Here is a 108313-nt window from a genome sequence, read left to right on the forward strand (position 1 = left end):
TCTGGGCCGTGATCTCCTGCACGTCCATGATCCACTTGTTCTTTTTCGCTACGAGTTCGCCGCCAACGAAGTTGGGCGCAGCGGCCAGGTTGGTGCTATCAGATATCTCCGTATTGGAAACCGCATTCTGAATGTCGTAATATCCCGTCTGCGGCCAGCGGCCTTTGGCACGGGTGAGGCCATCCTCCCGGAGCATGTTTACCGTGGTAAATCCGGCATCGGTGTAGCTCCAGATATTGCCGCCTTCATTGACCCAGGTGGCGGGGCTTTTGAACCCACTTACTTTCGGGCGCGGCCCTGAACCGTAGGCACCAATGGTAAATTTATCGGTAGGTGTGCCGTCCTTACCATCAATATTCATAACGGTAAATACATCCCCCCGCTTGAGCAGGATGGTATCGCCCGGAGAGGCGACGGATAGTGCGTGGTTGAAAGTCTGAAAGGGGGCAATCTCGGTGCCTGCTTTGCCATTATCCCCGTTATTTGCTACATACCATGTTGCCATGGTGGGAAATTAGGCAAGGTGGTTGGTGGGGGGTGGGACTGGTGATGTGATGATATGATGATGTGATGATGTGATTGGGGGACCGCCTTTGGGAGGAATTAGGGTTTTGGGGGGAGATTGGCCTTCGGCTTCGCTCAGGCACCACAAGGGGGAGTTTATTATATTATTGTTGGTACTTGGGAGGAACTATTTGAATAGGAAAATAGGAAAAAAGGTTTTTCTAAAAAAAAGTATAACCATTGAAGCATTATTAAAAGCTTCGGAGTCTATTTGCACTATGAGAAATGAATGTGTATTTTTGTTGTAAATAAATGTTAAACTAAAAATGTACAACATGACAGAAGAATTAAATATTCTTCTCTCTATTGCACGTTTGGTCCTGGACATCATGGACTGGCTGTATGAAAAAATGCAGCTAGGGCAGTCGTTCAGACCAAGCTGCATTTAGAGGGGGAATAAAATCAATCACATTCAAATAGCTCCCTCTTTTGGCTGATGTATGACACAAAATTAATGAGGGTTGTGTCAATGGTAATCCTCTCTGGTGAGACAGGGAGGATTTTTTATTACTTCAAAGGTATTCCTTTTTTATCAAAAATGTAAATATTTCATTTAATTTTTATTCGAAAATTTGAAAATATCGTTAATGGATAATTCGAAAATGCCTTCAAGGGGATTAATTTAAGTTGTTTTTGAATTTCAAGACATTTCAATTACCATTGTTTTCCTCTTCATAAAAAGCTGCTGTTTCCAATAAATGACTTTCAAAATTGTAAATGTCTTCCAGGGTATCAATTAGATGCTTGGTTTCTTTTTTGTCTTTATCAAAAACACCAATGTATTTGTTGCTGCTATTGAATCTAAGCCTGCAGAGGGGTTTTCGGTTGTTGTCGTCCAGTAAAATACCAAAATAAGACTGAGTATCTCGTGCGATGATGCGGCCCTTTTCCAATTTACGCCTCAATATGGCCTGAACGATTCTAAATCCTTCCAACTCCTCTTCCGTGGTGACTACTTTTGATTCTTCTTCATCCTCAACCGGATCAATGGTGGATTTCTCGTTTTCTTTATTTAAAGCACTGTGAAGCCGGTCATTTACCTTCTCAGAAATCATTTGAGAAAATGCCTTTTTTACCAGATCAGTAAACTGCTCCAAAACCTGGGCGGTAATCCGTCCATTGTAATTTTGTGAGGCAAAATGCTTGACAAATTCCGGGCTGGGGGTAGAAAGTTCCTGATCTATGGAATTCCGGATCCCTTTCAGATACTTTAACAGCGAGGCATTATCAACTATTTTATCAACGTCAAAATTTGATTTATGGAACTTGGCAATTTCGGCAATCTGGCTCTCTTTCAGGTTTAAGATATCAAATTCGAAAAATGCCTTTTCATCCATTTTATTGGATTCCTCCAGATCAGAAAAAAATCTGTATTGAACGCCATTGGTCAAAAGCGAAAATCTGGTTTTGGTAACATGGAAATACCTGAAAAGTTGAGATCCATGAACGTCAAGCTTTTCTCTCCAGTGCTTGCATTCGATAATTAGAATAGGGATACCATCCTGAAAGATGGCGTAATCTACTTTTTCTCCCTTTTTAAGGCCCAAATCAGCCGTAAACTCGGGCACCACTTCAAAAGGATTAAAAATATCATATCCTAGCAAGTTGATAAATGGGAGTACAAATGCATTTTTTGTTGCCTCTTCGGTGCCAATCTGATCTTTAAGTGAAGCGACCTTTTCTGCCAGGGCCTTAATTTGGGGTTGAATATCCATAAGTGTAAAGAATAAAATGAAAGAAAAATTGATTTTAAAACAATTGATGCCTTGAATTTAAAAATTTAATACAAAATATCAAATAAAAGATAAAGTCAGACTGTTCGTTCGATGTAGCTGGAATTGTCAGTAATAAAATATTTCTATAAAAAACAATTTTATTCTTAATAAATTACTCTTAGATATAAAAATATGATTTTAGTTTGTAATTTTTTAAATTTCCATTCACTTTGATATCAAGCTGAATAGCCTGAAAAAAGATAAATATTAGCGGTTATTAAAAAGAGAATTGAAAAAGGGCAACATCATTTCTGCGTGTTCTTTTGCCATTTTTTTTGCTAATCCCACCAGGTGCTCTTTTGCAAACCGGATTTCAACCAAAGGATAGTGCTCTATATTGGCCACAATTTCTTTCCAGGAGTCACTTAATACCTTCAATTCGTCTGTAGTATCGGCTTCTTTCAGTATTTCGGAAATAGATCGGATCTTCGTAGCAGTTGAAGGGTTTGGTTTCTCTTTATTCTTTAAAAGGTTCTCCATATAGATTAAAGCCGAATTTGCAGCACATATTGAGGTGGTGATGGTAGGTTTTGTAATTGTCCCGGTGCCTTACGATCCATCCCCATTCACAAAATATTTTATGCATCCACCATTGCCGGGGTTTGGGGCAGTTGTTGGTAATTCTTGCCCAGCTCATAACATCGAGGTGATTATCCAGCCGATAAGGATTATACCTATGATATAAACTATCAAGGATGAAAAGTCAAATTCTGGTTCCGTGAACATGTTTTCGTGCTTTCCCATAATTGAATTTTACGAAAAACCCCTCCGGAAATGACCGAAGGGGTAGACTACACTTGTTTTGGACGGGATGTTTTGGTGGTTCTCCCTGGTGTCCTTTTTCTTAAGCCGTTTCCCATCTTTTTCTACTTTTCCAAAAGCACCACCAGCAAACGGTTCGATCTATTTCACACGGGAACCCTATCCCGCTGATCAGGCGGGAAAATACTGTGGTCTGATCGTACGCATCAAATCACAATACCTTATCGGGTTCCCTTCCTTTTGGTTGTTGTGGCGGGAGGTGGAGTCGAACCACCTTTACCTGGCTTATGAGACCTGGTTTTTACCGAAATTTCCCGCAATGTATTGATAACCCACTAGCTACATTCGCTGATAGGACTTAATTTTAGTTATTTTCACTTGCAATTGCAATAAAAATTAAGTGTTTTTCGCTATTTACTTTCCAGCGGGCCTTTGATGGACTGGATGGCAGATTCCATTAGCTGGTAGCCGAGGACTCCCTGGAGGTCGTTGAGCCGGCCGTAATAGGCACGGCTGTACCATTTTTTAGGCTTGCGGCCGCTTTTTTCTTCCAGCAGGGCACGGTTGCCGGCCTGGCTTTCGATTTTGCGCCCCCTGCCGGCTCCCATATCTACGAATCGCCCACGAAGCAGGAAATCGATCTGCGACTCGAACAGATCCTGGGATACGGTTAGCACCCTGGTCTTGAAGCTGCGGTCCAGCTCTCCGCTCTTACCAACTTTCAGCCGCTTTCGCTCCCGCTCGAGTACCATCTCGGTGCGTTCGGTCCATCGGGTGAGGATTTGGAGGATTCTTGATTTCATGGTTTAATTGGTTAATCGGTTAACTGGTTAATTGATTAACCGCTTCCATTCTTCCAACTTTTTATGCAGTAATTTTCCGCTTACAAATTCTCCATCCTTCATCCAGGCTCCCCAAGTGTCATGCTCTCTGGTGTAACCTTGATCTCGTAGCCATATTTGAAAATCATTAGCCATATTTTAGTGCCATTCGCTATTGATTAATCCCAGTCATCAGGATTGTAGTAGATGGGGGCGTCCTGGCCGATGTTGAATTCGAAACGCCAGCCGTAGCAGTTGGAGAATATGGGGCCGACCTTGAAATACTTTACCTGTGCCAAGTCAAAGAACTCGATGAAGCGCGGGGCGGTTTTGTTTCCTTTGAACCGGTTGGTTTTGTCTAGGTGCATTTTGCCACAGATGCCCATACCTACGGACTTGGTGGTGTCCATGGCGGCCCGGCGCTGCTGTACGTCTCCCCTGGAAATGCTCTGCTGCAGGATGAGAAAGGCTCCGAAGTTTTCGTCCCGCATGCCGTTGTTGGCATAGGTGAGTTTTCCTTCGGGGTTTTCCAGGATCATAGATGGAGTGTCGAAATTCAGACTGCTGTTCATCGCCGACAGGATATCGTCAATATCCATTACTGCAAAGTGCTTGTTGTCCTCGCTGTGTGCGATCCGGTGGTATCGGGTGGCCAGGTCGAGGAAGTAGGCTTCGTACTCGGTATACGTAATCATGAGGATCTGTTTTTAGCGGCGTTTTTTGGTTGTGGATTTTTTGGCGGCCTCTTTTTGCTGTCGGATTCGGAAGCTGATGTCTGTAAGGGCGATGGTAAGATTGGTATTGGCAATCTCGGTGAATTGGGTCATGTTGGCCGATAGGCCGGTCATCAGATCGAGCCAGTTGCCGGACTTCTCTTTTGCGCCGAGCTTCTGCATGAGGTCGGTGTTTTTGTTTTCGTCTTTTTTGAATATAAGCGGAAACATCCGGATAATCTGGCTGCGGCAGCCATCGAACCACATGAGTATGGCAATCCGTACCGGCAGGGGAAGCCGGGCGATCTGCCGGGCACGAAAGGGAATGGTGGTATCGATCAGCGGCACCCGTGGGTCTTCGTGTACCTGGGGATCGTAATCCCTGCGGCGCGGGCGGTAGAGCACGGCAATGAGTTTATTGAGCCATTCCTCATCCCGGTCCTTCAGGTAGCGGGTGAAATATTGCTCCGCTTTGACATACTCCCAGAGGGTACAATTGGCCATAGCGGAGGTCGGACCGTACAGTGCGGACTTTGGGACATATTGGATATATATTTTTTGGAGCTTTTGGGCGGTAAATTGGGTGAATTCGGCAAAAGAGCGTGTAAGGAAGACCAAATCCCCCCGTTCGAGGGTATTGGCCTGGAAGAAATAAAACCATTGCAGGCGGAGCCGCTTATGCCATGGAAGGGAGCGGGTAAGGACGATGACAAGTAGTTTGGCCAGGCTGATCCGGTCCAGCCGCTGGGAGGAAAGCCAGGCTACCTTGATGACCTGATCGGCGGTAAGCTCGTCCCATCGGGAGGGGAGCGGGTAGGTGGTTTTATTGATGTGGACCTGGTGCATTTTGATGGTTTGATGATGTGATGGTCTGATGATGTGATGATTGCCCTTCGGCTGCCTTCGACTTCGCTCCCTTCGGCTACGCTCCCTTCGGCTACGCTCCCTTCGGCTCCGCTCAGGGACCACAGGGACCAGCGATTGGTTAAAAGACTCCCAGGCCTCTGAGGAAGGAGATAAGGGCAATGATACCTAAGATGACTATGCCTATGAGTACGTAATGCTTTATCTGCTCCCAGAATGTGGGTTGGGATTTGATTTCGGTGGTGGTGGTGACGGTACGGAGGCGTTCGATTTCTTTTTCGAGTAGGCGGATGGTTTTCTCCTGCTGCTCGCAAATGGCGGAGATATTGCCCAGTTGATCGATGATCAGGCCTACCTGCATTTGTGTGTCGGGATCGGTGTAAGTTAGGGTATTGGTGATGGTTTCAGACTTGACGCCGCTCTGGATCAGATGGACCAGGCTGTCGATATTGATGGCCGGTGACTGGATGGTCTGCCCTGGGACCTCGATGATGCGGGGAATCTCCCGGACGATAACAGAATCTTTAGTGATGGTGTTGGTACTGACCTGAGGGGCTTTGCAGGAGGCGAGGAGGATGATTAGGATGATGCCCTTCGAGAGTATCCCTTCGGCTCCGCTCAGGGACCGCAGGGAGCGCAGGGAACGGGGGGATAGGATTGATTGGGTTTTCATGGGGTTTGGGTGAATTGCCCCCTTGGGATGTCCCTCGGGGGCGGGTTAGTGGTTTAGCTTTTTTTGAAAGTGGGCTTGACTACGAAGTCGTAGACAAAGACCTGTCCGAGCAATGCCAGGATCACTTCGATGATGCCTACACCTGTGGGCAGTGACAGGGCAATGCCTGCAAACAGGATGGTGACGATCAGGGTGGCGATCTGCCCGTTGATCTTCGGGAAGAAATAGAGCAGCATCTGAGTACCGGAGAGAATGAGGGCAGCGAGGCTGCCGATTTCTGGTAAGTTTTCCATTTGTGATATGTGTATTTGGTTAAGATTCAGTGAAATATAAGTCGGCTTCGGCTTTCCGCCTGGTAACTAATCCGGGCAATACCTTGCCGCCTGCATGGACCCAGCGGTGGAACTCATCCCTGATGGATGGATCGGTGGGGTTGGCATTGACTTTTTTGAGCAGCGTAGACCGCTCCAGGGCTCCAAGGCCCAGGTTAAAGGCGAATGAAACCAGCGCCGAAAATTGGTTTGGGGTTAGGTGAGGACTAACGAGTCTACCAACGCCTTTTTCGAAAGATGAGACGGTAACAATGAGCAGCTCTTCTGCCTGTTCTTTGGTGATGGCATCACCCATCTTTACCGGCTTGCCGTCCGGATAGCTGGTGCTACCATATCCGATGGTGGGTATACCTGCCGGGCAGAGGTAGGCATCAAGGCGAAGGCCTTCGGAATGTTTGATCAGGTTTAGTCCTGTGTGTGTGGTTCTCATGGTTTATTTCTGTTGGTGACTTGGTCGATAAGATCGAGTAGTTTTTCCAGCCATTCCCATCTGGTGAACCGGTACCATTTGACAAAAATGGAGCGGAGCTCTACTGTGATGAAAAGGGTATAGAAAGGAAGGTTGAGGTACTTGATCAGGTTGGTATCTGATTCCTCCAGCAGCATTTTGGTGGCGACGCTGAAGGATATGATGATGGTGAAATAAGCGATGCATTTATCCATCAGTTTGTCACGGAATATTTTTCCGGAAAACTCTTTTTGCCGCCATGAGATGTAGGAACCGCTGATGGTGTCCATAATGAAGATGATGAAAAACGCAATGGCAAATGCCCACTGGCTGAAAACATACTGGCAAATAAAAAGGCCTACAGCAGTGACGAAAGCATATAGTTTCGGATGCAGTATTTCTTCGTAAACATGGGTGAGTTGTGCAGATATGTAATTGAAATTTGGCATAATCATAAGAATACAAGCCCTGCATCGGGGTCGTTTCGGGGAATGTGTGTCTCCTGGTTTTCGTCTGAAATATAGTTGGAGCTGAGGGTATACTCCGGGAAGTGAGCGGACTGGGCCTGGCAATATTCCAATAGCTCGGTAAGGGCTCCATCGGCTTTTTTGGCGTAGGAGGCCGCAATCTGCTGTACCAGTTCCTGCGGAGCTGTGGCCTTGGAAGTGGTGATGCGGCTCTGGAGCCCGTCCAGGATCAGGGGGCCATTGTCCGAAAGGATAAGCATGGTATCCATGAAGCCCTCCCCTATTGTGGCAAATGCCAGGGCACGGGAAGCTTTGATGTGGGCTGTGTTTAGCCGGGCTTTTTGGGCAGGATCAGTCTCGCTGGCGTAGCTGAGGATCTTCTGCCAGAAATCCGGTCCGACTGCCTCACTGATCACTTCCTCCTGCTGGTAATGCAGCGTGGGGAGCAGCTTGTGAAATAATACCCGGCTATCACCAAGATGCACAAAGCGCTGAAACTGGCGCAGGGTACTGATCAGGGAAGACTGGGCGGCCTGGTAGGTCTCGGTATCTTCCCAGAGCGTCTTCAGGTCGCCTGTCGGCAGTGTCTCCATAAGCTCCAGGGCCAATTCGATGGCCGACCAACCCTGTTTGGAGAGGCTGTTCTTGAGTTCGGATACCTGCCACTCGAAGGCGGTTTTGATATTTTCCGTGGATTGGATATGGATTCCTGAGCTATCGAGATTAACCTGTCCGAAACTGATGTATTCGAGCAGGGCCAGGTGAGCCGTCGCTTCGGATAGCAGCTGCAGGAGTTCTGCCTCTGGGGAGTTTTCAGCCTGTACCGCACTGATCAGGTGAGCATAGATTTCCTTGCTGAATTTCTTTTTGATGATATCCCGCTCTACCATGATGACTTTTGGTTGGATATCGGAAAAATCCAGTTGCAGGGATACGGGGATGTATTGTTTGAGTTCGGTGATATTATTGATCAGCATCAGTGTCGGGGTTTGGTGTATTGTCTCGCTTGGATGGGGTGACCTGATTTAGGGTCTGCAGGTAGGGCCTTCCCAGCCACCAGTGCGTTTCCCAGTCTTCATTGTTCCATCCGTTGTGCCAGCTGCTGTATTGCCATGGATCCAGGATGATGTCTTCGTGTGCGGTGACCAGGCTCATGTATATATTGAGTGCTTCCCGCTTGTCAGATCCGGAGCGGTTGGATCCGCCCTTGCCGGGGATAAGTCCGGAAAGGGAGGGATCTATGCCGGTTGCCGACATGATTTTCATAACCACTTCAGAGGAATCCGCCAGAAAGACTCCGTCTTTCATCTTGTCATCCACGGCGGTGATCTTCCAGCCGCCGTATTCTTTTCCCATGGATGTTTTGAACATGGTGAATACGGACTTGCCGGCATTGCGTGCGCCCATCAGAACATCGTTGATGACCTTGAATTCCTTTTCGGTGGCCTTTTTCTTTTCGGAGGATTTCATGGAGCCCCAGTTGGGATACCGCTCCGGCATCCAGTAGTCAGGCATCTCGATGTGGTAGCGGATGAGGGCGAGATTTTTGAGAATTCCCGCTTTGGTTTCCGGGATCATAGCCCCGAAATCCAACCATCCGCTGGTCTGCAGTGACCACCAGTGGATGAGCTGGTAGTAGTTTTTACCGGTGGGATAGCTGAGCGGAAAGATATATTTGAGCGTATCTCCGCGCTGCTCTTTGAGTTCTTCGGGATAGGTATTGAGAATGTCCAGACACTGTACCTTCCGGAGTTTGTCATCATTTTCAGAGCTGTTCCACTCGCTCCAATCGGGATGCATGTAGACGAAGGGAATGGTGCCATTTTTTCGCTTGGCATAGCGGCAATCTTCTGCCTCCATGGCAGCAATGCGTTCGACCTTATCCCTTTTCTCAGAAAGGATGATCTGGGGGAAGACGTTGAACAGGTCGTAGAAATCTATGGAAGCCCGGAGCAGGTAGTGCCTGTTGCGGTAGCGAAACTGGTCAATTTCGTAGACCATCTTCCGCATGTTCGGATATTTCAGTGGGTCGATGGGCTCTTTGGTGAAGCGGTCCCGGATGGTGTAGTTCAGCCCACCGCCATAGAGGGCGCGGGCTTTCCAGTCCAAGGCGCTGACCAGGTCGGGGTTGTTTTCCTTGGCCTGCCGGGCGAGCTGGGGGAAGTCATTGGCCTGCCCCCACTCAGCGATAACCAGGGCGTCCCTGAGTTCCTCATCAGGTGGGGGTGTCCATGTGGGCCTGTTTCTACCGATGGAAGGCGAAGAGAAGAGCACCGGTGAGGCGGTCTCCTCGAAGTACATGATGCTGCCGTCGTCGTTGCTTACCATATTATTCTAAGGCCATTAAAGTGGGTGATGAGTCTGATGTGTACGGTGGTGATGCTACCATCTGGGGAGGAAACATTTCGTGTGGCATTCTGGTAATGCCTGGGGGCTTTGGATCCACCGAATCCGTCTACTCTGCGCATGTGCATAGGGAGTCCTTTGGCGTGTTTGCTAAGGATGCCTCCTTCTATGGTCATCTTCTTCCCTCCGGTGTCGCGCTTGCGGTCGGCGGTATAAAAGGTGATGGTGAAGGGGGTGGGATTGCCTTTATGATCGAGGCGGTCCATGGCCCTGAGTGCATCTCTAAGTCTTATTTTGGCTGGTTTTGCTTCCACGGGGGTCAAGATAGTGGAAGGATGGTGTGGGGGGTGGGACGGTTAATAGATGGTAAAGGACAGGCCTCAGCATTGGCATCATTCTAATGGTTTTATTTTTTTCTAAAACCATCAAATAGCATCATTGAAATTCATCTTCAACCATATAATATTTTGAATTTCAATACCTTGCAGGTTTTTCCCAAAAAACCTGCCGCCCCCGCGCAGGTTTTTTTGACGACCCACCCTGTCCGCTGTTTGCAATTGCACGGCACAAAAAAAATCCGTATGTGATTACGGATTGCAATTTTTTTAAAAAAAGTGGTCTGATTGGTTTTACATAGACGTTGCCAAAAGAAATGATTTGTTGCCCTCCATCATTGGTCTATATTTAGACCAAACCAAACAATCCAGCGCCTCCCCTCCGTGGGTTGCGTGTTGGGGTGCAATTGTTTTCTTTTGTTCGGATGACTTGTCTTTCTGAAAGTCCCCCTTCTTATCTTTCCGGGTGACTGTTGCTTTAAGGGATATCAAAAGATCAATGTTGTTCCCCCTGTTCACTCTGAACGGCTTAAGCTTTTGGTCCCCTGCCAATACCTGCTGCCAGAGGTAAAACCTGGATCGGTGGTTGGGTGAATAACCTATGTAGTTTTCCATCACATTCCATCCTTTCTTAGATAGTTCAGTAATCCATTCGTCTGCAAAACTGATATCGGACTTGGCATCCTCCCCTACTGCAGTATGGTCAAAATTATAAATGATGGTATTGTTCACCTTCTTTTTGTGCCGGTAATACTTATCAAAATCAGCAACCAAATCCTTTATCTTCTTCGGCTTCAAAACAAAAAGGGAATTGATTATATCATAGGTGGCATCTTTCTCCTGACCTATGGTAACCCAGTTGATAGCTGAGTTATAGTCACAGCCCAACTCCAAGGGCATCTCCCATACCAGGTCAGCATCAAACCTGCAGTCCTTTTCGGTCCTCCCGGTAAGTCCATCGATGAATTCGTTGTTGGGCGCATAGTAGCCATGCTTCTCCTCATCCAGCAAATGGTAAAAGGAATTCTCTGGTTTATCCGGTTTTCGGTTCAGAACAGATAAAGAGAATTCAAATGGGGTAAGCTGCTCCTTATAGTTCTCGATCACCTTAATGCCAAGGGCATGGACGTTGTCAGCTGTTGAGGCACGGCTGACATAGTTCAGTCCTATCCTTAGGGTATTGATATCATCCTCGTAGCCGCCAATCTCCTTCTGAATTTGCGCCTTTCTCCTTTTGCTGGCAGTCAGGTATTCCTTTTTGAGATCGGTAATTTCTTTCTGTACGGCCAGAATGATTGAAGCTATTTCGTTATTGCTGTCAGATTCGATATCATAAACCCAATCCCCTGGCATGCCGGGTGTGGGCTGATCAGTGGTAAGCAATAAGCTTTCGCAACAAGATTGATCCCCATACAGGTGGGCCTGACCTCGGAGGGTAAGCAATACCTCCTTGAACTTTTCCCGAGGAAAGAACTTCACCTCATCCCCATAGATGTAGGCCAGCGATGCGCCATTGGCTATGTGGATCCGGTCAATGGATATCAGTAGCTGAGCGGATCCATTAAACCATTTGATCAGGTGGGCATTCGTGCTGGGTTGGCGATAGCATTTAGGTATCTGCAATTCTTCCGGTGGTGCCTTGCGGATCCAATAGTGTACGTTTTCCTCAAAGCCCATACGCCGCCAACCTACCTGAAGGGCCGGGATGATCATGTTCAGCAGCTTATCATATGTAATGGAAACAATACCACCCAGCGAGCCAGGCATATCGAGGCTATTCCTAAGCACAAACTCTGCCCCTGGTCCTTCTGTCTTGCCGGTACCCCTACCCCAAATACAGGTACCCAGCTGCGGACGGACCAGAGACATTTCCAGCTGGGGAATATTGTAGTGAATTTTATTAATATCACTCATCTTCGGCGGTGGGTTCTAATACAATTGCATCCTCGATTTCGTCGCTGCGGCGCTTCTCTTCTACCAGCTTTTTCATTCGGGTTTTCCAGTTTGCGGGCAATTTGTTTTTCAATTCATCGGGGAAGAAACCAACTTGGTACTCGGGTATTTCCAGCCGCTTGTACATTTCTGCATCTGTGGTGCCCATAAATTCAAGAATAGCACTTTTGTACTCTTTCATCAGGCCTGTAAAGGTTTTTCCATCGCCACTGTCCCTGGCCAGGTTGATTCCGGTGATTAGCAATTGCATGTAGGTATCGACGTGGTATTGCTTGTTGAAGTGGGTGACATCACCAAAGGCTTCCTGGGTTTCGTTATAGATCCTTCTGGCGGTGGAGTAGGAAATATCCCAAAGCCCTTCCATCATGGAGATAACCTTTTTGGCTCCGCCGTATTTCTGGATCAGGTTGGAACATTCTTTCATGCGGTTTAGCTTTTCCTCCAGGGCAGGGCTGAGTTCTGCATTCGGTAGCTTACCCTGCAGGAAAAGAACGATCTTTTCCACGTCGGTCCGAATACCAAGTTGGTTGGTCTTCTTTTCCGGCCATCGGTTTTGCAGTACGTTATTGTTTTCAGTGTTGGCTGCCATCAATAATTTTTCCTTTTGAGTGATTCGATCATTTTCACAGCATAGGTCTGAGCCACGGAGCTGCCATTATTGGCCAGGTCAACGATGCTTTTCCGGATCTTTGCTTCGGATAGCAATCGGCTGCCGCGGATGGCTCTTTCCAGCTTAGGAGATAGCTGGGTGATTTCCAGAATTTCCATGATTTCCTCATCAGAGAAAAAGAGCCTGCCCAGCTCTTTGGCTTCCTCGATTAGTTCTTCCTCAGTCATTGCCTCCCTCCTTTCGATTAATTTCCCGGCTTATCCAGTCTATATTGAATTGTGCCGTCTTCTGATCGGTAAAGATCACTCCGGCTTCCAGCCTGGGGTTTTTGGAAAAATTGGCTGATCCCATTACGGATATACTCCATTCCTTATTGGTGATCACCAGTACTTTCGCATGGCACTTAGTAAGCCGGATATTGGTGATGATGTTAGCGGCTAACTGAAATGCTTCTGGTTTCCGGCGCTCTATCCGATAGTCCAGGACGGCATTTAGCTCGGTGATGAGTCCCTTCTGTATCATGTCTACCATGGCCCGCATGGATTCCTCGGATATGGTCCAGGTGGTAAACCATAGTTTACATGGGCCTGTCTGAATCAGCAGGTATTCCATGAGCTGGTGCATGGACCACTTGCCTCCGGTGGCAAAGGGGATTACCTGGTTTTTTTTAATATTCCCGATTGCTTCTGCCAGGTCTTTCAAATTGCTGATCAATCGTGGGGATGGAGCAATATCAGATCTAATTGCGGTCGCTTCCGGACCGGTTGGCAATTGGCTAATGGTAATATCCTTGGTTGAAAAAAGGCTCATTGCAATGCATTTTCGAGTTCTTTCTTTTCGGCTTCCCATTCGGGAATTTTTTCGGCTTTCAGCTTGCCTTTTTTGGCCTTGCTGATATAGGTACGCAGAGTATTGATGCGTTTGGTCATCTGTGCTTCGCTCAGGTTTTCGATTCCTGACTTATCAAAGTTTGGCAACTCACCGAATTTTTTCACGAAATCGGCCTTATCCCAAAGCTCCTGAACCTGGTCCATCAAGTCGAGGATCTGGAAGGCCATCTCTTTTCGCTTATCCTCGTCGGTTTCATGTTCGAGTTCGATAAATAGAAAATTGGCCTCCTTGTACAGCGGTGCCCATTCTTCCCGGGTTGGCTCGGAGTAGGTCGGGGAGCTGGCTGCAGTACTCCCCTGCTCTACCGGATCGGGCCTTTCTTTTGCCTGGGATTCTCCTGGTGGTGTTGACTTGACTGGCACCGGATCTTCTGGCGTGTTTTTCAGATCGGCGAGGTATTCGTTGAGCTCTTTCTTAAGCTTAAGCCGGTTAAAGTCATCTTCTCCGGTGGATAGCGTTTCCTTGACAAAGGCTTTTCCGGATACGTTGCGCTTAAACCAGTCCAGGGCTTCCTGATAGTGAAAGTCATCAAGTAGGGACTGTACGTCCTGTAATTTATCCTGTGGAAAGTAGGTTCGAATGAAGCGACTGACCAGTTGATCTGGGGAGAATGTTTCACTATCCAGTGTCAGGTCCGGCCGGATCCAGCGGGTTTTCTCGGCATAGCGGTTGATGAGTTCCTCGGGCGTGAGTCCCTGGCCGTACTGGGGTACCACATGAAAGTGTCCGTTTTGCTCCCTGGATCGATGTCTTTGCAGGCAAACTACCGGATCACAGCGGATTTGTACTAAAAATACGTTGTGACGATCGGCCAGGAGCCGGTAATGCATGTCTTTGAAAAATCGGGTGGCACCGGTGGTTTCGTACAGGATCTTATCGTGCTTGTCAAATTCCCGCTGGGTGGCCGCAGCCACTTCCCTTTCGAACTGCAGCGGGTCGTGCTGTTCGGTGAGCACATCTTCAAATCGCTTTTTCCGAAAGTCGTCCAGGCAGATATAGGTATAGTCAGGCAGCTTCTCAATGAGCATCTTGCAAAAGGTACTTTTTCCGCTGCCCATATTTCCTGCTACTATGATGATGGTCTTCATATCACGAATATGCCAGCAAAAAGCAATTGCAACCGGGACAGGTTGCAATTGCATAATTAATTAGGAGAGAATGCCTACCAGACATCATCAATGATAGTCGTACTCGTTATTCTTCGTATTCTTATGGCCGTGCTTAGAAAGTACCTCTTAATTGGAGGGTATTCGTTAAAGTCATCCATTAACGGTACATCAAGCCAAGACCTGAGCCTGTTGCCGATTACCAATACTTTGGATTTGGCGTAATAGATAGCGGGCATTGTATCCTGCTGATGATTATACCATTCGATGAAATCCAACACCGATTTCCATGTATTTTCGATGCTGTATGTATCAAGTTTAAGCGTAGTCTTGTAGGTCTGGTATTCCTGCATTCTATAGATTTTGTTGATGCAGGGAATGAGTCGGTCCCATAATTGATGATAGGCCAAAAACCCAATCCTCAGATCGTCTTTATGGACTACTTCTCCGCTATGACGAATTGTGTAACATTGGTTATCTGTATCCGGCATTGGGATTAGTTCCATACCCATAAATTTTGCAATCATTATATTCTGTATCATGTCTGTTTTTATTTGGTGTAAATAAGAACCCAGCACCTGTGTCGATGCCGGGCTGAAAGTATAAATCGGGAAGGTCAAAATTTCACCTCCTTCAAGTCAAACACCTTCATATAGGCCACATCCCGGTATTTGCTGAGTAATCGCATAAATTCCGCATTGTGCTTTTCCAGCCTTTCTAGGGAATTAAAGGCATCCATCAGCCGCTTTACCCGGTCTTCATTTTCGTGAATCTGCTTCCAGAAGGCAATTACCGTTTTTGTAAACTCATGCACTCTCAGGTAAGGGATCACAGAGCCGATGAGCTGCATCCGGAATACCTGCCTTCGCCAAAGTCCGTCGAGTAAAAAGTACATTTTATCCCTTTCTTCTTCTGATTCCATCAGTATTACAAAGCAGTTGGGGCAGGGCTCCTTTAGTGGCCTTCCGGTATTGTAGCCCCGCGAAAGTGCAAATAGGTGTGGCCTTTTATAGCTGTTTCCTTCTTTGTGGGTTTTTACGGTAAATGAGATCATAACTTCACTGCCGACTTTAGTCTCCTGGCGCTGGAGGTTAAAATGTGAAGCCACTTATCCACCCGCATGCAGGCACTTCGGGCAAGGTGGAGCCGGCAATAAGCCTCTCCGGATTCTTTTACCTGTTTTTGCCAGATCACCTTGTGTTGGATAGTCCTTCCTGTTTCTCCCCTGTGCATGGATGCGGGTACCTTTCGCACACATTTTAAGGCCAGGTCGTCCGAACATAAAAAAAGGCCCCGGAGGACCTTTTGAAATCAGGAGGCAACTTCCTGTGCTGCTTTTTTTCGCTTCTTGGGAGCGGGTTTGGATTCGATGCGCTTGCTGATGTAGGCAGTGTGCGACCTTCCGTAGTTGTCTTTACTTTTCATGGATGCTACCTCGAATATAAGGTATTCATTTTCACCGTATTTGACCAGCTCCTTTTTTAGCAGCTCTTCGACTATTTCCTTGCTGATGGTCACGCGTACGATGTCGAGGTTTCCTACTTTTGACCCTTTGCCGATGTACTTTTTTTCAAATTGTGTCATGATTGATATTTGTTTAGGTTATTAATTTGATTATGCCTGAGATTAGTGGACGGATCAGGGACACATGGGCCATGGGTCCCGATCAAAAACCGGGAAGGATTCCTCAGGAAAGCCCTGTTTTTGGTCGGGAGCGCAGCCTCCCATGGACCGTGGCCCGCCGTCCACATCTTTGCATAAATCACAATTGATCAACCGTCACAAAATCCATGACCTGAAAAAATAAGCGGGTAAAGTGTCTGGTGGAAATTCTTACCGTACTGACCAGAAAGCAATACGTCGATGCTTTAAGAGTGGGCAATCCGATAAAATAACCTGTCGGGGGCTATCGGAAAAGTATCAAGGAAAAAGCACCTGTCTGTCTGGCATCGATTACTCCCGGCTAACGAAAAAAAAACAGAAATTGGCTACAATCAAAAGGCCCCGGGTATCATTGGGAAGGATGACAAAAAAAAGGGGGAATCCCCCTATATTTGTCCTTCATCTGCCAGGCTGTAATATCCTTCTTTGGTGATGATCAGGTGATCCAGTATCGGCATATCTATAAATTGTCCGCCACTCACGAGTTTTTTGGTTATTTTCAGGTCTGCATGGGAGGGCTTTAAATTTCCTGATGGATGATTATGGGCTAAGATAAGCGCATTGGCATTGGTCAGAAGCCCGAACTGAAAGATCGTCTTTGGGTCTACGATCACGGCAGCGGTGCCGCCAGTGGATACGAATCTATAGGCTATTATCTTATTGGCCCGGTTTATCGAAAGCACGCAAAAGGACTCGGTATACTCGATAGTATCGTGATCCCAGATTGTGTATAAAAATCCGTTCACATCAATAGAACTTGATACTTTGGCGTAGGGCTGCCCGGTGGTCCGGTAAGACACTTTAGCTTCGCCGATGGTGTTGAAGATCTGAAGTTGTGCTGAGTTTTTCATGATAGCCTTGCCGACTTTTTTCTCCTGGCTCTGGAGGTTTTATGAAAATTGATTTTGGCTACCACTCCGGCACCTGAAGGGAATAAGGGCAAGAGGAAACGGAATAAAAAAGCAGGGGAATGCGGGCAGTTTTATGCCGTAGTCTCTTGACCCGTATCCCGGCAGCGTGCCGAACTTTGCTAATATCTATTGGAATTAATGCAGGGTGGTTTTGGCTTAGGGATAGAAGCAAGGTACCGTGTACCGCGTATAGCCCGGCCCGACCGAAGGAAGGGAAAGCCCCAAAAAGTATAGTTCAATTATACCTAAAAATACTTTACAAACAAACTTATATGTATTTTATATACTTATAAATGTAATTAACAAAAAAATCCCCACCATATTCGGCAGGGATTATCTGGGTGATTATGATTGTCTGGTTTGGCTATACTGAAAAATATGTTTTACTCGTCCATTCCATAGCCAGGTCGCACGAGCCGGGATCATAGTGCAAATCTACCCGATTAGTGACTTGGTTTACATGGAATGCTTCTGGCTCCGGAGCTACGTATGATGTGATTAGGTCTGCATCATTTACAGGCTGTGCCTGACTCTGGTATATCTCCGGTGCCGGAGGTACTTCGTAATCCGACTCCATTACCAGCTTGCATTCGTTGCAGAGTTCCTGATCCGATAGTTCTACTTTATCAGCAGGTGGGTCAGGTTCGATAGGCCAGGTGGCTCCTCCCAGGAATACCATAAAGGCCAAAAGTGCGATGAGATTTTTCATTGGCAATTTGTTTTGGTTATAGTGTGACGGTAAATAAATGAACTTCAATATGCCCTCTTCCGGGCAGTCGTCATGGGACATTGTAAAAAAGCCACTCATTCGCTGCCTTCGCTCCCTTCGACTTCGCTCAGGGACCAGATGCACCGGATGAATGGCCTTAGTCAATTAACAATAAAACCAAAAATCCAACATTATGAAATTGCTTCTTCTTTGTCCTTGATTTTCTTCCCTGATGGCTTGGCCTTTCGCAGGTAGCTGCTTCCCCTGGCCACCAGCCTTTCGGCGGTGGCTTCGTCGATTTTCGACAGGTCGACGATACCCATAAAAGTACCGATAGGCCCGGGCTTCACGCCCAGGACTTCGTACTTACCATCCAGTATTTTGGTCACCTTACTCATCAGACGGCCTCAGTTAGCGGCACCTCGTCGATATACATAGGAGGATAAAAGATCGACCTCACAACAAAATTGGTCACTTTCTCTCCGCTGATCTCCGCTCCTACTTCTATGCCTCCAGAGTCCACCTCTGCAGGCAGTTCATTATAGCCAAGAAAGCAATACTGGGTAGCTCCCAGAAACTTAAAGGCCACAACCAGCTTCCTGTTTCGGTTGGCTCTCAGGAAACCTACCAGCTCCTTGTCCGCTCCGGACCTGGCGATGGTGAGCATGTTCATAAAGGACTTGGCTCCCCTGGGTCCTTCCAGCGTGGTAGTAAGGGAGTTTCTTTCCAGGGTGGCGGAGAACTTATGAAACTTTTTGCCTGTCTTCATTGTGAAGGTAGCCGCTGCCAGGTCCACGTAATCGGAATTGGTCGTACCGGCGGTTAGGTCCGGCAGAGCCGGAAAGGTCTCGACATCAAAATAATCCGCAATACATACTTCCGTATTTAGAGCCGCGGACTCCTCCAGGTAAATTTGTCCGGTATAATCAAACAGATTCATCTTACTTCACTTTTTTGATGAGGCCAGACTGCTTTTTGATCAGTTCTTTGGCGATTTCTTTATCGGCGGCGATGTCTTCGGCTTTGTAGGCCTTGCCAGCTTTTACAAATCCGCCCACTACCAGGTAGGTGCTGCCATCGATGCTGATGGTGTTTACCTTGCTCCCTTTGGCGGCATTTACCTTTTCTTTGAGATCAGCGACGATCTCAGCAGCATCTTTCAGCTCGGATTCGTTCTTCTTGATCTCGGCTTTCAGTTCCTTGTTTTCGGTCTCGAGTGTGGCTACTTTATCTTTCATAGCCTGCAGTTCTTTTTCGGTATTGGAGACTGACTGATCTGCTGCCTTGCTTTCTTTTTCGGAATCGGGAGCAGCTGGTGCCGCTCCCTTATTTTTATCTTCTGCCATGGTTTTCTTAATTCTGGTCATTTACATACAGTGGTGCAAGATCCCGGAACTGGGTTCCGATCATCCATTTTACTATGGCCCTGTACCCGTGCAGGGTATCTACCAGCTTGCCTACCTTATTGGTATCGGATATTTGGTTCATACCCACTATCAGGTTACCGGGAGGAGTGATGATCACCCTTCGGGATCCACCCATCCAGGTTCGTGGCATTACCCGCAGCCTTCCGCTGGTGCCTTTCAGGGCAAAGGGTCGCCCTTCTTCGATATCCACTGCACCGATACCGGCTCCGGATCCGAAGAGCTTGTTTACATTCACGGCCAGGTCCTCGTGCACCCCGTAGGATACATGGGCGATCATGCCCCGGCCGTTGTTGTTTTTGTGTGCTTCGGGTACGGCTCCCCACATCTCCTTGAAGTAGGCGTAGGCATCGGTATCGTCAAAGGTGCCGGTACCTACGGCAAGAAGTCCCTCTTCGGCGATGGCTTTCTTAATAATCGTGTCCGGACCATCGGAAATCACCTTGTTATCGGCATCTTCCCATTTGGCTTCGGCAGATGAAGGAGATTCACCAGCAGAGGTGATGGCCGTGCATCGGTAGATGATATTATTGAAATACACCAGATCGTCCACCGCATAGGTATCGCCGGATGCCCATTCCTCGGGATCGTCGTGGTACTTGGAGTAGTAGAAGTTATCATTGATCTCTTCTGCGATCTTGGCAAACTCCTGCGCCCATACCCAGGCTGCGAAGGGCACTTCCTTGGCATTGATGTCCAGCATTTCTGACTGGAATGTTTCCCGAAGCTCCTCGGGGATCATCTTGATGATCTTCATGGCTCTTCGGGGCATAAGCACCCGCTTAGTCCATCTTCTCCCGCTCTTGGCAGTCTCGATGTCCAGGTTTAGCGGCCTTGATCCATCATCTACGGTCATCTTATTGAGGGCCAATGGCGTCAAGACATTCCGGCGAACGTCCAGATCGCGCACGATGTCCAGGCCATTCAGCATCTCGTTGATCAGAACCTTGTCCTGTTTTTCGATATAGCCTTTGATGGCTTCTATATCGGTTGCTGGTTTTACTGACATTTTGGTATTAGTGGTTTAGTTTTAGCTTATTTACTCGGCTTTGGCTTTGATTCCAGCCTTAGCTCTCAGGGCTTTTATTTCTGCATCGGTCTCAGAATACAGGTAAGATTCTTTCTCATCCCCCTCGATGGGGTCAGGATTATCACCGCCGCTGTTGTCTACCTTCACTCCGGAGTTGCGGTAAGCCTGGATGTCCAGCTTCAGGGTCTTGTTTTCCTCGGTCAGGTCAGTGACGGAAGTGGTCAGGTTGCCTTTTTCGGTTTTCAGGTTGGTGACTTCTGTTTCCAGATCGGTTTTTTCCTGTGTCAGGCTGTCTACCTGGTCCTGAACGGGCTGCACGGCCTCGTCTACCCGGGCCTGCACTTCGTCGGGGGTGAACTTCTCATTGGCTCCGGTGAATGCTTCGATCTCTGCCCGGATGGCAGCGATGTCCTCGGCACTGACCTGGTCTTTTGCCAGCAGTGCCAGTGAATTTTTAAAATCCATATCTTCTTCTGTTTCGGTTTGGTTGCTTGGTGGGCTGGGTGGATCCTGAGGAGCCGGTGGATCGGCCTTCAGCTTAAAGGTCTTTTCCATATAGGCGGTGAGGCGTTGGAAAAGTCCGCGCTCGTCGGCGGCTTTCTTTTCGGGATTTTCACCGGTATAGTGGGCCATCACCTGGCTGAATGCCATATCGGTGATGTCCTCGGGTGGGGCATCCTCAGATTCGTAGTCTTCAATCTGGTCTACAAATCCCTCTTCCTCTGCTTCCTGAGCGGTGAGCCAGTGGTCTTTGTAGTTCATGTACTTGCTCTGAATGTCCTCCAGGCTCTTGCCGGACTTATCGGCAAAGTGCTGGGCGATGATGCCATTGTACTTATCCATCATATCTGCCATGTCCCTGAAGTCCTGTGCGTGACCGATGGCCAGGCCATTGGTACAGTGGATCATCAGCAGGGCATTTTTGGCGGTGTGGACCGTCTTGCCTGCGAGAAGGAGTACGCCGGCCATGCTTGCGGCCAGCCCATCATTATAGGTATGGATGTCTTTTTTGGAGGCGGCGATGGTATTGAATATGGGAAAGCCATGGTAGACCGATCCCCCGGGGCTGTTGATGTGGATATTGATCCGGTCGTAGTCTTTTTCCAGGGCTTTGAAATCCCTCACAAAGCGGTCGGCGGTGTTGGTCATCCTCCAGGTGTCTGTATCCAGGCTGGGGATGGTGCCATAGACCATGATGTCCACGGTCTTGCTTTCCTTTTGCTTGTTGGTGATTTCGTAAAAGAGTCCTTTCTGAGGCATATCTTGTATGATTTGATACAAGGATAGCCAGATGGACCGGGCCGGAATGGGACAAAATCAGGCCGTTTTGGGCAGGGTGCAGGTAAAAACGAGGGTATTGTCGTTGCTGTCGCTGATGCCTGGGGCACTCTGCCTGCGGTACTCCATGCGGCAGGGATGCTCCTCACTGCCCAGGTAATGCCGCTCCCCGTTCAGCGTCTCTATATATATAAGGAGTGGGCGAAAGAAGTAGCGGCTGTGGAAGTACTCGTCCCGGGGAGTATTGGTATCTACCCGGAAACTGATCAGGTAGCCCTGGTCTGTCTCCTCAGAGCTTTCGGTCAGCTCTGCCCGCTCCGGAAGAAATGGACAGAGCTCAAAGTGGGTGTCCAGAGAGACGGTGTCGGGGATATCGTCTTCCAGATAGATATCGGGGCTGAGATCGGCATCGGCTACCATTATCAGGGTGATCAGGGAGGTTCGTTCCATTACCATAGGGGGATGAGATCAAGTTCTTTTTCGCGTTTCCGGTACCGTTGCCACTTTTTCCAGGCCGTTTCCCACTCAAATTCTTCGATGGCCAGGTCGTATTTGTCCATAAACTTCCTGATGGCCTCGCTGGCATCGAGCTCGTGCGCCACGGCAGCTTCCACGAATAGCAAAAACTTCTGGTTAAAGGTATGCTCTATCATGCGGGCCAGGGCGTACAGCCTGTCCGGACTGGCATAAGGGCAGATGATGGTGATCATGAGTTGGTTTTTACCGGGAGCTTTCAGGAAGCTTTCAGATATATTGCTTCGGTGGCCCTTCTTTTTGATGTAGAGATAGTCTACCCTCAGGAAGTGGGTGTAGCCATAGTCTCTTTTCAGCATTTTGAAGGCGGGCAGGGAGACAGGGATTTCGTATGCTTTCATGTTAAAAAGATACTATTAGCGTTTTTCACTTTTTGGGACATATTGGATATATATAAAAAAATTACAATTTGAAGGTTTTGATAAACTGCTCCCTTACTTTTTTGTCTGCGGCGAAGTAATCTTTCAGGGCGGTGATGTAGTCCTCCTCATGGGCTGGCTCGGCGGTAAGGCGGAGTATTTCTTCGGCCTTTTCCTGGACGGATACCACATCACAGCCCCTGGCGTGGATAAAGCCGCCTCCCTCCGTGGCGCATACCTGTACCCAGTAGACACGGGCTTCTTCTTTTTTGGGGTCACAGTCGAGTTTGAGGATTTTCTTTTGCTGTTCGTCGATCCAGTAGCTGTTCATCTTTTTTGTACTTTTCTAATGTAGGAAAAAGGGTATATCAAAAAGCTAAATTCACTACAATATAAGCGTTTTTCGCTAAACTTCAAAAACAGTGTAACATTGTAACATCCGTTACCAATCGGAAAAAGTGCATTGATTATCAGATGGATAGGAGTTTTCAGGCTGTTACAAATGCCTGTTACAAGGCGTTACTTTTGTAACATATTAAATGCTTCGTTTTCAAAATTAAACCTTACGTTCGTTGACAGGCGTAACATCTGTAACAAACCCACTTGCGGGAAACCGACATATACCGTATCTATTCCTATATATTTTATAATTATATTAATAATGTTACAAATGTTACAATGTAACGCCTTTTTTTCGCCACGAAAATGAGGGGAGAAAATGGGTAATTAGTCTAAATATTTAGTTATTGTATTCTGTAAAGATTTCAGTTGCAAATGGGCACAAAAAAATCCGAGGGGAAGCTGCTACTTCCGCCCGGATTGATACTACAGTTTAATTGGTTAATTGCTTAACTGATTAATCGATATGGGAAAAAAACCATTCTTGCTTTCCCATCACCTCCTTTTTCACGAAAACATATGATCTACATCTTTTTTTCGGTGGTTGGGTTTCATACCTGTTGATTACCGTTGGATCTGGCCAATACGTCACCTTGTATTCGTTTGGGGTTTCCGGGTGCTTGTTTGGGTCTGGGAGTTTGTCGATTAGTTTCTGGAGTTCTTTGGCCGGTATCATTCGGATCGATTTAGGTGAAGGAAATTTATTGAGGGGAGATTGAAAGGAAGGTGCTAACGGTCGATTAGCTCAAGTTTCGTGGCCTCAACCTGCGCCAATCTTTGCGTTAGGGTTCATTAAGTATACACGCATCCGCACTCATGACATATATCAGCAGCAATATCAAGTTCATCGTCAATACCAGCATCATCAGTAACAGTTAGTTCAAGGCTATCGCACTCCACACATTTCCTTTCTATCGGATTATTCACTTTTAAATGTGAGTAGTCTTTCCCGTCAGAATAACGCACACCAGCTAAGGGTGCATGGCCTTTGTCTGTTTCGTTAGGGTTGTGTTTTTCGCTCATTTTAGTCCTATTTTAAAGTTATGTGGCTCGGTTCAGGTCAGCCACTGCACCTTATCTTTATCGTTATCTACAAGGTGGCACTACTGATAAGTCAATAAACCAGTCTCCTAATATTGATATTGTGTATGCCCATCTACCGTGAGGTCTTAATTCAGCATCCTTTAGGTGGTAGCCATTTCTACTCCAAATCGTCTCACCAACGCACGCACTTATAGCTTCTACAAGTTCTTCTTTAGGTTTAGCGTCTTCAACCCAAGCAACTGCAATTAAGTCTAAGTCACGGTGCATGCTTCCGTGCATCGCTAAAGTATAACCACACTCTAATGCTGCTCTTTTCATGTCATTATAGAGGCATGCATAAAAGACTGGTTTACCTTCAACTTTTATTTCATCTTTTGTTTTCATCTTTGATTTTGATTTGAATTATGAATAACTGGAAACTCCCTCACCCGCAGATCTTCTGGCCATTCGCTGATATCTCCGCCGTGGCGGTCTTTGAGGGAAAGTTCTTTGGCCAGGTGGGTGCCGAGCTGCTTGACGAAGACGGGGATGTCTGCCTCCTGGCATTCTTTTATAATGACCCGAATCCATTCCACTTTGCAGGGTCGGTAGCGGTATTTCCCGGTTTCGTTGCCGGATTCACCGCCGATGATTACCCAATCAAAAAACTTGAAAACGGAACGCTCTTGAATCACTAGATGAGGTAATCTGAAATTCACTGAAGTGAAAGTAGGAAGAAACTCATATTCATATAGCGGTTCGATAGATAAGAATTTCACCTTTGCTGGTATTTCATCATCCGAAAGCGCCAATGCACGTGAAAATCCGTTCATACTCCCCACACTTGTCCCGAGCCACACATTATTCCATCCATCGCCCCAGTCCTCGGGGAGGTGAGCTGCGATGCGCTCGGGTCGCTTGGTCAGGATCTGGAATGTGTGCTGGGGGCACTGGCGGATGATCTCCCACATTTCGTCTCGGAATGAATCGATCTCCGGATGGAATACGTCCGTCAGGCTGCTGACAAAGATTCGGGAGGGCTCTTTGATCCGGAGGGGTTTGGTAAATACGGTCTTGGTCTTGCGTACTACCTTCGGATCATACCGGGTGTTTTTCATGCTATCCCGGTACATGTAGCAGTATTTGCAGTCTTCGTCCACCTTGGTGCAGCCTACGGCGATGTTCCAGGTGTAGTCTGTCCATTGGATGTTGGTTTGTGATGTCATGGGATTTTAGGTCAAAAGTTTAAAATTATTTTTCTCAACTTCCTGATACAGGGTATTGCCTGACTTCATCAGGGTGTAGGGTAGGAATACCTCTGCCATGCCTGCCACTTCGGCTTCTACGATGGCCATCTGTGCTTCTACCCAGTCTTTCACTATTCGCCAGGAGACTCGAATGGCCTGCTCCCGGTTGCAGAGGTTACGTGGTACTTTCTTGTTTTTCTCCATGGCCCGCAGTACTCCGGCATAATTTGCCGGAAGGGAGAAGGCAGTCATCTGATCGGCTACGTTAAGGCAAAAGGTGACGGCAATGGGTATTCCGTCATCGTCGTAGTCGCAGACGATCTTCTTGGCACCATGAGCCACCAGCGTTTGCTGGATCTCACCAATGGTCTTGATGGAATCGATTTTTGTGGTATAGTTTAGTATAGCCATCTTAATCCTTGTTTAGATTTTCTACTCCGTAGTCTTCGATGTAGCTCAGGATCCGGCTTTCGTCCTGGTTGAGGGGTTGTCCGGATTCTGATTTCATCATGATGCGGTTGTACAGCCAGAGCAGATAGCTGTCGGGTACGTTGGCCATGGGCGTATTTTTGTACTTACCAAAGGGCATGAGGGTCTGGTCGTTCATAGCTTTTAATTTTCGATTTGACTGTCTTTGATCAGGCGCGCATGACTTCGATGGTCTCCAGGTCTTGCATGCTGATGCAGCGGGCAGCGATGTCTGCTATTTTGAGTTCGGCATTGAGCGGTCTATACAGGGCAAGTCCTACGATGATCTGGTAGTCTAGTGAAAAGAGCAAGAGTGCATCATTGCCTGTGGTGACCATGTAGTAAATTTTTTCGGCTTCGGATACCGCTATCGCCTGGATTAGCTTATCGATATTGTCTGATGTGATCATCTTTCCGTCCAGGGTGAACACATATTCTGGATCTCGAACTTCGATCGTTCGGTTGGTTCGGATCTCTCCGGTCTCCTGGCAGTGCTGGCAGTCGTAGGTATCTCCCCAGTGTTCAAATCGACCAGCTCCCTCACAGCTGGGGCACTCGGCGGTTTCATTGGTTTTGATGAGTGGAATTTCATTTAGCATGTCGATTAATTCCCGCTTCTCTATTTCGGCCTGGTAAAGCACGGCCTTGGGCAGAATGCCCTGTAGGTTGACCACTTTTGCCTCTGGTTCAGGTACCTTGTTTTCCTTGCATTCAGGGACGAGGATAAAGGAATGTGAATTGGCCGCTCCGGTCCATCGGGTCTGCCCCCACTCCAGTGGAATGTAGTGGCTTAGCCTTTGCTCGTAGGCTGAGGTGGGATGCTTTACCCGAAAGAGGTCCAGGAGTTCAGTTGTTTTTTCTTTAATTGGATTCATGGGATTGATGATTTGGTTATGTAGTCAGGTTAGGCATCACTAGAAATTAAATGCTTAATCCTCTTCCCAATAATCGGGTCTACAATTTTGACAACACGATTCCCTTCCTTTCTCCAGGGATTCCTTGTATTCTTCTTCTGTAAGGATCACATAGACTCCGGGTATCAGTTCCATGGGGCCCTCTATTTCGAAGGTCATGGTGTTGTCTTTTAAATTTCCGGTTACTAAATCTGCTTTGTACATAGTTTGATGATTTGAGGATATGATGATGTGATTGTATAGGTTGATTTAGAAAGGCAATTCATCATCCATTGTTGGATGCTCGTATATTGGCGAATAATTGTAATTTTTACTCACAGATGGATGACTGCAGCATGTTTCTTTGTTCTCCATGTTAAATTCAGAATATGAAAAAACCCTCTTTAATTCTGTACCTAATGGTTCTCCCTTTTCATCAACTTTAACAAAGTATTCATCCTGATGAAATATTTCATAGCATTCAGCGCATGACATTTGGAATACACAAAAAGACCTTTTTTGAACATCTTTGTTTTCGATGTACGATATGAAATTCACTTCGTCGGTGGTGAGTATTTCGTCTTTATCGTACCTTCTCAGGATATCATGATACATCCAGGTCAGGTGCTTTTCAGGAACCTGGGCCAATGGGATGTTTTCGTACTTACCAAAGGGCATGAGGGTCTCGTCTTTCATGATCCAAAAAGGGTTAGGTATTTCGTTCGGGTTACTTCTTCGCAGTCAGCGGGGAGCTGAACCTCCCATTCGTGATTGACTTCTATTCCGATTTGGGATTCATTTCTTCTAAGACCTGGTCTATTCCACATGTTATCGAATCCTATGGCTTCATTGATCGTATGTCTGCTTACTATTGGCAGATCATCCATCTGTGCCTGCAGTTCTTTTCCGGCTTTGTATCTTTTATTGGGGACATAGAAGCCTCTCCTTTTCTTAAAAGGTCTCCATTGTTTGGGGTCGGGGTTGGTAGTAAATTCTATTGCTACTACTCCCCCTATTGCTGCGAATCCGTCGGCAAGGAATCGCTTGGATCCGTGCATCTGAGATACGAATTTGATGGATTTGGCCCGACAGCGATCCGCTTCGTCAATGATGGCATTTAGCTTTTTGCCTGTTTCAGATTTGATATTCGTTATGAAGTACATGGATTTTAAGTTTAATTTTCGATTGAAAACCAGGCATCACGGCTTAGCTGTCGCAGTGCGGGTAGGGTATTGTTTTTCCAGAGGAAGAACATCTGATTGTCCCCTATCCAGGGATGCACACTGACCTGGCAATACTGCCCAAAGCTGTCATAGATCCGCCCTTCCATGGAAGCTGGGATTACCACGATATCCGGTGGGCCGAAGTCTTCGATCTTTTTTAGCAAGTGCTCGGATCCAAGCTCCGGATGGGAGAAGATGCTCCGGAAGAATTCCATCCGGATGCGGTCATTTTCGGCTTTCATCTGGTCAAACCGCTTCTTCAGTTCTTCGAGGTTTTTGACTGTCATGGCTTATGCTTTTAGCTCGTACTTATTTTCAGCTACCTTTTCCAGAGCCCGCAATCTTTCATATTCTACCCTGGGGATGATGGCATAGCCATCCAGCCTGGCCAGCACCTCTCCCTGATCATTGTCAAAGAATATAATCTCGCGGTTAGCAAGGTCTTTTTCTGTCAGCAAGGTCAGGCAGTTTTTTAAGTAGCTTTTCATAGGCTTCCTGCCAGTGTTCCTCTTTGATCTGTGCTGTAGCGATTTCTTCGCCTCCATTTTGCCTACTCTTTGGGCAAAAGTCTGAGCCTTCTTTTGGGTGAAGTACCCTGGATGGGACCTCAGTATCCGGGCTTTTTCCTTTTCGTCCATGGGAATCTTTTTCGTCACGTGGATGTAGACTTTCCTGACTTCTTCAGGGGCATCTTTGTACTCTTTTTCGCTGAGCTTTTTGAGGCTGTAGGAGATTTTGTCTTTCATGATTGAAGGAGATTGATTTAGATTGAAATAGATTGATTGAGATTGAATGCCCTTCGACAGGCTCAGGGCAAGAGATTGAAATAGATTCATTAGCCCCAGACGATTCCGGACCCATTGCATGACTGGCACATTTCCGGTTCTATGCTGGATGTGCTCCATTCGCCTGTGGTCTGATGGTAAAATCCATTGGGAACTAATCCATTTCCATTGCATACCGGGCACCTGTGGGCAGTTGTTTGATTTTGGATTGGTCCGCGGTTTTCCTTTGGTGTCGGAAACCATTTTTGCATTTCCGGTTCGGATTGTCGATTTATGTATATTTCTATCAAAAGATCCTTTGCTCTTTTTACAGCCGATTCCAGGGCTTTAAGTAATGCGTTTATCTCTTTAAATTCATCGGTTTTGTTCTTAAAGTGCTTGTCAGAGCGGATTTCCAAAATGATTAAAATTATTCGGTCGATTAGAAGTAGGAATTCATTTTTCATTTTATCGATGGTTTGATGATGTGATAGTATGATGATTTTATGTTGGGCCGGATCCTTCGGCGAATGCACCTGGAGGAAGTACCCATGGATCAACTGTGATTGGCAGTGGATATTCAGTTGACTGAGATAATTGACGTAACTCATCGTCGAAAACCCCTTTGTATGGTTTTCCTTTTTTAATGAAATCGGTAAGGGTAGCGTTTCTTTTCATCGTATGGCGAAAATCCTTTTCGAAGGCAACCAATTCCTGCCAGATCAACCGACCGATTTCTGCAGCTGAGGCAAACTGATCTGCATTGCCAAAGATGCAGAACTGGCAGCTGCACCTGCTCCATCCCAGGTAATAGCAGGGATGAACTCTTATTTGGTGTCTTTTGATAATGGCCCATACCTCGCTTTCTTTCCAGTCCTTAACGGGCCTGAACCTGTCCACTTCTCTGTCGTTTTTGCCTAAGGTAATGGTGCGGGTGATCTGCTTCTTTTTACCGGAAAGTGTCGCTGTATAGCTCGTCTGGTAGGTACCCTTGTACCTGTTGTCCGATCGGTCGGGTTCGTGTGTTTTATACCTGGCCCTGCAGGGGCTTTCCTCTCCCCGCTCTCCGGATATTACCAGGATTTTTTTATGGTGAAACCTGGCTTGGTTGCAGATTGATGCCGTACAAACATCTATTTTCAGGTAAGCACTGCACCAGCGTACTTTAAGGTCTGCGCTAACCTGCGGAAATTTCCTACGGGTGGTCTTTTTCCCGTTTCCAGGCTTGGATTTGCCTATTTTTCCATCTGGTGTTTCAAAAAAGATAGGTGCCGTTTGGTCATTTTCCCGGAGCATTTCTCTTTTAAATCCGCCCTCTTTCCAAGAAAAGTGTATTGGTACATTGAATTTTTTTGCAAAAGCCCTGCAGTAAGCTTCGGTCACTGGCCAATCCATAAAGCATTTATCTTTTCCATCAATGAGATGGTGCCATAATTCCATTTTTTCAAGTGGTACCCCCAGTTCGATAAGGTGAAGGAAAGCGGCCGTACAGTCCTTGCCTCCGGAAAAGCAGATGATGTAATGGTCGTAATCTAACAGCTGTCTCATGCTACGACCTCCTTTCTGGTTAGGGATTCGATGGAGGCAATCCTGGCCTGGGCTTTTCGCATGGCGAGGTTGACTTCTACGGCGTTGCCGATAAACCGCTTCTGGTCGGTCTGGGTGCCCATCATCTGGTAGCCGTCGCCAAAGCCCTGGATGCGGAGTAGCTCGGGTACTTTCAGCATGCGCATCTTGATATCCATGATGCCATAGGCGGCCATAAATAGCTTGATCTTCTGCATGGTCTCGCAGTCATCTTCGTAGATCAGGATGGCTCCCTCTCCTTCGGTGGCATCTACCAGGTAGGGCGGCATCTTGTCCATCCGGGCGATCAGGGTAAAGCAGGGCCGGTCCAGGTCATTGCCTTTGCTTGTGTACTGGGGATTGAGCAAGTAGAAGTGTTTCCGGCTGGCGAGTATCGTAGGCGCTGGTGCTTCGGTACTGGATCCGGTATTGCCATAGCTGTGATTCATCAGCCACTTGGTATGAATCAGGTTGGACTTGGGTACGGTGGTGATGGCTGCGGATGGCTTGTCTACCGATCCGGTCTGCCCTCCCCCACTGAACTGGTTCATAAAAAAAGCCGTCATCTTGCAGTGCTTGTCTGTGACCATCACAGTACCTGCAGGTCTGTCGATAGATTGGTGGTTTTCCTCTCCTCGGTATTGCTTGTCCAGCCATACGACCTGAATCTTTGCCAGGCGGTCTCTGGTGCTGATGGTGCTGCAGGGGCTGTCTGCGGATAGCAGGTTCTCTCCGGTGCTGTGGTATTTGGTCAGGAATGTGCTGCTGATCAGGCTCTGATTGGCAGAGGTGGTGATGGTCCGTGCCGGCTCGGTGAGTGGATGGCATTTCTGGTGAGGCTTGCCGCTAAAGTGCTTGGTGATAAACTGCGCCTTTATAATTCCCCAATGGTTCATGGTCGTAATGGTGCCAAAGGAATCTGATACAGATTTATTGATTTGGTTGCCGCTCATCCATTTGGTAATGAAACCTGGTTCCTTGCCCTCTCCCACGTATTTGACCAGGCCGGCATAGATGCGCCTGAGGGTATTTTCGGAGAGTGGCTTCTTCCTGCCAAAGATGCTTTTGCCTTCATCCTCCAGATCGAGTGCGGGCTTCACGGCTCGCCAGGGCTTTAGCTCGCCAAACATTCCGGACTGGACGGGATTTTTGGCATGGGTGGGCTGTGGCCAGGTAAAGGGCAGGTGGGTTTTTCTGAATTGCCCAAAGTAGCGTGTACGGGAGGTGAGGGCACCAAAGTCGGCGCTGTTCAGGATGCGGTGGTCGTAGGTATAGCCGTAGTCTCTGCAAATGGTTTCCTTCCATATCTGGTAGTAGCGTCCGTTTTTTCGGGAGTAGGGCACCATGTGGTAGCCGCCTGTTTTTCTCACCTTCAGATCACAGCGGTCTTTGTGCATCTTTTCGCAGGCGATCCGCAAGGGGCCCCAACTCATAAACTCCACCACGTTTTCGATATCGATGTAGTCCGGATCAAGCTGCTCGATGTAGCGGTACAGGTGTTCGGCCAAGGTACGGCTGTCTCCATCCCGGTGGTTGCCTCCCTTGGCTTTGCTGAAATGGGTGCATTCCAGAGATGCCCAGAGGCAGATAACCGCTTCGGGATTCCACTGCCGAATGATCCTGACCAGCTGTACCAGCTCCTCCAGGTCAAAGTTGCGGATGTCTTCCGTGGCATGCAGGATATTAGGGAGATTGGCCTTATGGGAAGCGATGGCCAGGGGGTCGTGATTGATGCAGTAGATCACTTTTCCGCCGCCCTTGGTCACTCCCCAGCTGACGCCACCTGCGCCGCAGAAGAGATCGATGTAAAAGACGTTCGTCCCCTGCTGCAGGGTTACGATCTCTCCTTTTTGGGAACGGAAGCTGAGGTCTCCGTTTTTGTTTACACTGTAGTTTGATGTTTTCATGATGTGTTATTGGTTGATTTGGGCAATAGGCACGAAAGCGGGCCGATTGAGGTCAAGGTGGAACGGAATAAAACCTCTCTGCCTTTCTCTCCTGTTTATGCCGTAGTACCTTGGGGCAGCTGGGACATTCTGGCCCTGTACCTTATCGGACCGGTGAGTAACTTGCCTGAAATCAATCAAACCCTTCTTCTTCCTCCTCTCCCATTCCCAGCATGGCTTTTTCCTTCCGTACTATCTCGCGGATGTCCCAGGCATTGACAGGCTTCACTTGCATGTCTTCTGCCAGGTGCTGCATCACTTCTTCGGTTATCGGATTGATGGCATAGATGGAATTGGGATGTAGAAAGCGGGTAAAGGAGGCGTTACTTTTGGTTTCGGGTACGTCCACCCGGATAAAGGTGGCTGAACCGATGGTCTGCTCGGATACGATGCCTGCCATCCGGGTATGGCCGAATAGTTCTATTAAGGCTGTGGTTTCAAATTTTTGATTTTCCATGGGTTTTGATGAATTGATGATGTGATATTATGATGATGTGGTGATGGTATTATTCGGAACCTCTTAGCTGTACATCAGCCGGGATAACTTCGCCATCCCAGGGAATATCATCGTCCAGTTCTTTTTTTATGGCATAGGCCATCGTTTGGAGCTTGTCTTCAATCTCGGGTTTGATGGTGGCCAGGGCTTCTTCTCTGGTTTTTAAGCCTATGGTCCTGTGACCTTTGGATTTGTACCGGACGACATTTTCTGGATTACCCGGTAAGGGGCTTTCGAAATATAGAATTGGGTGAAAAGTCTCTTCTTTTACGTTAAACAGCATTTTAATTAAAGCTCTCATGAGATTTGGGATTTATGATTTAAAATGGTAAGTCGTCTTTTTTCTCCTGCCAGAGTTGTTCTTGTTTGTATTGTTTGTCGTCCAGCTTTTCAGCTTCGGGGAAGCTGCCGGCCGGTGGGTCTTTGTCTTCTGATTTTTCGGGTTCGATCATCCAGGGGCTTTTGTATTCGAGGTATTCTTCTTCGCTCAGCCACTCTTCGGGCAGGAAGCAGTAGTGCCGCTGGTTTTCATCTTCAAATGATATCTGAGGCTCACCGTCGTGGCTGTATCCGGTGATATATGCAGGGATCTTGCAGCGACCGGTGGGCCGGTACTTCATTCCTTTCCGTTCCTCCAGGTAGTACTTGACCTCCTTTTCGTCAAGGCGGTACTTGCTGATATCGGGGTTGTTCAGCTTTTTCAACAGGGTACGGCGGGAGATACGCAGCTCGTCTACCTTGAAGGTGAGGAAGGTGTCTTTGATGTAGTTTTCTACCACTGCATCCAGACGTGCTTTGGTGGTCTGGGCGATTTTGCGCTGCTGCTCGGTTTCAAAGTCCTTGGGATCAAACCAGAGCCGGTCCACCTTGGGGTGGAATATCTTGCGGTGACTCAGGAAGTGTATCCATGCGGGGATCTCGGCTTTGAGCTTGTCTTCGAGATTGGGGTCCTTGGTGGCAGACTGCTGTACCTTCACCACAAACCAGCGGGTGTCCTCTTCCTCCATTTTCATGAGGTTGTCGGCATCATTGGAGCAGATGATCAGGTGGCCAAAGTACGGGATGGGCTTCACGTCTATGCCCTTTAGCTCCAGGAATATCTCCTTGGCCGTCACCATCTGCTTGAGCCGCTCCCGCTCTGCTTTTTTGTCCACGTCGAGGAATCCCTCATCCAGGCCAATGATAAATTTGCTGGCCCAGTGGGCGTTGAAGTTCTTTTTGAATTGCTCATTGTTCAGCACCGTGCCGTTGCCATTGTAGACCATGCAGAGCCATTCGAGAAAGGTGGACTTACCGGTGCCGTTTTCCCGGGATACCAGGCAGGGAACAAAGGTCTTCTGCGTGGGATACTGGTGCAGGATGGTGAGGTAGTCCATAGCGACGGTAAACTGGTCGCCCTTGATGGCATCCTCCTGATAGCACTTGCTTTCCTCATCCCACCAGATCCGGCCCTCACCCTGAAAGAGGTGCTTGATAAACCCAAGGGTAAAGTCTATCCGCCCGGGCTTGGGATCCCAGATCAGCGGCTCCATCAGGTTGTAGCAGCCATAGATGGTGCGGCGGTACTCCTTGGGGTCCCAGCAGGGCAGGGAAAAGAAGCCGTCGTATCGGGGAATGTCCCGGTTGATCATCTGCTCGGCGATGTACTTGGGATAGTCCCGCTTGATCTCCGTCACGGACCACTTCTCAATGCGCTCTTCGGGGATCTGCCGGTGATTGGGCAGGGTGACGCGCTTGATCCAGTTGATGCCAATCCGGGCAAAGCGATCGGACTCGGCAGACTTGACGTACTTGAGCTCTTCTCCGGTCCATTCGTACTTGATCTTTTTAAAGATGAAGGGGCGGCTGCCGATGTACTCCTTGTAAAGGGTGTAGAAGGTCTCCTTATTGATCAGGCCAAAGTGCTTGTCCACGGTGCCGGCCTGCCCGTCTGTAAGCAGAATACCCTCAAAGTAGGTTTTGGAAAAGTGGAAGCTCATCAGGTCGTCCATGATCTCCTTGTGCTTGGCTGGGATATTCTGTAGCAGGTCATCCAGGCCCTTTTCAGTCTCCTGGTGTTTTGCCTTCAGGTGCATGAAATAGACATTGTTCAGCTCTACTTCCTTGTCTTCAAGCAGCAGGTGCAGGCTGTTGCGGAAGTTTTTGACGGCATTGGCAAAGGAGCTGGCCCGGTAGCTGAGGTCTTTGTCTTCCTGCCACTTGAGGGTAAGGGTATCTGCATCGAGCAAGAGGACGATATTGCGCACCTTACATTCCAGGATGATCTGCTGGATGGTCTCGTTGATCTCTTTTTTGTGATTGAAGTCGCTGGCATAAAAGCCATGGATACCCGGCAGGCCGATAAACTCCACCCCTTTCATCTGCTCGTCGGCAGCCTTCACCATCCAGCCTTTGAAGGCCTTGAACTCCCCCTCTACCAGTACCAGCGTCTCTATCTGCTCCTGATCTACGTACTTCCGGATCACCCCGGGGGTGAGGTAGGGCACCACGGGGCTTCCCTTTTCCTGATGGTATTTTTTGGTGTAGGTCTTGCCCTCTTTTTCGTAGGATTCCTCCTTTGCCAGGCGAATGCGCACAAAGTTACGGGGCCACTTGGTACCTTCTTTTTTCCAGGATACGGGATTGCCATTGGGCAGGAAGTAGTTGATCTGAATGCCTTTGTCATGGGCTTCAAATGCTTTCAGGGATTTGGTTTCATCGGTGCGTTTGTATCCTCCTTCTACAGATTCGTACACAGGCGTGGTGATGGTGTTTACCTGGTCTGTGATACCGAGCTGCCGGAGGCGTTCGCTAAAATAACTATGTACTTCCTGTGTGGGCATGGTAAAAATCAGTCGTTTTTGATTTGAGCTGTTAATTTTCTAAGGTCTTCGGTGTGCTCGTCCAGCAGTCGGTATTTGATCCGGATCTGCTCCTGGCTGAGACTTCGGTCGTATTCAATTTTATTGTGGATTCGCTGAATGTCGTCTTCCAGCATCATCCTGTCTTTTTCGAGCTGGCTGAGATTGGGCTTCCCTGATGGCTCCATCGATGTCTCTGAGGGCTGCCTTGTAGTCGTGGGTGAGTTGGTACCTTCTTTTTTTGAGTGCGTTGATACGTCCTGACTTCGTGGTGTGTACATGGTTGATCGCTTTTATAGTAGATTTTGCTGTTTTGATGATTTCTGTGAGGTTATTGGTCATGGTTTAGTGATTTGATGATGCGCTGATGTGATGATTTGGGATGGATTCGAATAGCGGATTGGAAAAGTCCTTTGCCTGATAGTTGATCCATAGGCATTCGGTGCGTTTGGATTCGTATCCTTTGCCATTGGACTTGGCTCCCCTGGAGTAAGTGTTTAGGTCTATTCGGGTAAATCCGTTTGCTTCCAGTGCCTCCGTATACATCTTATGGGCATATCCGGACATGATGACTTTGCCTTTGCAGCTGGTCACAAAGTCCAGGGTATTCTGGTGTTGTTCATCCGTCATTTCAAAGGAATAGTCATTGTAAGTGACCCTTGTTTCCTTGAGGTAGGGATTATCCCAGTAGAAGCAGGTTTCCTTACTATCCCACTTTTTGGCCACTACGAGGCAATCCTGATTTTCGATGATGAGGTCTTTTATCCTGCGGTGAATGGCCGGAAGGGATTTGATACCATTGAAATAAGTTCGCGATACTGAGCTTTCGTATTTTATTCCTCCGTAGTTGAAAGATTTATTTCCCAGGCTACCTAAGTATCCCATTGACAAAAGCACATATACCTTTCTGGCTTTTTCTACTGGGTTGGTTTCGGTTTTAAAGGTAAAGCGGCATCTTCTCCACTCTTCTCTGCTGTATGGAGTGAGGTCCAGCCTGCGTTCCAGTTCGCGGAAGGTATCCGGATCCCTTACTACTTCGAATAGGGTGACGATATTGTTATCAATATCATTGTAGATCTCACAGAAGGATGGTTCTTTTAGCATCATCACCCCTGCCATACCGCCACAAGGCTCACAATAATGCCTATGCACCGGGAGGATCTGGGAGATAAACTTTCCCACCTTATTGAATTTGCCTCCGTAGTAGGGTGTGAGTGTTTTGAGCTTTGTCATGGTTGATTGGGGTTAGATTTCCCTTTGATTCCACTCCCTTCGGCTCCGCTCAGGTACTGCAGGATATTGAGAAGGTGTTTTTCTCTGGCTTTGATCTGCTGGTATATCTCCCAGGTGCGGTAGTAGTCGTCCATGCAGAGTGCCTGCCAGAATTCGGCTCCCAGCATGCACAATTCTTCATCTTCGGGTTGGCCGGGTTCTCCATCTTCCCTTCTGGGGATGGCCGGATCCAGCTGTCCACAGGGGCAGGTTTGGAAATGGGCGGAAAGGACTTTGGCTCTGTCGATCTGCCCGGGGGTACAGCAGTCTTTGATAAGATCATCCAGAAAGGTCTCCCAGTGGAATGGTGGTTTTGAAGTAGGTGTTATATAGGTGATTTCCACTTCTGATGAGGTATCTAAGGATTGGCCTTCAGCAATATTTTCTTGGGGAATGGTAAGGGTATAATTCCGGGCCATTTCATTGGTTATTTCAGCAGCACACCTCATTAACTCCTGCTCTATTTCCTTACTTACTTCTTCTAGTGTTTCCTTGACCATCTGAGACCTTATCCACTCCGAAAACGGGGGCTCGTAGTACGTTTTCTTATCCGTTTTTAGTCTTTCCCAGTGAGCGATGTAGTCCGGGGCATCGGTAGCACTGGCCTGTATATCCCGGATAATGTAGATGATCCCGGCTATGCAGGCCATCAGGATCAGGGAACCGACCAGGATGAGGTAGCCGTATTGCATGGGGGTGGTAAGTTCGTGTCCTTGTAGTATGGTCATGCTGTTTTTTTGGTTCGTGATTTTTTTCTGGAATAGCCCAGGTTGAATTTGCCCTGGCAGGCTACCTGGTTGAATTTTGCCCGGAGGGCTTCGTCTTTCCACTTCAGGTGGATGGTGCCTTTCTTGTAGCAGCGGATCCAGAAGAATGCGCTTGGGTGCCAGGACTGGTCGCCTATGCGTACCTGCCGTATGGCATTTTTCAGACTTAGATTGGTGTGTTTCTGCTCGCTGTCTTTATTATTTTCCATGGACCAGCCTTCGGGGATCTTCCACAGGCTGTCGAAGTCCGTACCGGTGAGGTAGCACATCACCCGGTCGATGTCGGAGAATTCGTCCCATCGGCGGTGATTGACCGAATAATGGCTGCCGAATCCCATCTCTATATAATGAGGCAGGATCACCTTGGGTCCGACTACCCAGGCTTCGTTGGTCTTCCATCCTTCGGGGTGGATGCGGTTTGTGCTGTGGTACTTGGTAAAGATGTCGAATACCTCGATCACGGCATCATTGAGGATCTTGTCCTTGTTCTGGACGATCATCATGATGAGGGCGTGGATATTTTCCCGGGTCAGGTCCATGGCTCCCTGTGATTTGGCAAACTCTTCGAAGGTCTTCCGGGCGGAATTGGTCAGGTACTTTTCTATCTGGAGTTTGGAAAGGATGCTCTTCCAGGCGCGGTACTTGAAGGTGTCCATAAAGGCATTGTACCTGCCGGTGTCGGTACTTTCGTCCTTGCAGGCTGCCGCTGCCATATCCAGGATATGATCGGTACTCCGTAGTATGGGGCCGGAAAAAGACACCAGGGCATTCCGGGCTTTGATATAATCGGTAAAGGCCTCTTTGGTCTTTTCATAGCAGCGGAGCAGGCTGCCGGTGAAATCATTTACGGCTACTGCATCGCCTACCATTTTGTCACTGAACTCCACTTTGGCTTCTTCGGTGAGGTTCTGGAAGGTGAAGTCCACTTTGGATTTGCCTTCCTTAATTAGTCTGACGATGCAGGTTTCCACTTCGGTACTGCGCTCGGCATCTGTAAAGACAGGCCCGATGTGCTCCACCGATCCGTGGTCATGGATCAAGCGAGTGAGCAGCTTTCTGTTTTCGGAATAAGGATTCCGCACCGTCTCGCTATTGAGCAGGCAGATGATGCTGCCCCGCTGAAGTATCTCCCACATGTGGAGCAGGTGCCGGTCTCCGGAGGAAAAGGGCGGATTGGCAATGATCAGGTCAAAGCAGTAGTCGCCGTCGTATTGCATGAAGTCGTTTCCGATGACCTTGTAGCCCTTGCCCTGGAGGATATGCGCCAGGTTGGGATCCTGCTCTATGGCATAGAGGTGCTGGGTGCGGGCGTGCCCCTGCTCCTTAAGGAAGTCCAGGATATTACCGCTGCCTGCCGATGGCTCCAGGATGTGGAGTCCGGCAAGTTTGTAGTGTCCCCTGACGTGGTTGTGTTCCCGCCAAGATTCCTGATGGTAGGGAGCCAGCATTTTTTTGATTACCTCCGGGGGAGTGGGGTAAAAATCTTTGTTTTCTCGGTACATGTCAGTCTTCTTTTTGCCAGGCGATGACCGGGCAGTGAATGGCTATGGTTTCGTTGAGGTGCAGCACGTAATCCCACTGCTCCCGCTCGATGAGTTCGAACTTGTGTATTTCGAAGTCGTGGGCTTCCGCTACTTCCAGGAGGTAGGCGATCAGGCGGTGGTACACCTTCTGGCGGTTCATGGCATGCAGGTAGAAGTCCCTGAAGCGGCGGCTGCAGGTATCGGTATAGTGAGCGGTGAAGGCCTTGTAGTCCATGGTTTGGGTTTATTTGAGTATGGCATACTGGATGTGTACAAAGTCTGCCTTTTCCAGCCCATTGAGGCGGTCCAGGTCGAGCTCGTATTCATTGCCCTGGCAAAAGATGTATCCATCCAGGGAGCGAATCTTTTCGGGCGGATATTGCTTGTGAAGCTCATCCTCCTTATCTGCAATGGCTTGCAGCAGGCGCTGCTTGCGGTCATCCATGCGCATGGCCTCCGGAAAGGCCACGGTAAGTTCCTCAATGGTATCGATGGATATCATCCGCTGGACGATAAAAGCGATGAGGACGATCACCGTGAATGCGGCCAGTACCATCATCAAGGCGATAGAAATGGGGATCAGGTCATTCATGGGATACCTCCTTTCCCTTACCGGTGATCTGCAGGTAGTTTTCCAGGATGGTGTCGTCTGATGGGCGTCCGGTCTTGGAGAGGATTCGGTATTGGATAACCCAGACCCAGGGGTTGGACTTCCACGAGGATTTGCCGTTGATTTTATACCAAAGGGATTGGAAACTTTCTCTGGCATTACCAGTGCTAGAATAGCCACTAAAAGAGTCATCGCCACCCATCCCATGCCAGGTATAGTTTAGGAAAGTATTGGGATCGTAATGAATATTTCCCTTTAGGAATAGAGTGGAAACGCCCTCAGCAATTGCATCCTTCTCTGTGATATCCTGCACCCGCTCCACCCGGATATCTTCCACCATGAGCCAGAGGCGTGCGGCTGACTTGGGCATGTGGATGGAGGGTTTCCATCTATCTACGAAAAAGAGAGAGTCGGCTTTGTGGGCATAAAATGGATTACTGTCTGTATCCAATACTTTCGCCCAGGTCTCCCTCACCCAAAGTAGGTCGCCGGGTTTTCCGTAGGGAGATTTCACGTATTCCGTTTCCCCCAAAGGTTCCGTAAAGCCGAAATATATTTCCAGCGGATTAGGATTTACCTCTTCGGATCCATTATAAAATCTGTTAATGGATTTTCTGGGATCATCTTTTCTATTCCAGAATATGGGATCAGCATTAAATCGGTTTAAGCCAATTGTCCTCCTGGTCTGCGTCTTTCGATCTTCTAGATTGGCCTGGACCATTTTGGTCTGGAAGAGGATGGGCCGCTCGGTGATCAGGTGGCCTGATAGGTAGAACTGGTTTGGTTTTAGCTTAGGCATTGGAATCCTCCTTTTTTTTATTGAAAAACCTTTTCAATGGCCGGCTCCAAATCTTAAACCCCCATTCTCCCTCTCTACCGACCTGGAAACTCCATCCATGCCATAAAAGCAATGCCCATATTATAATTAGGATGGTAAGTGGGGAAATGAAAATCAACCAATCCCAAACTGTCATCTTATCCATAATATTCCTCCTTTCTCAATAGATCATATCGGGATAGAAATTTCTTTTTTGCGCTTTCGGATGGCATCGGGTAGAAGCTATTGTCCTTTAATACTCTTAGCATATGATGTTCAAGCTCTAGCTGCCTTTTGTCTGCAAATTTTACTTCAGAGCTCGTAGGATTCGGAAAACCAAACTTTTCAGCAATAGCTTTCATCAGGTTGTTTTCCAGTTTGACATAGTCCGGTAGATGCTTTTTAATGGGCTTAGGGATATCCATCAGATAGGCTTCAGTGGCATCATGCAGAAGTCCTTCTAGCTTAAAGGGAGCACTACACAAAGTGCTTACAGCTATGGAATGCTCCGCCACGGATAGGAATCTGGCCGTTTGCCCGGCAAATCGGGGTACATGACTCAGCCCGTGGGCGATGTCTTCTATGCATATACTATCCGGATCCGGGTCGAATACATTCAGGTAATGACCGGAGTAGGTCAGGATGGTATCTCCTGCGTATAGGGTGGGATCAGACATCTTTCACCTCCATTTCCAGATCGTCTTCATCGAGCTCAAAAGGCTCCGATTTAATTAAAGTGATGCCGATGGAACCATCAATAGGACCAAAACCCTCTTCGGAGAAACTATCTTTGACATTTTCTACAGAATGGAAATTAATCTCCATGGCATGTCTTAGAACAGCCATGGCATACTTTTTCATAACTTCATCTATCGGGTCTGCTTCTTCATCGTAATCCCAGGTGAAAAACGTAAGGGTTTCATTGGCCATTTCTGGTGTAAACTTTTCCAGGTCCACTTCAAAGCTGACTTCCGCTTTATGAAAATCGTAATTGAAATCATATCGCTTTTTAGCCATTGGAGGCCTCCTTTCCTAAAAGCGATCTATCCAGGTGTTCGGCATTTACCTGTAGGGTCGCAATTTTTTCCACATGGGATAATGGTATCATTTGGTGATCTCCATGGCATCCTGTTTGTATTTGCAAAGCTTCTTCATAAGTAAAGACATGGGATTTTGAGATATCTGTAGTGTATCCAGCCTTTCCAGTTCGCCAAAATATCAAGGAATTTCCTACGAAACCTTTTGACCACATTAAGTACATTTCTTGCTTAGCCATTGGATACCCCCCTTTCATGTGTGATGGTAATGGGTCGCTCGTGACTGTAGGCTACCGGGACGGTGCTGCCCAGGGGTACGGGGGCGGTCATTTCCTCATAGTCCTGCGCGGTATATCGCTTGCGGTCGTTGACACGGACCACGAAATCAAAATAACCCTGCATGCAGTGTTCGAGCTGGGGCGATACTTTGTGCCACTTCTGCCCCCGGTAGCTGATATCTACCTGATACAGTCCGCCATGGTGGACTATGGGCGGAAGCTGGTAGGGCGGTGTATTGAGTATCTTACTGGTGATCTGTTCTAGATTGTACATGTGTCGGACATTTGGTGATTTGGATAAATTCTGCTTTGAGCTGATCAGAGATCAATATCTCATGGTCTCCGAATAACTGGATCTGCACGGCATCCCTGCAGCGCATGTCTTTTGGCCTGTGCTGCAGCCTCCAGTATTCGAGTTGGCGGGCCAGCTCCTCGAAGCCGGCAAAGACCTGGTCTTCTTCTTCGATGTACTGCTTACACTGCTTTACCCACTCGAGCATGACGATCATGGTAGGATTGCTGAGGTCGCTGGTTTTGTAGCGGATGTTCATTGGAAAAGGGATTTGACTTTTCTTCCGGCCCGTTGGGCTTTCCTGATCGTGGTATTTACCTTACCCTTGTAGATACTTCGGGTCTCCTGTGCCAGCATCACGCAGGTGGCAAAAGCGATGGCGGTCAGGCAAATTGCCAGACGTACTTTAAATTTCCTGTTCTCCTGAGGATCGGTCTCGATTCCCAGGTACCTGTTTCGGTGAATGGTTTCCATGATGATTTTCGTTTAAAATGTGCTCGATGCGCAGCCTGGTATGGGGAAAAAATGCGGCATCGGTAATGGTTTTGATTTCTGCCTCGATATTTTTGAGGTGCTTTTTCTGAAAGTACAGGTCCAACATGGTCCTGATAAGATCTCCCTTCAATCTGTAAAGGCTTCTTCTCAGGTTTTTGATGTACCTTTTGGTGGTGCGCTGGTCTTTCAGCAGGAGCCGGAAATAGGATGGATGTCTCATAATCCTCTAGATTGCTGTATCAGATCGAGCATCCGCTGACGCAGCTTTGCATACCTGCTTCTGGGATCGGGAAGGATCAGGAGGATGTCCTGCTCCACCTGGGCTACAGCCCTGAGCTGTGCCGCTTCGCTTTTGTCGGCAAAGAAGTCCGCCACCCGGTTGATCCGGGAGATGGCGTTCATTTTTCCGGCCTCCATGCTGTTCGCTATCTGGTAAGCCTTCTCCCGGCTTTTAGCGAATTTTTTGAGTTTGTGTAGTGTCTCCATTAGTGAATTTCGCTAGTCATTACTTCTTCCGGATTGATCTCGGTGACTCGCTTCACCCAGGCTTTGATGGAGATCAGTTCCGACACACTGATATCGGTCTTGTTGGTCCCCTCTACCAGCTGGGTAAAACGCCGCCTACTGAGCCCCATTGCTTGTAGAGCTTCATCTGTAGGCCTTACATCTTCGATTCCGGCTTCTTCAAATAATTTCTTGATTGCAATCATTTTTTAATTTGATAAGTAACTTATTCGCTTTTGTTACGTAACAAGATTAGCGTTTTTCACTTTTTATTGCAAGTGTTTTTAGCTTTTTATTAGTGATTTTCGCCTATTGTTTTGATTACCAGTTAGTTAAATTTGCTAGTAAATGCTAGGGAATTTCACTAAAAACAATGGCGAGGAAGTTTAACAAGGAAATGGTCAAGAAAGAAACCGATAGGTTTAACAGGGAGGTATCCCTGAACCTCAAGCAACTTAGAGAAGAGCGGAATTTTACTCAGGAGTATATGGCAGAGTGTATCGGGAAGGATTATTCATCCGGATATGCTACGCTTGAACAGGGTAAAAAGAAGCTCAGCTTTGAAGATGCGGTAAAAATCAGCGAGTGCCTGAATGTACCGCTAATGAGAATTTTGAATCCTTCCTTCGATCCATCAAAAGAAAATGTTTCTGAGGAAGAAAGACCGCTTTATGGCAAGCCCAAAAAATCTTCTATGCAAATCTCCGTCACGCTTACCGGTGACTTCGGAGACCTTCAAAAACAAATCCGCCTTTTGGAAAAAGTGAACGATATCCTGGCAAACGATTCAGTTTAACGAGCAAATGTTGCTACATCACTGGATAATATACTGAGGATAAGGGTTTTAAGTTTGGCCTGGTCGGCCAACGTTTTACCGGCCCAATTTAAGAGCAATCTTAAGTTGGGTCGGTTTTTTTTTGAATCGAGACGAGTGGAGTGGCTGCCGGGCTGAGTCTTGGAAGAGACTTTGGGACTGAGGGGCTTAGAAATTTGGGGATGAAGTAATAGTCTTTTTTGTCACGAAGGACCAGGAGGATGCACAAAGGGCACAGAGTTTTTTTTTAAAAATTAGTGAAGATTAGTGAGAAGGGACATTAGGGCTGGGAAACTATAAGACTAAGGGACTAGGAGACCTATGAGATGTGGGATATTATTCCTACCAAGAGCCTACCTGGATTGCCTACGGAACAAATCTCTTATCCAAGGGAAGAATTTTGGACAGCACCTATGGCATCAAAAAATAAAAATAGCTCCATAGAAGAACAGGGTTTAGCGGATGGCATAAACCGCATTTTGCTCAGGCCCCAATACTTTCAGGAGGGTAGAGTAGCACTTTGTGCTCCGGAGAAAGGAAATCCTCCTCCGGAATTCCGGAAAGAAACCGATGTTGCTGTAGCCACTCTCTGATTTTTATACGTTCCTGCCCATCAAATTGCGCGACAACCCACTAATACCCCGCAGCCTGTCCGTCCTTTCTGGATTCGGAAGCTCCGTAATACACCCCATTTTTGAGCATGATGGCCTGATACCCTCCAAAGATCCCCTTTCCCATGCGCAGGGTATGGCCTTTATCCATTAGGTCACGGATCACTTCGTAATCGAAACCTGACTCCAGGTAGGTTCCGCCACTATTGCTATTTTCGTCCCGGTGGTAAATCCGGGGGGCATCGCCTGCTTCCTGCAGGTTCATTTTAAAATCGATGATATTCATGATGATCTGCGCATGTCCCTGCGTTTGCATGTCGCCGCCCATCAGACCAAAACTCATAAAGGGTTTGTTGTCCTTCGTTACAAAAGCAGGAATAATGGTATGGAAAGGTCGCTTGCCGGGTGCATAGTTATTGATATGCCCTTCTTCCAAAATAAACCCGGCACCCCTGTTTTGCAGCACGAAACCCAAACCAGGTGGCACTACTCTGGAACCAAAGAGCGCCGAATTGCTTTGAATCAGGGAGACCATATTGCCCTCCCCATCCGCAACTGTCAGGTAGATCGTGTGGTCACCGGAGGTCAATCCTTCGGCAAACTCCCCTGCCCTTTCAGGATCAATCAATTTTCTGCGTTCTGCCCCATATTCTTCCGATAACAAACGATCTATGGGAATGGTACCGAAATTGGGATCGCCGTAAAAGGTGGTCATGTCCGCGTAGGCCAACTTTTTGGATTCTAAAAAGGTATGGATATGGGCCGCACTGCCATAGCCCATGCTGGCCAGGTCGAAGCCTTTGAGGATATTCAGCATCTGCAGCGCTGCCATCCCTTGCCCATTGGGTGGCATTTCCCAAATGTCGTAACCGCGGTAATTGACCGATACCGGATCAACCCATTCGGGCGCATTGTCCGCCAGGTCTGCTGTGGTAAGGTAGCCTCCTTCCGCTTGCACATGATCGGCGATGGTTTGTGCGACTTTTCCGCCGTAAAATCCATCCCTTCCCTGGTTTGCGATGATTTCCAGGGTATTCGCCAGGTCCGGATTTTTAAACAGCTCCCCCAAACGCGGTAGCCTGCCTTCACTGGTAAAGTAAGTTGCTTTAAAAGATGGATTACCAGGCCCCAGATTGACGGTGGAAAAATTATCCGACACTTCGGAGGAAACAGGAATACCCTCCCTGGCATAATTGATGGTAGGCTCCAGCAAATCGCTGAATTCCAGGGTTCCAAATTTCTCATGAAGCGCAAACCAACCACCCACAGCACCGGGAGTTGTAACAGACAGCGGACCTGTAGTACGGCTTTTACCCGCTTCGATCTCAGCTTTGAATTTGTCTATCGTTAGGCTGGCCGGTGATTTTCCGCTGGCATTGAGTCCATACAGTTCCTGGGTTTTTTCGTCCCAAACAATGGCAAATAAATCGCCCCCGATTCCGTTATTTCCAGGGTCAGCAAATCCCAAAAAAGCATTGGCTGCGATGGCTGCATCCACTGCAGTTCCGCCACGCTTAAGTATCTCGATGGCAATCTGGGTGGCCAGCGGATGATTGGTGGCCGCCATTCCATTCCGGGCCAATACTTCAGACCGGGTAGCAAAAGACTTGCCCGACAGCCTGTCCTGGGCTTGCGACAGGTGGAGGGATGTCAGTAGTAACAGTATTGAAAAGAGTGCTTTCATTTTGTCTGGTATTAAGTGGCATTAGTAAACGGTAAGCCGACACTGGAGTTTAAGCTAGGAAAAAAAACGCAAACGATCATGGAAATAGGTATTAAAATGCTTCTTGCCAGATTGAGGGAGATTGATGAGGGGCGACTGAGGGACTTAGAGACCTAGAGACTGAGGGACTTAGAGACTGAGGGATTGAGGGACTTAGAGATGGGGGATGAGTTGAAGATGTGATGATGAGGGGGTTGAACTTTAATTTTCATAAATCAAGTTTATATTAGCATGTGTTTTTATGCTATTATACATCAATAATTATGAGAACTACATTGGAAATACCAGAAATGCTAATAAAAGAAGCTATGGAGCTTACTGGTGCTAAAACGAAGAGCCAGTTAATAAAAGAGGCAAGACCCTTCTGCTCCGCTCAGTGGCAAACCACAAAACCCATAATCTTTGTACCTCTGTGGCTCATTGTGTCCTCCCCACCTATCGGTCGGCAAGCGTGACAAAAATTTATTGCACTGCCTCAAATTTTTCCCTTTACCTCCTACTCCACCACCTCATCTCTATCTACCCATTCCCCGTTGAGCATGACTTTTTCTATGGCGTACATGGCTTTGATATCCACGGATGGATCGCCTTCCACCAGGATCAGGTCGGCCAGCTTCCCGGGTTCAATACTTCCCAGGCGGTCCTGGGTTCGGAAATAACGGGCATTATGAATGGTACTACTGGAAATGACCTCCAGGGGGCTCATACCGGCTTCCACAAATAATTCCATCTCCCTTTGATAAGCCAGTCCGGCTTGTGCATATTTGCCGTGATTGTGGGAACCGGTAACAATGGCAACCCCCACTTGGTGGGCCATTCCAACAAAATCAAGCATATTTTGAAAGCCTTTCGCCTGGTATTCCTTCACATCATCATCGCCAAACTGCCTTTCAAAGGTGGCCAGCGTAGGCGACAGCACCACCTTGTTTTTGGCGGCAAGGGCCAGTACCTGCCCGACCCGCTCATCCGATAGATCTATCTTGGACCACAACTCATAGCGGCCTTCCCTTCTGTAATTATTGTCTGCCTGAACCCCTTCCCTGAATGTCCGGGCATCTTCCGGATCGGCCAGGGAGGTCCCGAAGGAGGTAATGTGTTCGATCCCCTGAAGCCCGGCCAGGATCGCATCATCCGCATCTACCAGCTCCAAATGGGCCACTACGGGGATGTGGTAAAAATCGGCCGTACGGAAGACCGTTTCATAATATTTCAATGGAAGGCGGAAATAGATTTTGATGCCAGTGCCCCCTTGCATCACATAGTCTTTTATTAGCGTTTGGATATGATCGGTACTCCTTACCAGTGCTGCCTGATCCAGGTACACCCCCGGATAGCCGTCCAGATGAGCTCCTGTCAGGTACACCCGTGGCATTTTTGCCTGCGCAAAATGCAGGGATTGGTAAAACCGAAAGGGGTGTCCCGGGTCCCGGACAGTCGTCACCCCATTGGTAAGAATGGCATGTAAGGCCTTGTTGTTATTGACATTGTGTAAATGCGAATCTATCAAACCCGGCAGCAGGCTCATTCCTGTACCATCCGTTTTTTCCGCTCCTTCCGGAACGGTAACCTGATTTGCCGGACCTGCTTCCAGTATCCGGTTTCCTTTGACCAGCACTACTGCATTCTCCAATGGCTCCCCTCCCAGCCCATCTATCAGGCGAACATTTACAATTGCCCTTACCTGATCATTTGAGGGCCCCTCTGGTGGGTTTACTTCCAGTAGCGAGGGATTTTGTGCAAAAGCCAGATTAGTCAGGCATAAAAACCCTAGACCTAGCAAAAAAACAATATTGTTCGATAATTTCACCGTATTCATGGGTTTCACATTCATTCAGTAACTGTTTCTTTTGGATCTTCTAAATGTATCCATCCTTTTCGAAAAATACAAGAAGGGGAAGCGGCTTTGGGTCCGGCTGGAAGGATCAGTTCCAGTATTTATTCAACAGTACCCTTCGTAAATTCAGGGGCTCAAAACAAGAGGGAAAATACCACTCACCTGACCTTTAACCAGGCATTTTCGGTCACATTGCTGGTTTCAGCTGAGTCAATCTCATATAAGGTAGCGCTTTCATTTAGCCCCGTGTACATGCCATTCAAAAAGTGACAGTTAGCTACTTTTGCCTGTATCCTTACCAGAGATTGGCCATTCCCCATGATGTTCATGGCCTGTATGGTATGTATTTTACCCGGCAACGATTCTTCTCCATATCCCCTTCCTCCAATCAGCAGGGCTTCATACCGATCCTCCCTGGCTCTAAAAATAACGCCACTAATGAAGACATGATGGATTCCTGCCCTGTCGCTGCCTCTTATCGCGATCGCCCGGTACCGGTTTTCACAGGATATATTCGTAATCACCACTTGCTCAATGTCATCTTCCGGTCCGTACCAGCGGCTGGCTGTAACCATACTCCCATTAATATCTCCATTTTGCTTGGGTATATCCGGAGCAGTATCCAAATTTGAAAGTGCTATAAAATCATCTCCTGTCAGGCCTGAGATGTTATCGATCCGAACGTTTTTACATCCTTGTCTCAGGTTAATCCCGTCCTTATTGGCTGTCATCAATTGCTGTCCATCCACGGTCACAAACTCCTGATTGGAAATGGTCACATCGGATATGTCTATTCCCACCGTTCGCTCAAAACTAATGGTCCAGCCATGCGCGTTTTCAAAGCGAACATTTTTAAGGCTGAAGTCCCGGACATACCCTATCAATACCATAATGTTCCTCCAGTCACCCGTTTGTTTCAAACCAGGTTTTCCGGCATCGCTTCCGTAGCTGACCCGCCAATTTCCCTTTTCCTGCTCCGCTTTCGGATTCAGGCTGATCTGCCTGGCACCGTCACCAGTAGCCCGTGGATTGGTTGCCCCTTTGAGTACCGCATTTCCAATTCCATAAATTCGTATGTTTTCGTTCCAGCCCGGATCGGTAATACCGGCTCCTACATTGTCTGAACGGAACAGGTTGTCTCTGCTTTTATCAGAAAGTTGCAAGGTGCAATTGTCCAAAATCAGCGTCATATTGCTTGGTAGCAACAAGGCACTATCGATCATCCATATTTTCGTACCGTTGGTATTTTCCTTAGGAATTCGCACCATTTGGGTGCTTGTTTTGGCCATTTCTATCGCCTGGATAATGCGTTCTGTATCCGTTCCTTCAAAGGAATTTGGGTTTACCGTTTGAGGTTTCCAGGATTCTCCACTACCCCCAGCAAAGCTGTGAAAAGCGGTAATGCAAGCAAACAGGTAACAATAAATTACCCAAGGAAAATAGTTACGCTTCAACATAAGGGCTTATTTTTGGACAAAAATCAGGTTGGATCAATACATGCATACTGCGAATAAAGAGCAAACCAAAATTGGCTTACCTTAAAGCATTTACCTTATCAGGTAAAGGAAAATTAACCATCTTTGGCGGATAAAAAAAATCAGCAACTGTCGGACGGAAAAATCAGTATCCCTACGAATGGTTCCTAAACTAAGGAAAAAAGCCGCTGAATTCAGAAATGCAGCTTTCCCTGAAGAAATCTTTTTTTTTTTAATAATGCGTATTTTCGGTACAATCTATGCTAGATTTGAACCTGTTTATATCGTTAACTTTTCAAACATGTCCAAAAATAAACCGGCCATCTGGCCCTATGTGCTTTCTGTTCTCTTTATAGGAAGCCTGATCGCTTTGTATTTTCTCAACAGTTCCGTTCAGGATTTTTTTTCAGAAGCCTGGGAAGTGCTGCGCAGCAATGATGAAGAAAGAATATCCAATTGGGTGAATCAATTTGGCTTTTGGGGTCCATTCATTATTGTGCTGGCCATGGTATTGCAAATGTTTATGTTTGTGATCCCCTCCTTTTTACTGATGGTGGTGACCATCCTGGCCTATGGACCCTGGCTGGGAAGCGGTATCATTCTGGTGGCCATATTTTCGGCTTCCAGCATAGGCTATGGCATTGGTGTAAAATTCGGCACACCTGTCATTGATAAAATACTGGGGGAGGATACCGAAAAGAAGATCTCCGGGTTTTTGGAAGATTATGGGTTTTGGGCCGTTATCGTGACCCGTCTTTCCCCTTTTCTTTCCAACGATGCCATCAGCATCATTGGCGGCATGCTACGCATGGGCTACTGGAAATTTATAGGAGCTACCCTACTGGGAATTTTTCCCCTGACTGTATTGATCGCCTTCCTGGGAGAAAATTACGAGCGCATGAAAAACGGTCTGGTTTGGGTAGGTGCCATTAGTTTGCTCGGTTTTATCGCCTATGTCTGGTGGGACAGAAAACGGCAAAAAATCCCTTCCGCACAATAATTTCCTCAGAAAAATCAATATGGATCCCAGACATTCATCAGGACAGGCCACTGACTACCGTCAGGACAGGCTCGGTTTTTTGTCGGCCAGGGTCGAGGATAGTTTGTCTATTTAATAACCTGAGTCCCATCATTAAATAGTTCGGATTACGGGTACTGTTCCTTTCCTAAACAAATAAGCCATTCCCTGAAAACGCAAAGCATCTAAGAATCGATCCAAATCTCATTTTCTGCGACTCTCCCTTTTAAAGGAGGCTTGAAGCCTGTACTGATTTTTTTTCTGGAGGGATTTACCAAATCTGCTTATTATATACCTATTTTTAGGAGGGTACTTCCTCGTAAAATAAACGTCATATAGAATCGATCTCAGGTTATTACCAAAAAAACCTTCTACCTCTTGTTAGGGACTATTGGCAGGGCAAAAAAAAGCACTTACAAGAATATTCTCGTAAGTGCCTGATAATCAAGAGCCTCCTGTCGGGATCGAACCAACGACCTACTGATTACAAGTCAGAATATTACCTATTTTTATATTCTTACTTTATTATGCTTTTATATTGATTTTCTGTATTTTAAGTAACTTTTATACTTGTTTACTAATTGTTTATTTATGCAAATAGTGACCCTTTTTTGTGCAAATGATATGCAAATGCTTATCTTTGTTCAAAGCTACTTTGACATGACACGAAAAAAAGACAAAGCCAAAGATCCGGTAAGGATTAATTTCTATCTTGACACCAGGCGAAAAAAAGAGAATGGATTCTATCCGGTAAAAATCCGGGTATACGATACCTCCACCAAAAAAGTCCGACTTTACACCACGGATTTTGACCTTTCTGAAAAAGACTTCGAGCGAATCCTATTTCCTGAAAAGGGCCAGCGGTTAAGAAAAGAGGAAACCGAAATCCGGGAAGATTTGGAGGAGTTGAAAGTTTACTATTCTGAAAAAATCAAAGCCTTAAAATCCTTCACCTTTGAAGCATTCGAAAAGTCCCTTTCTATCGTATCCGGGGATTTGCTCAATGTATTTTTTCATTTTGACACATATACCAAAGAACTAAGGGAGTACAATCGAATTTCCACCGCTTCAAGTTATGAATTAAGTATGAAGTCATTAAAAACCTATTTGGGGGATATGACCGGAAAGGAGCCAAAAAAATTATTATTTCAGGATATCACAGTAAAATTCCTCAACGACTATGAAGCATGGATGACAGAAATAAAAGGTAAGTCTTTAACCACTGTTGGAATTTACCTTAGAGGACTACGGGTTATATTTAACCAGGCTATTGAAACCAAAGTCATAGACCGGGGAATTTACCCCTTTGGGCCCCGGCGTTATGAAATACCTAGCTCCACCAATACCAAAAAGGCGTTCAACTCCGATCAACTTTTAAAGCTACATCAGGCAATGCCGGAAACTCCGGAACAGGAAAAGGCCAAAGATTTTTGGTTTTTCTCCTTTGTTTGCAACGGCATGAATATGAAGGATATTCTCCACCTCAAATGGAAAAGCCTAAATGATGGCCAAATAGAATTTGTACGGGAAAAAACCAAGCGAACGAAAAAGGCCAATTCCAAGCCTATTCAAGTTCCTTTAACGGATTTTGCGAAGTCATTTATTGAGAAGTACGGAACTAAAGAGAAAAAACCAGACGGGTTTGTTTTCCCAATTCTATCGGACAATGACACAGCCGAAAGACAGCATGCGGTAAAATTGAATTTCATTCGGTTTGTGAACCAGCATATTAAGAAGCTGGCAAAGGCCAACGAGTTAAACGAAAATATTTCCACCTATTGGGCCCGACATTCCTTTGCCACCACAGCGGTAAGAAAAAAAGCAAGTATGGAATATGTCAGCGAAGCCCTAGGCCATTCGGATCTAAAAACCACAAAAAACTACTTTGCAGGCTTTGAGGACAAGACAAAAAAGGAGATATTAGAGGATATTACGGATTTTATGAGGTGAAAACTGTTTTAAAAGAGGTTCATTTCATTCATTGTATTCATTGGCTCTTTATTACCAATCAAAACTTAATTTTTGAGGGTACCCCGAAATATAATTTTTGTACAAACCGATCACTGTCAGGGATATAAACGAGCAACCATGTAAAATAACATGAAACTAATCAGGTACATATTATTTATTCCAATTTGCTTTTTAGCACTTAAATTTGTCTATTGGGGATTCAGCCATTTACTGACTTGGTTTATTGGTCTGAGTACATTTTGGCTCATAGCAACTCTAATTTTTTTTGGCGGGGCGATTTGGAGCCTTTTTAAAGTATTATCTGCTATGTTAATGAGTTTTACGAGTATGTTCGCTCCCAACCGAATATTTAGCTTTTGGACTGTCCTGATTTTGAGTATTATTAACAGTATTTGGACAATTTATAATTCTTGGACAATGGATGTAAATTACAGTGGCAAAGTTATTTTTGGTGCAATTGTGTTTTCAATTTTAGTTTTAGAATTAACTTTTGTTTTAATAATCGGGTCTGGTGAAGCAACAGAAGAAGCCTACTAATGAAAGTGAAAGAGAATATTATCAAAATCGTTTTAAGCATTTTGTTTTTGGTTTGCTTGCTTGATATGCCATATGGATATTTTCAACTTGTCCGATTTCTTGGAATGGTCGGGTTTGGCATTTTAGCATATCACAATTACCAAAAGAACCAAACTTGGTTTGCTATTTGGCTGGCATCGGCAATCTTGATTAACCCAATTTTCAAAATTTCACTAGGGCGAGAAATCTGGAATTTTGTCGATGTTATTTGGGCAATTATTTTAATTGCTTCAATATTAATCCATCAGACCAAAAGCAAAACAGAATGAAGCCATAGAAATAGAAAATATTAAAACTAGGTTCAGTGCCTCCACTTATTTTGAATCAATTTGGTATAAAGTTAATGAGAAAGTATTTATCTAATAACCTGTTACTTAACGAACACCGAATCGCTCTGGTTAAAACCTAAATTTTACAATCAAAACACAGTTATGATGGAAATATTTTATTACATAATTTTCGCGTTAGTAACATGGTTATTGTTAATGCAAATTTTTAAATTCTCGACATATCATAAGTTTTTTAAATATGCAGTTTTTTTCATCATATTTTATGCAGTTTTAAATGGTTATGCACTTATCTTTTTTGACTTACATTCTTTTTTTATCTGGCATTTAATAATATTCCTAATCTTACTCTACAACAATTATAAAAAGCAAAAGAAATCCATGTCTAAATTTGGACATCTGATTGATTTCGAAAAGGGAATGACCAAGGAGTTTTTTGAACTAAGTTTAGAAAGAACCCTTAAGTACCATATTATAAGTTCTTTAACCTATTTAATCGTTTTTGCAGTAGCATTTACTTATCTCTATAACATCTGAAAATTAATAATAGTATTGTACTTTTAATCCTAATCCTTCCTGACCTAAATAGGCATATAAGTTTTACTAGTCAAGATTACAGTGGACCTAGATTGCAAATAATCTAGAAGTACACTTATTTCTATAAATTTACCAACATTAAAATTTTCCTTTCCTGGTCTTAATACAAAAAAAATATATCGAGCTTTTTTTTTAAAAGCGAGTTAAATTTATAAATTGAAAACTGATTGTCATTTATCCCCTCCTCTAATTTAAAATTAATGATTTTCGCAAAAATCAAAGGAAAAAAGTTAATAAAAATGAAAAAAATTGTTGAAATAGGTGATAAAAGATTGAGATTAACTGAAAAAGAATATCGTTTTGCAGAACATTACCTTTGCTCATTTAATGCTACAGAGGCAGCCAAAAAAGCTGGTTATAGTGTTCATTCAGCCCGGCAGCAAGGGCATGAAAACCTGACAAAACCTTACATCAAAGAATACCTTCAATATAAAGCCCAACCTCATTTGAAAAGCCTGGAAGTGACACAGGAAAGGATGATTAGGGAGTTGGCTACTATCGCATTTTCCAATGTCTTTGATTTTTTAAATCCGGATTGGTCACTAAAAAATCTGGGAGACTTTGGTAATGGAAAAACAGGGGCAATCAAAACGGTGCAGAAATTTGAGAATGGGCATGGGTTACAGTTATATGATAAATTGGCTGCTTTGGAAAAACTTTTCGAATTGACAAAGGATAAAGATTATCTTTAATCTCGATTTTTTTAGATGAAAGAATTCTTCCTAAATAAATTTTTATCTGAGGTTCAGAAAGTGGAAACCGATCTAACGGAAGAAGAAATCCAAGATTTAAAAGTTAGTGGTTTAAATATACTTAATGCCTTATTATCAAGGAGGTTGATTCTTCACGACCCAGGCACCTATGCGTTAGCTTTCGTAACCGATTCATTCCCTTTTTACTTTACCACTTTTCGTCAAACCAAAGAAGCTCTTTTGATGCTTTTGAGGTTTATAAAAAAAGATGAAAGTTTCTTCGATCTCCCGGATAAAGAATTACCAGAAATAGTAAACTATTTAATCTTCGTAAAAAGTCATATAGAAGATTCACTTAATCTATTTTTGGGATTTTTCCGAAATGACGAAGCAGAGCAGGAAAGGATTTTATTTGCAATCAAAAATCTTAGGTTTCAATATTCAGAAGAGGGAATTCAAAAATATCTTGAAATTTGCTGTGATTCCATAGAAGATCAAATTTCTTATTTAGAAAGCATGTTGTTCGATTTTAAACAAGATGAGGAATTGAAAGTTTATTTTGGCAGTGAAATATGGATTTTTGAATCGAGGGTCCAAAGAATTTTAATGGCTAAATCTGCGGAAAGGCAACTTTCTGGTATAAAACATGAAATTAAGGAACAGTTTGAAAATTCACATTCTAATTTGGAAATATTTCATCCCAATGGGTTTAAACTTTTTGATTATTTAGTTAAGAATCATCTTTCTTCTGGTTCGGGCTACCAATCGGATATTGCATTTTTCTATCGGAAGATGGTTTATGACGGCCTAATTCACGCAAAACATAACCGTTTTAAAATTTTTTTAGAGAAGGTGTATCCTGACCTGGAGCCGCTTGGGAAAATTAAACAATTGAAAGATATTAACACAAAGAAGCGGGAGCAAATTTATGATACCGCAAAATGGGTTGTTGGATTGAAATAAGCCCCTTATTCCAGTTTGTTTGAAAGGGTACAATTTCGTACCTCTTATGGTACGATTTGATACGGAGATTGCATAAAAATAAACAATCTCTATTATGGAACATCAATTTAATTTCGAAAGCCTCCCTAAGGCCATTTCTTTACTTTATGACGAGGTAAAGCAAATTAAATCCCTTATTCTGGAAACAGGTTCAACTGATTCCGGCGACCATCTAATGACTATCGAGGAAACAAGTGATTTTCTTCATGTTAAAAAACAGACCTTGTACGCTTATGTATCCAAGGGCATAATCCCCCATTCCAAGAGGGCCGGGCGGTTGTACTTTTCTAAAAATGACCTGATCCAATGGATTAAAGAGGGCAACAAACGGTCCTTTGATGTGGAGGAGGAAGCAAAAAATATCATTTCCAAAAGGAAAGGAGGAAGTCATGGATAGGGAACCAAAAACTTCCTCCTTAATTGTCAAAGCTACTCGACAGGATAAAGATACGCATTTTAGCGGCCTAATGGAAAAAATACCATGGGTAATTTCTCTGCCTATACAGCCTATAACCTTCAATCAATTTATGGAATTAATGGCCTTGATAGGTATGGTTTTTTGCCTGCATACCTTCATGGATTGGGCCTATCCATATATCCAAAAAATGTTCATTTACATTAAAAAGCTACTTCGACATGACAAGGATAAATAAAGAAGGCATCATTGCACATTTGAATGAATTACAAAAAGTTGCAGATCCAAAACCACATGGGAAAATATTAAAAAAAATCCTGGCAGATGTGAAGACAGTGGACTTTGAAAAAAGAGCCAAGGCAGAGTTGGAAAATAAATTAAAAAATCCTGGATTAAGTAATAAACAAAAGGAGCGTATTGTAAAGGAACTAGGTAATTTCAAGCTGCTTGAAAAGCATTTCCTAATTATTACGATAGAGGAAATTATTAACCTGACAAAACGTAAAAACTGGGGAATATGTAAAAACCAGGATTTCATTTATCTATTCAATGGGGCCTATTGGAAGAGTATTGACAAGGAAGAATTTCAAAAATTTCTAGGTGAAGCCTCCGAAAAAATGGGTGTGGGAATATATACGGCAAAGTATTTCCGGTTTAGGGAAAACCTGTTCAAACAGTTTCTCGCTTCCGAATACTTTCCGGCTCCACTAAAGCCCAAAGATAGCGTATGTATCAACCTATTGAATGGAACCTTTGAAATCACAGACAAACCCCATTTACGCCCATTTTGTCCAGGTGATTTTATCAGATACCAATTACCATTTGCTTATGATCCGAAGACCAATGCTCCAAAATTTTTCGAATTTCTGAACAGGGTTTTACCAGAAAAGGACAAGCAAGCAGTATTGGCAGAATGCCTGGGATATATTTTTGTACCTCACAGTCAATTGAAGTTAGAAAAAGCATTATTCCTATTCGGGAGTGGTGCCAATGGGAAATCCGTTTTATACGAAATCATTAAGGCACTATTGGGAAATTACAACACCAGTGAATACACTTTGCAAAGCCTGACCGATACTACAGGGTATTACCGTGCGATGATAGCGGACAAATTGGTCAATTATGCCAGCGAAATAAATGGAAAGCTAGACAGTGCAAAATTTAAATCGTTGGCTTCCGGAGAGCCAATGGAAGCCAGGCTTCCCTATGGCCAACCCATGATTATAGAGGATTATGCCAAGCTGATTTTCAACACTAACGAACTTCCAAAAGACGTAGAATTTACCAATGCTTTTTTTCGCCGCTTTATTATTATTCCTTTTCAGGTGACCATACCGGAAAATGAGCAAAATAAAAACCTTCACAAAGAAATTATTGAAGGTGAACTTCCAGGCGTATTTAATTGGGTTTTGGAAGGGCTTAATAGGTTATTGGAACAAAAAAAGTTTTCCGATTGCGCCTCCATTAACCAGGCCCTAGACCAATTCAAGACGGAATCCGATACAGTAAAACGATTTTTGGAAGAGGAAGGCTACAGGTCCGATCCGGATAATAAAACCCTTTTGAAAGAGCTTTACCGTGAGTATAGGGAATATGCCCTGGATGATGGAAACAGGGTTTTGGCAAAGGGGAATTTTAAAAAGCGTTTGGAAGCCCTTAAAATATTTATCAATCGTGAAAGCCTGGGAATACAGGTCTTTATTTCAAAAAATCAGGAATTCAATGGAAAATCTACGATTTGACAAAATAAGGTCCCGAGTGAAATATTGCCCCTGTGGCAAATCCAACAGGGATGGGAAATTTGTTCCTTATGAAGGATTTGAGGACAAGGGGTATTGCCATTCATGCGGTGAAACATTTTTGCCAAGAATTGAGAACGATCATGATGGACAAAATGTAAAATTTGTTTCATTCCCTCCGAGACCAATCTCTTTTGTGGATCCTTCTGTTTTGGAAGCCAGCCTAAAAGGATACGATCAAAATAATTTTGTGCTATTCCTGCAAACCAGATTTGGGAAAGCTAATGCCATGAAAGCAGTGGAGGCTTACAAGGTAGGCACCTCCAAGAGATGGCCTGGTGCGAATATCTTTTGGCAAATTGACTCGAAAGGAAAAATACGAAGTGGAAAAATTATGTTGTACAACCCCTCCACAGGTAAGAGACAAAGTAAAAATTCCTGGGTCCATTCGGTTTTAAAGGAGGAAGATTTCAATTTGAATCAATGCTTATTTGGAAGCCATTTACTAAAGTACGATTCGTATAAGAGTGTTGCCATAGTCGAAAGCGAGAAAACCGCCATTATCGCCAGCATTTTGAAGCCTGAATTCATTTGGTTGGCCACGGGTGGAAAGAATGGATTACAGCCAGACAAGTGCGGGATATTAGCACACAGGAAGGTCTTTCTTTTCCCTGACCTTACCAAGCCAGTTGATAAGCCAAACTGTTTTGAAATGTGGACAGAAAAGGCAAAGGAACTATCTGAAGAAATGTTGGATGCTTCATTTTATGTCTCCGATTATTTAGAAACAAACGCAACCGAAGAGGAGCGGAACCAGGGTTTGGATATTGCAGATTATTTCCTCAAATGGGAATGGGTAGATGAAGAAAGTGAAGAAAATGAAGCGATTCAGAAACCTTTTATTTCAGCAAAAATTCAAAACAATGAAGAGGATGCACAAATTAGATCAATTAAAACAGAAATCCGCATGCTATCAAAGCAGATTAGAAAGGTTATCCAGGATCTTAGAGGAGAAAAGGCAGAGGAATCTGACTTGGCACAAAAGGTTAAAGGAACTATCCACCAGATTAGAAATTGTAAAATTCCAGGCGAAGCAATACGAGCAAATAAGGAATTTCTTAAAGAGGTCCGGGGATGGTAGAAAAACCTCCTAAATAATGGTATAAATACGGGCAGAACCGAAAATTTTGAAAAAGGAATCCAAGAGAGTTTCAAGGCAATAAGAAAAAGGTTAACTATGAATTACGGGGTTTGAATCAAAAACTTTAGTAAAAAGCCCTATCACATTCCACAGAATTTTATAAATTATACAAAAATTCAATCTATGGTAATTGTTGAACTCGAAACCAAAAAAGCCCTTCGTACTTTTACCGAGATCAAACGGGTCATTACTGCGGCTAAATCGTGGAAAGTAACAACCCGCATTGAAATCACGGTGCTTGACGGCAGTATCCAGTTAATTGGTCGGGGATTCGTTAAGGTCCTGGAAGCCCGGACCACAGGTTCTTGCAAATTGGTGGTTCCGGTAATTCACTGGTATGAGATCATCAAAATGAGTAAGGAAAAAATCCTCAAAGTTGTCATTACAGAGGGGGAGGCCATGGTGGGAAGAGTGACGGTCAATGTTCCTACCACTTTTTTTGAGAATGATAAGATTCTGAGAAGCATCTCACTTGCCGCCAATCCCAAAGCCATTGATTATTGGAAACTGGAATACCAGGGCTATACCCCAGAAGAGCTAGAATTCCACCAAGTGAACTCCAAAATAGAATGGGCCAAACGTGAATTTGACGAATGCATAGGTTCAGCTGCCTATACCCTGAGTCCTTTCCGGATCACAAAGAAGGAATTGATGAAAATGGTTTTGCAGCGGTTAAGGGAAAAGGAAAAAATTAATTTTGAGATTTAACAATCTGATATAAAGTAGTTTGCAACCTGGTATAATTCAATTTTAAAAAAAATGTCTTATAGGAAGTTTGATAATTCAGATTTCTTGCGAATTAAATGGTAAAACCGACCCAGGATTCTAATCAACAAGGAACCAAAGGTTTCTTTACTAAACCTAAATAATTATTATTCAAAAAATTGATGCCGGTTGTAAAGATTTTTTTAAATTGGTAGTTCCGGTTTTCCCTTTTTTTCGCTACGGCTGCAGACAATACGATATTACTCCATTAATGAGAAATTCAAGTGTAATTCATTTAAGTAATACCTTTTCTATCAACAAAGAAGTTGAAAAAGAAAACATCCTTTCTATTCAAAAAATATTTTTGACGAAGTATTATGAACCTCTTCTCAAAAACATTAATATAATTGAAAATAAATATAATTTTAAGGGCACAGAGTTAACATCTTATTTATATTACAAATTTTGTATAGAATATTTTCAGGATTTCAAAAATAATGAGATACCAATTCCAGAGCAATTAGATTTCGAACACAATAACAAGGTTCATGACGTTATCTCCTTTATAAACAATAACGTTCCAGAATTACAGTTAAAAGAATTATGGTCAAACATTACCCAGCTGACTAGTTTTGTTAATTTTAATAGAGTTGAATCGGGACTAATTACCAAAGAAACTTTTAACCTACTTTCTAAAAAAGATTTCTACCTTCCAATTTTTGAAAATAACTTCCTAAACCCAGTTTCTTTCTCAATTTACATTGATTTCCAGTATCCTAAGCTAAATAAGCTCTTTGATTTAATGTTAAGCATAAAAACAAATTGTTTACGAAATTTAGGATGGGGTATTGTTAATCAAAACAATCAATCGCTCCTAAATCATGTAAAATGCAATCCAGACAGTAAAAAATATTCAATTAAGAACTGTTGGTATATTTCTAAAGGTTTGAAGGACAATTTAGGGAATTATATTTTTGTAGAAACAACACAAAGGCCCACGAAAGAAGCAATAAATATCGGATTTGCGACAAAAAACATGCCTGAAGAAAATAAACCTTCCATAATTGAAAATTCAGCCGTTAAAGACGAGGTCCCAATTTTTGTTTCAGGTAAAAAAGTGATAATTAAATTCATGGATGAAAATACTGCTTTAAGGTTGAAGAATCAGACACAAAAAAAATCATATTTTAATTTCAAACAACCAAGTATTCCTAAGATGTTAAAACCAGGGTTCTACAATTTCAAAAACATGGATGGCAAAAAAATTGATGCCGAGGGCGGTGATTTTTCAGACCAATCATTAGAAATGAAGGAATGGAAAAAGCATTTAAAAAATCAGCGGAAAATTACATTAGTTTTTTTAATCATTTTTTCAATTTTATTTTTTTGGTATGGTGAAAATGGAAGGTACGAAACCGTACCCGGCGAAATCAATGTCGTTATTGACACGAAAACAGGGAAAATTTATTATGAAAGGATTATTAAGCCTAAATAAGTAAGATCATTAAAAGATTGACATTCGACTTAAAATCCAACATCTGACATCTATACTATTATTGTTAAAAGCTAAAAAGAAAAGTCAGGGTAATAGCGGAAATAAAAATGCTCCGTGAGGTTCTAGCTGCCAGGGCAAACAAGCCATATAAGAAGGCAGCCAAAAAAAGTAAAATCAGTTATTTGAGAAAATAGGAATGGGTTTAAAATTATAAAATAAACCAGAACTCGAAAAACTGAAAAGTCAAATGCAATACCCAAATCACACGAATTTATTTAGTCGAAATAGTGGATTGAGAAAGGGTTAAGACTCATTTTATGTGCAAATGGTGTGCAAATGAAAAAGGCACTTACAAGATAATACTTGTAAGTACCTGATAATCAAGAGCCTCCTGTCGGGATCGAACCAACGACCTACTGATTACAAGTCAGTTGCTCTACCAGCTGAGCTAAGGAGGCTACTATTAAGTGTATTCGAAGAATTCCTAAAAGGAATGCCTTTGCCCGAATGCGAGTGCAAATATAATTTTATACGATTAGTATTTCAAAAATTTACCCGATAATTTTAAAGAAATTACCTATTTTATTCATGATGAGGGATTTAAAATTCACGGATAATGGACAACTTTTTCTTCAACTTGTCTACTTCCTGCTCTGCTTTGTCAATTTTTTCCTCAAATTGGTCTTTCAATTTATCTGCCGTCTTGGAAGAAGCGAAAAACTCCAGGTTGTTACGCCATAAGGTAATGTTGTTTTCCAGATCCGAAATCTGTTTTCTAATGCCATGTTCTTTTTTATTCAACACCCTGTTGCTATTGGGATCTGCCTGCAGTTTGTTCAGGTTTAACCTGAAAAGAAAATCGTCCTTGCTTTCTCCCTCCAGGTCCAAATGGCTGAGGTAAGCATTCACCGCATCATTGAATTTTGAAGATATTTCCTTCATGTTCTTCCTTGGCACAAAACCAATCTCATTGAATTGCTGGATGAGCGTTTCCAAATGTTCCGGGCTAATGGCGTCCTTGTCCTTGGGGGCCTCCCTGATCTGCTCACAGACAGCCTCCTTGGCTGCCAGATTTTCTTCAAAGGCCTTGTTGGTTTCCTTATTGGCATTTCTGCGGTTATCGAAAAAGGTATCGCAAGCCTTTTTGAACTTTCCATAAAGGTTGTCCCTAAACTTTTCAGGCAAAGGGCCCAACTCCTTCCAATCTTTCTGTAACTGGATCAGGTGATTGGAGGTCTCTTTCCAATCCGTACTTTCCAAATGGGATTCAGCATCTGCAATCAGCTTTTCTGCCTGCTCCTTGTTCTTATGCCTGATCTCATCCAATTCCTTGAAAAACTGATTTTTATGCTGGAAAAACTGCTTGAAAAGCCCCCAGAATGTTTTATTGATCTCTCTACCTGATTCCCGGGGAACAGGGCCGATGGCCTCCCACTCTTTCTGAATGGCCAGGATTTCTTTGGTTTTGTTATTCCAATCCCTTATTTTTTCCGCCTTGAATGCTTTAAAAGCATCCAGCTTTTCTATGAGTTTTACTTTTACATCCAGATTGGCTTTAAAAACCTCTTTCTGACTGTCGTAATACTCTTTTCTCTTGTTATAAATGGCATCTGATGCGCCTTTAAACCGCTGCCATAAAGCTTCTTGTTCCTCCCTGGGAACAGGCCCTATGTGCTTAAAGTCTTCATGAAGCTCGTTCAGCGATTTGATGGCTTCCTTGATTTCCTCTTGCTCTGCAAGGGCCTCTGCCTTTTCACAAAGCTCCAGTTTGCTTTCCAGATTTTTCTTTCTATCCAGCTCTTTCAGCTCAAAATAAATACTCCTGTTGTCGTAAAACCTGTCCATCAGGGCATTATAGGATGCCCAAAGATTTTTGTTTTGGTTATGGGGTACAGGTCCTATTTTCTTCCATTTTTCCTGGATTTCCTTGATATCCTTTATGCTGTTGGTGGTTTCCTCGCCATCTACCAAGCCCCTCAGGCGGTCAAGAATCTCATTTTTTTCCTGTGCATTTTTTTCTTTGGACCGCTCTAATTCCCGGATCTGTTCGTGTCTTTTGTCTTTAAACTGCTGGTAGGTAGCAAAAAAATCCCGGTCTTCATCAGCACCCCGGTACTCGAATCCTTCTTCATCCCCTCCATCAGCAACATATTGCTGGTGGGCCAGTTCTTTTTCTTTGTTGTAATATTCCTCGTAATGGTTTTTGATTTCCTGAACCAGCCCATCACTCTTAATGAAATTTTGTTGGCTGACAATATCCTTTAGGGCTTTGAGAAGCTGTGGCTTATCAAAATTGTTGTAATCAACCCCATCTTCCTCATGGTCCTCCTCTTCCGAGTCTTCAGCATCGTGATTTGCCTCATTCTCGGGAGTCTTTTCGGGTTTTTCCTCTTTTTCATCCACATTTGCTTCCACTCCTGATTCCTGGTTGTCCACCAGATCTTCAGTAACCTTGTCCTCTTTTGCGGACATTTCTTTATCCTTATCCATAATAGTGTAGTATTCCTGCGTAAATCAAACCATACTGAACAAAAGTAGCAATTTTGGGCTAATTAAGTCTTGGGTCAATGGGATAATTTGCCAAAACCTGGAAATCGCCTCCCATATTTTTCAATATCACCCGCCACAAATCATCCGGTTCGGACTTGAATATATTTTTCACCTGTGCATTGTCACATACTATCCAGGTATTCTCAGTTAGTTCTTCCTTAAGCTGACCACTTTCCCAACCAGAATAACCGATAAAAAACCGGTAATCCGTCATATTGATCAGTCCCAATTTGTTTTTTTCAAGTAATTCGGAAAAACTCCCTCCCCACCAAAGCGTTTCTCCTAAAGAAATGCTGTTCTCTAACTGCTTCTCTCCCTGATAGATAAAGTGAAGGGTGTTTTGTTCTACCGGACCTCCCACGTATACTTCTTTGTCCAGCAACTCACAATCTTCCAATAATTCATCCAATTTAAAAATAGAAAGTTTGTTCAACACCAAACCAAATGAGCCCAATTCGTTGTTTTCACACAATAGCACCACCGAACGGACAAAATTTTCATCCTGCAGGAAAGGCTTTGAAATAAGCAGGCTTCCGGATTGAGGAGATATGTTAGATGGTGAATGCATTAACAATGATTTATATGAGGCTTTAATTTAAAAGAAAAAAATTTAAATACAATATATTTGTATTCTTAAATTAATTTTCTGATTTAATTTGAAAAAATGGAATTAGCAGACATAAGAAAGGATTATTCTTCCAAATCTTTAGATATAAAAGGGATGAATCCTAATCCATTAGAACAATTCAAGTTGTGGCTATCCAATGCACTTTCCGCAGCTGTCAATGAGCCCACTGCCATGCACCTGAGCACTGTAAACAAAGCGATGAAACCTTCCGGCAGGATTGTTTTGCTGAAGGGAGTGGACGAGGGATTTGTTTTTTTTACCAACTATTCCAGCCAAAAGGGCCTTCACCTCTCCGAAAACCCATTTGCTGCCCTTACATTTTTCTGGCCTGAATTGGAAAGACAAGTAAGGGTATCCGGAAAAGTAACCAAAATACCGGCAGAAGAATCTGATGCCTATTTTCTTAGCAGACCAAAGGAAAGCCAGATCGGGGCATGGGCAAGCCCTCAAAGCCAGGTAATTCCGGACAGGGATTTTTTGGAAAAAAATCTGGCCAATACCGTGGAAAGGTTTCAGGGAGAACCCTTAAAAAGACCGGAAACCTGGGGAGGGTTCAGGTTGATGGCTGATGAAATTGAGTTTTGGCAGGGCAGGCCCGCTCGTCTGCACGACCGGGTCAGGTATGTCCTCTCCGGGAATAAGGAATGGAAAATGGAAAGACTGGCCCCATAAAATAGAACTATTCCCGCAATGCATTAAGGTTGTTTCGCCGGGGAAAATAATAGTGATCTTTTAAAAAAAAACCCTATAAGCAATAGAAGGACATATAAGGTTTTTTTTGATCTTTGCCCTGCAATCCCCGGTAATCATGATGGACTCACTACAGTAAGGCTCAGATTTCCAGAATTTTTTCCTGATTGCAGTACTACCTTATATGCTCTTAAATGTCTAATATGGTTAAAAAAAAGGAACCATATAAGGAATAGAAGGACATATAAGGTTTTTTTTTGATCCTTGCCCTGCAATCCCAGGTAAACATGATGGACTCACCACAAGAAGGCTCAGATTTCCAGGGTTTTTTTCCTGATTGCAGTACTACCTTATATGCCCTTACATGTCTTATATGGTTTAAAAAAAGAACCATAGAAGGAATAGAAGAACATATAAGAAGTGACTATATTAAAGTCAGCATTTTACAACAAATCAAATAGATTTCTTAGCCCGGGCACACGCTCTACGGTAAATCCTTCTCCGTATTTTACATTGATTTTATGGCCCATTTCCCGACTTCTGGCTTCTATAAAATCCAGAAAATCTGGCCTGGAAATAAAACTCTCCGGCTCTTCGGATTGGGGATCGTAAAACTGGGACTGGAAAGCTAGGATGCTCTCCTTTTTTACGTTCCAGTAGGAAGAAATATCCACCACCAAATCGGGCTCGATGTAATTGTTCTGGATGTAATGGTAAATGGTTTTGGGCCGCCAGGCTTGCTGGGCTTCCCCATCCAATTCTGTCTCCAATTTTCTAAGACCGCTGATAAAACAGGCATGAGATGCCAAACTTCCTCCTTTACCATGATCAGGATGGCGGTCGGTCACAGCATTGGCAAGCACGATCTCGGGGCGGTATTTTCTGATTATCCTTGCAATGGCTATCTGATGGTCCTTATCATCCTGAAAAAAAACATCTTTAAATCCCAGGTTTTCCCTGGCACTTAAACCCATTATTTTTGCTGCCTTATCCGATTCTTCCAGCCGAATCGCCGGAGTGCCCCTGGTCCCCATTTCTCCCTGAGTCAAGTCCAGCACTCCTACTTTATACCCTTGTTCCACATGTGATGCCAGTGTCCCGCTACAGGATAGTTCGGCATCATCCGGATGCGAAGCAATGGCCAATATATCCAATTTCATGTGTTTATAATTTGTTTTTAATAAGCCACCCCGATTAGTCGGGGCAGGCTATTGAATCTTTGACGATTAAAATAATCATTGCCCTGTGTGTTTAATGATGATTTTAATCGTGCCGATTTCATGTGTTTAAATTTGTTTCTTAATGGTCACATGGAATCTCGCATGCTTAATAATCATCTCAGTGTGTGACGCTCTCGTCATGCTCGATTTCATGTGTTTAAATTTTATTTATTTTCGGCCATAATTTATCCCACTCCCCAAGTGGAGAGATAGCCTGCCTACCTGTCTGATGGCTTAAAACCGTCAGACAGGTGGGGCTATTCCTGAGCGGAAAGAAACCTTTCCGCATCCAGGGCAGCCATACAGCCTGTTCCGGCGGCAGTAACTGCCTGTCGGTATTCGTGATCCTGAGCATCTCCACAGGCATAAACACCCGGGACATTGGTTTTGGTACTACCCGGTTTGGTCAGTATGTATCCGTTTTGATCCATATCTATCAGGCCAGCAAAAATACCAGTATTTGGTTGGTGACCTATGGCTACAAAAAAGGCTTCCACATCCAGCACCTTTTCCACGCCGGTTTGGTTGTTTTTCACCCTTACGCCATTGACCTCTTCCTCTCCCAATATTTCTTCCGTCTCATGGTTCCAGAGAATTTCTATTTTAGGGTTGTTCATCACCCTTTTCTGCATGATCTGGGAAGCCCGGAGTTCGTCTCTTCTCACCAGCATATAGACCTTCTTGCAAATATTTGCCAGGTAACTGGCCTCTTCACAGGCGGTATCACCACCACCAACGATGGCCACATCCTTTCCCCTGAAGAAAAACCCGTCACAGACCGCACAAGCCGAAACTCCCTTGCCATTGAGTCTGGTCTCACTTTCTATTCCCAGCCATTTGGCCGAGGCTCCTGTAGAAATGATCACTGTCTCCGCAAGAATGGTTTTGCTTTCATCTACCACGACTTTATAGGGTCGCTTGCTGAAATCCACCTGGCTTACCACTCCGTACCTGACTTCTGTACCAAAACGTTCTGCCTGTTTTCTGAAATCTTCCATCATTTGGGGTCCCATCACCCCATCCGGATACCCCGGATAATTTTCCACATCATTGGTAATGGTAAGCTGGCCTCCAGGTTGAATGCCGGTATACAATACAGGTGATAATCCCGCTCTGGAAGCATAGATGGCAGCAGTATAGCCTGCCGGTCCTGACCCTACGATAAGGACTTTTATAGTTTCGGTCTCCTGACTCATTATATTAGGTATTAATCAATTATATTAAATTTCAATGGTTATGCCATACTAACAAAATATAAAAACAAAAAAGTTTAAAAATCATTATAAAAATTCTATTTATACAAAAAAAGGGCCTGCTGCCCTTTTTAATATTTTACTACAATGCAGGAATTAACCCAGATAGGGTTTCAACGTTTTACTCCTGCTTGTATGCCTCAGTCTCCTGATCGCCTTTTCCTTGATTTGTCTGACCCGCTCACGAGTCAGGTTAAACTTCTCCCCTATTTCTTCCAGCGTCATGGCATGTTCTCCATTCAGTCCAAAATAAAGTGTAATTACATCTGCTTCTCTCTGGGTAAGTGTTGACAGGGCGCGTTGCACTTCCTTTCGCAAGGAATCGTTCATTAAACCATCATCTGGCTTAATTTCCCCGTCGTTCTCCAGTACATCCAGCAGGCTGTTTTCTTCTCCTTGAACAAATGGCGCATCCATGGATACATGTCTGCCAGAAATCTTCATGGTATCTACCACTTCTCCGGCGGTAACTTCCAGGACTTCCGCCAATTCCTCAGGAGAAGGCTCTCTTTCGAATTTTTGCTCCAATTCGGAAAAGGTTTTACTGATTTTATTCAGAGAACCAACCCTGTTCAGAGGTAACCTGACAATCCTGGATTGCTCGGCCAAAGCCTGAAGAATCGATTGACGAATCCACCAAACAGCATAAGAGATGAATTTAAAACCGCGGGTCTCATCAAAACGCTGGGCAGCTTTGATCAAACCCAGATTTCCTTCGTTGATCAGGTCGCCCAGAGACAAACCCTGATTTTGATATTGCTTGGCAACGGAGACAACAAATCGCAAATTGGCCTTGGTCAATTTTTCTAGAGCAAGCTGGTCGCCCTCTCTGATTCTTTTGGCCAAAACCACTTCTTCGTCTGCTGTCAATAGATCTACCTTACCTATCTCTTGAAGGTATTTGTCCAGAGATTGACTCTCCCTGTTGGTAATCTGTTTACTGATTTTAAGCTGCCTCATTCAATTGTATCTATTATTTTTTAACGCATTTATAACAGAAGTTTCCTGAAAATAAGTTCAATTTTTATAAATTGATCTAAATTTTCAGGAAACTTTCAGCTTATTTATCTTTTTTTTCTGGTTTTGGCAGCAAAGCTTTTCTGGACAACTTGAATTTGCCCGTCTTTTTATCAACATCTATAAGTTTAACAGCAATTTCCTCGCCAGATTCCAATACTCCATCCATGGATTCAAGCCGCTCCCATTTGATCTCGGAGATATGCAACAGGCCATCTTTGCCAGGCATAAATTCTACAAAGGCTCCGAAAGGCATGATGTTTTTCACTTTTCCAGTATATACTTCACCTATTTCAGGTTGGGCTACAATGGATTTGATCCTGGCCACGGCACTGTCCATGGCCTCCTGGTTATTGGAAAAGACATTGATCTTACCCACATTATCAACTTCTTCAATGATAATGGTAGCTCCTGTGTCTTTTTGGATTTCCTGGATCACTTTTCCTCCTGGACCTATTACCGCACCGATCAACTCTTTAGGAATCTGCATGTTGTAGGACCTTGGGGCATGAGGTTTGAATTCTCCCCTTGGTTCAGACAAAGTCTTATTGATTTCATCCAGAATATGTAATCTTCCTTTTTTGGCCTGGTACAATGCTTCTTTCAACACATTGTAATCCAACCCTTCCACTTTGAGGTCCATCTGACAGGCTGTAATACCTTTAGCGGTACCTGTCACTTTAAAATCCATGTCTCCCAAATGATCTTCATCACCAAGGATATCGGAAAGAATGGTGTAATCTCCTGATTTGGAATCAGAAATCATACCCATGGCAATGCCCGTTACCGGCGCTTTTATGGGAATACCTGCATCCATCAGAGCCAGGGAACCCGCACAGACCGTAGCCATGGATGAGGAACCGTTGGATTCAAGGATATCAGAAACTATTCGTATGGTATAAGGGTTATCGGCATCAGGAGGCAATACTTTTTTCAAAGCCCGCATGGCCAGGTTGCCATGGCCTACTTCCCTTCTTCCCGGACCTCGATTGATTTTTACTTCTCCTGTGGAAAATCCGGGGAAATTGTAATGCAAATAAAATTTATTATAGCCGGAATGTACGGCGCCATCCACCATTTGTTCGTCCAGCTTTGTACCCAGAGTACAAGTGGTGATGGATTGGGTTTCGCCTCTGGTAAATACAGCCGAGCCATGTGCGGAGGGCAGGTAATCTACTACAGACCATATAGGTCGGATTTCATCCGGGTTTCTTCCATCCAGCCTTTTCTTTTCCTTGAGGGTGAAATTCCTGGCTGCTTCTTTGTGTACCTTTCCAAAATACCTGCCGATCAAACCCTCATCATATTCATGCTCTTCACCCAGACTTTCTACAAAAGCCTCTTTAATGGCCTTGATCAAATCTGTACGCTCCTGCTTATTGGCAATCTGCCTGCTAACAACATCATAAAGCTTGTCATACAGTTCGGCTTTCATTTTCTCGAACAAAGCCTCGTCATTGACCTCATGGCTGTATTCTCTCTTCACTTCTTTTCCGACCATTTTGGTCAGTTCCTTCTGCACCTGACAGTGCCTTTTTAATTCTTCGTGAGCAAATTGAAGGGCTTCAACCATCTCATCTTCAGAAATTTCGTCACCTTCTCCTTCTACCATCAGGATGAAATCCTCCGATCCGGCAACGATGAGCTCCATTGTTGCCCGTTCCAGATCAGCGGGCTTGGGGTTTATAACAAATGAACCATCTATCTTGGCCACACGAACTTCTGAAATGGGCCCATTAAAGGGAATATCGGATACCGCCAAAGCAGCTGATGCCGCCAATCCTGCAAGGCAATCAGGCAACACTTCCTCATCGGAAGACATCAAGGTAATGGTAATGTTGGTATCTGCATGGTAATCGTCCGGGAAAATAGGCCTGATGGCCCGGTCTACCATCCTGCTGATCAATATTTCATAATCTGATAACCGGCCTTCCCGTTTTAAAAATCCTCCCGGTATTTTTCCGGAGGCCGCAAATTTTTCCTGATAGTCCACTGACATGGGGAGAAAATCCACCCCTTCTCCAGCTTCTTTTTTGGTTACTACTGTAGCCAGCAACATGGATTTACCCATTTTGACCATGACTGCCCCATCAGCCTGTTTGGCTAAGGCTCCTGTTTCAATAATGATTTCCCTACCATCTTCAAGGGTGATGGTTTTTGAAATTGAATTTGGTAACATAAATTTTTGATTCTATATAAGGTATAGTTGTAAAAGTAAGGCTTAATAACAGAAGGTAGCAAAAAAGTAAGGTTCCCTAAAAAAGGGAACCCCACATGGCTGTTATTTACGGATACCCAGGTCTGAAATGACAGCCCTGTATCTCTCAATATCGATCTTTATCAGGTAATTCAGCAGTCGCCTTCTTTTACCTACCAATTTTAACAGCCCTTTCCTGGAGGAGTGGTCTTTTTTATTGGTCTTCAAATGTTCCGTCAGATGCTGTATCCTGTAAGTGAATAAGGCAATTTGTGATTCAGGAGACCCTGTATCTTGTTCCGACTTCAACCGACCATGATTCTTGAATAGTTCTTCTTTCTTTTCTTTCGCTAAATACATGCTTAGTCAAATATGATGTAAATTTTTTTAAAACAAAGACAAAGGTAGCAGTTTTATTCGAATTTATAAAACTTCTTCTTTTAACTTTTTCTCCGGCTTTTTAGGGGCATCTTGTGGTGCTTGCTTTCTTTCAAAGGTTTTTCTGATTTTATCCCAAATTCCCTGATAAAAATCAGGCTCAAAAAGCCGGGCATCCTTCCGGGCTTGCCTAAGGAAAAACAAACCAAATGGAATCAATGCCAAATTGGAGAAAAAAGTACCAAAAAAGGTGTCTGACATGCCTTCTTTTGCCCACTTCTCACCTGTGATGGTCAACATGTAATACATGATAAAAAATATGATGGACAATAAAACCGGCATCCCCAATCCTCCCTTTTTTATAATCGCACCCAATGGAGCCCCAATCATAAACATGACAAAACATGCCAGGGACTGGGTGTATTTCTGGTACCAGGCTACTTTAAAGACCCGGTAATTGCGTTGTATTTCGTCTATTCGCGACTTGTTGGTGGTGAAATTATTCTTGATATTTCTGGCGGCAGTCAGTCCCACCGTGGCCTGAGAAGTCCTGTACCTGGGTGTATCCCTGATAGAGTCAAGCATCTGCTGCTGCTCGGCAGAAAGGGTGACCGGCTCTGGCTCATCTTTTTTTATGGCAGCGTTTCTATTTATCCTGGCCATATCTGGTCGGGTAGTACGTTCATTGATACTGTCCTGTTTTTCTATTTCAGCCAGATCAATCCGTTCTTCCTCCACAGTGCTCAGGTTCCTGCCAAGCGTATCCCTGATGGATTCCACTGAAGCCCTGTTTTCAGGCAGGGACACACTATCGGCTTTAGCCAGTAACGCAGTATCCTTTTCCAGGGGTAATGCATCATTTTGACCCGCACTGTCCATCCCAACCGTACGGTTTGTTGTATCTCTGCTTGCCGCCACATTTTCACTTACCGGGATACCGTTTTCAGGGTTTTCGAATTCGTCTTTGTACTTCAAATTCTTTAGCGAATCCGATTCATTTTTTTTATCCACAATTTCTTTTGGAGGAGTCAATTTTCTGGTTCTTCCAAAATAATTGTAAGAAGCTTCGGTATTGGCATAATTAAAAAAATACCAGTGGTTTAGCTCCCGGTCCATGGAATCCAGGTCTACCCTGATCTCACTTATATTTTTGATGGATTTACTGTTGGACCAGAGGTTTTCGGGTGTCCTTTTTAAATCAAAGGCATCCAGACTGAACACCATTTCATTTTTATCAAATCTGGTCCTGCTAAAAGTCCCCGGCTTATCCCTGACTCCTCTTTGTCCTGTTTGCTCCTGGTAGCTATTTCCATTGAAAAGGGTAAGCATCATGTACCTGTCATTGAAAAAAGGCTCCATTCTGCCTGAATCTGCGGTGATCACATGGAGGTTTCCCTGTCCCTGGGTATGGTCATAGATGAGCACTTCTTCCAGCCTTACCTCATCGAGTTTCTTGTTTACCTTGATGCTGTAATTCGGAATACCATTGTAAAATACCCCCTCCTTGATATCAAGGGCAGGTGATTTCATACGTATATCATAGAGCAAACTAAAAGTCTTTAAGTTTACTCTTGGGACCAAATAGTTATTGGACAAATAGGCAAAAACCGATAAAAAAACAACGAAAATACCTATAGGCAGCATGGCCCTGAGCAGGGAAATGCCACTGCTTTTTATGGCTGTCAATTCAAAATGCTCCCCCAGATTACCGAAGGTCATCAAGGAAGAAAGCAATACGGCCAGGGGAAGTGCCATGGGAGAAATACTGATCACAAAATATCCGATCAGCTCCATGTAAACCATAAACGGAAGGTCTTTGCCAAATATTTCATCAAAATATTTGAGCATATTTACCGTCAGGAGAATGAAATCCACTACGATGAAGGTAAGTAAAAAGGGCCCCAGAAAAGAACCCAGTATTAATTTATCTAATTTTTTCATGAAACGCCTTTATCCCCTCAATTAAAAGACGAAACAAAATTGAACATATTATGTTGAAAATGGTAATTCTGATTCGTTTATCCTCCGATTATTTCTTTTAAGCTACCTATTAAACCCTCCCAAATGGAGGCCTGCTCCTGCTCATCATAAGCATCGCCATATTCGATGACACGCAGATAAAAGGTTTGTGTCAATTCGTTTTCCTCCAGTTTAAATTCAATAAATGGTTTGTCCGATTCTTCCTCCTCTTCTTCATAAGGGTCGGAAAATTCAAATTTCACATGGTGATTGGTGCGCATGATAACCGGACGGGCAAAGTGGTTTTCTCCATCATAGATGAAGTTATAAATTTTGTCTTCATTAATGACCACATCATCTGCAAACCACTGTGACAAACCACTGGCCGTACTTAGATACGGATAAATAATCTTTTTGGAGGTATTTATCTGGTAATCCGCAACAAATTTAATTTTCTCCATGGCCTTAGTATTTCTGGTTATAAAAAGTTTTTTTTTGGTTCTCCAATATTTGCAATTCAAGGATTATCCTCACATATTTGCATTCCCATTTGGCGAGGTAGCTCAGATGGTTAGAGCGCAGGATTCATAACCCTGAGGTCAGGGGTTCAATTCCCCTCCTCGCTACACTTAATTTCAGGTCTCCTACAGGAGACCTTTTTTTTTGACCAAAGCTGGCATTGTTTACAATTGCTCAACGTCAAAGCATCATACGTCAAAGTCCTATTTGCTTGTCAACTTTCTGTCCAGCGAATAAGTATGTCAAGCTTAAACCGCATTTCTTTAAGACAATCTCATTGAACCCTAAATATGCATTAGGAATTCAATTGCAGACTGACCCCGAGTTCGGGACAAAATCAGGCACTTCGTTGCCGTTTTCAACTTCACCATGGCCTTGCTGTGACCCCATCTCCAAACTGCCTGATTTTCTTTTAATTTCAGCCTTCATCAGGAACCCAAATAGATCATCGTGACTAAAGAGACTAAAGGAAAAGTAATATAAGGAAAATTTCAAAAAAGTAAAGCCTAATCACAAAATGGGGAAATAAAAAAACCCTCCGAAGAGGGCTTTTTTATTGGTAAAAACGGTAATCCTTATTTTACTTTTTCAACTATGGCTTTGAATGCATCAGGATGGTTCATGGCCAGATCTGCCAACACTTTCCTGTTCAAATCAATACTGGATTTCTTTAACATCCCCATAAACTGGGAATAACTGATGCCATATTGCCTGACACCTGCATTGATCCGCTGTATCCATAAAGCCCTGAATTCTCTTTTCTTGACCTTTCTGTCCCTGTAGGCATACTGAAGGCCTTTCTCATATTTGTTCTTGGCTACTGTCCATACATTCTTACCCCTTCCGAAGTATCCTTTTGTAGCTTTTAATACTTTCTTCCTTCTGGCTCTTGAAGCCACGGCATTTACTGATCTTGGCATTTTTTTTTAGTTTTTGACTTTTGGTGCTTTGTTCTTTAAAGACTTATCAAACCAAAAATCTGGTGAATTTTTAACCTTTTTAATTTGATTTTGATCAAATTCTGAGCATTGCTCTTACTCTTCCCTCATCTGTCTCATGAACTTCTCCCATTTTGGTAAGATTTCTCTTCCTCTTGGTAGATTTTTTGGTCAGGATGTGACTTTTAAAAGCATGCTTTCTTCTGATTTTTCCAGTGGCAGAAAGTTTAAACCTTTTCTTGGCACTTGATTTTGTTTTTACTTTTGGCATTACCGTATATGATTAGTTAAATTATTTCTTTCCTGCTTTCGGTGACACAAAGATATTCATTCTTTTGCCCTCCATTTTGGGAAGTTGCTCTACCTGCCCATAATCCTCAAGGGCCTGGGCAAATCTCAACAGCAACATTTCTCCCCGTTCTTTAAACACGATGGTACGTCCTACAAAATGAACATATGCCTTTACTTTTGCCCCGTCTTTGAGAAAACCTATGGCATGGTTTAATTTGAAATTAAAATCATGGTCATCGGTATTGGGACCAAAACGTATTTCTTTGACTACCGTTTTGGCTGCATTTGATTTGATTTCTTTTTGCTTTTTCTTCTGTTCGTACTTGAACTTGGCATAATCAATCACCTTACAGACAGGTGGTGCAGCAGAAGGAGAAATTTCCACGAGATCAAGTCCGTTTTCTTCGGCAAGAGCAATGGCTTTATCTGTCGCCATGACGGCATTGCCCCCCTCTACAAAATCCCCCACAACCCTGACCTCTCTGGCCCGGATTTTTGAATTTACCTTATATGGTTCCTCTTGTCTCGGAGTATACGTTCTTTTTCCTCTCAAAATAGTTATGGTTGTTGTTTAAAGTTTCAATCTGCAAATATCTAATAATTTTTTAAATATTAAAAACCAACAAATTATTATACTGTTATTTATTCAATGATTCCCTGATGATTCCCTGAAAGTAAGCCACAAAATCCTCCAGCTTGAAGCTTCCCATGTCCCCTTCACCGTGTTTTCGTAAGGAAAGCTCATTCTCTTCCTGCTCCTTTTCACCTACGATAACCATGAATGGAATCTTTTTCACTTCTGCATCTCTGATTTTCCGGCCAATTTTCTCATCCCTGTTGTCAATTTCCCCGGAAATACCATTATCTCCAAGCAAAGATTTGACCTTGGCCGCATAGGTAGCAAATTTTTCGGAAATCGGCAAAATTACCAACTGCTCTGGTGCAAGCCAAAGTGGAAAATTCCCCGCGCAATGCTCTATCAGCACTGCCACAAAACGCTCCAGGGAGCCAAAAGGTGCCCGGTGTATCATCACCGGCCTGTGTTTCTGGTTGTCAGACCCGGTATATTCCAGCTCAAAGCGCTGGGGCAATTGGTAATCTACCTGAATAGTACCCAGCTGCCAGCTTCTTCCCAGAGCATCCTTGACCATAAAATCAAGCTTTGGCCCGTAAAAAGCCGCCTCTCCCAATTCAGTTACCGTCTGCAGCCCCTTTTCGGAAGCGGCTTCAATAATGGCAGCTTCTGCTTTGTTCCAGGCCTCCCCTTCTCCAATGTACTTCTCCATGTTTTCAGGATCCCGCAGTGAAATCTGCGCTGTGTAATCATTAAAGCCCAGGGCTTTGAAAACATACAAAACCAAATCGATGACTTTGATAAATTCCTCTTTTACCTGATCCTGCCGGCAAAAGATGTGTGCATCATCCTGGGTAAAGCCCCTCACTCTGGTCAAGCCATGCAGTTCACCGCTTTGTTCGTACCGGTACACGGTGCCAAATTCGGCATATCTTACCGGCAGGTCTTTGTAGGACCTGGGCTTGCTTTTATAAATCTCACAATGATGGGGGCAATTCATGGGTTTCAGCAAAAACTCCTCCCCTTCATGGGGTGTAGTGATGGGCTGAAAGGAATCCTTGCCATATTTTTCATAATGGCCCGAAGTCTCATACAGGGCTTTGTGACCTATGTGTGGGGTAATCACCTGCTGATAACCGGAATGATCCTGCTCCTTTTTCAGGAAATTGACCAGTCGCTCACGAAGCAGGGTGCCTTTGGGAAGCCATAAAGGCAAGCCCATACCTACCTTTTCAGAAAAGGTAAACAAGTCCAACTCCTTGCCCAACTTACGGTGATCCCGTTTTTTGGCCTCTTCCAGCATCTCCAGGTATTCCTTCAATTCTTTGGCTTTGGGAAAGGTAATGCCGTAAATACGGGTAAGCATTTTATTTTTTTCATCCCCACGCCAGTATGCCCCTGCGATATTGAGCAATTTTACGGCTTTCACAAATCCCGTATGCGGGATGTGTGGGCCACGGCAAAGATCGGTAAATTCACCCTGCTTGTAAAAGGTAATGGAGCCATCTTCCAGCCTGTCCAAAAGGTCAAGCTTGTATTCGTCACCTTTGTTTTGGTAATAGCTGACCGCCTCATCCTTCGAAATTTCCCTGCGGATGTATTCGTTTTTTTGCCGGGCCAATTCCACCATTTTGGCTTCAATTTTTTCCAACTCTGCCCCTTCAAGGGTCTTGTCCCCAAAATCCACATCGTAGTAAAAACCCTGAGCTATCGGAGGACCGATACCAAATTTAATTCCAGGGTAAAGGGCTTCCAGTGCCTCAGCCAAAAGGTGGGCTGAAGAATGCCAAAAGGTGGATTTTCCTTCCTTATCGTTCCAGGTGAGCAGGGAAATGCTCACATCTTCATGGATGGGGCGGGTAGCGTCCCAAACTTGCCCATTGACCTTTGCGGCCAGTACGTTTCTGGCCAGCCCTTCGCTGATGCTCATGGCGATATCCAGACCGGTAACTCCCTTTTCAAATACCCTGACAGATTGGTCGGGAAAGGTTACATTGATTTCATTTTCAGATTTTGACATGCTTTCGCTTTCTGTTTAACCTACACCTTTACAAACAGGTGTTTTTAACGGACTGCAAATATGCACATTCACAAGGGTAAATAAAAGATTAAAGCGGGCTTATCTTGTGGAAGAAAAAAATGAACTGTTCCGTACTTTTACCTTCCACCTATTAAAACAAGCCCAACTGTTCCTTATCCTCATCATCCTCATCATCCTCCTTTTTCTTCAGGTCAAAATTAACTGTGGAGCCTACCGATAGGTTTTCATCGGCTTTTCCCTGCTTCTTTTTTTCTGATTCCACCAACTGTACGGCTTTTACCGTATGGTTGCTCAGCCGATTACCAACTGACCTCCAACCCTTTACATCAATGAGCATGTCCATATCGTAAACATTCTCCTCAACCTCTTTTCCTTTTTGCAATTTCACTTTTACCTGAGGCTGCTTCTCAGTGGTGACCACTATGAGCCGGGAATTTCTGTGATCAGAAATAAAATTGAACTTCTTGTTCAAGGTTGAGGTCTCTATCTGAAATCTTTTGATAAAGTGCTGCTTGCTAGCCCCATCAAAATAGATGGCAGAAACAACCCTTTCCGGATCGAACTTCTGGATCAAAAGCAGGTTTTCCTGATCATAGCGGTTGGTCAATTCAAAAGTGGTCAATTCATAATTACCGTCTTTGAAAAAAGCAATGATCTTGTCATCACCCAGAAAATTGCCCACCAGTTCTCCCCGCTCATCGGTATTCAACCTGCCTACTGCAGGGTCAAAGTAAATGTTCAATCCCCCCAAAGTGGAAACTCCTTCCATTTTGAGCTGAATTTTCCGAACAGGATGTTTGGTCAAAATATTTCCCTGTGCTCCTCTTCCCTTGATTTCTATGTCTTTGAAATCAAAATCGAAAACCTTGATCCTGGCTTTGCTGCCTGCTGTCAGGTAAACCGTTATGATTTCGGCTTCTCCATTGGCATTGGCCGTAAAATACAAAATTTTAGACCCTTTGGTCCCTTTGGTAAGCGGATATTCCCGGTCTCTGGTTACGCTCAACACCTGAAACCTTTTGATCATCGCCCTACCGGTGGCACCATCCACATACACCAGGTTGTATACCATGCGCTCGTCTCCTTTTCTGTACACTGCCACATGAATGATATCTTTGCCTACAAATACCTTATCCTGAATCCGGGACACCTGACAAACACCATCCTTGCGGAAGACAATGATATCATCCAGGTCCGAGCAATCGCAGACAAACTCATCCTTTTTAAGACCATATCCGATAAAACCATCTGCCCGGTTCACGTACAATTTCGCGTTGTTTGCCGCCACCACATTGGCTGCAATGGTATCAAAAGTGCGTATTTCGGTTTTCCTCTCCTTGCCTTTGCCATATTTGCCCAGCAGGTTTTTATAGTATTGTATGGCATAATCGGTGAGGTTTTCCAGGTGATGGTTTACTTCTTCCAGCTCTTCCTGGAGCCTCCGCATCAGTTCGTCTGCCTTAAAAGTGTCAAATCTGGAAATACGCTTGATTTTGATTTCAGTGAGCCGGATGATGTCGTCCCGGGTAATTTCTCTGTAAAATTCGGGTTTAAAGGGTTCCAGTCCTTTATCGATGGTTTCGATAACTGCTTCCCAGGTTTCGCATTCTTCGATGTCCCGGTAGATCCTGTTTTCTATAAAAATCTTTTCGAGAGAAGAAAAAAGCAACTTCTCCATCAATTCCCCTTTACGGATTTCCAGCTCCCTGTTCAGCAGGGTTTTGGTCTGATGGGTATTGTATTCCAAAATTTCATTTACCGTCAGGAAAACGGGTTTTTCCTCGATGATCACGCAAGCGTTGGGCGAAATGCTCACCTCGCAATCGGTGAACGCGTACAGCGCATCAATGGTCATGTTGGGAGATTGCCCAGGAGCCAACTGCACCTGGATTTCCACATCCTTGGCAGTATTGTCCACTACTTTTTTGATCTTGATCTTGCCTTTATCATTGGCTTTGATAATAGATTCGATCAGGGAATTGGTGGTGGTACCGTAGGGAATATCTTTGATCAGCAGGGTCTTGCTGTCCTCTTCTTCAATTTTGGCACGGACCTTTACCCTTCCTCCACGCAGACCTTCATTGTATTCGGAAAAATCCGCCAGCCCACCAGTGTTGAAATCAGGAAGCAGGTTGGTCTTTTTGCCTTTGAGAATTTGTATGGACCCCTCGATCAGTTCACAGAAATTGTGGGGAAGGATTTTGGTGCTTAAGCCCACGGCTATACCTTCCACCCCCTGTGCCAGCAGCAAGGGGAATTTTACCGGCAGAGTTACGGGTTCTTTTTTTCTTCCATCGTAGGACAACTGCCATTCCGTAGTTTGCGGATTAAAAACCACCTCCAGGGCAAACTTGGATAGCCTGGCTTCAATGTACCGGGCCGCAGCAGCACCATCACCGGTGCGCACATCTCCCCAGTTACCCTGGGTTTCGATCAAAAGGTCTTTTTGCCCCAGGTTCACAATGGCATCGCCTATAGAAGCATCTCCATGAGGATGGTATTGCATGGACTGCCCTATAATGTTGGCCACCTTGTTAAATCGCCCATCATCCATTTCCTTCATGGCATGCAGGATGCGGCGCTGCACGGGTTTGAGCCCGTCTTCTATGGCCGGAACCGCCCGCTCCAGGATCACATAGGAGGCATAATCCAAAAACCAGTCCTTGTACATCCCCGTGACAGGGATGGAATCGTGCAAACTTTCGTCCCCGTTTTCGGGGTTAATATCATTATCACTCATATTTTATTCAAATAACTCCAAATAGCAATTCATTCAACCGAAAAATATAACATCAAAGATATACCCAGGATTTCTATCTGCATGAATGGATTTCCAATGGTCTTTTTTCTCCAAATTAATAAAACATCCTTTCCATTTCTTGGAAAATGAAATAAAGGAGATTATTTCACAAAAACTGAAATAAATTAAATCTGCCTCCTCAAGGGCCAACAAGTCTTTAGACCGTTTCAGTCTCTTCCTCAGCTGCCGTTTTTACCGCCGGATCATCAAAAACGATGTCCTTTTCGATTTTCAGGTTATCGATGATAAAAGTTTGCCGGTTGGGGGTATTTTTGCCCATATAAAAGCCCAGCAAATCGGCGATTTTTGTCTCCTTATTCAAAATAATCGGCTCCAGGCGGATATCTTCTCCAATAAATCCTCCAAACTCTCCGGGCGATATCTCTCCCAAACCCTTAAACCGGGTTATTTCAGCCGCTTTACCCAATTTATGGATGGCCCGCTGCCGCTCCTCATCGGTGTAGCAGTAAATGGTTTCCTTTTTATTCCTGACCCTGAACAGGGGCGTATCCAGGATATACAGGTGGCCATTCTTGACCAAATCAGGAAAAAATTGCAGGAAGTAGGTCATGATCAGCAAGCGAATGTGCATGCCGTCCACATCTGCATCAGTGGCAATCACGATTTTACGGTAACGCAAGCCCTCGATACCATCTTCTATATTTAAAGCATGCTGCAGGAGATTAAACTCTTCATTTTCATACACCACCTTTTTGGTCATAGAATAGCAGTTCAAGGGTTTCCCTCTCAATGAAAAGACAGCCTGGGTCTGTACATTCCGGGACTTGGTAATGGATCCTGATGCTGAATCCCCCTCCGTGATAAACAGCATGGTGCCATCCTTCAGCTCTGCATCCGCCTTATTGTCATCATAATGCACCCTGCAATCCCGAAGTTTCTTGTTGTGCAGGTTGGCTTTTTTAGCCCTTTCATTGGCCAGTTTCTTGATGCCGGAGATTTCCTTTCTTTCCCTTTCAGATTGCAATATCCTTTTGAGCAGGGCATTGGCCGTGTCCGGGTGCTTGTGCAGGTAATTGTCCAACTCCACTTTTACAAAGTCATTGACAAAGGTACGCAGGGTGGGTCCGTCCGGCCCAACGCTGTGAGAACCCAGTTTGGTTTTGGTCTGGGATTCAAACACCGGTTCCTGTACCCTTACGGCAATGGCGGCCACTACGCTCTGCCGGATGTCAGAGGCATCATAATCCTTTTTGAAAAACTCGCGGACCGACTTCACAATGGATTCCCTGAATGAAGACAGGTGTGTCCCCCCCTGGGTGGTGAATTGCCCGTTAACAAAAGAGTAATATTCTTCTCCATATTGATTGGAGTGGGTAAGTGCGATTTCTATATCTGTGCCCTTCAAATGAATAATGGGGTACCTCCGGCTGTCCTCATCTACTTTTCTGTCGAGCAAGTCCAGCAAGCCATTTTGGGAGTAAAATTTGACCCCATTGAAATTGATGGTCAACCCTGAGTTCAGAAAAGCATAATTCCAGATCTGATTTTCAAGGTACTCCGGGATAAAATGGTAATTTTTGAATACTGTGGAGTCCGGAGAAAAAACAATTTTTGTACCGTTTCTTTCTGAACTCTTTTCTACCTTTCTGTCTTCGACCAACTCGCCTTTTTGAAACAAGGCCACTTTGCTCTCCCCTTCCCGGAAAGACTGTACCATAAAGTTTTCTGAAAGTGCATTGACAGCTTTGGTACCGACTCCATTGAGGCCTACTGATTTTTGAAATGCCCCGGAATCGTATTTCCCTCCGGTATTTATTTTGGATACACAATCGATGACCTTGCCCAGGGGAATACCCCTTCCATAATCCCTGATTTCGACCTTGTGCTCGCTGATTTTTACTTCAATGGTCTTTCCGTGGCCCATCATGTGTTCGTCAATACTGTTGTCCAGTATTTCCTTTACCAGCACATAAATACCGTCATCCTGGGCACTGCCGTCACCCAGTTTCCCAATGTACATGCCTGGTCTGAGCCGGATGTGTTCCTTCCAATCAAGGGATTTGATGCTGTCTTCTGTGTATTGTACGTTAGCTGCCATATTTTTCAACTTAAAATATTACCCGTTCTCACTTGTTTCATTTTGCCTGCCAAAAGGTAAAAAAGCACCAAAACCCAAACCAGCATCAGCACCGGAGCCAGGTAAAAAAAGAAACTGAATTCTGAACTACTGATTTCATTTTGATTGCTAAGGCTGTGGATGTAAAAAACAAGCACTCCCGTTGCAATATTGAGTATGCCAATAAATGAATAGATCCAGGAGAGCATTTTATCCCTGTAGGGATCCCCTACCGGAAACAGCCTTTTTAGTGAAACATTGATTTTCATTTCTATTAACTTGGCTGGGATGATCAAGAGCAGATTATAAACCAAAAACAAAGCCACCGTACCATAAAAGAAACTATCCTTGCTCACCTGCTTGAGTGGCATCCCTGCTTCGTTCACAACATAGGTAGCAAATTCAGGCAAAGCCGCATACACATATAACAATAAAAACAAAAATAAACCTATGGACAGAAAATAAAACACTTTGGCAAAACGGGTATACATGATTTCTCTTTTAATCCGCTAATATAAAAATTAATCCAGTACCAAAAGGGGAAATTTCGGGCGGCTTTTCAAAGGGCTAGTAATACCCGGGAGTAATCACCTGAATTCCAGTATCCGATCTGCTTCATGACCAATGCCATGGATGATTAATTTATTTGGGTGTACTGTCACCACTGCCCCTAGAACCGGAGAAGTGGCCTCCACCATACCCTCAAAAGTCAGGTGGTGCACCCCGTGTTCATCTTGCACATAATTCCCCTCATGGTGGTGACCTGAAAACCAGGCAAGCAAAGCAGGGGATTTGCCTATGGTATCCAATACTTCCCTGTTATTGAGCAGATGAAGGCCATTTTCAGGCAATAGGGGATAATGGCAAAACACCAACACTTTTTTACCTGCCCTTTCAGCATCCTTCACCTGACTGCTTAACCATTGCATTTGGGTTTTTCCGATCGCACCATTCCAAGGCTTGGCATTATTGGCACCTGCAGCCTCCAATTCGGCCATCAATGCCTCCGCTCTTTCATAATTTTCACTGCCTTTGGGGTTACCTTCCATGCTGATGTCCATGCCATTCAAAACCAAAAATACTATCCTTCCATGTTCAAAGGCATAGTAGCCCTGTTCATTGCCCAGTCTTTTTCCCACTTCCTGCTTGAGGCTGTCAGCCACGGAAAAGTCATGATTTCCCCAAACATGGTGAAAAGGTGCCCGGCTGTTCTCCAGTAGGGCCAGGGGCTTGTCGAAACTTGCAAAGTCCCTGTCTATCAGATCGCCCAGACTGACAGAAAAATCGAGATTATAGGCATTCAGAAAAGGAATGGTTTGTTCAAGAATATTCAGGGTACCGCGGTAATTGCGCTTGCCGGCGGTTGCTGCATCTGCATATTGCACATCGGCTATCACGCCAAAGGCGAAGCTTTCTTTTGCCTGTTTTTGATCCAATAGTGTTTTCATATTATAGGCGTACCTTTCTCCCAGCAAAACCTGACTCGGACTGTCAAAATGAGTACTGTCAAAGGTAGTCGTTCCATGGCTGCTTACCACTGCAGTATAGGGCAGCCTATCAGGTAAATTAAGGATCATTTGATTGAAAGGTTTCCTATTTGCTTTGTCCTCAGAGACCTGCCCCGCCACAAAAGGAAGGTCTGCCAGGCCCAGGGTATCCCGCAAAGCGACGATCAACTGACTGAGCTGGTCCAAATACTGGTCCGCCCTGTTAACATTGGACTCCCCCTGGTGCCATATTACCCCTTTGATCGTGCCATTCTTTGCTGCAAGCCTGGATTTGGCTACTATTTCGTTAAAAAAATGAGTTCCCGGCAACCATTCTTCAATGGCACTTCCCCCTTTGGCATTCACCACCATACCAATATTTTTTTCCGGATTCAACGCACTGATTTTTTGCGCAAAGCCATAGGCAGGACTAAGCCTTTGCATGCTGCTGTCCTTTCTTATACTGGAATAAATATTCATGGGATTGGCAGCAGGCACCCAATCGGTTCCGGTAAATAGATAAACACCGGTTAAAGGAGCTGCCAAGTCCTCCTTCACTTCTGCCCTGCCTGCCATATTGGATTGCCCTATGCCCAGGTAAATGTCCAGAGAATCTTGTGCTGACAATTGGCAACAAAGAAAAACAAATAAGGGAAAAAGAAATGATCTTTTTAGAAGAGGGCTCATCATATGTGGTATTTGTGCCTGTTAACATGAATACCCAAGAATAAATAAAAAGTACCGAAATACCCTCTAATTAATCACCTTTTTCCAACAGCCCAGCCAATTTTTCTTCTATCAGGGGAACAGAAGTATATAAAGAGGCATAATCCTCAATAATAAAATACCTGTCCTGGAATTTATTTTTCCAGAATGGGGTATTCAATACCATCTCCACCTCATAGGGAAAGTGTTGGGGTTCCTCAGACAAACAAAATTTAGTCTCCCCGGCTGAACTAAGAATACCTGCCCCATAAATCCTGAGTTGCCCTTTCTCCCGGATCAAACCAAATTCTATGGTGTACCAATAAATCCTGGAAAGCAGGTCAATGGCAAGGGGGTTATCAATGTGCCTTAGCGCTATTGCTGCCAGATCTTTTAAAAAACGGGTGTAATCCGGGTCTGTAAGTAGAGGCAGGTGGGCAAAGGCATCATGAAACATGTCCGGTTCCTCCAGGTAATCCAGGTTTTCTTTTTTACGCAGCCAGGTAGACGCCGGAAACCGTTTGTGATACAACAAACTAAAAAACAGATCATCATCGATCAAACCCGGTACAACCTGTATGCCCCATCCGGTTACCCCTGCCAACCTTTTGTTGACCTCCTCAAAATTGGCTATGCTGTCTGCTGAAAACCCAATGGTTTCCAAGCCCTTCATGAATTTCTCAGAGGCGGCCCCGGGGAGGTTTTTATACTGACGCTCGTAAAGAATTCTCCAGACCTGAAAATCTTCAGTCGTGTAATTATCATATTCCTGTCTCAGGTTTTTAAGCCTGGGGTCTAAAAAAATATCTTCCGGTTTTCTTTCAATCATTACACTATCATTCAATGTTTCTGAATACCCACACTTTTCCCACCTTTTCCTAATCCAGCAGCTGGCAAAAACCGGGCAATTTTCTATTAACAGAACGAAAAAATACACATCCAGTTTGAAAATATTTACAGATTCATGTTTTTACCAGATAAATTTTAAATTTATGATGATAGAAGAAATAAACTTTTCTTTCGTCTCGATCATGTTATAAAATAAGATAAAAAATTATGCCAAAAGTAGCTGAATGTCCGTTCCTTCGCAGACGGGGAATACCCAGCTTTCCTGACTACCGCTGGATCCGCCGGAGCCAACTTTCCAACTCATGTCCATCAGGAAAGAGGATTTTTCCCTTAAAAAATGTTTTCCCGATAAAGTACGCACAAAAACACCACCACCTTTAAGAAAAGACCAGGCCTCCAACATGATCTCATTAAAAAGGACTCGTGGCTGGTAGCATAAAATCTAACCTCCCATCCGGATTATACTGCAGGGCATGGCCTTTACAATAAATCAAAAGTCTTTCTCAGATCAAAAGTTTTTCTGATCTGATCGGCCAGTAGGGCACTTTGGTCAAAATTCAAGGTTTGCTGCCCATCAGAATAGGCTTTATCCGGGTTTTCATGAGACTCATAGATGATGCCATCAGCACCTGCCATCACTCCGGCCAATGCCATTTGGGGCACAAATTCCCTGATACCTATTCCATGGGAAGGGTCTACTATTACGGGTAAATGGGATTTTGATTTCAGGATTGGTACTGCATTCAGGTCCAGGGTATTCCTGCTGGCTTTTTCGTAAGTTCTTATTCCTCTTTCACAAAGGATTAATTTCTCATTTCCTCCGGAGAAAACATATTCGGCAGATTGCAAGAGCTCTTCTATGGTTCCGGATATCCCCCTTTTGATCATCACCGCCTTATCCACCTTTCCCAATTCATCCAAAAGGTTGAAATTCTGGGTGTTTCTGGCACCTACCTGAAACACATCTACATAATCGTGCATTTCCTCAATCTGAGATACCTGCATGACCTCAGTTACAATTTTGATTCCCGCAGCTTTGGCCTGTTGGTACCATAATTTAAGCCCATCCATTCCCAATCCCCTAAAAGCATAAGGGCTGCTCCTGGGCTTGAAAACACCACCCCGCATCATCGTGATCTGGTTTTCCTTCATGTGGGCTATCACCTTGGCAATCTGTTCTTCGGACTCAATGGAACAAGGCCCGGTAATGATGGCCATATCACCGTCTTCTATTCCAATGCCCTCACCCAAATCAATTCTTGTAGGCTTTACTTTCCATTTTTTAGAAACCAACTTGTATTCATCGGAAACGATATGGATATCCTGAATACCTTCAAGCACCCCAATTTTCCTGATATCGAAAGCTGATTTACCGATACCTATCAGGTAATCTCCCACCTGGGTTTTTACTTCCGTCACCTTGTAACCCATTCGGTTGACTTTATCCATCAAGGCCTCTTTTTGGGAAGTACTGATATCCTGGTTAAGTTGAATGATCATGCTATAATACTTTGAATATAATGGTAAATGTCTTTTTTCAGGTCCTTTGAGTCCCGGAGCACATGGATAAAGGCACTACCGATTATGGCACCATGAGAGTGGGCCGCAGCAGTATTGAACGAAGCCTTATCTGAAATGCCAAAGCCGATCAGTCTTGGATTAGTTAGTCCCATGGCCTTTACCCGCTCAAAGTAGGCTATTTGCTCGGGAGACACCGCTTTTTTGGCACCGGTTATGCTGGCAGATGAAACCATATAGATGAATCCATCCGTATTTTGATCAATTTGCCGGATACGGGTTTCGGATGTCTGGGGTGAAATCAAAAAAGTATTCCTGAGATCATAAGCATCAAACAGGCTTTTGTATTCGGTCAGGTATTGCTGCATGGGCAAATCAGGCAAAATAAGTCCGTCCACGCCTACCTCTTTACACTTTTTACAAAAAGCCTCCATTCCATACTGCACCACTGGATTCAGGTAACCCATCAAAATTACGGGAATACTAATCTTTTCCCTCAGGTTTTTTAGCTGCTCAAACAAAAGGTGAAGTGTCATCCCATTTTTCAGGGCTACATTATTGCTTTCCTGTATGGTGGGTCCATCTGCAATGGGGTCGGAATAGGGTACTCCTATTTCAATGATATCTGCCCCGGCAGCTTCAATGGCTTCCATGACAGGCAGGGTATCTTCCAACTGAGGGAAACCAGCGGTAAAATAGATGGATAAAATAGACTCTTTCTTGTTTTGAAATAATTTATCTATGCGGTTCATATCTGTTTAGTAATTTCCCCATTTGATGTAAGTTTCGAGATCTTTATCACCCCTTCCGGAAAGGTTGATCACTATCACATCCGTTGATTTGTATTCGATTTGGTTCAGGGCATGGAAGGCATGTGCGGATTCAATGGCAGGAATAATTCCCTCCAGGCGGCTGACCTCTATACCAGCCTGCATGGCATGCTCATCTTCCACTGCCACAAACTCGCCCCTTCCGGAATCAAACAAATGCGCATGAACGGGTCCTATACCCGGATAATCAAGGCCTGCGGAGATGCTGTGGGGTTCCACTACCTGCCCATCTGCCGTCTGCATCAATAGGGTCCGGCTGCCATGCAGGATGCCCGGCTTACCAAGCATGGTAGTCGCCGCTGATTTTCCGGAACTGACCCCCAAACCTGCGGCCTCCACAGCAATCAACCTTACCTCCGGCTCGTTGTAATAATGGTAAAATGCCCCGGCGGCATTGCTTCCTCCGCCCACGCAGGCAATCACCAAATCGGGATTTTCCCTGCCTTCTTTTTCCTTCAACTGGATTTTCATTTCAGCAGAGATCACCGATTGAAACCGGGCCACCATTTCCGGGTAAGGGTGGGGACCTACTACCGATCCTATGATGTAATGGGTGTCTACCGGGTTATTGATCCATTGCCGCATGGCTTCATTGGTGGCATCTTTTAAGGTTTTGCTCCCTGAGTTGGCCGGCACTACCTTAGCTCCCAGTATCCGCATGCGTTCCACATTCGGTTTCTGCCGCTCCATGTCCACGGCTCCCATGTAAACGGTACATTCCATTCCCATCAAGGCACAGACGGTGGCCGTGGCCACACCATGCTGTCCTGCTCCGGTTTCTGCGATGATGCGCTTCTTATTCAATTTTTTGGCCAAAATAATCTGCCCAACTGTATTGTTGATCTTATGAGCTCCCGTATGACAGAGATCCTCCCTTTTCAGATAAATTTTTGCCCCATATTTTTCAGATAGCCTGTTGGCATAAAAAAGAGGTGTAGGCCTTCCGACATAGTCTTTTAAAAGCCGGTCAAATTCTTCTTTGAAAGCCGCAGAAGCCATGATCTGTTCATAATTTTCCCGAAGCTCCTCTATGTTGGGATACAGCATTTCGGGGATAAATGCACCCCCAAATTGACCGTAAAATCCATTCTCGTCTACTTTTATCATTGATGTATCCATCTATTTTTTTATTTTCATTGCTTTGTTTCTAATACTCTGGGTAAAGTAACGGATCAAATCCAGGTCTTTTAACCCTGGTCGTATTTCAAATTTGGAATTGATATCTATGCCTGCCATGGCCGGCAAGTTATGGTAACATTCCATGATTTCGTCCACCTGATCAACACTTATCCCTCCACTAAGCAAAAACGGTTTGTTGAAGGGGTTTTGTTTTAAAATTTCCCAATTGAAACGGTGACCGGTTCCTCCAAATGAAGGCCCATCGGTATCAAAAAGAAAATAATCCACATGGGGCAGGTAGGCCTCCAGTCCTTTCCAGGACCAATCTGCGCCAATCCGAAACACTTTGATGAGCTCCACATTGGTTTGATTCCTGATTTCCTCCACGTCCTGCGGGGTCTCATCCCCATGTAACTGTATTTTTTCCAAACCATAAGCCTTAACTGCTGAATGGATAGTTTCTGCGGATGCATTTACAAATACACCTACTTTAGGGATGGAAAATTTGCGATAGGCCTCAGGTGGCTTACCAAAATTCGCCACATACCTTTTGGACGGGGGATAGAAAATCATGCCCATCCAATCGACGAGGCCCAGTTCCTCAAGGCCTTCCATGTTGGCGATATCTGCCATGCCACAGACCTTGATGATCATGCTCCTGTGGTTTTGGTTTGGCCGGCAAGTAATTTCCTGTAATGCTGCATGAAATTGTAAGCCGCCTGATGGGGTCTGATGGTTTTCATGAAATTTTCCCCTATAAGGAAGCCATCAAAACCCGCTTCCTTTAGTCGAACCAGGGTGGCCGGATCAGAAAGCCCGCTTTCTGAAATTTTTACAAATCCTTCCGGTATTAGTTCTGCCAATTCCAGGGAGGTGTCCACACTAACCTCAAAGGTTTTGAGGTTTCTGTTATTGACACCTACAAGATCTATGTTTTCGTTGAGGCTTTCCTCCAACTCTCTACGGTCATGAACTTCCAACAGTACTTCCATGCCCAGGTTTTTTGCCAGGCCTGCAAGTCGTTTCAATTCCATCGGGTCCAGGGCTGCTGCAATTAACAAGATACAATCGGCCCCCAGTGACCTGGATTCTATGAGCTGATAATCGTCTATCATAAAGTCCTTTCGCAAGATGGGACAATAATTGAACTTTCTGGCCTGCTTCAGGTCATCTTCCGAGCCGCCAAAAAACTCCTGATCTGTCAAAACAGACAGGGCAGAAGCTCCTGCTTGCATGTATCCTATGGTCGTTTGCTCCACTTTGGCATTCGGGTTGATCCAACCTTTGGAAGGAGACTTTCTTTTGAATTCGGCAATGATACCGGTTTTCTCAGGGTCCTTCACATACTGCTTCATGGATACTGTCTGGCTATCAAAAAAAAGACTTTTTTCCAGTAATTTAACCGGGTAAAGGCTTTTCTTTTCTTCGACTTCGGTTTTCTTAAAGGCAATGATTTTATCCAGAATATTCATGTTCAACTAATGTTTATTGAAGTTTTAGGGTTTACCAATTCTTTAAACACCTTCAGTGCTTTTCCATTTTTCAGGCAAGCGGTAGCTTCCTCCCTGGCTTTATCATAATCCCATTCCGGTTTTGAGGTGAGCAATGCGGCGGCGGCATTGGCGATTACCACGGCTTCTTGTTCTTTACTGCCCTTTCCCTCCAGGATCCTGATGAATATTTCAGCAGATTTTTCCACCGTGTTTCCCCCTTTGATGGCATCTGGGCTAATTGTCTTAAATCCCAGGTCCTCCGCACTCAATACCTGTTCACCACGGTTGGAAATCCACTTGAGACCTCCTGTCAGGGATATTTCATCGTAACCGTCCAGCGCATGCAAAACGCTGAACCGGACATCATTATTTTGGTAGAGGTAGGCATATAGCCTTGCCAATTCCAGACTAAAAACCCCCACCAGCTGCTTCTTAGGAAAGCTGGGATTAACCATGGGGCCCAGCATATTGAAAAAGGTTTTGACACCCAACTCTTTTCTCACGGGACCTATATGCTTCATGGCCGGATGGAAAAGCGGGGCATGGAGAAAACAAATGCCCGCCCTGTCCAGACTGCTCTTTAGTTTATCTATATCATTGGTAAATTCATAGCCAAAATGAGCCAGGAGATTGGAGGAACCACAAACCGAAGACACCCCAACATTGCCATGTTTGGCAACCGGCTGTCCTGCACCTGCTACGATAAAGGAAGCAAGGGTGGAAATATTAAAGGTATCCTTACCATCCCCGCCGGTTCCGCAGAGGTCTATGGCATCATATTCCGGAATTTCTACCGGAATACATCGCTCCAGCATGGCTTCCCTAAAGCCCATCAACTCTTCTACCCGCACACTGCGCATCATAAAAACCGTAAGAAAGGCAGCCATTTGGCTATTGTTTACCTCTCCTGAAGTCATTTCTTTCAGCACCCCTTTGGCTTGTTCCTTGCTGAGGGTTTTATGCTCGATCAGGTGATTCAGTATTTCTTTCATTGCTACTTGATTTAAGCTCCTTCAATCCAGTTTTTGATAATCTGCACCCCATTTTCTGTAAGAATGCTTTCCGGATGAAACTGCAGACCTTTCACCCGGTATTTTTTATGTCTTACTGCCATGATCTGCCCATCAGGGGTTTTGGCTATCACTTCCAGCTCTGCCGGAAACAGCGTTTCATCAATGACCCAACTGTGGTACCTGCCAACAGTAAAAAACTCAGGCACCCCATCAAACAAAGGATCCGCCTGGATCCTTACTTTTGAAGCCACCCCATGTACGACTTCCGTAAGGTTAATCAGGCCTCCCCCAAAAGCCTCTCCTATGGCCTGATGTCCCAGGCAAATGCCCAGGATATCTTTAGAAGCAGCATATTTTTTTATCAATTCGGGCATAATTCCTGCTTCAGAGGGAATTCCTGGTCCGGGGGAAAGCAATATTTTGTCATAAGCTTCCACCTCTTCCAGACTTATTTTATCATTCCGGAAGATATCCGGATTGTAGCCCAGGTCTCGGATAATATAGACCAAATTATACGTAAAAGAATCGTAATTGTCCAGTACCAGTATTTTCATCAGTTAATCTTTTTCTTGTAAAAATCTAAATACCCTCTGCTGATTTAAGGGCCACCCTCAGTGCCTCCAGTTTGTTGCTTACTTCCTGCAATTCACTTTCAATGGAAGATTTGGCTACTACCCCAGCTCCGGCCTGAATGCGCAGCTGGTTATTTTCGGAAACAAAAGACCGGATCAGGATGGCGTGGTTAAAATCCCCGTTGAAACCCAAAAAACCTATGGCCCCGCCATAAAATTTCCTGGAACAATTTTCCAGGCCGTCGATCAATTCCATCGCCCGGTATTTCGGCGCTCCCGACAAAGTGCCGGCAGGAAAGGTATCGGCCACCAATTGAAGCGGATTGGCTCCTTTTGGAAGCTGTCCGGTCACTTTGGAGACCAGGTGTATGACATGGGAATAATACTGAATCTCTTTAAAAACCTCTACATTCACCTTTACTGAAGAGCGGCTGAGGTCATTTCTGGCCAAATCCACCAACATCACGTGTTCTGAATTCTCTTTGGGGTCATCGTAAAGCTTGACAGCCAGTTTGGCATCTGCCGCATCATTCCCGGTACGCTTAAATGTTCCGGCAATGGGGTAAATGGTGGCTTTGTCTCCCTTGACAACTATCTGGGCTTCCGGACTACTGCCAAAGACCTTGTAGGATCCGTAATCAAAATAAAACAGGTAAGGGGAAGGATTGATGGAGCGCAAAGCCCGGTAAACATTGAATTCATCTCCTTTAAACCCGGTAGAAAAAGTACGGGAAAGTACAATCTGAAAAACATCTCCCCTGAAACAATGATCCCTACCTTTGGCCAGGATTTCCAGAAATTCAGGATCGGTATAATTGGAACTTACCTCCCCTTCCAACTGAAAACCATAGCTGGGAAGGTTTTTATTGTTGAGGATCATTTCAATTTTTGGAATGCCTGATTCTCCTGGATCACCCTCAAGGTAATGTTCAAAAATGTGTAGCTCATTTTTGAAGTGATCCACCACTATCATGTTTTTATACACGGCATAATGGATCAATGGTATGTCCGAATCCTGGGTATTTTGCAAGTTGATGTCTTCAAAATAATTAACGGCATCATACTGTATGTACCCAAAAAGCCCATTGGTAATGAATTTATAATCAAGCTGCTCTTCCTGAAAATTATTGGAAAACGCCCTGAGGGCATCCATTATTTTTTCCCCTTTATTAAGACCATGCAGGGTAGTTTCCTGACCTGGCAGTGATTGTCGTATTTTGCCCCTAACGAGAGAAAAAGATGCCATGGGCTCACAACATATATAGGAATAGCTGTTTTCATTACCGTGATAATCAGAACTCTCCAGGAGAATGGTATTGTTGTACCTGTCACGGATCTGCAGGTAAATACTCACCGGAGTGATGGTATCTGCCAGCAGTTTTTTGTACCGGGTTTTGATTTTGATAGGTTTCATTGACTGAGTTTTACATAAAAAAAGGCTTGCCGGGAGTCCAGCAAGCCTAAGTATATTTGTATTATCAAATTTTGGCAATGGTTAGCTGTTCTCCCTCTAAAAGAAGTAAGTAAGCCACCACCAGATTTGAATCGTTTTTTTCATAAGCTGAGGCAAATATAGAAAAGGCCCTTCATTTTCAAAAGTTATTTTGATTTATTTTAATGGCCAATACAACAGCGTTTCCGAAGCGGATTTTGGAATTTATCGAATATAGAAAGGTTGGTTTTTGCTAAAACCGCGAATAGGCATTAGCCTTAGTAACTGGTGGGTTATGGCTGTATCTATACCCGAAATGAAAAATACCTCCGGTTTGATGGAAGTAATTATTCATTTTTTAACCCTTTTTGGGAAATCCTTGGCTTTAGCCTTTATATTTGGGTTAAAACTACAAAGAAAAAACCATTGTATGAACCAGACTGCACCACTAATCAGCGCCAAAGACCTTTTGAATTTAATGGAAGCTAAAAACCTGGTTTTGATTGATGCCAGTTTTGACAAAGAAAAATACCAATCCATACACCTGAAAGGAGCCCATCATGTGGACCTCAACAGGCAATTGTCCCATATCAGGGAAGATGCTTCGGAAGGAGGGCGACATCCCCTGCCGGATCCGGAGGAGTTCGGAAAAACACTTGGTGCCCTGGGAATAACCCCTGAAAGTCATGTAGTGGTTTATGACGATAAAAATGGGGGCATGTCCGCTGCCAGGTTTTGGTGGATGCTGAAGGCTTTGGGACATGACAAGGTGCAGGTTTTGGATGGTGGCAAAGATGCTGCCTTAAAAACAGGACTTCCGACAAGTGCTCAGCCGGAAAGCCCGGCAGCCACTGCTCCTTACCCCGCCACAGATTGGCAATTGCCCCTGGCAGGCATACAGGAAGTAGAGCAAGCAGCAAAGGATAAAAATCAAATGGTCATAGATGTACGGGAATCCACCAGGTATCTTGGTATATCGGAACCCATTGACCTGGTAGCGGGACATATCCCCGGTGCAGTCAATATCCCATTTACAGAGAATCTGGATGAAAAGGGTGTTTTTTTAAACCCTGAGACTTTAAAGCAGAAATATAAAACCGTATTGGACAAATCATCCAAAAACACCATCGTGCATTGTGGTTCAGGGGTCACCGCCTGCCATACACTGCTGGCATTGGCTCATGCAGGTATGGAAATACCTAAATTGTATGTGGGATCCTGGAGTGAATGGTCCAGAAACGGAAAACCCATGGCCAGAGAAAAATGAATGAATTAGAACTCCGAACCGTACAGGTCATGCAATACAAAATGCCTTTGCGTGAGGGAGGCTCCTTGCCAGCCCTTGCCCTGGCTGATGACGGATTTAACTACGTGGTCAAATTCCGGGGTGCAGGACAGCGGGAAAAGGCTTTACTGGCAGAATTGCTGGGCGGGGAAATCGCCCGACTTTTGGGATTCAAGGTTCCGGAATTGGTGTTTGCCAGGCTAGACCCGGCATTTGGACAAACAGAGGGAGACGAAGAAATTCAGGATTTATTAAAAAGCAGCCAGGGATTGAACCTGGGGCTTCATTTCTTGTCCGCAGCGGTCAATTTTGACCCGGCAGCCGATGTGGTTTCAAGCGACCTGGCTTCCGCGATCGTATGGCTGGATGCTTTCATTACGAATGTAGACCGATCCTTCCGCAACACCAACATGTTGATGTGGCATAGGGAATTGTGGCTAATTGACCATGGCGCCTCCTTTATCTTTCACCACACCTGGGACAATTGGGAAAAACATGCCAAAGGCCCTTTCCCTTTAATCAAAGACCATGTATTATTGCCTCAAGCAAAAAAGCTGGAAGAAGTGGATTCAGCCTTCAAACGAATCCTTTCACCGGAATCCCTTTGGCAGATCGTCGACTCACTTCCCGATGAGTGGCTGAAAGCCATGGGTGAAACAGGCACCGTAGAAGTGTGGAAACAGGTGTACCTGGATTTTCTATTGCTCCGGCTCAAGTATTCTGAAACATTTGTAAACCAAGCCCAAAATGCCAGAAAAGCACTTGTATGAATACGCCATCGTCCGGGTAGTGCCCCGGGTGGAGAAGGAGGAATTTATCAATGTAGGAGTAATCCTGTGCTCCATACAGCAACAATTTTTAAAATGCGCCACCCGCTTGGATAAAACCAAATTGCAAGCCCTTGATCCGGATGCGGATCCGGAAACCATACAAGATCATTTGAATGCCTTTATCCGGATTTGTAATGGTGAAAAAGCAGCCAGCCCCATTGCTTCCCAAAATACCGCTTCACGTTTCCGTTGGCTGACAGCCGTAAGAAGTTCTATGATTCAAACCTCACGACCACATCCAGGCCTTTCGTCCAATTTGGAGGAAACGTTTAAAGCCCTTTTCGAGGCTTACGTCGGCGTTTTTTAGTTTATCATTCGCTACCTGTACCCTGCACACATAAGCTCTCGCTTATTTTCTGGTCAATAGGAAAAAACAAGGGTTAGCGGGAGTTATCTTCTTTCAAGACCCGTATTGTTTTCATGGCCTGATCAAATTATCGCATAATTTTTTACCTCAGGTTCCGGAAAATGTGCCGCAGGTTATTATTTTTGATTTTCTAAAACCAGAAAATGGACGGTAACCTACAAAAAAACAGCCTGTTGGATCGCTTTCTAAATGCTATTGAAAAAGCAGGGAACAAGCTCCCCGATCCTGCCATCCTGTTTTTATTTCTGATGCTGCTGACCTGGTTTTTATCGGCTTTGCTCTCTCCCATAGATTTTGGCGAAATCAATCCGACCACCGGTGAAAAACTATACATCCAAAACCTGCTGACAGGCGAAAAAATGGCGGATTTCCTCTCCCGCATGATTTCCGTGTTCATTAACTTTCCTCCCTTGGGGGTAGTATTGCTGGCTATGCTGGGGGTAGGAGTGGCAGAATACTCCGGCTTCATTCCGGCAGGGTTGAAGTACCTTTTAGGCTATACTCCCAAAAGCCTGCTCACACCTATACTGATATTGGTAGCCATCATCAGTCATACTGCTGCCGATGCCGGCTATGTGTTGGTCATACCTTTGGGAGGAGTCATTTTTTATGCGGCAGGCAGGCACCCACTAGCCGGAATTGCAGCCACTTTTGCGGGAGTATCCGGTGGTTTCAGTGCAAATTTTATACCTTCTGCCATAGACCCTTTACTACAAACCTTTACCCAGGCCGCAGCGAGAATCATTGATCCGAATATCAGCCTTAACCCCTTGAATAACATCTTTTTTACGGGACTTTCCAGTATTGTGGTAATCGGAGTAGGCTGGTACCTGACGGAAAGAGTGATTGAGCCTCGTTTGAATAGGAATAATCCGGTGGATCAAGACCTTACCGATGTACCTAAAATGGAGGAATTGAAAGCAGCAGAAAAAAAAGGATTTAAAATTGCCGGTCTGGTAATGGTGCTTGGCCTGCTTGGGTTGTTTCTTTGGGCCTATCCGTACAGCTCCAGCTTGCGGAGTCCGGATGGGAAAATCACCGCTTTTTCGGCCCCGTTAATGCAGTCTATCGTTCCGTTGATCTTTTTGGTATTTTGGATCCCCGGAATCATATTTGGTTTCATATCAGGAAGCTACAAAAATTCAAAAGATGTGATTGCTTCCATGAGCAAGGCCATGGGAAGCATGGCGCACTATATCGTCATGGCTTTTTTCTGCGCACTTTTTATCGATGCATTCACCCAATCCAATATTGGATCCATGACAGCCTTGAAAGGAGCTTCTTTTCTCCAAAACCTGCAGCTTCCTCCGCAGGTAACGGTGGTGGGCATTGTTTTTTTAAGTGCATTTGTAAATCTTCTTGTCGGATCTGCTTCAGCTAAATGGGCATTGATCAGCCCCATATTTGTTCCCATGCTAATGCAGTTGGGGATTTCACCCGACCTTACACAAGCTGCTTATCGGGTTGGAGATTCGGTTTCCAATATCATTACTCCCTTAATGCCCTATTTTCCACTGGTGGTCATCTTTTGCCAGCGGTATGTGAAAAATACCGGAATAGGCACGCTGGTATCTTTGATGATACCTTACTTCATATATCTGTTGGTTATCTGGACTGTCTTTTTATTGATATACTGGACCCTGGGCATACCTTTAGGCCTGCAATCCAGTTACACGTATACTGTCATGTAATTTAAATACTGATGAAAATTGAATCAGGAATGAAATGGTTGACTTTACTCTTGTTTACCTTCCCGGGGCTTGCCCTGATTGGCAAAGGGCAAGAGAATTGGGAAAGCTTTATGCAGCAGTTTCCCGATCACCTTGAAATTTCCCTGCGGATTCAAAATGAAAAGGGCGAAACACTATTTCAGCAGCAGGCAAACAAAATAATTCCCGCTGCCAGCATTATAAAAATCCCTATTCTAATTGCCCTTATGGAAAAAGTGGAAAATAAGGAAATAGACCTTGATGCCCTGTACTCCTTACTTGCAACAGACAAGGTAGGTGGTGCAGGAGAGCTACAGCATCTTCCGGACGGCTCCGGGATTACTTTTCGCTACCTGGCTGAGGAAATGATCCGTATCAGCGACAATACCGCCACCAATATCCTGATCCGAGCCATAGAAATGGACTACATACAGGACTGGCTGAAAGAAAATGGATACGAGGACACCCAATTGAACCGGATCATGATGGATTTTAAGGCAATTGAAGAAGGTAGACAGAACTATACCAGTCCTCAGGAAATTAACGATTTACTTTTAAACCTGTGGAATGGGAAATGGTTGAAGGAGAATTCGAGAGCGGAAATCATGCATTGGCTCAAAGGATGTGCAGACAACAGCACCATTCCCAGCCTATTGCCTGCCGGCACGGTAGTGGCCCACAAAACAGGTACCTTGGATTATGTGCGAGGAGATGCGGGAATAATCTTAGGGCATAAACCCCTGATATTATCGGTTTTTGTGGAAAATTTTGAATCAATGGAGGAAGCAGAGTCTGCTATCGGCAAGGTTGCCTTAAAAGCCTTCAGGGATTTTGGCAGGTAATATCCATTACGAAAACCAGATTCGGCGTAAATGGGGCATGGTTTTTGGGCATTTGAGGTTCTGAACCCAAATGAATAAACCATGAAAAGTACTGATTTAATCCAAATTTTAAATGATTGCGCCATGACCTGTAACCATTGCGCTAATGCCTGCCTGGATGAAGACAATATTCACCATATGGTAGACTGCATCCGGACAGACAGGGCCTGTGCGGAAACCTGCAGTACCACAGCAAAACTATTGTCCATGTCCTTCGGTCCCCTGGATGAATTGCTGAAATTTTGTGCAAGAATATGTGGGGCATGTGCTGATGAATGTGAGCAACATGAACACGAGCATTGTCAGCGATGTGCCAAAGCCTGCCGCAAATGTCAGGAAGCCTGTTTATCGGTTTTGACTGACTAAGGACATTATCTGTTTGCAGTATTAATACAATTCCGGTAGATTCTTTGACTTCAATGGACCCGAAATCAAGTCCAATTCCAGGGCGCTGTTCAAGGTATTGGCATATTTGCCTCAGGTTCAACTATTTTTGGCCATTTCAGCCATTTCCTGTATTGAGAAACCCAATACTGAATTTCGTTAAAAAACCATCACTCCGAGATCTGGCTTTTTAAAAGACGCAAAAATCGGGATGACGATTGGTTTTTGGAATGTATATATGGTCGTATCATCAGGATTATGGCTTGAAATCAACTATTATTCCTTTAATTATCTGTTCTTTTGCCTTGATGCAAAAGAACCAAAAAATCAAGACAAAAAAATCCTTCTCCCCGCAATCCTCCCGCACCCCCGGTTTTTTGTCGGGCCTGCGCGCTTTTTGTTTTATATCCTATTCCTTCTTTATTTTACAGATTTTTTGGGGTTTATTCTTTAAAAAAACAATTGATTCAATTATTTCACAGGTAGGCTTAATATTTAGAAATTACACAAATCAGGATGATATTATTTTTTTCAATGCTTTGATTTACAGGTATTTAATAAACATATCTTCGGTAGACTTAGAGATGGCTTTGAGCGGTAACAGCCGTGGAAATCTCTAGCCAAATGAGACTGCAAAATCCATTCCCAACTCCTATACCCACGATAAAGGGTTACCATTGACGATTCAATTGGTTTTTATTTACGATCTTAATTCGCACTCCGGTAATACCTAATCCGGTTTGAACTTCTTGCCATCAAAATATTTTTTATCCTTTAGTTTGGAAAAAATTGACCCAAACTGAGGCAACCAATGCCAGAAAAGCCAATAAAACGGTAAAGAAATCCACCCATCCTGCAGGAGGCAAAATGCCGAAAAACCTGCTGAACAGGTAGCTGATATAGGAATTGGGCATATTGGTTTCCCCCAGATCTCTCAGGATCTGCCAATGCCAGTCGGTGAGGAAGCAATAACCCCAACCATACCAGATACCCAGAAAAAACCAGGACAAAAAAGTTAGGGAAATCGTCAAAAAATGTACTTTACGCCACTTTTTTACAATCCATCCGAATAAGTTGAAGCCGATAAGGGTGGTATGCAATACCAAAAACGAGTAATCGGCAAAAACTAACCAATTCACTGAAATTGCTGACATTTTCTTTCGGTTTATTCAAACAAATAGATCATCCGGAAATGGTCTTTACTTATCCAAAATAAAACCATCCATTTAATATACGGATTCATCGGCAATTTACACGGGTCTGTCCAAGTTGATTTTTCCCCTGCCTGCCAGGCCCCTTACTTTGCCCGCATGAAAACCACACACGACATGAGACAACAACTAATCACACTAATGATGCTGCTATGCCTGAGCCATTGGACAGCAGCCCAAGAAAAGAAACCCTACACGCAAATAGGAAGTCCTAACCGCATCTTATCCCTGGACTTCAAAATCACCTTTGCCGGAGGGCAATACATCACCCCCATCGATTTGGAGCGCAGTATCATGGAAAACCAGGCCGTCTATCAGGAGGAGCGGGCCTTTCAGGTCAACGGCATTGCCTATCTGTTGAAGCCCATCAGTCAGGAGGCACTGGCAGGCAGTTTACAAAAACTAAAAAGCATTCAGGCATCAGACACACAGCTGGCCCAGGTGGATAGGCTACTGGAACAAATCAGGAGGCGTGAGACAACTTACCGGAAGCGGTTCCTGGTAAGCGCTGGAAATACCATCAAATCCATTACCATTCAGGACCTGGCTTACTTTTATGCCGAAAACAAGGCGGTTTTTTTGGTGGAGCAGACGGGGTACAAATACGTTTTGGATGAGCCCCTGGACCAATTGCAGGAAGTTTTGGACCCGGAGCAATTTTTCCGGGTAAACCGCAGTTTTTTGGTGCAGGTTTCTGCCATCCGGCAGATGCATGCCTACTCCCGCAGCCGCATCAAGCTGGAACTGGAGCCTGCCTGTAGCAAAGAATGCATCAGCAGTACTGAAAAGACAGCGGAGTTTAAGGATTGGTTGGGGGGCTGAGTATCCAGTTTAATGCATTAAAACAAATGGTATTCAGCCAAAGAATATAGGATTTCAGGCAAAAAAAAGAGATTCCGAAATCTATCGAAATCTCTGTTTAGAAATATTTATTTATTGAAAATCAATTTTCTCCGACCCTGCAGTATCTTGAAAACTCCTTATTGAGTTGTTTTCTTGAATAGAACAACTTTAAAAGTCATTCAATTATGCAGGAATATGAATCTAATCCCACTTTAATTTCATCATTCATAAAATGTTTCAAAAACAAGTTGAGAAGACGTAAAGAACATGATTCCTTAACTCCCCCATTTTGGGGATTTGCAGCATTTTAATAAAACTGCTTTAGGTTTGTTGCCCATTTATTCTTGAAACACCCTAAGATTTCAATATCAACCTAAATTGTTTGATGATTCCATTTTCCCCTATTAATGTAACCATATACACGCCCTTCGACAAAGACCCAACCGGAATAGTAAAAGTTGATTCTTCGTCTAACCTCGTATCCCTTTCAACTACCATACGTCCAGCCATATCGTAAATATATATACCATATAAAGGTATATCGACACCTAGCTCGATTGTTATATAGTCACTTGCTGGATTTGGATATAACAAAATGAAATCACTTCCAGAATCATTGGTTTCTTCCATCAATTCTAAATCCAAATCTTCCTGGCTCAATACCCTGAGATTAGAAATATTCTGTGACACTTTATCACTGGAGATTACCCTGATACCACAAACCTGGGCATTGTTTACACTGGCAGCCATCGATATGTTCAGCACTCCATCCGTAACAGTGACTTGTTCAAATACCAACACCGTCTCCTTATTGTTATTCGCTACAAATAAATCAAAATTTGACCGCACCAACTGCCCTTCCAGGAAAATGCTGTATACTCGTTGACCCGCCTTGGCAGCAGGACCTCTGCTTGTCCCAAAGTATAACTCGTTATGGTAGGTGCTGACCTGATAAACACCATTGGGAACGGGTATGGAATAGGTCAGGGTTTTCGAAAATCTTTCTGTCTGGTACAAGGGAACACTGCTGGCCAGGGAATTAGCATAGGTGTTTGATGTCCCATAATAACTGCTGAACTTGCCGTCACCAACAAATGTATTGCCCCCAAAGGTGGCGTCGTTAACTGTGCCACTGTTTAGGTAAAGTGAAACTTCAGGGTTTACCACCGGTGGGTTCACAGTGACTTCAACGATGTCCTCCGAATCTTTTCCATTGCCATCGGTTACCTTCAATTTAACTGCATATACCCCGGCTGTGGTAAAGGTATGTACTGGATTCGCAAGGGTGGAACTGCTGCCATCTCCGAAATCCCACAGGTAGCTTAACGTACCGCTGCCAGTGGATCCCGAACCTGTAAAGTTAACAGACAGGGGTGCCGTTCCGGAATTAACCGAAGCGACTGCTATTGATTCCGGATCGGGTTCGGACAATTGCCCTGACACTACCGATATTCCACAAACCTGGGCATTGTTTGCACTGGCAGTCATCGATATGTTCAGCACACCATCCGTAACGGTGATTTGTTCAAATACCAACACCGTTTCCTTATTGTTGTTCGCTACAAATAAATCAAAATTTGCCTGCACCAACTGCCCTTCCAGGAAAATGCTGTAAACACGCTGACCCGCCTGGGCGGCAGGGCCACTGCTTGTCCCAAAGTATAACTCGTTATGGTAGGTGCTGACCTGATAAACACCATTGGGAACGGGTATGGAATAGGTCAGGGTTTTCGAAAATCTTTCTGTCTGGTACAAGGGAACACTGCTGGCCAGGGAATTAGCATAGGTGTTTGATGTCCCATAATAACTGCTGAACTTGCCGTCACCAACAAATGTATTGCCCCCAAAGGTGGCGTCGTTAACTGTGCCACTGTTTAGGTAAAGTGAAACTTCAGGGTTTACCACCGGTGGGTTCACAGTGACTTCAACGATGTCCTCCGAATCTTTTCCATTGCCATCGGTTACCTTCAATTTAACTGCATATACCCCGGCTGTGGTAAAGGTATGTACTGGATTCGCAAGGGTGGAACTGCTGCCATCTCCGAAATCCCACAGGTAGCTTAACGTACCGCTGCCAGTGGATCCCGAACCTGTAAAGTTAACAGACAGGGGTGCCGTTCCGGAATTAACCGAAGCGACTGCTATTGATTCCGGATCGGGTTCGGACAATTGCCCTGACACTACCGATATTCCACAAACCTGGGCATTGTTTGCACTGGCAGTCATCGATATGTTCAGCACACCATCCGTAACGGTGATTTGTTCAAATACCAACACCGTTTCCTTATTGTTGTTCGCTACAAATAAATCAAAATTTGCCTGCACCAACTGCCCTTCCAGGAAAATGCTGTAAACACGCTGACCCGCCTGGGCGGCAGGGCCACTGCTTGTCCCAAAGTATAGCTCGTTATGGTAGGTGCTGACCTGGTAAACACCATTGGGAACAGGTATGGAGTAGGTCAGGGTTTTCGAAAATCTTTCTGTTTGGTACAAGGGAACATTACTGGCCGGGGAATTAGCATAGGTGTTTGATGCCCCATAATAACTGCTGAACTTGCCGTCACCCACAAATGTATTGCCCCCGAGGGTGGCGTCGTTAGCAGTGCCACTGTTCAGGTAAAGTGAAACTTCAGGGATGAACACAGGTGGGTTCACGGTGACTTCAACCATGTTCTCCGAAGCGTTTCCATTGCCATCGGTTACCTTCAATTTAACAGCATATATGCCTGCTGTGGTAAAGGTATGTACTGGATCCACAAGGGTGGAACTGCTGCCATCTCCGAAATCCCACAGGTAGCTTAACGTACCGCTGCCAGTGGATCCCGAACCTGTGAAGTTGACGGACAAGGGTGCCTTACCACTTGATACCGACGCCGTTGGCAGGGATACCGGACCTGATGGTTCGACATATTCATTCACCGTTATCCCCACGTTGCCAATCGCCGACTCACCATTTTCATCAGTTACCTTAAGACTTATATTATAACTTCCGGGATTGACAAAGGTATGATTGACATCAGCATTTGTGGAGGTAATTCCATCTTTGAAATCCCAAAGGAAGGAAAGCGCACCAGTACCCATTGAACCTGCACTACTGAAATCAACCTGTAGGGGAGCAAATCCACTGATAGGAGAAGCTGTTAAATTAACTATCGGACCAGCATTCTGACCTTTCAATTGGACCGTTTTGGTTTGGTTTATCCCATATTTGACCTCTAAAACAGCTTCCTTAACCCCTGTTCCTACATATTCTATTTCTACATCGAATTGAGAATCCTTTTTTATCAGGAATTTATTTATTTGCTGAGATTTGATAATAAAACTTGAAGCATCAGGGCCATTTATAGCAATTGACCTAATAAAAATCCCGGTATTTCCATTGACAACCCCAAGCTGGGCCCCTTTGGTTTCTCCGCTATTTAGCGTTAACAGGTCATCAACGGTAAGTTCACTTGCAATAAGTGCGGTCCCTTTTGGTTGATCATAACCGAAAACTTCCATGTTTTTCTGAGAGCCTCCACCTCTTGTCGGAGAACCGGCCAATACATATAATCCTTTACCAGATACAATACCCTGAGTGCCGTGCCTGGGGAAATTCAACGGTTCCAGCAAAAACCAGGATTCTTCCACAGGATCGTACATTTCCGTTATGGCAAGAGCCTGGCTTTGTTCACCCACTTCTCCTCCCGCCACAATTATTTTATCCAGGTAATTGTTGGTAATTGCACCTGCTCTGGGGGTAGGTAAATTTTGTTCGGCAGGCAGGGTCTTCCATGTTTGTGTACTGAAATTGTACACATCAACTTCCGGAATCACAGGGTTAAATACTCCTCCATCTCCCCCGCTTCGCCTGCCAGAGATGACATACATTTCGTTTCCTACGACTGTCGAAAAGAAGTGGTCTCTTGCTTGTGGTGAGTTTTCCAGGACGGTCCATTCTCCGGTTTGGGGATCGAATTCGTCAAAGTAATTAACCGCCCCTCCGCTATGGCCCTGTGTATTTCCATTGACCAGGTAAAATTTTCCGTTGTAAACGACAACCCCTGCGGAACCTCTTTTTCTTCCCTGGGGAATTTCAGCCCCCTGCATCCATTCCTGGCTGGCAGGATTAAAAATCCAGATATGATCTGCCGGTATTTCATTGGGGAAATTATTACTCTTGAATGCACCGATCACCCAAATGAGCCCCTGGTATTCTACTGCCTGGAAATGGTTAAACTCAAAAGGAACACTGTTAGGTAATGATGTCCAGGAATCGTTGGCATAATCATATATTTCTACCGTTTTGCTGTTTTCCCGTCCTCCCAGAAGATAAAACTTATTGCCTGCCTGAACGAAGGAATTTTCATGCCTGCCGGTGTATTGCTGAGATTCATTTTTGATTTTCCAGGTTTGCTGAAGTAAACTGGAGCTTACAGTCCAGGTAAAATTGACTTCAACTGCGTCAGAGCTGGTCCCATCTTCATCATCAACGGTTACGGTAACCTGGTAAGGACTGTTTACATGTGCGTCTACATCCAAAGTCCCATAAATAGTGCCATTTGTAGGCTCTATAGTTATGGATGGAGGAAGACCTACAGCGGAATAATTAAGGTTTCCATCTCCTCCTGTCGCTTCAATGAACAAACTGCCGTCAAGCTCTTCCCCTGCAGTGTTAATTAAATTATCAGGAGGCACCACCACAATTGGATTATGAATAAAGGAACCAAATTTCCTGATGATCTCTATTCCATTAATTAGTGGATTTTCTATATTTTTAATAAAATTGATATTTAATTCTTCATCTTCCAGGGTAATTGGGATTTGCACCATGGCTCCCACATTATGTCCATATTGGGCAGATAAATCCACTTCAGGTAATTGAACTTCTCCTTCGACTGCAACGCTAAAAACCCGCTGTCCTGCCGCAGAAGTACCGACATAGCCGTTTCCCATATAAAGGTTGACCAAATAATCACCGTTTGGAATAGGTATGTTGAATTGCATGCTTGACCCGATATTGTATCGTTCGGTGTTGAATATTTGCAAATACATTTCATCACTGATGTAGGAAGGAATGGATGCATGCCTTTTGGCCAAAACGAAAGTATTGTTGCTTAATTTTCCATCATTCACATTGTAAGCCTCTGTATTCACAGCTCCGGCGATACTGTTACTCAACCAATCCGGGTTTTCCGAAGCATCATTCAGGGTTCCTCCACCAGCATTGATCCTCAGAAACACCTTGGTCCCTACATTCACATTTACCAGAAATGATTGCTCTACAAACAAGTTATCTGTATCCGTCGCCCGAATCGTGATTTCCGATTGACCTTCATTGTTTGGAAAGCTTAGTGTTAGCGTATTTCCTGAAATCTTTGCGCCTACCTGTGGGTAAGTATTCGACACAACCGCATAGGTCAGATTCTGATTTCCTCCATTATCATCAAAGTATTCGTTTAGATTAATCAGGAGGTCGGGATCGTTAATGATTTTTTCAACATTTCCCAAATCCCGGGTGGTATAAGGCTGGTTTCCTGACACCCTGAAATAATCCCAAACGCCAATAAATGCTCCCTCAGTATCATTGGATGTCCCGAAAATTCCAATGGCCAATGGCCTGTCTGTATTTTGAATGGCATTTTTTATAGCACCAGAACTAAAGATATTGCCTATTTGCGTTTTATCTCCATTACCAAATTTGTAAAATGGCTTCACCGACCCATCCGAAGGATCAACATCAAAGCCCAAAGTAATCGAAACCCCGGCATCGGGTCGGTTCTGAACCGGAATGGAAACCATGATTGGGTTTGGATCAGGCACATCATTGATCTCCTGTGCCGCTATCAAATGGGTAGATGTAAAAACCAATTTAATAAAATTGCTTTGGGTCCCGTCGCCCATTTGAATGCCCACTTCACCGGCACCAGGATATTCATAAAGGGCACCTGGAGAAGTCAATCCAAGCAATCCAGAACTGATTGTGAATTTTCCCGTCTCCAAACCTACATTGACTCCGAATTGGAAACCTTTTTCCTGATTATTTGCTGTTCCATTTGCAGTACCAGCTGTCATGGACACCTGAATGGCACCAGCTGCCCCCCCGTAAATATCGGCAGGACCTGGTCTTTCGTTCGGTTTATCCAACCAGTTAAGCCAATTAGGGTTAAGCGCCCCATTGTTCATCAAACCAGTCAGCCCCAACCCTAAAAACCCGCTTTGCCTTCCCTGAGCATCAAGCTGGTTGCTAAATAGTTCATTATTAATAGGGAGGTTTCTGGAATCCCCCAACTGAAAAGGGTCCAGCTGGTCAAGGATCCCATCCCCATCATCATCTGTATCATTTAGATCTGACACCAAATCTTCATCGAAATCATTTGGGATGGAAGCACCGGAACAATAATCACTTCCGTTGTCTATTTCATCCTGATTGGTATAACCATCAAAATCGTAATCTGCCAAAGGATTAAAATTAGGATCATTTTTAGCGATACAGACCACCTGATCTGTAGGTGTCAGTACCATTATCCTATTGTCATAGGTAGCCACCCAAATTGTACCCGGAAAAATTTGGTCGTCTGCATTACAGGAAACTCCCAGCGCATTGCCCCCATTCAGATTCCATTTATTTATTTCCAGGTTATTTAATAATCCTTCTGGGTTAAGGTGAATTAAATGTAGAAACCCACCACTTTTTCCAACCACTAAAGCTCCCTTTAATTGGCCCGCAAAATTAGATGCCTTATATTCATCAATCCCATTCGAATTGATGGGCAACTGGGTAATGATTTCGGTTTGAGGACCATTCGGGTTAGGCAAAGATGGGGCAATAAAATCTGCTTCTTTTCCATTTGCCATGGACAAAGGTACAGGTGGCCAATTGGCTGGAAGACTGTTGGCAGCATAATTGTCAAAACCCGGCGACCCGGGAGCTATAGGTTGAAGAATTTGTGTCCTGAATTTATCAGATGGCGGAAAATCAGGCACTATATTGGACCAGTTATCATCATCACCAACAAATTTGGTATACAAACCTGCACCACTTGGATTAAAGGGAAAACTTGATCCCGGTGAATATGGGTTTCCGGGATTGGCCCTAACCGGAGTCGGATGCCCTCCATAATAAGAACCAAAAATGAAACTATCCAAATCCCTGGCAACAAGGTGAAGGTGATCTTTGTTGTCGACATATTCCCCCGAAGCACTTGGACTATTTGCATTACCTCCTGGTTCCCCAACAGGAAAATTGTTATTTACCAATAGGGAATTTCCTTCATTTTCAGGAAGTCCACCCCAATTGACGTTGGCCCCGTTATCGGTAGCATAAACCCTGTTTTTTTCCGTAACCACAAGGTCATAGGAATTTCTGTACCCCCCTGAAAAAATTTGTACAGGACCACCAGCAACCAGCATCGCCATGTTCAGCCCATCGTTACCACCAAAGGGATCATTGTCATCGATCCCATTATATGAGGGATGATTGGGGTTATAA

121 protein-coding genes and 3 tRNA genes (1 of these 124 running past the window's edge) are annotated in these 108313 nt (G+C 44.6%); 23 read left to right on the forward strand and 101 right to left on the reverse strand.

Annotation, left to right across the window (positions count from 1 at the left end):
• The 68 genes from HUJ21_RS05630 to HUJ21_RS05965 all read right to left on the reverse strand — a co-directional run.
• Positions 1-505: the start of a right-handed parallel beta-helix repeat-containing protein gene (locus HUJ21_RS05630; protein ID WP_291367976.1), read on the reverse strand. It extends 3674 nt beyond the left edge of the window; only the first 505 of its 4179 coding nucleotides appear in the window; the start codon lies at positions 503-505; the stop codon falls past the left edge of the window.
• Positions 506-1214: 709 nt separating this feature from the next.
• The gene (locus HUJ21_RS05635) at positions 1215-2279 is read right to left on the reverse strand and encodes a type I restriction endonuclease (protein WP_291367977.1); all 1065 of its coding nucleotides are present in this window, start codon (positions 2277-2279) and stop codon (positions 1215-1217) included.
• A 267-nt stretch (positions 2280-2546) separates the two neighbouring features.
• Positions 2547-2819, reverse strand: coding sequence for a hypothetical protein (locus HUJ21_RS05640; RefSeq protein ID WP_291367978.1), 273 nt, complete (start codon positions 2817-2819; stop codon positions 2547-2549).
• A complete protein-coding gene (locus HUJ21_RS05645) occupies positions 2797-2976 on the reverse strand; it encodes a hypothetical protein (RefSeq protein WP_291367979.1) in 180 nt (59 codons plus the stop codon). Before HUJ21_RS05645 ends, HUJ21_RS05640 begins: the two co-directional genes overlap by 23 nt.
• 375 nt (positions 2977-3351) lie before the next feature.
• Positions 3352-3419, reverse strand: a tRNA-Met gene (locus HUJ21_RS05650).
• Between the two features lie 92 nt (positions 3420-3511).
• Positions 3512-3904: a hypothetical protein gene (locus HUJ21_RS05655; protein ID WP_291367980.1), complete on the reverse strand. Its 393-nt coding sequence runs from the start codon at positions 3902-3904 to the stop codon at positions 3512-3514.
• A gap of 197 nt (positions 3905-4101) precedes the next feature.
• Positions 4102-4617 carry a hypothetical protein gene (locus HUJ21_RS05660; protein WP_291367981.1) on the reverse strand — a complete coding sequence of 172 codons (516 nt, stop codon included), beginning with the start codon at positions 4615-4617 and terminating at the stop codon, positions 4102-4104.
• Positions 4618-4629: 12 nt separating this feature from the next.
• Positions 4630-5661, reverse strand: coding sequence for a hypothetical protein (locus tag HUJ21_RS05665; RefSeq protein ID WP_291367982.1), 1032 nt, complete (start codon positions 5659-5661; stop codon positions 4630-4632).
• Positions 5621-6172: a hypothetical protein gene (locus tag HUJ21_RS05670; protein WP_291367983.1), complete on the reverse strand. Its 552-nt coding sequence runs from the start codon at positions 6170-6172 to the stop codon at positions 5621-5623. Before HUJ21_RS05670 ends, HUJ21_RS05665 begins: the two co-directional genes overlap by 41 nt.
• Before the next feature lie 53 nt (positions 6173-6225).
• Positions 6226-6465: a hypothetical protein gene (locus tag HUJ21_RS05675; RefSeq protein WP_291367984.1), complete on the reverse strand. Its 240-nt coding sequence runs from the start codon at positions 6463-6465 to the stop codon at positions 6226-6228.
• 19 nt (positions 6466-6484) lie between these two features.
• Positions 6485-6934 (reverse strand): lysozyme, encoded by a 450-nt coding sequence (locus tag HUJ21_RS05680; protein WP_291367985.1) that lies wholly within the window; start codon positions 6932-6934, stop codon positions 6485-6487.
• On the reverse strand, positions 6931-7401 hold the full coding sequence (locus HUJ21_RS05685) for a phage holin family protein (RefSeq protein WP_291367986.1): 471 nt from the start codon (positions 7399-7401) through the stop codon (positions 6931-6933). Before HUJ21_RS05685 ends, HUJ21_RS05680 begins: the two co-directional genes overlap by 4 nt.
• Positions 7402-7403: 2 nt before the next feature.
• Positions 7404-8396 (reverse strand): DUF6712 family protein, encoded by a 993-nt coding sequence (locus HUJ21_RS05690; protein ID WP_291367987.1) that lies wholly within the window; start codon positions 8394-8396, stop codon positions 7404-7406.
• Positions 8383-9429 (reverse strand): hypothetical protein, encoded by a 1047-nt coding sequence (locus tag HUJ21_RS05695; protein WP_291367988.1) that lies wholly within the window; start codon positions 9427-9429, stop codon positions 8383-8385. Before HUJ21_RS05695 ends, HUJ21_RS05690 begins: the two co-directional genes overlap by 14 nt.
• Positions 9430-9740: 311 nt before the next feature.
• A complete protein-coding gene (locus tag HUJ21_RS05700; protein WP_291367989.1) occupies positions 9741-10079 on the reverse strand; it encodes a hypothetical protein in 339 nt (112 codons plus the stop codon).
• A gap of 315 nt (positions 10080-10394) precedes the next feature.
• Positions 10395-12014 (reverse strand): hypothetical protein, encoded by a 1620-nt coding sequence (locus HUJ21_RS05705; RefSeq protein ID WP_291367990.1) that lies wholly within the window; start codon positions 12012-12014, stop codon positions 10395-10397.
• A complete protein-coding gene (locus HUJ21_RS05710; protein WP_291367991.1) occupies positions 12007-12642 on the reverse strand; it encodes a hypothetical protein in 636 nt (211 codons plus the stop codon). The genes HUJ21_RS05705 and HUJ21_RS05710 overlap by 8 nt, the downstream gene beginning before the upstream one ends.
• Positions 12642-12890: a hypothetical protein gene (locus tag HUJ21_RS05715; protein WP_163386509.1), complete on the reverse strand. Its 249-nt coding sequence runs from the start codon at positions 12888-12890 to the stop codon at positions 12642-12644. Before HUJ21_RS05715 ends, HUJ21_RS05710 begins: the two co-directional genes overlap by 1 nt.
• Positions 12883-13473, reverse strand: a complete 591-nt coding sequence (locus HUJ21_RS05720; protein WP_291367992.1) for a hypothetical protein — start codon at positions 13471-13473, stop codon at positions 12883-12885. Before HUJ21_RS05720 ends, HUJ21_RS05715 begins: the two co-directional genes overlap by 8 nt.
• Complete coding sequence (locus HUJ21_RS05725) at positions 13470-14642, reverse strand: AAA family ATPase (RefSeq protein ID WP_291367993.1); 1173 nt, start codon at positions 14640-14642, stop codon at positions 13470-13472. Before HUJ21_RS05725 ends, HUJ21_RS05720 begins: the two co-directional genes overlap by 4 nt.
• A gap of 74 nt (positions 14643-14716) precedes the next feature.
• The gene (locus HUJ21_RS05730) at positions 14717-15166 is read right to left on the reverse strand and encodes a hypothetical protein (RefSeq protein ID WP_291367994.1); all 450 of its coding nucleotides are present in this window, start codon (positions 15164-15166) and stop codon (positions 14717-14719) included.
• A 110-nt stretch (positions 15167-15276) separates the two neighbouring features.
• A complete protein-coding gene (locus HUJ21_RS05735; RefSeq protein ID WP_291367995.1) occupies positions 15277-15714 on the reverse strand; it encodes a hypothetical protein in 438 nt (145 codons plus the stop codon).
• On the reverse strand, positions 15711-15914 hold the full coding sequence (locus HUJ21_RS05740) for a hypothetical protein (protein ID WP_291367996.1): 204 nt from the start codon (positions 15912-15914) through the stop codon (positions 15711-15713). The genes HUJ21_RS05735 and HUJ21_RS05740 overlap by 4 nt, the downstream gene beginning before the upstream one ends.
• A 57-nt stretch (positions 15915-15971) precedes the next feature.
• Positions 15972-16244 (reverse strand): hypothetical protein, encoded by a 273-nt coding sequence (locus HUJ21_RS05745; protein ID WP_291367997.1) that lies wholly within the window; start codon positions 16242-16244, stop codon positions 15972-15974.
• A 464-nt stretch (positions 16245-16708) separates the two neighbouring features.
• Entirely contained in the window at positions 16709-17173 is a 465-nt protein-coding gene (locus tag HUJ21_RS05750) for a JAB domain-containing protein (protein ID WP_291367998.1), read from the reverse strand.
• 424 nt (positions 17174-17597) lie between these two features.
• Positions 17598-17942, reverse strand: a complete 345-nt coding sequence (locus HUJ21_RS05755; protein ID WP_291367999.1) for a hypothetical protein — start codon at positions 17940-17942, stop codon at positions 17598-17600.
• Between the two features lie 191 nt (positions 17943-18133).
• Complete coding sequence (locus tag HUJ21_RS05760) at positions 18134-18340, reverse strand: hypothetical protein (RefSeq protein WP_291368000.1); 207 nt, start codon at positions 18338-18340, stop codon at positions 18134-18136.
• Positions 18340-18882, reverse strand: a complete 543-nt coding sequence (locus HUJ21_RS05765) for a hypothetical protein (RefSeq protein WP_291368001.1) — start codon at positions 18880-18882, stop codon at positions 18340-18342. The genes HUJ21_RS05760 and HUJ21_RS05765 overlap by 1 nt, the downstream gene beginning before the upstream one ends.
• 1 nt (position 18883) lies before the next feature.
• The gene (locus HUJ21_RS05770) at positions 18884-19288 is read right to left on the reverse strand and encodes a hypothetical protein (protein WP_291368002.1); all 405 of its coding nucleotides are present in this window, start codon (positions 19286-19288) and stop codon (positions 18884-18886) included.
• A gap of 7 nt (positions 19289-19295) precedes the next feature.
• Positions 19296-20375 (reverse strand): hypothetical protein, encoded by a 1080-nt coding sequence (locus tag HUJ21_RS05775; RefSeq protein ID WP_291368003.1) that lies wholly within the window; start codon positions 20373-20375, stop codon positions 19296-19298.
• Positions 20376-20405: 30 nt separating this feature from the next.
• Complete coding sequence (locus HUJ21_RS05780) at positions 20406-21656, reverse strand: head maturation protease, ClpP-related (RefSeq protein WP_291368004.1); 1251 nt, start codon at positions 21654-21656, stop codon at positions 20406-20408.
• A 57-nt stretch (positions 21657-21713) separates the two neighbouring features.
• Positions 21714-22124 carry a hypothetical protein gene (locus tag HUJ21_RS05785; RefSeq protein WP_291368005.1) on the reverse strand — a complete coding sequence of 137 codons (411 nt, stop codon included), beginning with the start codon at positions 22122-22124 and terminating at the stop codon, positions 21714-21716.
• Positions 22124-22549 (reverse strand): hypothetical protein, encoded by a 426-nt coding sequence (locus tag HUJ21_RS05790; RefSeq protein ID WP_291368006.1) that lies wholly within the window; start codon positions 22547-22549, stop codon positions 22124-22126. Before HUJ21_RS05790 ends, HUJ21_RS05785 begins: the two co-directional genes overlap by 1 nt.
• A 61-nt stretch (positions 22550-22610) precedes the next feature.
• Positions 22611-22898, reverse strand: a complete 288-nt coding sequence (locus HUJ21_RS05795; protein WP_163386523.1) for a hypothetical protein — start codon at positions 22896-22898, stop codon at positions 22611-22613.
• A 525-nt stretch (positions 22899-23423) separates the two neighbouring features.
• A complete protein-coding gene (locus HUJ21_RS05800; protein ID WP_291368007.1) occupies positions 23424-23642 on the reverse strand; it encodes a hypothetical protein in 219 nt (72 codons plus the stop codon).
• 116 nt (positions 23643-23758) lie between these two features.
• Positions 23759-23989 (reverse strand): hypothetical protein, encoded by a 231-nt coding sequence (locus HUJ21_RS05805; RefSeq protein ID WP_291368008.1) that lies wholly within the window; start codon positions 23987-23989, stop codon positions 23759-23761.
• Positions 23990-24052: 63 nt separating this feature from the next.
• A complete protein-coding gene (locus tag HUJ21_RS05810) occupies positions 24053-24394 on the reverse strand; it encodes a hypothetical protein (protein WP_291368009.1) in 342 nt (113 codons plus the stop codon).
• Positions 24391-25215 carry a DUF5131 family protein gene (locus HUJ21_RS05815; RefSeq protein WP_291368010.1) on the reverse strand — a complete coding sequence of 275 codons (825 nt, stop codon included), beginning with the start codon at positions 25213-25215 and terminating at the stop codon, positions 24391-24393. Before HUJ21_RS05815 ends, HUJ21_RS05810 begins: the two co-directional genes overlap by 4 nt.
• Positions 25216-25221: 6 nt before the next feature.
• Positions 25222-25647 carry a hypothetical protein gene (locus HUJ21_RS05820; protein WP_291368011.1) on the reverse strand — a complete coding sequence of 142 codons (426 nt, stop codon included), beginning with the start codon at positions 25645-25647 and terminating at the stop codon, positions 25222-25224.
• A gap of 1 nt (position 25648) precedes the next feature.
• Entirely contained in the window at positions 25649-25843 is a 195-nt protein-coding gene (locus HUJ21_RS05825; RefSeq protein ID WP_291368012.1) for a DUF3820 family protein, read from the reverse strand.
• A 31-nt stretch (positions 25844-25874) separates the two neighbouring features.
• Complete coding sequence (locus tag HUJ21_RS05830; protein ID WP_291368013.1) at positions 25875-26579, reverse strand: hypothetical protein; 705 nt, start codon at positions 26577-26579, stop codon at positions 25875-25877.
• Positions 26580-26633: 54 nt separating this feature from the next.
• Positions 26634-26822 carry a hypothetical protein gene (locus HUJ21_RS05835; protein ID WP_291368014.1) on the reverse strand — a complete coding sequence of 63 codons (189 nt, stop codon included), beginning with the start codon at positions 26820-26822 and terminating at the stop codon, positions 26634-26636.
• A 45-nt stretch (positions 26823-26867) separates the two neighbouring features.
• Positions 26868-27293, reverse strand: coding sequence for a DUF3820 family protein (locus HUJ21_RS05840; protein WP_291368015.1), 426 nt, complete (start codon positions 27291-27293; stop codon positions 26868-26870).
• Positions 27290-27760 carry a hypothetical protein gene (locus HUJ21_RS05845; protein WP_291368016.1) on the reverse strand — a complete coding sequence of 157 codons (471 nt, stop codon included), beginning with the start codon at positions 27758-27760 and terminating at the stop codon, positions 27290-27292. Before HUJ21_RS05845 ends, HUJ21_RS05840 begins: the two co-directional genes overlap by 4 nt.
• Positions 27761-27771: 11 nt before the next feature.
• Positions 27772-28107, reverse strand: coding sequence for a hypothetical protein (locus tag HUJ21_RS05850; protein WP_291368017.1), 336 nt, complete (start codon positions 28105-28107; stop codon positions 27772-27774).
• Positions 28108-28110: 3 nt separating this feature from the next.
• On the reverse strand, positions 28111-28566 hold the full coding sequence (locus tag HUJ21_RS05855) for a hypothetical protein (protein ID WP_291368018.1): 456 nt from the start codon (positions 28564-28566) through the stop codon (positions 28111-28113).
• Between the two features lie 89 nt (positions 28567-28655).
• On the reverse strand, positions 28656-29051 hold the full coding sequence (locus tag HUJ21_RS05860; protein ID WP_291368019.1) for a hypothetical protein: 396 nt from the start codon (positions 29049-29051) through the stop codon (positions 28656-28658).
• 37 nt (positions 29052-29088) lie between these two features.
• Entirely contained in the window at positions 29089-30132 is a 1044-nt protein-coding gene (locus tag HUJ21_RS05865) for a phosphoadenosine phosphosulfate reductase family protein (protein ID WP_291368020.1), read from the reverse strand.
• Positions 30129-32057 carry a DNA cytosine methyltransferase gene (locus HUJ21_RS05870; RefSeq protein ID WP_291368021.1) on the reverse strand — a complete coding sequence of 643 codons (1929 nt, stop codon included), beginning with the start codon at positions 32055-32057 and terminating at the stop codon, positions 30129-30131. The genes HUJ21_RS05865 and HUJ21_RS05870 overlap by 4 nt, the downstream gene beginning before the upstream one ends.
• A gap of 172 nt (positions 32058-32229) precedes the next feature.
• Entirely contained in the window at positions 32230-32553 is a 324-nt protein-coding gene (locus tag HUJ21_RS05875; RefSeq protein WP_291368022.1) for a hypothetical protein, read from the reverse strand.
• A gap of 49 nt (positions 32554-32602) precedes the next feature.
• Positions 32603-32893: a hypothetical protein gene (locus HUJ21_RS05880; protein ID WP_291368023.1), complete on the reverse strand. Its 291-nt coding sequence runs from the start codon at positions 32891-32893 to the stop codon at positions 32603-32605.
• A gap of 19 nt (positions 32894-32912) precedes the next feature.
• Positions 32913-35414, reverse strand: a complete 2502-nt coding sequence (locus HUJ21_RS05885; RefSeq protein ID WP_291368024.1) for a primase-helicase family protein — start codon at positions 35412-35414, stop codon at positions 32913-32915.
• An 8-nt stretch (positions 35415-35422) separates the two neighbouring features.
• Positions 35423-35713 (reverse strand): hypothetical protein, encoded by a 291-nt coding sequence (locus tag HUJ21_RS05890; RefSeq protein WP_291368025.1) that lies wholly within the window; start codon positions 35711-35713, stop codon positions 35423-35425.
• 64 nt (positions 35714-35777) lie between these two features.
• Positions 35778-36665, reverse strand: coding sequence for a DNA adenine methylase (locus HUJ21_RS05895; RefSeq protein ID WP_291368026.1), 888 nt, complete (start codon positions 36663-36665; stop codon positions 35778-35780).
• Positions 36662-37432 (reverse strand): hypothetical protein, encoded by a 771-nt coding sequence (locus tag HUJ21_RS05900; protein ID WP_291368027.1) that lies wholly within the window; start codon positions 37430-37432, stop codon positions 36662-36664. Before HUJ21_RS05900 ends, HUJ21_RS05895 begins: the two co-directional genes overlap by 4 nt.
• A complete protein-coding gene (locus HUJ21_RS05905) occupies positions 37429-38973 on the reverse strand; it encodes a DUF4942 domain-containing protein (protein ID WP_291368028.1) in 1545 nt (514 codons plus the stop codon). Before HUJ21_RS05905 ends, HUJ21_RS05900 begins: the two co-directional genes overlap by 4 nt.
• Position 38974: 1 nt before the next feature.
• A complete protein-coding gene (locus tag HUJ21_RS05910; protein ID WP_291368029.1) occupies positions 38975-39229 on the reverse strand; it encodes a hypothetical protein in 255 nt (84 codons plus the stop codon).
• A gap of 9 nt (positions 39230-39238) precedes the next feature.
• Positions 39239-39586 carry a hypothetical protein gene (locus HUJ21_RS05915; RefSeq protein ID WP_291368030.1) on the reverse strand — a complete coding sequence of 116 codons (348 nt, stop codon included), beginning with the start codon at positions 39584-39586 and terminating at the stop codon, positions 39239-39241.
• On the reverse strand, positions 39579-40403 hold the full coding sequence (locus tag HUJ21_RS05920) for a hypothetical protein (protein ID WP_291368031.1): 825 nt from the start codon (positions 40401-40403) through the stop codon (positions 39579-39581). The genes HUJ21_RS05915 and HUJ21_RS05920 overlap by 8 nt, the downstream gene beginning before the upstream one ends.
• 176 nt (positions 40404-40579) lie before the next feature.
• Positions 40580-41098: a hypothetical protein gene (locus HUJ21_RS05925; RefSeq protein ID WP_291368032.1), complete on the reverse strand. Its 519-nt coding sequence runs from the start codon at positions 41096-41098 to the stop codon at positions 40580-40582.
• Complete coding sequence (locus HUJ21_RS05930) at positions 41091-41438, reverse strand: DUF2528 family protein (protein WP_291368033.1); 348 nt, start codon at positions 41436-41438, stop codon at positions 41091-41093. The genes HUJ21_RS05925 and HUJ21_RS05930 overlap by 8 nt, the downstream gene beginning before the upstream one ends.
• A complete protein-coding gene (locus HUJ21_RS05935) occupies positions 41431-41697 on the reverse strand; it encodes a hypothetical protein (RefSeq protein WP_291368034.1) in 267 nt (88 codons plus the stop codon). The genes HUJ21_RS05930 and HUJ21_RS05935 overlap by 8 nt, the downstream gene beginning before the upstream one ends.
• The gene (locus HUJ21_RS05940) at positions 41690-42010 is read right to left on the reverse strand and encodes a hypothetical protein (protein WP_291368035.1); all 321 of its coding nucleotides are present in this window, start codon (positions 42008-42010) and stop codon (positions 41690-41692) included. The genes HUJ21_RS05935 and HUJ21_RS05940 overlap by 8 nt, the downstream gene beginning before the upstream one ends.
• A complete protein-coding gene (locus HUJ21_RS05945; protein WP_291368036.1) occupies positions 41982-42287 on the reverse strand; it encodes a hypothetical protein in 306 nt (101 codons plus the stop codon). The genes HUJ21_RS05940 and HUJ21_RS05945 overlap by 29 nt, the downstream gene beginning before the upstream one ends.
• Positions 42284-42502, reverse strand: a complete 219-nt coding sequence (locus HUJ21_RS05950; protein ID WP_163386552.1) for a hypothetical protein — start codon at positions 42500-42502, stop codon at positions 42284-42286. The genes HUJ21_RS05945 and HUJ21_RS05950 overlap by 4 nt, the downstream gene beginning before the upstream one ends.
• On the reverse strand, positions 42435-42743 hold the full coding sequence (locus tag HUJ21_RS05955) for a hypothetical protein (protein ID WP_291368037.1): 309 nt from the start codon (positions 42741-42743) through the stop codon (positions 42435-42437). The genes HUJ21_RS05950 and HUJ21_RS05955 overlap by 68 nt, the downstream gene beginning before the upstream one ends.
• Complete coding sequence (locus HUJ21_RS05960) at positions 42740-43009, reverse strand: hypothetical protein (protein WP_291368038.1); 270 nt, start codon at positions 43007-43009, stop codon at positions 42740-42742. Before HUJ21_RS05960 ends, HUJ21_RS05955 begins: the two co-directional genes overlap by 4 nt.
• The gene (locus tag HUJ21_RS05965) at positions 43009-43233 is read right to left on the reverse strand and encodes a hypothetical protein (RefSeq protein ID WP_291368039.1); all 225 of its coding nucleotides are present in this window, start codon (positions 43231-43233) and stop codon (positions 43009-43011) included. The genes HUJ21_RS05960 and HUJ21_RS05965 overlap by 1 nt, the downstream gene beginning before the upstream one ends.
• Positions 43234-43400: 167 nt before the next feature.
• Between HUJ21_RS05965 and HUJ21_RS05970 the strand changes: the two genes are divergently transcribed.
• Positions 43401-43823 carry a helix-turn-helix transcriptional regulator gene (locus tag HUJ21_RS05970; protein WP_291368040.1) on the forward strand — a complete coding sequence of 141 codons (423 nt, stop codon included), beginning with the start codon at positions 43401-43403 and terminating at the stop codon, positions 43821-43823.
• 344 nt (positions 43824-44167) lie between these two features.
• Positions 44168-44434: a hypothetical protein gene (locus HUJ21_RS05975; RefSeq protein WP_291368041.1), complete on the forward strand. Its 267-nt coding sequence runs from the start codon at positions 44168-44170 to the stop codon at positions 44432-44434.
• A 40-nt stretch (positions 44435-44474) separates the two neighbouring features.
• Here the strand turns inward: HUJ21_RS05975 and ggt are convergent, their stop codons facing one another.
• Positions 44475-46136 carry a gamma-glutamyltransferase gene (ggt, locus tag HUJ21_RS05980; protein WP_291368042.1) on the reverse strand — a complete coding sequence of 554 codons (1662 nt, stop codon included), beginning with the start codon at positions 46134-46136 and terminating at the stop codon, positions 44475-44477.
• 302 nt (positions 46137-46438) lie between these two features.
• On the opposite strand from ggt, the gene HUJ21_RS05985 reads away from it, so the two are divergent.
• A complete protein-coding gene (locus HUJ21_RS05985; protein WP_291368043.1) occupies positions 46439-46630 on the forward strand; it encodes a type II toxin-antitoxin system VapB family antitoxin in 192 nt (63 codons plus the stop codon).
• A gap of 41 nt (positions 46631-46671) precedes the next feature.
• Here HUJ21_RS05985 and HUJ21_RS05990 read toward each other — a convergent pair whose 3' ends face one another.
• Together HUJ21_RS05990 and HUJ21_RS05995 are read right to left on the reverse strand one after the other, a co-directional pair.
• On the reverse strand, positions 46672-47991 hold the full coding sequence (locus HUJ21_RS05990) for an amidohydrolase family protein (protein ID WP_291368044.1): 1320 nt from the start codon (positions 47989-47991) through the stop codon (positions 46672-46674).
• 176 nt (positions 47992-48167) lie between these two features.
• Entirely contained in the window at positions 48168-49466 is a 1299-nt protein-coding gene (locus tag HUJ21_RS05995; RefSeq protein ID WP_291368045.1) for a glycosyl hydrolase family 28 protein, read from the reverse strand.
• 319 nt (positions 49467-49785) lie between these two features.
• Between HUJ21_RS05995 and HUJ21_RS06000 the strand changes: the two genes are divergently transcribed.
• The 11 genes from HUJ21_RS06000 to HUJ21_RS06050 all read left to right on the forward strand — a co-directional run bounded on the left by HUJ21_RS06000 (position 49786) and on the right by HUJ21_RS06050 (position 61182).
• On the forward strand, positions 49786-50484 hold the full coding sequence (locus HUJ21_RS06000; RefSeq protein WP_291368046.1) for a TVP38/TMEM64 family protein: 699 nt from the start codon (positions 49786-49788) through the stop codon (positions 50482-50484).
• A 678-nt stretch (positions 50485-51162) separates the two neighbouring features.
• On the forward strand, positions 51163-52452 hold the full coding sequence (locus tag HUJ21_RS06005; protein ID WP_291368047.1) for a site-specific integrase: 1290 nt from the start codon (positions 51163-51165) through the stop codon (positions 52450-52452).
• Between the two features lie 150 nt (positions 52453-52602).
• The gene (locus tag HUJ21_RS06010) at positions 52603-53010 is read left to right on the forward strand and encodes a hypothetical protein (protein WP_291368048.1); all 408 of its coding nucleotides are present in this window, start codon (positions 52603-52605) and stop codon (positions 53008-53010) included.
• On the forward strand, positions 53010-53318 hold the full coding sequence (locus HUJ21_RS06015; RefSeq protein ID WP_291368049.1) for a DUF6804 family protein: 309 nt from the start codon (positions 53010-53012) through the stop codon (positions 53316-53318). The genes HUJ21_RS06010 and HUJ21_RS06015 overlap by 1 nt, the downstream gene beginning before the upstream one ends.
• Positions 53319-54172: 854 nt before the next feature.
• Complete coding sequence (locus HUJ21_RS06020) at positions 54173-54625, forward strand: terminase small subunit (RefSeq protein WP_291368050.1); 453 nt, start codon at positions 54173-54175, stop codon at positions 54623-54625.
• A 15-nt stretch (positions 54626-54640) separates the two neighbouring features.
• Positions 54641-55588, forward strand: coding sequence for a hypothetical protein (locus tag HUJ21_RS06025; RefSeq protein WP_291368051.1), 948 nt, complete (start codon positions 54641-54643; stop codon positions 55586-55588).
• A gap of 94 nt (positions 55589-55682) precedes the next feature.
• Positions 55683-56024, forward strand: coding sequence for a helix-turn-helix domain-containing protein (locus tag HUJ21_RS06030; protein WP_291368052.1), 342 nt, complete (start codon positions 55683-55685; stop codon positions 56022-56024).
• 239 nt (positions 56025-56263) lie between these two features.
• On the forward strand, positions 56264-57784 hold the full coding sequence (locus tag HUJ21_RS06035) for a DNA primase family protein (protein WP_291368053.1): 1521 nt from the start codon (positions 56264-56266) through the stop codon (positions 57782-57784).
• Positions 57765-58922: a DUF6371 domain-containing protein gene (locus HUJ21_RS06040; protein WP_291368054.1), complete on the forward strand. Its 1158-nt coding sequence runs from the start codon at positions 57765-57767 to the stop codon at positions 58920-58922. Before HUJ21_RS06035 ends, HUJ21_RS06040 begins: the two co-directional genes overlap by 20 nt.
• 183 nt (positions 58923-59105) lie before the next feature.
• Positions 59106-59690 carry a hypothetical protein gene (locus HUJ21_RS06045; protein WP_291368055.1) on the forward strand — a complete coding sequence of 195 codons (585 nt, stop codon included), beginning with the start codon at positions 59106-59108 and terminating at the stop codon, positions 59688-59690.
• Between the two features lie 268 nt (positions 59691-59958).
• Positions 59959-61182 carry a hypothetical protein gene (locus HUJ21_RS06050; protein WP_291368056.1) on the forward strand — a complete coding sequence of 408 codons (1224 nt, stop codon included), beginning with the start codon at positions 59959-59961 and terminating at the stop codon, positions 61180-61182.
• A 385-nt stretch (positions 61183-61567) separates the two neighbouring features.
• On the opposite strand, the gene HUJ21_RS06055 is transcribed toward HUJ21_RS06050, so the two are convergent.
• From HUJ21_RS06055 to HUJ21_RS06065, 3 genes are all read right to left on the reverse strand, one after another.
• Positions 61568-61640 (reverse strand) — tRNA-Thr (locus HUJ21_RS06055).
• A gap of 142 nt (positions 61641-61782) precedes the next feature.
• Entirely contained in the window at positions 61783-63672 is a 1890-nt protein-coding gene (locus HUJ21_RS06060) for a DUF349 domain-containing protein (RefSeq protein ID WP_291368057.1), read from the reverse strand.
• Positions 63673-63730: 58 nt separating this feature from the next.
• Positions 63731-64300, reverse strand: a complete 570-nt coding sequence (locus tag HUJ21_RS06065; protein WP_291368058.1) for a YqgE/AlgH family protein — start codon at positions 64298-64300, stop codon at positions 63731-63733.
• A 96-nt stretch (positions 64301-64396) separates the two neighbouring features.
• Here HUJ21_RS06065 and pdxH point away from each other — a divergent pair, with 96 nt between their 5' ends.
• Positions 64397-65032: a pyridoxamine 5'-phosphate oxidase gene (gene pdxH / locus HUJ21_RS06070; RefSeq protein ID WP_291368059.1), complete on the forward strand. Its 636-nt coding sequence runs from the start codon at positions 64397-64399 to the stop codon at positions 65030-65032.
• Between the two features lie 461 nt (positions 65033-65493).
• Here the strand turns inward: pdxH and bshB1 are convergent, their stop codons facing one another.
• From bshB1 to HUJ21_RS06105, 7 genes are all read right to left on the reverse strand, one after another.
• Entirely contained in the window at positions 65494-66210 is a 717-nt protein-coding gene (gene bshB1, locus HUJ21_RS06075) for a bacillithiol biosynthesis deacetylase BshB1 (protein WP_291368060.1), read from the reverse strand.
• Between the two features lie 317 nt (positions 66211-66527).
• Positions 66528-67466, reverse strand: a complete 939-nt coding sequence (gene trxB / locus HUJ21_RS06080) for a thioredoxin-disulfide reductase (protein ID WP_291368061.1) — start codon at positions 67464-67466, stop codon at positions 66528-66530.
• A 153-nt stretch (positions 67467-67619) separates the two neighbouring features.
• The gene (locus tag HUJ21_RS06085; protein WP_014021150.1) at positions 67620-68483 is read right to left on the reverse strand and encodes an RNA polymerase sigma factor RpoD/SigA; all 864 of its coding nucleotides are present in this window, start codon (positions 68481-68483) and stop codon (positions 67620-67622) included.
• A gap of 100 nt (positions 68484-68583) precedes the next feature.
• Positions 68584-70719 (reverse strand): polyribonucleotide nucleotidyltransferase, encoded by a 2136-nt coding sequence (pnp, locus tag HUJ21_RS06090; RefSeq protein WP_291368062.1) that lies wholly within the window; start codon positions 70717-70719, stop codon positions 68584-68586.
• A 102-nt stretch (positions 70720-70821) separates the two neighbouring features.
• Positions 70822-71097: a 30S ribosomal protein S15 gene (rpsO, locus tag HUJ21_RS06095; protein ID WP_166149802.1), complete on the reverse strand. Its 276-nt coding sequence runs from the start codon at positions 71095-71097 to the stop codon at positions 70822-70824.
• Between the two features lie 63 nt (positions 71098-71160).
• Positions 71161-73056 (reverse strand): LptF/LptG family permease, encoded by a 1896-nt coding sequence (locus tag HUJ21_RS06100; protein ID WP_291368063.1) that lies wholly within the window; start codon positions 73054-73056, stop codon positions 71161-71163.
• 77 nt (positions 73057-73133) lie between these two features.
• Positions 73134-73535 (reverse strand): START-like domain-containing protein, encoded by a 402-nt coding sequence (locus HUJ21_RS06105; RefSeq protein WP_166149806.1) that lies wholly within the window; start codon positions 73533-73535, stop codon positions 73134-73136.
• A 91-nt stretch (positions 73536-73626) separates the two neighbouring features.
• On the opposite strand from HUJ21_RS06105, the gene HUJ21_RS06110 reads away from it, so the two are divergent.
• Positions 73627-73700: transfer RNA gene (locus HUJ21_RS06110), tRNA-Met, on the forward strand.
• A gap of 468 nt (positions 73701-74168) precedes the next feature.
• Here HUJ21_RS06110 and rplT read toward each other — a convergent pair.
• The 18 genes from rplT to HUJ21_RS06200 all read right to left on the reverse strand — a co-directional run bounded on the left by rplT (position 74169) and on the right by HUJ21_RS06200 (position 93314).
• Positions 74169-74513: a 50S ribosomal protein L20 gene (rplT, locus tag HUJ21_RS06115; RefSeq protein ID WP_166149808.1), complete on the reverse strand. Its 345-nt coding sequence runs from the start codon at positions 74511-74513 to the stop codon at positions 74169-74171.
• 94 nt (positions 74514-74607) lie between these two features.
• On the reverse strand, positions 74608-74802 hold the full coding sequence (gene rpmI / locus HUJ21_RS06120; protein ID WP_073096640.1) for a 50S ribosomal protein L35: 195 nt from the start codon (positions 74800-74802) through the stop codon (positions 74608-74610).
• 21 nt (positions 74803-74823) lie between these two features.
• Complete coding sequence (gene infC / locus HUJ21_RS06125; RefSeq protein ID WP_166149810.1) at positions 74824-75375, reverse strand: translation initiation factor IF-3; 552 nt, start codon at positions 75373-75375, stop codon at positions 74824-74826.
• A gap of 85 nt (positions 75376-75460) precedes the next feature.
• Entirely contained in the window at positions 75461-77416 is a 1956-nt protein-coding gene (thrS, locus tag HUJ21_RS06130) for a threonine--tRNA ligase (protein ID WP_291368064.1), read from the reverse strand.
• 151 nt (positions 77417-77567) lie between these two features.
• Positions 77568-80177, reverse strand: coding sequence for a DNA gyrase/topoisomerase IV subunit A (locus HUJ21_RS06135; protein WP_291368065.1), 2610 nt, complete (start codon positions 80175-80177; stop codon positions 77568-77570).
• A gap of 217 nt (positions 80178-80394) precedes the next feature.
• Entirely contained in the window at positions 80395-82296 is a 1902-nt protein-coding gene (locus tag HUJ21_RS06140; protein WP_291368066.1) for a DNA topoisomerase IV subunit B, read from the reverse strand.
• A 5-nt stretch (positions 82297-82301) separates the two neighbouring features.
• The gene (locus HUJ21_RS06145; RefSeq protein ID WP_291368067.1) at positions 82302-82805 is read right to left on the reverse strand and encodes a DNA topoisomerase IV; all 504 of its coding nucleotides are present in this window, start codon (positions 82803-82805) and stop codon (positions 82302-82304) included.
• Positions 82806-82901: 96 nt separating this feature from the next.
• Complete coding sequence (locus HUJ21_RS06150) at positions 82902-84428, reverse strand: sialate O-acetylesterase (protein ID WP_291368068.1); 1527 nt, start codon at positions 84426-84428, stop codon at positions 82902-82904.
• 130 nt (positions 84429-84558) lie between these two features.
• Positions 84559-85335: a phenylalanine 4-monooxygenase gene (locus HUJ21_RS06155; protein WP_291368069.1), complete on the reverse strand. Its 777-nt coding sequence runs from the start codon at positions 85333-85335 to the stop codon at positions 84559-84561.
• Positions 85336-85560: 225 nt separating this feature from the next.
• Positions 85561-85758 carry a hypothetical protein gene (locus tag HUJ21_RS06160; protein ID WP_291368070.1) on the reverse strand — a complete coding sequence of 66 codons (198 nt, stop codon included), beginning with the start codon at positions 85756-85758 and terminating at the stop codon, positions 85561-85563.
• 77 nt (positions 85759-85835) lie between these two features.
• Positions 85836-86855, reverse strand: coding sequence for a 3-deoxy-7-phosphoheptulonate synthase (gene aroF, locus HUJ21_RS06165; protein ID WP_291368071.1), 1020 nt, complete (start codon positions 86853-86855; stop codon positions 85836-85838).
• Positions 86852-87625 (reverse strand): tryptophan synthase subunit alpha, encoded by a 774-nt coding sequence (gene trpA / locus HUJ21_RS06170; protein ID WP_291368072.1) that lies wholly within the window; start codon positions 87623-87625, stop codon positions 86852-86854. Before trpA ends, aroF begins: the two co-directional genes overlap by 4 nt.
• Before the next feature lie 6 nt (positions 87626-87631).
• Positions 87632-88810 (reverse strand): tryptophan synthase subunit beta, encoded by a 1179-nt coding sequence (gene trpB / locus HUJ21_RS06175; protein ID WP_291368088.1) that lies wholly within the window; start codon positions 88808-88810, stop codon positions 87632-87634.
• Between the two features lie 12 nt (positions 88811-88822).
• Positions 88823-89476: a phosphoribosylanthranilate isomerase gene (locus tag HUJ21_RS06180; protein WP_291368073.1), complete on the reverse strand. Its 654-nt coding sequence runs from the start codon at positions 89474-89476 to the stop codon at positions 88823-88825.
• The gene (gene trpC, locus HUJ21_RS06185; RefSeq protein WP_291368074.1) at positions 89473-90294 is read right to left on the reverse strand and encodes an indole-3-glycerol phosphate synthase TrpC; all 822 of its coding nucleotides are present in this window, start codon (positions 90292-90294) and stop codon (positions 89473-89475) included. Before trpC ends, HUJ21_RS06180 begins: the two co-directional genes overlap by 4 nt.
• Positions 90295-90296: 2 nt before the next feature.
• On the reverse strand, positions 90297-91307 hold the full coding sequence (gene trpD / locus HUJ21_RS06190) for an anthranilate phosphoribosyltransferase (RefSeq protein ID WP_291368075.1): 1011 nt from the start codon (positions 91305-91307) through the stop codon (positions 90297-90299).
• An 11-nt stretch (positions 91308-91318) separates the two neighbouring features.
• Positions 91319-91882 carry an aminodeoxychorismate/anthranilate synthase component II gene (locus HUJ21_RS06195; RefSeq protein WP_291368076.1) on the reverse strand — a complete coding sequence of 188 codons (564 nt, stop codon included), beginning with the start codon at positions 91880-91882 and terminating at the stop codon, positions 91319-91321.
• Positions 91883-91907: 25 nt separating this feature from the next.
• Entirely contained in the window at positions 91908-93314 is a 1407-nt protein-coding gene (locus HUJ21_RS06200) for an anthranilate synthase component I family protein (RefSeq protein ID WP_291368077.1), read from the reverse strand.
• A gap of 448 nt (positions 93315-93762) precedes the next feature.
• Here HUJ21_RS06200 and HUJ21_RS06205 point away from each other — a divergent pair, with 448 nt between their 5' ends.
• From HUJ21_RS06205 to HUJ21_RS06230, 6 genes are all read left to right on the forward strand, one after another.
• Positions 93763-94599 (forward strand): sulfurtransferase, encoded by an 837-nt coding sequence (locus HUJ21_RS06205; RefSeq protein WP_291368078.1) that lies wholly within the window; start codon positions 93763-93765, stop codon positions 94597-94599.
• Positions 94596-95387, forward strand: coding sequence for a HipA family kinase (locus tag HUJ21_RS06210; protein ID WP_291368079.1), 792 nt, complete (start codon positions 94596-94598; stop codon positions 95385-95387). Before HUJ21_RS06205 ends, HUJ21_RS06210 begins: the two co-directional genes overlap by 4 nt.
• Positions 95365-95754: a DUF3037 domain-containing protein gene (locus HUJ21_RS06215; RefSeq protein WP_291368080.1), complete on the forward strand. Its 390-nt coding sequence runs from the start codon at positions 95365-95367 to the stop codon at positions 95752-95754. Before HUJ21_RS06210 ends, HUJ21_RS06215 begins: the two co-directional genes overlap by 23 nt.
• A 203-nt stretch (positions 95755-95957) precedes the next feature.
• Complete coding sequence (locus tag HUJ21_RS06220) at positions 95958-97505, forward strand: AbgT family transporter (protein WP_291368081.1); 1548 nt, start codon at positions 95958-95960, stop codon at positions 97503-97505.
• Between the two features lie 11 nt (positions 97506-97516).
• Complete coding sequence (locus HUJ21_RS06225) at positions 97517-98365, forward strand: serine hydrolase (protein WP_291368082.1); 849 nt, start codon at positions 97517-97519, stop codon at positions 98363-98365.
• An 81-nt stretch (positions 98366-98446) separates the two neighbouring features.
• The gene (locus tag HUJ21_RS06230; protein WP_291368083.1) at positions 98447-98770 is read left to right on the forward strand and encodes a four-helix bundle copper-binding protein; all 324 of its coding nucleotides are present in this window, start codon (positions 98447-98449) and stop codon (positions 98768-98770) included.
• A 785-nt stretch (positions 98771-99555) separates the two neighbouring features.
• On the opposite strand, the gene HUJ21_RS06235 is transcribed toward HUJ21_RS06230, so the two are convergent.
• Entirely contained in the window at positions 99556-99942 is a 387-nt protein-coding gene (locus HUJ21_RS06235; protein WP_291368084.1) for a DUF2784 domain-containing protein, read from the reverse strand.
• A gap of 174 nt (positions 99943-100116) precedes the next feature.
• Here HUJ21_RS06235 and HUJ21_RS06240 point away from each other — a divergent pair, with 174 nt between their 5' ends.
• Positions 100117-100821 (forward strand): LytTR family DNA-binding domain-containing protein, encoded by a 705-nt coding sequence (locus HUJ21_RS06240; protein WP_291368085.1) that lies wholly within the window; start codon positions 100117-100119, stop codon positions 100819-100821.
• 375 nt (positions 100822-101196) lie between these two features.
• Here HUJ21_RS06240 and HUJ21_RS06245 read toward each other — a convergent pair whose 3' ends face one another.
• Entirely contained in the window at positions 101197-108240 is a 7044-nt protein-coding gene (locus HUJ21_RS06245) for a malectin domain-containing carbohydrate-binding protein (protein ID WP_291368086.1), read from the reverse strand.
• Positions 108241-108313: the final 73 nt, after the last annotated feature.

The organism is Cyclobacterium sp., assembly GCF_014762705.1.
Taxonomy (GTDB): Bacteria; Bacteroidota; Bacteroidia; order Cytophagales; family Cyclobacteriaceae; genus Cyclobacterium.

Bases quoted from the DNA above. Each gene is read 5' to 3' on its own strand.
- HUJ21_RS05635 (WP_291367977.1), bottom strand. From the start codon at position 2,279: ATGGATATTCAACCCCAAATTAAGGCCCTGGCAGAAAAGGTCGCTTCA.
- HUJ21_RS05640 (WP_291367978.1), bottom strand. From the start codon at position 2,819: ATGGAGAACCTTTTAAAGAATAAAGAGAAACCAAACCCTTCAACTGCT.
- HUJ21_RS05645 (WP_291367979.1), bottom strand. From the start codon at position 2,976: ATGAGCTGGGCAAGAATTACCAACAACTGCCCCAAACCCCGGCAATGG.
- HUJ21_RS05655 (WP_291367980.1), bottom strand. From the start codon at position 3,904: ATGAAATCAAGAATCCTCCAAATCCTCACCCGATGGACCGAACGCACC.
- HUJ21_RS05660 (WP_291367981.1), bottom strand. From the start codon at position 4,617: ATGATTACGTATACCGAGTACGAAGCCTACTTCCTCGACCTGGCCACC.
- HUJ21_RS05670 (WP_291367983.1), bottom strand. From the start codon at position 6,172: ATGAAAACCCAATCAATCCTATCCCCCCGTTCCCTGCGCTCCCTGCGG.
- HUJ21_RS05675 (WP_291367984.1), bottom strand. From the start codon at position 6,465: ATGGAAAACTTACCAGAAATCGGCAGCCTCGCTGCCCTCATTCTCTCC.
- HUJ21_RS05680 (WP_291367985.1), bottom strand. From the start codon at position 6,934: ATGAGAACCACACACACAGGACTAAACCTGATCAAACATTCCGAAGGC.
- HUJ21_RS05685 (WP_291367986.1), bottom strand. From the start codon at position 7,401: ATGCCAAATTTCAATTACATATCTGCACAACTCACCCATGTTTACGAA.
- HUJ21_RS05690 (WP_291367987.1), bottom strand. From the start codon at position 8,396: ATGCTGATCAATAATATCACCGAACTCAAACAATACATCCCCGTATCC.
- HUJ21_RS05695 (WP_291367988.1), bottom strand. From the start codon at position 9,429: ATGCGGAAGATGGTCTACGAAATTGACCAGTTTCGCTACCGCAACAGG.
- HUJ21_RS05705 (WP_291367990.1), bottom strand. From the start codon at position 12,014: ATGAGTGATATTAATAAAATTCACTACAATATTCCCCAGCTGGAAATG.
- HUJ21_RS05710 (WP_291367991.1), bottom strand. From the start codon at position 12,642: ATGGCAGCCAACACTGAAAACAATAACGTACTGCAAAACCGATGGCCG.
- HUJ21_RS05715 (WP_163386509.1), bottom strand. From the start codon at position 12,890: ATGACTGAGGAAGAACTAATCGAGGAAGCCAAAGAGCTGGGCAGGCTC.
- HUJ21_RS05720 (WP_291367992.1), bottom strand. From the start codon at position 13,473: ATGAGCCTTTTTTCAACCAAGGATATTACCATTAGCCAATTGCCAACC.
- HUJ21_RS05725 (WP_291367993.1), bottom strand. From the start codon at position 14,642: ATGAAGACCATCATCATAGTAGCAGGAAATATGGGCAGCGGAAAAAGT.
- HUJ21_RS05730 (WP_291367994.1), bottom strand. From the start codon at position 15,166: ATGGAACTAATCCCAATGCCGGATACAGATAACCAATGTTACACAATT.
- HUJ21_RS05735 (WP_291367995.1), bottom strand. From the start codon at position 15,714: ATGATCTCATTTACCGTAAAAACCCACAAAGAAGGAAACAGCTATAAA.
- HUJ21_RS05745 (WP_291367997.1), bottom strand. From the start codon at position 16,244: ATGACACAATTTGAAAAAAAGTACATCGGCAAAGGGTCAAAAGTAGGA.
- HUJ21_RS05750 (WP_291367998.1), bottom strand. From the start codon at position 17,173: ATGAAAAACTCAGCACAACTTCAGATCTTCAACACCATCGGCGAAGCT.
- HUJ21_RS05755 (WP_291367999.1), bottom strand. From the start codon at position 17,942: ATGAAAAATCTCATCGCACTTTTGGCCTTTATGGTATTCCTGGGAGGA.
- HUJ21_RS05760 (WP_291368000.1), bottom strand. From the start codon at position 18,340: ATGAGTAAGGTGACCAAAATACTGGATGGTAAGTACGAAGTCCTGGGC.
- HUJ21_RS05765 (WP_291368001.1), bottom strand. From the start codon at position 18,882: ATGAATCTGTTTGATTATACCGGACAAATTTACCTGGAGGAGTCCGCG.
- HUJ21_RS05770 (WP_291368002.1), bottom strand. From the start codon at position 19,288: ATGGCAGAAGATAAAAATAAGGGAGCGGCACCAGCTGCTCCCGATTCC.
- HUJ21_RS05775 (WP_291368003.1), bottom strand. From the start codon at position 20,375: ATGTCAGTAAAACCAGCAACCGATATAGAAGCCATCAAAGGCTATATC.
- HUJ21_RS05780 (WP_291368004.1), bottom strand. From the start codon at position 21,656: ATGCCTCAGAAAGGACTCTTTTACGAAATCACCAACAAGCAAAAGGAA.
- HUJ21_RS05785 (WP_291368005.1), bottom strand. From the start codon at position 22,124: ATGGAACGAACCTCCCTGATCACCCTGATAATGGTAGCCGATGCCGAT.
- HUJ21_RS05790 (WP_291368006.1), bottom strand. From the start codon at position 22,549: ATGAAAGCATACGAAATCCCTGTCTCCCTGCCCGCCTTCAAAATGCTG.
- HUJ21_RS05795 (WP_163386523.1), bottom strand. From the start codon at position 22,898: ATGAACAGCTACTGGATCGACGAACAGCAAAAGAAAATCCTCAAACTC.
- HUJ21_RS05800 (WP_291368007.1), bottom strand. From the start codon at position 23,642: ATGATACCGGCCAAAGAACTCCAGAAACTAATCGACAAACTCCCAGAC.
- HUJ21_RS05805 (WP_291368008.1), bottom strand. From the start codon at position 23,989: ATGAGCGAAAAACACAACCCTAACGAAACAGACAAAGGCCATGCACCC.
- HUJ21_RS05810 (WP_291368009.1), bottom strand. From the start codon at position 24,394: ATGAAAACAAAAGATGAAATAAAAGTTGAAGGTAAACCAGTCTTTTAT.
- HUJ21_RS05815 (WP_291368010.1), bottom strand. From the start codon at position 25,215: ATGACATCACAAACCAACATCCAATGGACAGACTACACCTGGAACATC.
- HUJ21_RS05820 (WP_291368011.1), bottom strand. From the start codon at position 25,647: ATGGCTATACTAAACTATACCACAAAAATCGATTCCATCAAGACCATT.
- HUJ21_RS05825 (WP_291368012.1), bottom strand. From the start codon at position 25,843: ATGAACGACCAGACCCTCATGCCCTTTGGTAAGTACAAAAATACGCCC.
- HUJ21_RS05830 (WP_291368013.1), bottom strand. From the start codon at position 26,579: ATGAATCCAATTAAAGAAAAAACAACTGAACTCCTGGACCTCTTTCGG.
- HUJ21_RS05835 (WP_291368014.1), bottom strand. From the start codon at position 26,822: ATGTACAAAGCAGATTTAGTAACCGGAAATTTAAAAGACAACACCATG.
- HUJ21_RS05840 (WP_291368015.1), bottom strand. From the start codon at position 27,293: ATGAAAGACGAGACCCTCATGCCCTTTGGTAAGTACGAAAACATCCCA.
- HUJ21_RS05845 (WP_291368016.1), bottom strand. From the start codon at position 27,760: ATGTACTTCATAACGAATATCAAATCTGAAACAGGCAAAAAGCTAAAT.
- HUJ21_RS05850 (WP_291368017.1), bottom strand. From the start codon at position 28,107: ATGACAGTCAAAAACCTCGAAGAACTGAAGAAGCGGTTTGACCAGATG.
- HUJ21_RS05855 (WP_291368018.1), bottom strand. From the start codon at position 28,566: ATGAAAGACAAAATCTCCTACAGCCTCAAAAAGCTCAGCGAAAAAGAG.
- HUJ21_RS05860 (WP_291368019.1), bottom strand. From the start codon at position 29,051: ATGAAAAATGAATTCCTACTTCTAATCGACCGAATAATTTTAATCATT.
- HUJ21_RS05865 (WP_291368020.1), bottom strand. From the start codon at position 30,132: ATGAGACAGCTGTTAGATTACGACCATTACATCATCTGCTTTTCCGGA.
- HUJ21_RS05870 (WP_291368021.1), bottom strand. From the start codon at position 32,057: ATGAAAACATCAAACTACAGTGTAAACAAAAACGGAGACCTCAGCTTC.
- HUJ21_RS05875 (WP_291368022.1), bottom strand. From the start codon at position 32,553: ATGGAAAATCAAAAATTTGAAACCACAGCCTTAATAGAACTATTCGGC.
- HUJ21_RS05880 (WP_291368023.1), bottom strand. From the start codon at position 32,893: ATGAGAGCTTTAATTAAAATGCTGTTTAACGTAAAAGAAGAGACTTTT.
- HUJ21_RS05885 (WP_291368024.1), bottom strand. From the start codon at position 35,414: ATGCCCACACAGGAAGTACATAGTTATTTTAGCGAACGCCTCCGGCAG.
- HUJ21_RS05890 (WP_291368025.1), bottom strand. From the start codon at position 35,713: ATGTACACACCACGAAGTCAGGACGTATCAACGCACTCAAAAAAAGAA.
- HUJ21_RS05895 (WP_291368026.1), bottom strand. From the start codon at position 36,665: ATGACAAAGCTCAAAACACTCACACCCTACTACGGAGGCAAATTCAAT.
- HUJ21_RS05900 (WP_291368027.1), bottom strand. From the start codon at position 37,432: ATGACCATACTACAAGGACACGAACTTACCACCCCCATGCAATACGGC.
- HUJ21_RS05905 (WP_291368028.1), bottom strand. From the start codon at position 38,973: ATGTACCGAGAAAACAAAGATTTTTACCCCACTCCCCCGGAGGTAATC.
- HUJ21_RS05910 (WP_291368029.1), bottom strand. From the start codon at position 39,229: ATGGACTACAAGGCCTTCACCGCTCACTATACCGATACCTGCAGCCGC.
- HUJ21_RS05915 (WP_291368030.1), bottom strand. From the start codon at position 39,586: ATGAATGACCTGATCCCCATTTCTATCGCCTTGATGATGGTACTGGCC.
- HUJ21_RS05920 (WP_291368031.1), bottom strand. From the start codon at position 40,403: ATGCCTAAGCTAAAACCAAACCAGTTCTACCTATCAGGCCACCTGATC.
- HUJ21_RS05925 (WP_291368032.1), bottom strand. From the start codon at position 41,098: ATGTCTGATCCCACCCTATACGCAGGAGATACCATCCTGACCTACTCC.
- HUJ21_RS05930 (WP_291368033.1), bottom strand. From the start codon at position 41,438: ATGGCTAAAAAGCGATATGATTTCAATTACGATTTTCATAAAGCGGAA.
- HUJ21_RS05935 (WP_291368034.1), bottom strand. From the start codon at position 41,697: ATGGCTAAGCAAGAAATGTACTTAATGTGGTCAAAAGGTTTCGTAGGA.
- HUJ21_RS05940 (WP_291368035.1), bottom strand. From the start codon at position 42,010: ATGTACAATCTAGAACAGATCACCAGTAAGATACTCAATACACCGCCC.
- HUJ21_RS05945 (WP_291368036.1), bottom strand. From the start codon at position 42,287: ATGAACATCCGCTACAAAACCAGCGACCTCAGCAATCCTACCATGATC.
- HUJ21_RS05950 (WP_163386552.1), bottom strand. From the start codon at position 42,502: ATGGAAACCATTCACCGAAACAGGTACCTGGGAATCGAGACCGATCCT.
- HUJ21_RS05955 (WP_291368037.1), bottom strand. From the start codon at position 42,743: ATGAGACATCCATCCTATTTCCGGCTCCTGCTGAAAGACCAGCGCACC.
- HUJ21_RS05960 (WP_291368038.1), bottom strand. From the start codon at position 43,009: ATGGAGACACTACACAAACTCAAAAAATTCGCTAAAAGCCGGGAGAAG.
- HUJ21_RS05965 (WP_291368039.1), bottom strand. From the start codon at position 43,233: ATGATTGCAATCAAGAAATTATTTGAAGAAGCCGGAATCGAAGATGTA.
- HUJ21_RS05970 (WP_291368040.1), top strand. From the start codon at position 43,401: ATGGCGAGGAAGTTTAACAAGGAAATGGTCAAGAAAGAAACCGATAGG.
- HUJ21_RS05975 (WP_291368041.1), top strand. From the start codon at position 44,168: ATGTGGGATATTATTCCTACCAAGAGCCTACCTGGATTGCCTACGGAA.
- ggt (WP_291368042.1), bottom strand. From the start codon at position 46,136: ATGAAAGCACTCTTTTCAATACTGTTACTACTGACATCCCTCCACCTG.
- HUJ21_RS05985 (WP_291368043.1), top strand. From the start codon at position 46,439: ATGAGAACTACATTGGAAATACCAGAAATGCTAATAAAAGAAGCTATG.
- HUJ21_RS05990 (WP_291368044.1), bottom strand. From the start codon at position 47,991: ATGAATACGGTGAAATTATCGAACAATATTGTTTTTTTGCTAGGTCTA.
- HUJ21_RS05995 (WP_291368045.1), bottom strand. From the start codon at position 49,466: ATGTTGAAGCGTAACTATTTTCCTTGGGTAATTTATTGTTACCTGTTT.
- HUJ21_RS06000 (WP_291368046.1), top strand. From the start codon at position 49,786: ATGTCCAAAAATAAACCGGCCATCTGGCCCTATGTGCTTTCTGTTCTC.
- HUJ21_RS06005 (WP_291368047.1), top strand. From the start codon at position 51,163: ATGACACGAAAAAAAGACAAAGCCAAAGATCCGGTAAGGATTAATTTC.
- HUJ21_RS06010 (WP_291368048.1), top strand. From the start codon at position 52,603: ATGAAACTAATCAGGTACATATTATTTATTCCAATTTGCTTTTTAGCA.
- HUJ21_RS06015 (WP_291368049.1), top strand. From the start codon at position 53,010: ATGAAAGTGAAAGAGAATATTATCAAAATCGTTTTAAGCATTTTGTTT.
- HUJ21_RS06020 (WP_291368050.1), top strand. From the start codon at position 54,173: ATGAAAAAAATTGTTGAAATAGGTGATAAAAGATTGAGATTAACTGAA.
- HUJ21_RS06025 (WP_291368051.1), top strand. From the start codon at position 54,641: ATGAAAGAATTCTTCCTAAATAAATTTTTATCTGAGGTTCAGAAAGTG.
- HUJ21_RS06030 (WP_291368052.1), top strand. From the start codon at position 55,683: ATGGAACATCAATTTAATTTCGAAAGCCTCCCTAAGGCCATTTCTTTA.
- HUJ21_RS06035 (WP_291368053.1), top strand. From the start codon at position 56,264: ATGACAAGGATAAATAAAGAAGGCATCATTGCACATTTGAATGAATTA.
- HUJ21_RS06040 (WP_291368054.1), top strand. From the start codon at position 57,765: ATGGAAAATCTACGATTTGACAAAATAAGGTCCCGAGTGAAATATTGC.
- HUJ21_RS06045 (WP_291368055.1), top strand. From the start codon at position 59,106: ATGGTAATTGTTGAACTCGAAACCAAAAAAGCCCTTCGTACTTTTACC.
- HUJ21_RS06050 (WP_291368056.1), top strand. From the start codon at position 59,959: ATGAGAAATTCAAGTGTAATTCATTTAAGTAATACCTTTTCTATCAAC.
- HUJ21_RS06060 (WP_291368057.1), bottom strand. From the start codon at position 63,672: ATGGATAAGGATAAAGAAATGTCCGCAAAAGAGGACAAGGTTACTGAA.
- HUJ21_RS06065 (WP_291368058.1), bottom strand. From the start codon at position 64,300: ATGCATTCACCATCTAACATATCTCCTCAATCCGGAAGCCTGCTTATT.
- pdxH (WP_291368059.1), top strand. From the start codon at position 64,397: ATGGAATTAGCAGACATAAGAAAGGATTATTCTTCCAAATCTTTAGAT.
- bshB1 (WP_291368060.1), bottom strand. From the start codon at position 66,210: ATGAAATTGGATATATTGGCCATTGCTTCGCATCCGGATGATGCCGAA.
- trxB (WP_291368061.1), bottom strand. From the start codon at position 67,466: ATGAGTCAGGAGACCGAAACTATAAAAGTCCTTATCGTAGGGTCAGGA.
- HUJ21_RS06085 (WP_014021150.1), bottom strand. From the start codon at position 68,483: ATGAGGCAGCTTAAAATCAGTAAACAGATTACCAACAGGGAGAGTCAA.
- pnp (WP_291368062.1), bottom strand. From the start codon at position 70,719: ATGTTACCAAATTCAATTTCAAAAACCATCACCCTTGAAGATGGTAGG.
- rpsO (WP_166149802.1), bottom strand. From the start codon at position 71,097: ATGTATTTAGCGAAAGAAAAGAAAGAAGAACTATTCAAGAATCATGGT.
- HUJ21_RS06100 (WP_291368063.1), bottom strand. From the start codon at position 73,056: ATGAAAAAATTAGATAAATTAATACTGGGTTCTTTTCTGGGGCCCTTT.
- HUJ21_RS06105 (WP_166149806.1), bottom strand. From the start codon at position 73,535: ATGGAGAAAATTAAATTTGTTGCGGATTACCAGATAAATACCTCCAAA.
- rplT (WP_166149808.1), bottom strand. From the start codon at position 74,513: ATGCCAAGATCAGTAAATGCCGTGGCTTCAAGAGCCAGAAGGAAGAAA.
- rpmI (WP_073096640.1), bottom strand. From the start codon at position 74,802: ATGCCAAAAGTAAAAACAAAATCAAGTGCCAAGAAAAGGTTTAAACTT.
- thrS (WP_291368064.1), bottom strand. From the start codon at position 77,416: ATGTCAAAATCTGAAAATGAAATCAATGTAACCTTTCCCGACCAATCT.
- HUJ21_RS06135 (WP_291368065.1), bottom strand. From the start codon at position 80,177: ATGAGTGATAATGATATTAACCCCGAAAACGGGGACGAAAGTTTGCAC.
- HUJ21_RS06140 (WP_291368066.1), bottom strand. From the start codon at position 82,296: ATGGCAGCTAACGTACAATACACAGAAGACAGCATCAAATCCCTTGAT.
- HUJ21_RS06145 (WP_291368067.1), bottom strand. From the start codon at position 82,805: ATGTATACCCGTTTTGCCAAAGTGTTTTATTTTCTGTCCATAGGTTTA.
- HUJ21_RS06155 (WP_291368069.1), bottom strand. From the start codon at position 85,335: ATGATTGAAAGAAAACCGGAAGATATTTTTTTAGACCCCAGGCTTAAA.
- HUJ21_RS06160 (WP_291368070.1), bottom strand. From the start codon at position 85,758: ATGTTGGAGGCCTGGTCTTTTCTTAAAGGTGGTGGTGTTTTTGTGCGT.
- aroF (WP_291368071.1), bottom strand. From the start codon at position 86,855: ATGATCATTCAACTTAACCAGGATATCAGTACTTCCCAAAAAGAGGCC.
- trpA (WP_291368072.1), bottom strand. From the start codon at position 87,625: ATGAACCGCATAGATAAATTATTTCAAAACAAGAAAGAGTCTATTTTA.
- trpB (WP_291368088.1), bottom strand. From the start codon at position 88,810: ATGATAAAAGTAGACGAGAATGGATTTTACGGTCAATTTGGGGGTGCA.
- HUJ21_RS06180 (WP_291368073.1), bottom strand. From the start codon at position 89,476: ATGATCATCAAGGTCTGTGGCATGGCAGATATCGCCAACATGGAAGGC.
- trpC (WP_291368074.1), bottom strand. From the start codon at position 90,294: ATGAATATTCTGGATAAAATCATTGCCTTTAAGAAAACCGAAGTCGAA.
- trpD (WP_291368075.1), bottom strand. From the start codon at position 91,307: ATGAAAGAAATACTGAATCACCTGATCGAGCATAAAACCCTCAGCAAG.
- HUJ21_RS06195 (WP_291368076.1), bottom strand. From the start codon at position 91,882: ATGAAAATACTGGTACTGGACAATTACGATTCTTTTACGTATAATTTG.
- HUJ21_RS06200 (WP_291368077.1), bottom strand. From the start codon at position 93,314: ATGAAACCTATCAAAATCAAAACCCGGTACAAAAAACTGCTGGCAGAT.
- HUJ21_RS06205 (WP_291368078.1), top strand. From the start codon at position 93,763: ATGAACCAGACTGCACCACTAATCAGCGCCAAAGACCTTTTGAATTTA.
- HUJ21_RS06210 (WP_291368079.1), top strand. From the start codon at position 94,596: ATGAATGAATTAGAACTCCGAACCGTACAGGTCATGCAATACAAAATG.
- HUJ21_RS06215 (WP_291368080.1), top strand. From the start codon at position 95,365: ATGCCAGAAAAGCACTTGTATGAATACGCCATCGTCCGGGTAGTGCCC.
- HUJ21_RS06220 (WP_291368081.1), top strand. From the start codon at position 95,958: ATGGACGGTAACCTACAAAAAAACAGCCTGTTGGATCGCTTTCTAAAT.
- HUJ21_RS06225 (WP_291368082.1), top strand. From the start codon at position 97,517: ATGAAAATTGAATCAGGAATGAAATGGTTGACTTTACTCTTGTTTACC.
- HUJ21_RS06230 (WP_291368083.1), top strand. From the start codon at position 98,447: ATGAAAAGTACTGATTTAATCCAAATTTTAAATGATTGCGCCATGACC.
- HUJ21_RS06235 (WP_291368084.1), bottom strand. From the start codon at position 99,942: ATGTCAGCAATTTCAGTGAATTGGTTAGTTTTTGCCGATTACTCGTTT.
- HUJ21_RS06240 (WP_291368085.1), top strand. From the start codon at position 100,117: ATGAGACAACAACTAATCACACTAATGATGCTGCTATGCCTGAGCCAT.
- HUJ21_RS06245 (WP_291368086.1), bottom strand. From the start codon at position 108,240: ATGGCGATGCTGGTTGCTGGTGGTCCTGTACAAATTTTTTCAGGGGGG.